Below are 91,220 nucleotides of genomic sequence, written 5' to 3' on the forward strand. Positions count from 1 at the left end.
CGGACGGTCTCCTCGGAGTCGTCGTCGCGCTGGTACAGCTCGCCGGCGCAGACGTCGCAGACGCCCTGCTTCTTCGGCGCCTTGTAGGCGACGTGGAAGACGTGCGACGAGTCGTTGCGGCAGATGCGGCGGCCCGCGATGCGCCGGACCACCTCGTCCTCGGGGACCTCCAGGTCCAGGACCGCGTCCAGCTTCATGTCCTCGGCCTGCAGCATCTGGTCGAGCGCCTCGGCCTGCGAGACGTTCCGCGGGAAGCCGTCGAGGAGGAAGCCGTGCTCCGCGTCGGGCTGCTCCATGCGGTCCTTGGCCATCGCGATGGTGACCTCGTCCGGAACCAGCTCGCCCTTGTCCATGTAGGACTTCGCGAGTTTGCCGAGCTCCGTCTGCTGGCTGATGTTGGCGCGGAACAGGTCGCCCGTGGAGATGTGCGGGATCGACAGGTTCTTGGCGAGGAACGCGGCCTGCGTTCCCTTGCCGGCACCGGGCGGCCCGACGAGGACGATTCGCATCAGCGGAGGAACCCTTCATAATTGCGCTGCTGGAGCTGGCTCTCGATCTGCTTCACCGTCTCGAGCCCGACACCCACGATGATCAGGATGCTCGTGCCACCGAACGGGAAGTTCTGGTTTGCCCCGAAACCAACCAACGCCATCGTCGGCACGAGAGCGATCAGGCCCAGATACAGCGAACCCGGCCAGGTGATCCGGTTGAGTACGTAGCTCAGGTACTCAGCGGTCGGTCGGCCAGCCCGGATGCCCGGGATGAAGCCACCATACTTCTTCATATTGTCGGCGACTTCCTCGGGGTTGAAGGAGATCGCCACGTAGAAGAAGGCGAAGAAGACGATCAGCAGGAAGTACGTGGTGATGTAGATCGGGTGATCGCCCTTGGTCAGGTTGTTGCTGACCCAGGTCTTCCAGCCCGAGTTGCCCCCCGCGAACTGGGCCACAAGGCTCGGGATGTAGAGCAGCGAAGAGGCGAAAATCACGGGGATGACACCCGCCTGGTTCACCTTCAGCGGGATGTACGTGGACGTTCCGCCGTACGCCCGGCGACCGATCATGCGCTTCGCGTACTGGACCGGGATCCGTCGCTGAGCCTGCTCGACGAACACGACCAGGCCGACCATGCACAGACCCACCGCGATCACGGTGCCGAACTCGATCCAGCCGTCGGCCAGCTTGCCCTGCAGCTTGACCGTCCACAGCGCGCTCGGGAAGGTCGCGGCGATCGAGATGAACATCAGGATCGACATGCCGTTGCCGATGCCGCGGTCCGTGATGAGCTCGCCGAGCCACATGACGACACAGGTACCGGCCGTCATCGTGATGACCATGGTCATGGTGGCGAAGATCGACTGGTCGGGCACGATCTGGTTCGCCACGGGGCAGCCCTGGAAGAGCGCGCCGCTGCGAGCGGTGGCCACCAGGCCCGTGCCCTGCAGAACGGCGAGTGCCACCGTGAGGTAACGGGTGTACTGCGTGATCTTCGCCGTACCGGCCTGCCCCTCCTTCTTGAGGGCTTCCAGTCGCGGGATGACCACGGTCAGCAGCTGGAGAATGATGCTCGCCGTGATGTACGGCATGATGCCGAGCGCGAAGACAGTGATCTGGAGCAGCGCGCCACCGCTGAACATGTTGATCAGACTGAACAGGCCGCGGTTCGAGCTGGCCACATCCATACAGGTCTGGACGGACTTGTAGTCGACGCCCGGGATCGGGATGTGCGTACCGACCCGGAACACCACGATGATGCCGAGCGTGAAGAGCAGCTTCTTGCGCAGGTCGGGCGTCCTGAACGCCCGGGCGAACGCGGTGAGCACGGTGCCTCCTGCGACCCCCGCGCTACTGCGTCAGAGGTGACGGTCTTGAGGTTCGACGGATGACTGACAGCTAACCAACAATCAAATGCCGTCCGGAGTTCCCATGAGGCCCACCGGACGAAAATTTGCAGTGCAGGCCACCTTACCGGCGACACTGCCCCCCTTGGAACGACCAACCGGGGATGCCCCAATTGTGGGGCATCCCCGGTCGGGATCGCTCAAGTCATCGAGACGCCTGATGAGATCAGACGAGCTCGGTGACGGTACCGCCGGCGGCGGTGATCTTCTCCTTGGCGGAGCCGGAGACGGCGTCGACCGTCACCTGCAGCGCCACGGAGATCTCGCCCTGGCCGAGGACCTTGACGAGGCTGTTCTTGCGAACGGCACCCTTGGCGACGAGACCCTCGACGGTGACCTCGCCACCCTCCGGGTACAGCGCGCCCAGCTTGTCGAGGTTCACGACCTGGAACTCGGTCTTGAACGGGTTGCGGAAGCCCTTCAGCTTCGGGAGACGCATGTGGAGGGGCATCTGGCCACCCTCGAAGCGCTCCGGAACCTGGTAACGGGCCTTCGTGCCCTTGGTACCACGACCAGCCGTCTTACCCTTCGACGCCTCACCACGACCCACACGGGTCTTGGCGGTCTTGGCGCCCGGGGCGGGACGGAGGTTGTGGATCTTGAGCGGGTTGTTCTCCGCCATGATCAGTCGACCTCCTCGACCGTCACGAGGTGGCGGACATGGCGCACCATGCCGCGGAACTCGGGGCGGTCCTCCTTGACGACCTGCGTGTTGATGCCCTTGAGACCAAGGGAGCGCAGAGTGTCACGGTGGTTCTGCTTGCTACCGATGTACGACTTCACCTGCGTGATCTTGAGCTGCGCCATTACGCACCAGCCCCGGCACGCGCACGGAGAAGAGCCGCGGGGGCGACGTCCTCGAGGGGCAGACCACGGCGAGCCGCGATCTCCTCGGGACGCTGCAGGCCCTTGAGGGCCGCCACGGTCGCGTGCACGATGTTGATCGCGTTGTCGGAGCCCAGGGACTTCGACAGGATGTCGTGAACGCCGGCGCACTCCAGGACGGCGCGCACGGGACCACCGGCGATCACACCGGTACCCGGCGAAGCCGGCTTGAGCAGGACGACGCCCGCGGCCTTCTCACCCTGGATCGGGTGCGGGATGGTGCCCTGGATACGCGGGACCTTGAAGAAGTGCTTCTTGGCCTCCTCCACACCCTTGGCGATGGCGGCCGGCACCTCCTTGGCCTTGCCGTAACCGACACCCACGGTGCCGTCACCGTCGCCCACCACGACCAGCGCGGTGAAGCTGAAGCGACGACCACCCTTCACAACCTTGGCGACGCGGTTGATCGCGACAACGCGCTCAACGTACGCGGTCTTCTCGGCGGCAGCTGCGCCGCCGTCACGGCCCTTCCGGTCCCGCCGCTCGCCGCCACCGGCACCGCCACCGCGGCGCTGGGGTCCAGCCATTGGAATTACCTCTCTCTGTTTCCGCTAGCTACGGAACCGACTCAGAACTTGAGTCCGGCTTCGCGGGCGGCGTCCGCCAGGGCGGCGATGCGCCCGGCGTACTGGTTGCCACCACGGTCGAATACGACAGCCTCGACGCCGGCGGCCTTGGCACGCTCGGCGACCAGGGCGCCGACCTGCTTGGCCTGCGCGGACTTGTCGACCTCGCCACCACGGATCGTGGTGTCCAGGGTCGACGCCGACGCCAGGGTGTGACCCTTAACGTCGTCGATGACCTGGGCCACGATGTGGCGGTTCGAGCGCGTCACGACCAGGCGCGGACGCTCAGCCGTACCCGAGATGTGCTTACGGATCCGGATGTGACGACGCTTGATGGCAGCACGCTTGTAAGCGTCGCCCTTAGCAATCTTGACACCGTATGCCATGGCTTACTTACCCGCCTTTCCGACCTTGCGGCGGATGACTTCGCCCTCGTACTTGACGCCCTTGGCCTTGTACGGGTCAGGCTTGCGCAGCTTGCGGATGTTGGCCGCAACCTCGCCGACCTTCTGCTTGTCGATGCCCTCGACCGAGAACCGGGTGGGGGCCTCCACCTTGAAGGTGATGCCCTCGGGGGCCTCGACGGTGATCGGGTGGCTGTAGCCGAGCGAGAACTCCAGGTTGGAACCCTTCGCCAGGACTCGGTAACCGACACCGCTGATTTCGAGCTTCTTCACGTAACCCGTGGTCACGCCGGTGATCATGTTCGCCACCAGCGTGCGGGACAGGCCGTGGAGGGCCTTGTTCTGACGCTCGTCGTTCGGGCGGGTGACGTTCAGCACGCCGTCCTCGCCCTTAGCGATCTCGATCGGCGCCGCGACGGTGTGGGAGAGGGTGCCCTTGGGGCCCTTCACCTGCACCGTACGGCCGTCGATGGTGACGTCCACGCCGGCGGGAACCGTGATGGGGAGCTTGCCAATACGCGACATAGCTGTTTCCTCCGTTCCCTTCCGCTACCAGACGTAGGCGAGAACTTCTCCGCCTACGCCCTTCTTGCCGGCCTGCTTGTCGGTGAGGAGCCCGTGGGACGTGGAGATGATCGCCACGCCGAGGCCGCCGAGCACCTTCGGCAGGTTGGTGGACTTCGCGTACACCCGGAGACCGGGCTTGGAGATCCGCTTGATGCCCGCGATGGAGCGCTCACGGTTCGGGCCGAACTTCAGCTCGAGGACGAGGTTCTTGCCGACCTCGGCGTCCTCGACCTTCCAGCCCGTGATGAAGCCCTCCTGCTGGAGGATCTCCGCGATGTGCGACTTGATCTTGCTGTGCGGCATCGACACCGAGTCGTGGTATGCCGAGTTCGCGTTACGCAGACGCGTAAGCATGTCTGCGATCGGATCAGTCATGGTCATGAATTGGCCTTCGGCCTCTCTCGCCGGGGTTTCCTGTATGCGCCATCCCTCTCCCCGCTCAGAGGCGGGACGGGTGCGGTGCGGGGACCTACGGCGTAGTAAGTCGTACGGGCGTCAGGCGCCCAACCCTCCTAGCCTAAGCCATGGAGGGGTGGGCCCCTGACAGTGCCCTTTGCTTACCGAGAGCCTCTGGAATCCCGAATTACGGGATTACCAGGAGCTCTTGGTCACGCCCGGCAGCTCGCCACGGTGAGCCATCTCACGAAGGCACACGCGGCACAGGCCGAACTTGCGGTACACGGAGTGCGGACGGCCGCAGCGCTGGCAGCGGGTGTACGCACGCACACCGAACTTGGGCTTACGAGCAGCCTTGGCAATCAGAGCCTTCTTCGCCATCTCGCTTACGCCTCCTTGAAGGGGAAGCCGAGGTGACGGAGAAGGGCACGGCCCTCAGCGTCGTTGGCCGCCGTGGTCACCACGGTGATGTCCATGCCCCGGGTACGGTCGATCTTGTCCTGGTCGATCTCGTGGAACATGACCTGCTCCGTGAGACCGAAGGTGTAGTTGCCACGGCCGTCGAACTGCTTGGGGGACAGGCCGCGGAAGTCGCGGATGCGCGGCAGCGCGAGCGACAGGGTGCGGTCCAGGAACTCCCACATGCGGTCGCCACGGAGCGTGACGTGGGCACCGATCGGCTGGCCCTCACGCAGCTTGAACTGCGCGATGGACTTGCGGGCCTTGGTGACGGCCGGCTTCTGACCGGTGATCGTGGTGAGGTCGCGGATGGCGCCCTCGATCAGCTTGGAGTCGCGGGCGGCGTCGCCCACACCCATGTTGACCACGATCTTGACGAGGCCGGGAACCTGCATGACGTTCTCGTACGAGAACTCCTCACGCAGCTTGCCCGCGATCTCCTCGCGGTACTTCGTCTTGAGACGCGGAGTGGTGGTGGTAGCCATCAGATGTCCTCACCCGTCCGCTTGGCAACGCGGATCTTGTTGCCCTCGTCGTCGAAGCGGTAACCGACGCGCGTGACGACCTTGTTGCCGTCCTTCTCCACGACGAGCTGAACGTTGCTCACGTGAATCGGGGCCTCGGTGGTCACAATGCCGCCGGCCTGCGAACCGCGAGCGGTGGGGCCGGCCTTCGTGTGCTTCTTGACCCGGTTGACACCCTCGACCAGGACGCGCTCGTCGCGCGGGTAAGCGGCAATGACCTTGCCCTGCTTGCCCTTGTCCTTACCGGTGATGACCTGGACCAGGTCGCCCTTCTTGATCTTCATGCTTACAGCACCTCCGGCGCGAGCGAGATGATCTTCATGAACTTCTTCTCGCGCAGCTCACGGCCGACGGGGCCGAAGATACGGGTGCCGCGAGGGTCGCCGTCGTTCTTCAGAATGACGGCGGCGTTCTCGTCGAAGCGGATGTACGAGCCGTCCGGACGGCGGCGCTCCTTGACGGTGCGAACGATGACCGCCTTGACGACGTCACCCTTCTTCACGTTGCCACCGGGGATCGCGTCCTTGACGGTGGCGACGATGACGTCACCGATGCCCGCGTAGCGGCGACCGGAGCCACCGAGCACACGGATGCAAAGGATTTCCTTCGCACCAGTGTTGTCGGCGACACGCAGTCGCGACTCCTGCTGGATCACGTCTATCTCCTGATTGTCTGCCGGTTCCCGGGGCGGGGCCGTCCTTTACGACGACCCCGCCCCGAGCCTGGCGGAACGAACCTGAGGGATACCCCTCAGGTAATTACTTGGCCTTCTCGAGGATCTCGACGATGCGCCAGCGCTTCGTCGAGGACAGCGGCCGGGTCTCCATCAGGAGGACGCGGTCGCCGACGCCGGCGGCGTTCTGCTCGTCGTGGGCCTTGAGCTTGCTGGTACGGCGGATGACCTTGCCGTACAGCGCGTGCTTGACGCGGTCCTCGACGGCGACGACGACGGTCTTGTCCATCTTGTCGCTGACGACCAGACCCTCGCGGGTCTTACGGAAGCCGCGGTCGGTCTTCTGCTCAGTCACGTTGCTCTCGCTCATCAGGCGCTCTCCACCGTCTCGATGCCCAGCTCGCGCTCACGCATCAGGGTGTAGATCCGCGCGATGTCCTTACGGACGGCCTTGAGCCGACCGTGGTTCTCGAGCTGACCGGTCGCCGCCTGGAAGCGGAGGTTGAACAGCTCTTCCTTGGCTTCGCGAAGCTTCGCAAGAAGCTCCTCGTCACCCAGTTCGCGCAGCTCGGACGCCTTGGTACCGGCCGACATCACGCTTCACCTGCCTCGCGCTTGACGATCCGGCACTTCATCGGCAGCTTGTGGGCTGCGCGAGTCAGGGCCTCACGGGCGATCTTCTCGTTGGGGTAGGACAGCTCGAACATGACCCGGCCCGGGTGCACGTTCGCGACCCACCACTCGGGCGAACCCTTACCGGAACCCATGCGGGTCTCGGCGGGCTTCTTCGTCAGCGGGCGGTCCGGGTAGATGTTGATCCAGACCTTGCCGCCACGCTTGATGTGGCGGGTCATCGCGATACGAGCCGCCTCGATCTGGCGGTTGGTCACGTACGCCGGCGTGAGGGCCTGGATGCCGTACTCGCCGAACGCAACCGTCGTACCGCCCTTGGCCATACCACGGCGCTTCGGGTGGTGCTGCTTGCGGTGCTTGACCCTACGGGGGATCAGCATGTCGGTCAGGCCTCCGTTCCGGTGCTCTCAGCCGGAGCGGCAGCGGCGGCGGGAGCCTCGGCCTTGGGGGCCTCGGCAGCCGGCGCGGACTGCTGCTGCGGCTTGCGGCCGCGACCGCCACGCTCGCCACCGCGGCCACCACGGCCGGCCGGGCGGTCAGCGCCACCACGGGCCGGGCGGTTGCCGGCGCGGGCAGCGGCGTTCTCGGCGCGGACCTCGGCGATGTTCTTGACGTCGCCCTTGTAGATCCAGACCTTCACACCGATACGGCCGAAGGTCGTCTTGGCCTCGAAGAAGCCGTAGTCGACGTTCGCGCGGAGCGTGTGCAGGGGCACACGGCCCTCGCGGTAGAACTCCGAGCGGGACATCTCGGCGCCGCCGAGACGGCCACCGCACTGGATCTTGATGCCCTTGGCGCCCGCCTTCATCGCCGACTGCATGCTCTTACGCATGGCGCGGCGGAAGGAGACGCGGGAGGACAGCTGCTCGGCAACGGCCTGAGCAACCAGCTGAGCGTCGGTCTCGGGGTTCTTGACCTCGAGGATGTTCAGCTGGACCTGCTTGCCCGTGAGCTTCTCGAGGTCGCCGCGGATGCGGTCGGCCTCGGCGCCACGGCGGCCGATGACGATGCCGGGACGCGCGGTGTGGATGTCCACCCGCACGCGGTCACGGGTGCGCTCGATCTCAACCTTCGAGATACCGGCGCGCTCCATGCCGGACGTCATCATCCGACGGATGGCGACGTCTTCCTTGACGTAGTCCTTGTACAGCTTGTCGGCGTACCACCGGGACTTGAAGTCCGTGGTGACACCGAGCCGGAACCCATGCGGGTTAACCTTCTGGCCCATTACCGGGTTCCTTCCTTGCTGCTGACGACCACGGTGATGTGGCTGGTCCGCTTGCGGATCCGGTAGGCGCGGCCCTGGGCACGCGGACGGAACCGCTTCAGGGTCGGGCCCTCGTCGACGTACGCCTCGGAGATGAAGAGGCTGTCGGCGTCGGTGTGGTCGTAGTTGTGCGCGGCGTTGGCAATGGCGCTGTCAAGCACCTTGCCGACCGGCACGCTCGCGGCCTGCGGGGCGAAACGCAGGACCGCCTGAGCCTCCGTGGCATCCATGCCACGGATAAGGTCCACCACGCGGCGGGCCTTCATGGGCGTAACGCGGATGTACCGCGCCTGGGCCCTGGCTTCCATGGTTGTCCTTCCAGTGTCTGTCATGGTCATTCCACCCCGCTGTTAGCGGCGCTTCGACTTCCGGTCGTCCTTGACGTGACCCCGGAAGGTGCGCGTCGGCGAGAACTCGCCGAGCTTGTGGCCGACCATCGACTCGGTGACAAACACCGGAATGTGGGTCTTGCCGTTGTGCACCGCGATCGTGTGGCCGAGCATGGCCGGGATGATCATCGAGCGACGGGACCAGGTCTTGATGACGTTCTTGGTGCCGGCTTCGTTCTGTACGTCCACCTTCTTGATCAGGTGGTCGTCGACGAAGGGCCCCTTCTTGAGACTGCGCGGCATCTAAACCCGCTCCTAGCGCTTCTTGTTCGTCTTGCGGCGGCGGACGATGTACTTGTTCGAAGCCTTCTTCGGCGAACGAGTACGACCCTCCTTCTGACCCCACGGGGAGACCGGGTGGCGACCACCGGAGGTCTTGCCCTCACCACCACCGTGCGGGTGGTCAACCGGGTTCATCGCCACACCGCGAACGGTCGGGCGAACGCCCAGCCAGCGCTTACGGCCGGCCTTACCCCAGTTGATGTTGCTCTGCTCGGCGTTGCCGACCTCTCCGACGGTGGCGCGGCAGCGCTGGTCGACCAGGCGGATCTCACCGGAAGGCATGCGGAGGTGGGCCATGGTGCCCTCCTTCGCGAGCAGCTGCACCGAGGCACCGGCGGAGCGGGCGAACTTGGCACCGCCACCGGGACGGATCTCGATCGCGTGGATCGTCGTACCGACCGGGATGTTGCGGAGCGCCAGGTTGTTGCCCGGCTTGATGTCGGCCCCGGGGCCGTTCTCGACGCGGTCACCCTGCTGCAGGTTGCGCGGGGCGAGGATGTAGCGCTTCTCGCCGTCGGCGTAGTGCAGCAGCGCGATGCGCGCGGTGCGGTTGGGGTCGTACTCGATGTGCGCGACCTTCGCCGGCACGCCGTCCTTGTCGTGACGACGGAAGTCGATCACTCGGTAGGCGCGCTTGTGTCCGCCACCCTGGTGGCGAACGGTCACACGACCGGCGTTGTTACGGCCGCCCTTGCTGTGCAGCGGGCGGACCAGCGACTTCTCCGGCGTGGACCGCGTGACCTCGACGAAGTCGGCGACGCTCGAGCCACGACGGCCCGGCGTAGTCGGCTTGTACTTGCGGATTCCCATTTCTCAGTCCTCGTCCGATATTCGGACCAGGGCACTCCGTTAGGAGGCCTGGCCGAAGATGTCGATACGGTCGCCCTCAGCGAGGGTCACGATCGCGCGCTTGCTGTCAGCACGCTTGCCGAAGCCCGTCTTGGTCCGCTTGCGCTTGCCCTGACGGTTGATCGTGTTCACTCCGGTGACCTTGACCGAGAAGACCGCCTGGACGGCCTGCTTGATCTGGGTCTTGTTGGCCCGCGGGTCCACGACGAAGGTGTACTTGCCCTCGTCGAGCAGCGCGTAGCTCTTCTCGGAGACGACCGGCTTGAGGAGGACGTCACGGGGATCCGTGAAGCTCTTGCTCAGCGGCGTCTCTACGGTGTTCTTGCCCTCGGCCTCGTGGCGCTTCGCCTTGGCGACGCGCGCGACCTTCTTGGCCTTGGCGGCCTTCGAGGCAATGCTCGGGTGACGCGTAGCCATCAGGCTTCGCTCCCTTCGGTGTCAGCGGCCTTGGGGCCAGACACGAAGGACTCGAAAGCGGCCTGGGTGAAGACCACGTCGTCCGAGACGAGAACGTCGTACGTGTTCAGCTGGCCCGGCTCCAGGATGTGGACCTGGGGCAGGTTGCGCGCGGAAAGCAGCGCGGCCTCGTCGGAACGCTCGATGACCAGGAGCACGTTCTTGCGCTCCGAGATCTTGCCGAGCAGGCCCTTCGCGGCCTTGGTGGAGATCTCGCCGTCGACCACGCCGGTGACGACGTGGATGCGGTTGTTGCGGGCCCGGTCGGTGAGGGCGTGGCGCAGGGCCGCGGCCTTCATCTTCTTCGGGGTCCGCTGCGAGTAGTCACGCGGCACGGGACCGTGCACGACGCCACCGCCGGCGAACTGCGGCGCACGGGTCGAACCCTGACGGGCGCGGCCGGTGCCCTTCTGGCGGTAAGGCTTCTTGCCACCACCGCGGACCTCGCCACGACGCTTGACCTTGTGCGTGCCCTGACGGGCAGCGGCCAGCTGCGCAACGACGACCTGGTGAAGCAGCGGGATGCTGATCTTCTCGACGTCGAAGATCTCGGCCGGGAGCTCAACGGTCCCGGCGGTGTCGCCGGAGGGCGACAGAATGTCAATGGTGCTCATAGTCCTTAGGCCCCCTTGGCCGCGGTGCGGACCAGGACGAGGCCGCCGTTCGGACCAGGAACCGCGCCCTTGATAAGGAGCAGGCCCTTCTCCGCGTCAACGGCGTGAACGGTCAGGTTCTGGGTGGTGACCCGCTCGTTGCCCATGCGACCCGCCATGCGGAGGCCCTTGAACACACGGCCCGGGGTGGCGCAGCCACCGATGGAGCCGGGAGAGCGGTGCTTGCGCTGGGTGCCGTGTCCGGCGCCGAGGCCCTTGAAGTTGTGACGCTTCATGACACCGGCGAAGCCCTTGCCCTTGCTCTTGCCGGTCACGTCCACCTTGACGCCGGCCTCGAAGACCTCGGCGGAGATCTCCTGACCCAGCGTGTACTCGGAGGCGTCCGCGGTGCGGATCTCGACGAGGTGGCGGCGGGGGGTGACGTCGGCCTTGGCGAAGTGGCCCTTGAGGGGCTTGTTCACCTTGCGCGGGTCGATCTCGCCGAAGGCGATCTGGACCGACTCGTAGCCGTCGGTGTCGTTCGTACGCACCTGGGTGACGACGTTGGGGCCGGCCTTGACGACGGTGACCGGAACGACACGGTTGTTCTCGTCCCACACCTGCGTCATGCCGAGCTTCTCGCCCAGGATGCCCTTGATCTGCTTAGCCATTCTCAGATCACCGATCCCTAGAGCTTGATCTCGATGTCGACACCGGCCGGAAGGTCGAGTCGCATCAGAGAGTCAACGGTCTTGGGCGTCGGGTCGAGAATGTCGATCAGGCGCTTGTGCGTGCGCATCTCGAAGTGCTCGCGCGAGTCCTTGTACTTGTGCGGCGACTTGATGACGCAGTACACGTTCTTCTCAGTGGGCAGCGGCACCGGGCCCGCGACCGACGCACCAGTGCGGGTCACCGTCTCGACGATCTTCTTCGCCGAGGAGTCGATGACCTCGTGGTCGTAGGCCTTGAGCCGGATGCGGATCTTCTGTCCCGCCATGGCTACTCAGTAGTCCTTTGTCTCGTAAAACGCTCTGGTACCCGGGGTCCGCGTCCGTTGTCTCCGACCCACGCGGTCGGGCGTGTCGCGCTCCTGCTGACAGAGATCTCCGTAGAGGATTTCCCTGCTCAGGGACGCGGCTCAGCCCAAAAGGCAACCGCTGGACCGGAGGCTGACTGCATCCATACGCTGATGCGTGGCCACCGGGCGCCTGGTCGGCACCCCGCTGACACTTCCCGGAAGATTCCCGTACGTCCGCCCCAGCGCTGCCTTCCGACAGATTGGGCGACGAGTACTGTGGGACTCGCTTCCAGTCCTCCCGGCGGGAGGCGCGCAGCATCGGCACTCGACCGAGCAACCCCGTTAGTCTGCCATACGGGGCGGGGGGCTGGCCAATCGAGCCGAGGATCGTACCCCGGGGGTGACGCAGGTCAAACCCGGCTCGGCCGGAACCGCGGCGCCGGGCCTCCGAGGAGCCACACCCGGGTCATGCCTCGCCCCGCCCCCGCCCCCGCCCCCGCCCACCGCAGAGCCGGGGACACCGACCGCGTACGGGATGCCCGCCCCCAGTGCGATCCCCTATGCCGATCGATCAAACTCTCCATCGGTCGCCCGGCTCGTCCCGGACAGTCCGGGCCTGCCGGTCCTGAGCTCTGAGGTCCTCCAGGCATCACTCAGTCCCAGGGCGGAAGTACTGGCTTGCGGCTCCACCACTCCCCGAGCTCGGACTCGGGCTTCTCCTTTGTCGGGCGTACCCACGGGCGCAGTGAACCGTCCGGGTCCCGGACGCTCGCGGCATGGAAGCGTGCATCCAACCGCGCCAACAGATCTCCGAGCGCGCCTTCTCGCACCGTCGCCGGCATCGCACGCATCGACGCCCCCAGGGCGTCCCGTGAATCCAGATCGTTGCCGTAGGCGCTGATGGGATAGAAGTCCTCACTCGACCAGCCCGGCTCCATCCGACGCACCACGCGCTCCCAGGACGCGAACCGGTCCGCCACCGAGTACACGGGCACCGTCATCGCCTCCCGGACTTTCGGCGCGACCCGGGACCGTTCCACCTCGAGGCGCTCGGCGTCGGACCGTACGACCGCTTCGAGCACGGCGTCCGGCAGGTCGGCCCACGCGGCTCTGCTGTCCGGCGCCGCCCAGAACACGTCGTACGGCGCGCTCACGACGGCCCCATTCGGGGCGCCCACCCGCTCATGAGCGGCGTCCGCGCAGGGCCCGCCAGGCATCCCCGACCGCGTCCTCGGACTGCAGCCACCAGCCCTCCAGCTTGTTCCGCACAGTTGTCAGCACCCACCGCCGCTTGAGCCACGGCGGCAGCTGCCGGAACGGCACGAACGTCAGCGTGTCGTCGATGGCGTTCTCGGCGATGCCACGATGACCCTCAGCACGCAGCGCGGCGTACAGCTGCGGGGTCAGTTCACCGTTGAGCCGCGCCGCGGTGCCGGCCGCGGTGAACGCGAACCCCCGCTGGGCGCGGTCCGGCAACTGCATCGCCCTGATGATCCGAGGCGACGCCTCCTCCAGCGAACACTGGAACGCCAACCCGATCACCGCCGTACCGAGACGCGGCTCGCCGCGCTCGAACGCGGCGTCCACGGCGTCGGGGTCGTCGATGCCCAACAGACCCTCACCGGTTTCCCAGTCGTATTCGGATGCCATACCGGACCTCGTTTGTCAGTCGTACGGGGGCCGCAGCACCGCAACTGGCCTGCAGTCGGCGCCTAACTTTGCGAGTCGAGCCGCAGCACAGTTGTACCGGACCGTACGCTCCGTCTCAGGGCGTCGTACTCCTAGCGCGTATTGCTGGCTAAACTTCAGAGGCCGGTCAATTTGCACCCGCCCAAGATGGGGGAGTCGGAAGATCACCTCGGTCCATTTCAGGAGTTGTGGGCCATACAGGAGTCATCTACACGTAGGGGTTCGTCGAGAACTCCGGGTGGCCGCTCGGGAAGTCTTCAGGGAAAAAGCGAACACGGAGGGCTCCGGTCAGCAGGTCCAGCACTACTCCCGTGGAACTTCTCGGCGAGATGACGAAGTCGAGCTGGCCAGCCTGAATGATAACCGTTGACCAAGCTCCGGGATCGCCGACTGGTATCCATAGCAGCGAGTCGCCATTGTCGGTTACTCCCCACTGAATAAGTTCTTCGGGGACAGTTCGGTGACGAGTCAGAATCTCACGCAGAGTGGGTACGTCCTTGCCGCGGAGTATTGATTGCATCGCATCGGTACTGGTATCGATGTCGAGATTCGGATTATCTGCGCCAGCCGCGAAGATCCACAAGAATTCGTCAAAGCATCCTGTGCCGTATACGCGAGTCAGATCGTAATGATCAGCGGGAATTGTTCGGGATACCCGTTCCGTCCGACCGGAGAGAGACGGAACGGGGTTCGATGGAGGCGGGCACAGCTCCGTGAGGTTCGGTAGATCCTCCACATGGTTCATGCCGACCATTCGGGTTGCACCTTCCTACATATTGGGCAGTCGTCTGCTGAACGACCAGCCGAAGTCATCTACGGCTTCAATGAGAACGTGACTGGGAACGTTGCCTCCGTGAGCATATTCGGGAGTCACACTCATGGTGACGGTATTCCCGGTTGATCTCACATGTGCGGCAATAAGGTCTTCGGCATCAGAAATCGGCCCGTTGTTCTGTGTGGTTCCTTGCGTGACAATGTTCCGCATGTCCCGTCCATCACCTCCGAACTGCTGCCCAATCAAGTGTCCCCGCGAATGGCCGGCCGGACCCCCCTGGAATCCAGGGGGAGCGTAACGGGCCCCTCGACCTGGTGGACTTCCGATGAGCCCGTTGGCCGCGTCATCCAGAGTCTGCGGAGTGACCTCCGCGTATGCCGGGCCTCGCTGCCCGTTCGGTGCGATGTCGCTGTAGTACGGGCTGAGTCCAAGGGGGTCGACCCCGGTGTGCGGGTTGTGGACGTAGGTAGCCGGGTTTGGTGCCGGTGCAAGACCAAGCGGGTCCGGTGTCAGGTAGCGGGCGGTCTCAGGGTCGTAGTAGCGGAAGTAGTTGTAATGGAGGCCGGATTCCGGATCGTAGTACTGGCCCGGAAAACGAAGCGGGGTGTACGCCGCAGCGTCGGCATTCCATGTTGTTGTTCCCCAGAGCGTGGCTCGCGTGTGCCATGCGACGCCGCCGTCTTCATCGACGAGTTCTGTCGGTGTTCCGACCAGATCCGTGACAATGGAAAAGAATCGGGAGTCAATTTCCTGCTGCGGCGCTTCGGCTGCGGTGATGCGTTCCGTCTGCGCGATCGGATGGAGACCGTCGTGGTCCCACGTCAGCGTCACCATGTGAGACAAGGACTGTGTTCGAGTCGTCTGCTCGCAAAGGGTGACGCCGTCCCAGGCAAAGTCGATGTGCTCCACAACGGTGCGGCCGTCCACAGCGATGCGTTGCTTGGCGATACGGCGGCCCAGCGGGTCATAGCGATAGCGCCAGAGAGTCTCGTCCGGCGTCGTGACCGAGATCAGACGGTTCTCCGAGTCCCAGGTGTAGCGCCAGGTATCAGGCTTGCGTGACAGGCGCTTCTTCTGGCGCAGAACCATTCGGCCCAAGGCGTCGTACTCGTAACGGGTCGTGCCCGCACGACTGATTCGCGTACCGGTGTAGGCGCGGCGTCCTATGGACTCCTCACCAGGATGCTTGGTGGGCCAGGCAGCATCGGTCAGGTTGCCCGCCTCGTCATAGGCGTAGCGCTCGGTCCAGTTGTGTGCGTGGACAGCGGTGACACGGCTCGCGAAGTCCAGGTCGAATCTCCGGCTTCCCGACAACTGGTCATCGGTACGGACGAGGTTCCCGTCCTCGCCGTACATGTAGGCGCGATTCAGCACACTGCTGCCGTCGGCGCCGGACAGAGACTGGGCGGTGAGGCGGCCGAGGCCGTCGTAAGCATGCGTAAGCGTGACGTTCGAACCGATGGAGCGACGGGTCTCCAGACCGGACCAGTCATGGTCGAAGTGTATGGTCCGGCCCGAAGCGTCCAGTTGCGTTCGGTTACCCAGGGCGTCATGGGTCCATGTGGAAGAGGCCCCAGAAGGGGTTGTCCTACGGGCGAGGCGCCCCAACTGGTCGCGCTCGTAGACCATGTGCCGACCGTTGATCGTCTCGCGTGCGACGAGTCCGTTGAGGTCGTGCAGCAGAGTGAGCGATGCGTCAGGTCCCGTCGCTTTGACCAATGCGCGGGTCAGGTCGTAGGCGAACTCTGTCACATGGTCGCCGCTGGCTTTCCGGACCAAGTTGCCGACGACGTCGTATGCGTACTGGATGGTGTGGCCGAGTGCGTCTGTCCGCGAGGTCAGGCGGCCCGCCTCGTCGTACGCGTAGTTCAGGACCCGGTCGTCGAAATCGCACTCCGCGATCAGTCGTCCGGCCGCATCGTGTTCATAAGACCACGTCAGGCCCTGGGGATTGGTGACTTCGGTCAGTCGGAGGCTCTGGTCGTGCGTGAATTCGTATCTCACTCCGTCAGGACCGATGCGGGCCGACGGCAGGTCGAAGTGGGTGTACTCGAAACGCGTGACGGCGCCGACGGGCGTCGTGTGACTGGTGCAGTTGCCCTCACCGTCGTACGCCCATGTCTCGACGGCGCTGTCGGAAGTGACGCGGTGCGCAAGATGGCCTTCAACCGTCCACGCGAGGCGTGTGGTGTGTCCCAGCGGATCGGTGTACGACACGATCCTGCCGAACGCGTCACGTGCCCAGGTGACGGTGGCACCGTGAGGGTCGGTGGTTGCGACCGGCAGCCCTGCCGGATTGCAGCGCACCGCCCTGGAATTGCCCAGGACGTCCGTGACCGCCGTGACATGACCCGTTGTGTCGTAGGCAAACCGCGTGATCGCTCCCGAGGGATCGATCATGGACGTGCAATTGCCGCGCTCGTCGTACTCCCTGCGCCAGCGGGCACCGTCCGGTCTGCCTATGACCGTGGGGTTGCCGAGATGGTCATACGCAAAGTACGTGCTGGCGCCGTCCGGACGAACCACTTCCGTGGGTCGGCCGTTCTCATCGAGAACCAGTCGCGTGGTGTGTCCCAGCTCATTGATCCGCGCAACGACGTGGTGATGTGCGTCGTACACGGTTCGACGGATTCCGCCCAGTGGGTCGATTTCGGCGATGACCTGGCTGTTGTCGTTGACGACGAAGCGAGTGACGGCGCCTTCGGCGGCGGTGAGGGTGGTGATGCGGCAGTCGGGCCACGCGGGGTCTGTGCCGTCGTAGTCGAGGGTGATGGTGATGTGGCCGGCCTCGCCGCCTTCGGCGACGCAGCGGTCGTGATCGTCGTAGGTGTACGCGTAACGGCTGTGGTTGGTGTCGGTCCAGGAGGTGATGCGCAACCGGTCGTCGTAGGTGAACTTCAGTGGCAGCCCCGAGGAGTTGATGGTCTCGGTGAGATTGCCGTCGGTGTAGCCGTAGCGCTTGATGGTGACGTCGGAGCCGTCTTCGGTGGCGCCAGCCAGAGCCAGTGCGGTGACTCTGCCTTCATCGACTGCGAGCTTGAGGTGGTAGCCGCCGGAGTGGCGGATAGCGACGGGGGTGCCATGCGCGTCGTAGTCGAAGGTGATCGTGTTGCTGTTGCGGTCGACGATGCGGGTGAGCAGGGCGATGCCGTCTGCGGGGAGGGAGAAGTGGCGCCCGTGTCCCAGGAGCGGGTCGTCGATGCGGTAGCCGCCGTTGTCGAGCCGGGTCAGGGGCCAGCGGGGGCCGGCCTCGGGCAGGACCGGGGTCTCCGGGCTCGTGGGGTGGGGGTACGCGAGGAGCAGGCCGTCCTCGGTGACGAACACGATCCCGTCGGCGTCGACTTCGAGGCGCTGGTCGATGGTGGAGGCCCAGGTGGGGCCGAACCACCAACCGGTGCGGTAGTCGGAGGCGACCCGTCGGGTGAAGGCCAGCGGGAGACTGCCCGGCAGTTCCACATCGGTCTGCGGCAGGAACATCGCGCCGGTGGCCATGTCCACCGGGTCACTGCCCTTGGATCGGACCACGCTCTTAAGCCGGTTGTAGGCGCCCTTCGCTCCGTCCGCGATGGCACCTCGAGCCGACCTGCCCAGCCCGCGCGCGGCAAGACCCAGCCCCTTCAGCCCACCCTTGAGGCCCTTGAGGGCGGCCATCCCGCCCTTGAGCCCCTTTGCCAGGCCGCCCAGGGTCGTGATCCCCTTCATACCGGGTATGCAGTCCAACGCCGCGAAGGCCACATCCCATAGGGAGGCCTGACCTTTCGCGTATTTGTTGAGGGTGTCCGCGAGGACGACCAGCGCGGCGACGAGAACGATCGCGCCGAGGATCGGCCCCCCGATGATCATCGCGATGATGCCGACCACCGCGACGACGACCTTGCAGACCGCGACGATGGTGTCCCAGTTGTCGGAGAACCAGTCCCCGACCTCCTCCCACCACTTGCGGTTGTGGATCCCCGCGTCCGAGGCCTCGTCGATCTTGTCCTTGGCAGTCTTCGCCGCCTCCTCCCGCATCTTGCGGGCGTCTTCGGCCATCTTCTTCGCCGCGTCCAACGCACTGTTCGCGGACGTCACATCCGACTGAGCCGACGTCTGGGCCGACTTGGCATGCTGCGCGTCACGGGTCGCGGCCCGGACCTTCGCCTCGTCCGGCTTCTCCTTGTCCTTGCTGCCGGTCGGGTCGTCCTTGTACTTGTCGGCTTCCTTGCTGGCCTTCGTCACCCACGAATCCGCAGACGACAGACGGGACTTGGCCGAGGACAGATCGGACTGCGCCTCACGGCCCTTCGCCAGGGCCTTGTCCGCCAGCGCCTGGGCGCGCTCCAGCTTCGGCCAGTACGCCGCCAGCGCGTCGCCCGCCATCTCGTACGACTTCTTCAGCTTCTTCAGCTGCTTCGGCACGCCAGAGAACTCGTCCTGGAACGCCTTCGCGGACTTGCCGGCCCACTGCAGGACCGCGTCATCGTCCGCCATCCCCTTGATCAGACGAAGGGCATCGGAGACGTCGTCCGCGAAGTCGTGCAGGTTCTTGGCCAGGTGACGGACACGATCCGGATCCCCGGGAGTGGGGTCCTTGTCCAGGTCCAGGACATGCCAATCCGTCGGCCGGTTCCCCGCCACGCCGCAACCCCCGTCACGTTCGCCTCAGTAACTCTCGTACGCATCAGCGAATTTACCGGAGAGAGACGACAGACGTGGTTCAGCTCTGAGCGGCGTACGGCACGAAGTTGGCCCATGCGGCGGGGGCGAAAGTGAGGTGGGGGCCCTGGGGGCTCTTGGAGTCGCGGAGGTGGATGGTGGCGGGGGTGGTGGCTATCTCGACGCAGTCGTTGATGTCGCTGCTGTCGCTGTAGCTGCTCTTGAACCACTTCAGCCCGGAAGCATCCCCGGCCGAGGTCTCGTGGATCATGTTTCTCCCAGCGCTCTCTCGATGAAGGCCAGCGACTCCCTCGGGGTGAGAGCCTGGGCCCGGATCATTCCATACCGCAGTTCAAGGATCCGCAGGTCTTTCGGGTCCGAGACCGGGCGGCCGTTGAACGCGCCGTCGGAACGCCCGACGGCCGTGCCGTCACCGAACTTCAGCACCTGGATCAGACCATGCATTCCGGCATGGTCCTCTCGTTCTGTTGGCATGACCTGAAGCGAGACATTCCGCAACTTCCCCACCTCCAGCAGGTGTTCGAGCTGGCGGCGCAGCACCATTCTCCCTCCGATCGGTCGGCACAGCGTCACCTCTTCCTGGATGAAGCTGAGCGCGGGCGCGGGCGATCGGTCGAAGATCGTTTTGCGCGCCGCGCGAGCGGCGACCCCCCGCTCCACCTCGTCCCGCGAGAGTGCGGGCTGCTGCGTCTCGAACAGCGCCTGCGAATACTCCGGAGTCTGTAGCAGGCCATGGATGTTGTGGTTGCCGTACATCAACAGCTCGACCGCCCGCTCCTCCAACATCTTCAGCTCCCGCACCTTCTTGGGATACCGAGCCTTCTCCATGTCCTCCTTGAACGCCCTGAGGTGCCCGCCCGCATTCAGGACCTCATCCGCCCGGTCCAGGAAGTCCGCCCGCGGAATCCGCGCCCCGCGCTCCACCTTCCGAACCAGGTCCTCCCCGTACCCGATGGCCCGGCCGAAGTCGACCACCCGCATCCCGGCGGCCTCCCGCCAGAGCCTGACCTGCCGCCCGGTCGACTCCACCACCGGAGCGATCTCGTCTTCCGGGCTGACATCCCACCCGGGCTCGTCCACACCCTCGCTGCTCATCGGCACCCACCTCCAACGCCCACCCGTGCCCGTACGACACCCGGGACAGCCGAGACAGACCGGGACAACGTCCGGACAGTCCCGGTACGCACAGGCGTCACCGCAGGTCAACGTAAGCAGGGTCCGCCACGCTGAGTGACATGAATCAAGAAACCGTCCCGGCCGGGCCCCAACTCGACTGCCCCATCCGTAACTTCAGCGTGCTGCTCTCCCCCACGCCCCGTGGCGCCCGCCTGGCCCGGCTGCTCGCCACCGAGCAACTCCGTTCATGGGGGCTTCCGTTGGAGGCTCCGAGTCACATCGTGGCGGAGCTCGCGGCCAACGCGGCGGTCCATGGACGTGTACCCGGCCGCGACTTCCGGCTCACGCTGTACGTCGTGGGCGGCACCCTCCGGATCGAGGTGACCGACACCTGTGGCGACCGCCTTCCCCAGGCTCTGCCGACGCGCCCGGACGCCGAGTCGGGGCGCGGTCTGCTCCTCGTCGAGGCGTTCGCGGACCGCTGGGGCGTGGACCTGGGGCCACCGCCCCGCAAGACGCTCTGGGCCGAGCTGGCCGTCACCGCCGCCGGAACGCGGTCCACCGCGTCCCGGTGAACCGCGACGCGGGCGTTCGCGACATCAAAGCTTTTCAATTCCCCAGGGAGAAAACCCCTCCCAGCCCCACCAGCCTCCCGTCACTCGCAAGGGTGACGATCACCAACTCGGCTGGATTTTCCGCCCGTTGGCGGGCATATGCTCGCGGCGACAGCGCACAAGCGCCACCACAACCGCAGACATGCGACGGCCCCCGGCCGGGACTGGCATCCCGATCGAGGGCCTGACCAACGAGGAAGCAGGACCTTCCCGATGGATACGCAGAACCCTAGCGCGCCCCCGTGCGCCCAGCCCCGGATTCCGCGGGGCATCACCCACATCAACGTCCGCCACACCGCCCGCTACACGGTGATCGGCAACCACCTCGCCCAGCACCGCGAGCTGACGCTCACCGCGATCGGGCTCGCCGCCCACATCCAGTCGCTGCCCGCCGGTGCCCGCGTGGACATCAAGACGCTCACCGCCCGTTTCCCCGAGGGCGAGACGAGAATCGCGGCGGCCCTGCGGGAGTTGGAGGCGCACGGATATCTGTCCCGCAGGCGGGAGCGGCTGCCGAGTGGCCGGGTCGTCACGCACACGGTGTCGTACAACCAGCCGGCACGCATTTCGGAACCCCGGCTCGGCCCCAGGAAGGAGCCGGTCCCCACCCCCGTACGGCCCGTCGTCCAGATCCCGCCGACGCCGCCCGTCGAGTCCCGCCCGAAGCCTCCACACCCCGAGCCCCGTACCCACGACCTGGCCCACCACCGCACGGCCGCCGCCCTCCTCGCGAGCCTGCACCGCGACGACCCCCGCCTCCTGCTCCCCGAGCGCGACGTACACCGCCTCGCCCCGGCCGTCACCGCCTGGCTGGAGCGCGGCACCGCCCCCGAGGCCGTACGCCGCACCCTGACGGCAGGCCTCCCCCGCGAGCCCCTACGGCACCCGACCGCCCTCCTTGCCCACCGTCTCACCGAACTCCTCCCACCACCGGTGCCCGTCACCCCGGTAGCCGTACGCCCGCACCCCCTCCAGAACTGCGAGGGCTGCGACCGCGCCTTTCGCGCCCCCGAACCCGGTCGCTGCCGCGACTGCCGATCCGATCTCCCGGAGGCCGCCTAGCATGAGCGCTCACCACCGGTACCGGGCTGTTCCGCCATGGCCCGATAGCCTGATCGGGGCACCCTTGGAGGACACCATGGGCACACGGTCCGAGCACGGCCACGAGCTGATTCCCCGCCCCGAGAAGACGCCTGATGCCCTGCGCGCGGCCCTCGTCGTCGTCGCCCCCAGTCGCTTGGAGGAGTGCAGGCCGAGAGGGACGAAGCCTTCGCCAAGGCGGTCGAGTGGCAGTCCCTGAGTCCTGTACAGAGCTGGGTTCTGATCTGGGCCAGGGAGATCGAAATCGGCCGCCGCCCTGATCTGTCCCCCCGCTACACCAACGCGAAGGCCAACCTGGAGCACGAAGACCCGGCTGTCGCACGGGAAGCCCTGCGGGAGTTGAGCGCCGTCCTGGACGAAGCCATGCGGGCGGTCCGCGCGTGAGCTGGAAGTGGGAGTACGCCTTCGGTGCGGAGGAAGCCGCCCGCACTGCCACCCGCAAGGAGTTCGTGTACGGCGAGGACGTCACCATTGCCGACTGGACGATCTCGACCGAGGGCCTGCCGCGCTACCCGGAGGGCTGAGGCCCGGCGAAAGAAATCCGTCTGGAGCACTCCCCCGCGACAGCCCACCGGCGGGGACCAGATCGTGGACCCATGGCAGAGGACACCACCACCCTGGCCGGGCAACCCCCTCCCCCCGTCCGGGACTGGCCCGACGTGGGATTGCAGGGGACCGAGTTCGACCCGGTGCTCGCCGAGCTGATGCGGGAAGGGCCGCTGACGCGGATCCGGCTTCCGCACGGGGACGAGGACTGGGCGTGGCTGGCGACGCGGTACGACGACGTGAAGATGATCACGAACGATCCACGGTTCAGCCGTAAGGAGGCCTCCGTCCGGCAGTTCACGCGGCTGGCGCCGCACTTCGCGCCGCGGCCTGGGGCGCTGGCCTGGGCCGACCAGCCCGACCACAACCGGCTGCGTCGCGCCGCGTCGACCGCGTACACCGTGGGCGCGGTGAAGCGGCTGCGTCCCCGTGCCCAGGAGATGCTCGACGAGCTGGTCGACGCCATGGTGCAGGACGGGCCGCCCGCCGATCTGATCGAGCGGGTCCTCGAACCCTTTCCGATCTCCGTCGTCTGCGAGGTCATGGGCGTGCCCGCCGACGAGCGGCAGAAGGTGCACACCTGGACGCGAGAGATCATCTCCACCGCGGGTGGCGCCGAGGCCTCCGAGCGCGCCAAGAAGGGCCTGTTCGGGTGGATCGCGCAGGCCATCCGCGACCGGCAGGACGGCGACGGGGACGACGTCCTGTCGTTGCTCGGCGGCGCAGTCAGGAGCGGCGAGCTCAAGGAGGAGGAGGCGGTCAGCGTCGCCGGCCCGCTCCAGATCGGCGGCGAGGCGCTCACCAACAACAGCGGCCAGATGTTCTACCTCCTGCTCACCCGGCCCGACCTGATGGACCGCGTGCGCAGCGACCCCGCCTCCCGCCCCGCCGCCATCGACGAACTCCTGCGCTACATCCCGCACCGCACCGCCGTGGGCCTGCCGCGCGTGGCTCTGGAGGACGTCGTCATCCAGGGTGTCCGCATCCGCGCGGGCGACCCCGTCTACGTCTCCTACCTGGCAGCAAACCGCGATCCGGACGTCTTCCCCGACCCCGACCGGATCGACGTCGACCGGGACGCCGGAGCGCACATGGCGTTCGGTAACGGCCCGCACTACTGCACGGGCGCCGTCCTCTGCCGTATGCAGATCGAGCTGCTGATCGACACCCTGTTGGAGCGCTGCCCGGACCTCCGCCTCGCTGTCCCCGCCGATGAGGTCCCCTTCCGGCAGCGCACGATGATCCGCGGACCGATCTCCCTGCCGATCGCCTGGTGACCAGGTGACCGGTCTCATCGACCGGACGCCAGGCCCTCCTCGGCTCCGACCCCGCATCCGCCCGCGCCACGTCGGACAGCACCGGAAGCGCGGGCGCCCCCCTTCCACTCGAATTTACTCAGCGGCATGAGCGGCATGAGCGGCATGACAAATAGTGGAGGGAGGGTCCCCTGGGGGGGTGGGTCGTCAGCAGGGGGACGGCGGGACCGCCTCCGCATCGCGCACGTCACCGTTTGACAGGGCACGGCCGGAGGCTTGCGCTTGTAAGGAGGCGTCGGCGCAACATTCTCCGCTCCCCGCGCCGCGCCGGCCCGAAGGAGGCCGTCATGACAACGCATTCGTCGCCCCCACCGTCAGTGGACGTCGCCGAAGGTGCGGTTGTCGGACTGTGGCGCTATCCAGTGAAGTCGATGATGGGGGAGGAGCTGAACGCCTCCGAGGTCACGGAACGCGGGCTTGTCGGGGATCGGCGGTTCGCCGTGGTCGATCCGGCGACGGGCAAGGTCGCAGGTGCGAAGAATCCGCATAAGTGGGGGAACTTCTTCGAGTTCCGGGCCGCGTATGTCGACCCTCCGCGGGCGGGCGGACAACTGCCCGCCGTCCGCCTGACCCTGCCCGACGGCACCGTCGTGACGAGCGCCCAGCCCGATGTGGCCCCTCTGCTGTCCGAAGCGCTCGGCCGGGAGGTCACGCTCGCGATGGCACGGGGCGACGACGAGTCGTCCCGCGCGACGGCCGAGGAGTACTGGCCGGACATGGCGGGGCTGGAGCACCAGGACACCGTGACCGAGTGGGACCTGCCGACGGGGACCTTCTTCGATCTCGCGGTGGTGCACCTGATGACGACGGCGACGATCGATCGGCTGCGCGCGCTCTATCCCGAGGGCCGCTTCGAGGCTCGCCGGTTCCGGCCGAACATCGTCGTGGCGACCCGTCCGGAGCTGCAGGGTTTCGTGGAGAACGACTGGGTCGGTCACACGGCGGCGATCGGCGACGGGGTCCGCCTGCGGATCACCGGTCCCTGCTCTCGCTGCGTCATGATCACTCTGCCCCAGGGAGACCTGCCGCATGACAAAGGCATCCTGCGCACGGTGGCGCAGCACAACCAGGTGAACGCAGGGGTCTACGCCGACGTGATCACGGGCGGAACGATCCGGCGCGGAGATCACGTCACGCTCGCGTGAACTCGGAAGCGACATACCGCGACTCCGGAGGGAACGAACATGGGAACGCAGCCAACCTCGCTCTACGAGCGGCTCGGCGGTATCTACAGCATCGCCACCGTGGTCGATGACTTCATCGACCGGATCATGGTGGACGACCGGCTGAACGCCAATCCGCGCGTGGACGACGCGCACCACCGCGTGTTGCCTCCGGGGTTCAAGTACCTGGTCACGGAGATGGTCGGGGAAGCCTCCGGGGGACCCCAGCGATACACGGGGCGCACGATGGAGGACAGCCACCGCGACCTGCGGATCACCCCGAACGAGTGGGAGGCCTTCATGGATGACCTCAACCAGACGCTCGACAAGTTCGGGGTGGCGGAGCGGGAACGGTCGGAGTTGGTCGCCATCGTGCGAAGCACGCGGGACGCCATCGTCGTACCGGTGCTCTGAGCGACTCTTGTCGCCCCACACCGGCCGTCGTGCAGCGGCGGGACCCACCAGCGCGCGTCTGTGCCGAATCCGTTCGAGTCCACCCCGCGGTGTGCCGTCCCAGCACGGCAAAGGGGCCCGTACGACCGAAGTCGTACGGGCCCCTTCTGGAGCTCTGTGGAGCTACCAGGCGATCAAGCCAACAAGACTTACTTGTTGATCTTGGTGACCTGGCCGGCGCCCACGGTCCGGCCACCCTCACGGATGGCGAACTTCAGGCCCTCTTCCATGGCGACGGGCTGGATGAGCTCGACCTTCATCTCAGTGTTGTCGCCCGGCATGACCATCTCCGTGCCCTCGGGGAGGGTCACAACACCGGTCACGTCAGTCGTACGGAAGTAGAACTGCGGACGGTAGTTGTTGAAGAACGGCGTGTGGCGGCCACCCTCGTCCTTGGACAGGATGTAGGCCTGGGCCTCGAACTCGGTGTGCGGCGTGACCGAACCGGGCTTGATGATGACCTGGCCGCGCTCGACGTCCTCGCGCTTGATGCCACGGAGGAGCAGACCGACGTTCTCACCGGCCTGGCCCTCGTCGAGCAGCTTGCGGAACATCTCGATGCCGGTGACCGTGGTGGTGGTCTTCTCCTGCTTGATGCCGATGATGTCAACGGTCTCGTTGACCTTCAGGACACCACGCTCGATACGGCCGGTGACGACCGTACCGCGACCGGTGATCGTGAAGACGTCCTCGACGGGCATGAGGAACGGCTTGTCGACGTCACGCTCGGGGGTCGGGATCGCCTCGTCGACGGCGGCCATCAGGTCCAGGACCGACTGGCCCCACTCCTTGTCGCCCTCGAGCGCCTTGAGCGCCGAGACCTTGACGACCGGGACGTCGTCGCCCGGGAACTCGTACTCGGAGAGGAGCTCACGGACCTCGAGCTCGACGAGCTCCAGGATCTCCTCGTCGTCCACCATGTCGGCCTTGTTCAGGGCGACAACGATGTAGGGAACGCCGACCTGGCGGGCCAGGAGCACGTGCTCCTTGGTCTGCGGCATCGGGCCGTCGGTGGCGGCGACCACGAGGATGGCGCCGTCCATCTGCGCCGCACCCGTGATCATGTTCTTGATGTAGTCAGCGTGACCCGGGCAGTCGACGTGGGCGTAGTGACGGCCCTCCGTCTGGTACTCGACGTGCGCGATCGAAATCGTGATACCGCGCTGGCGCTCCTCAGGAGCCTTGTCGATCTGATCGAAGGCCGAGGCCTCGTTCAGGTCCGGAAACGCGTCGTGCAGCACCTTGGTAATGGCGGCCGTGAGGGTCGTCTTACCGTGGTCGATGTGACCGATGGTGCCGATGTTGACGTGCGGCTTAGTCCGCTCGAACTTCGCCTTCGCCACTGGGTCCTCCTGTGGAGTGGTTCTGGTACGCCTTACTCATCGGCGCCAGGTGATCTTTGCTGGGATGCCGCCCGCCGGGGTTCTCCCCTGCCGGGTGAGCCCCGGCGGTCGGTGTCAAGCCTAAAGCGTGTAAACGGGGTGTGTTACTCGCCCTTGGCCTTCGCGATGATCTCCTCGGCGACGTTCCGGGGAACCTCGGCGTAGGAGTCGAACTGCATCGAGTAGCTTGCGCGACCCGAGGTCTTGCTGCGGAGGTCGCCGACGTAGCCGAACATCTCCGAGAGGGGCACGAGGCCCTTCACGACGCGGGCACCGGCCCGCTCCTCCATGGCCTGGATCTGACCACGGCGGGAGTTGATGTCGCCGATGACCTCACCCATGTAGTCCTCGGGCGTGGTGACCTCGACGGCCATCATCGGCTCAAGGAGCACGGGGGACGCCTTGCGCGCGGCCTCCTTGAAGGCCTGCGAACCGGCGATCTTGAAGGCGAGCTCGGACGAGTCGACCTCGTGGTAGCCACCGTCGAGAAGAATGACGCGGACGCCCGTCATCTCGTAGCCGGCCAGGATGCCGAACTGCATGGCCTCCTGCGCACCCGCGTCGACCGAAGGGATGTACTCCTTCGGGATGCGGCCACCGGTGACCTTGTTCACGAACTCGTACGAGGCGTCGCCGCCCTCGATCGGCTCGATCGCGATCTGCACCTTGGCGAACTGACCGGTACCACCGGTCTGCTTCTTGTGCGTGTAGTCGTGACGCTCGACGCCCTTGCGGATCGTCTCGCGGTACGCGACCTGCGGCTTGCCGACGTTGGCCTCGACCTTGAACTCACGGCGCATACGGTCGACCAGCACCTCGAGGTGCAGCTCGCCCATACCACCGATGATGGTCTGGCCGGTCTCCTCGTCCGAGTGAACCTGGAAGGAGGGGTCCTCCTCCGCGAGACGCTGGATGGCGACACCCAGCTTCTCCTGGTCACCCTTGGACTTGGGCTCGATGGCGACCTGAATGACCGGCGCCGGGAAGTCCATGGACTCCAGGATCACCGGGTTCTTGTCGTCGGACAGCGTCTCACCGGTGGTGGTCTGCTTCAGGCCCATGACGGCGACGATGTCACCGGCGCCCACCGACTCGATCTCCTCACGCTTGTTCGCGTGCATGCGGTAGATCTTGCCGATGCGCTCCTTCTTGCCCTTGACGGAGTTCAGCACCGCGGTGCCGGACTCCAGGCGGCCCGAGTAGACCCGGACGAAGGTGAGCTTGCCCAGGTGCGGGTCGCTCATGATCTTGAACGCGAGGGCGGAGAGCGGCTCGTCGTCGGACGGCTTGCGCTTGACGACCAGCTCGGGGTCCTTCACGTCGTGGCCCTCGATGGCCTCGACGTCGAGCGGAGTCGGCAGGTAGCGCACGACCGCGTCGAGCAGGGGCTGAACGCCCTTGTTCTTGAACGCGGTGCCACAGAACACCGGGGTGACCGTGGTGTCGTTGGACTTGCCGGACGCGATGGTGATGCGACGGATCGCGGCGTACAGCTGCTCCTCGGTGGGCTCGACGCCCTCCAGGTACAGCTCCATGATCTCTTCGTCGTTCTCCGCGACGGCCTCGACCAGCTTGCCGCGCCACTCTTCAGCAGCCTCGGTGTGCGTGGCCGGGATGTCGACGACGTCGTACATCTCGCCCTTGGCGGCCTCGGCGGACCACACGAGCGCCTTCATGCGGACCAGGTCCACAACGCCCTTGAAGTCCATCTCGGCGCCGATCGGCAGCTGCATGACGAGCGGCTGGGCGCCCAGGCGGTCCGAGATCATGTCCACGCAGCGGTGGAACTCGGCGCCGGTACGGTCCAGCTTGTTCACGAAGCAGATGCGCGGCACGCCGTAACGGTCGGCCTGACGCCACACCGTCTCGGACTGCGGCTCGACACCGGCGACACCGTCGAACACCGTGACGGCACCGTCGAGGACGCGCAGCGAGCGCTCCACCTCGACCGTGAAGTCGACGTGGCCCGGGGTGTCGATGATGTTGATCGTGTAGTCGTTGTCCTCAAGCGGCCAGTGACAGGTGGTGGCAGCAGAGGTGATCGTGATGCCACGCTCCTGCTCCTGCTCCATCCAGTCCATGGTGGCAGCGCCGTCGTGGACTTCACCGATCTTGTAGCTGACGCCGGTGTAGAAGAGGATCCGCTCGGTGGTGGTCGTCTTGCCCGCGTCGATGTGGGCCATGATCCCAATGTTGCGGACCCTGGCCAGGTCAAGTGAAGTGGTAGCCATAAGGCTTCAGTCTTCTCTCGGTCTCGATGGGGGTAGCGACTACCAGCGGTAGTGCGCGAAGGCCTTGTTGGACTCGGCCATCTTGTGGGTGTCCTCGCGCTTCTTCACAGCGGCACCGAGGCCGTTGGAGGCGTCGAGAAGCTCGTTGAGCAGACGCTCGGTCATGGTCTTCTCGCGACGGGCGCGGGAGTAACCGACGAGCCAGCGCAGCGCGAGCGTGTTGGCGCGACCGGGCTTGACCTCGATCGGAACCTGGTACGTCGCACCACCGACACGGCGGGACTTGACCTCGAGGGTCGGCTTGATGTTCTCCAGCGCGCGCTTCAGCGTGATGATCGGGTCGTTGCCCGTCTTCTCACGCAGACCCTCCATGGCGCCGTAGACGATGCGCTCGGCGGTGGAGCGCTTGCCGTTGAGCAGCACCTTGTTGATGAGGGAGGTCACCAGAGGGGAACCGTAGACCGGGTCGATGATGACCGGGCGCTTCGGGGCGGGGCCCTTACGAGGCATTTCTACTTCTCCTTCTTGGCGCCGTAGCGGCTGCGGGCCTGCTTGCGGTTCTTGACACCCTGGGTGTCGAGCGAACCACGGATGATCTTGTAGCGAACACCCGGCAGGTCCTTCACACGGCCGCCGCGCACGAGCACGATGGAGTGCTCCTGCAGGTTGTGTCCCTCACCCGGAATGTAAGCGGTGACCTCGATCCCGCTGGTCAGACGCACACGCGCGACCTTACGCAGGGCCGAGTTCGGCTTCTTCGGGGTGGTCGTGAACACACGCGTGCAGACGCCGCGACGCTGAGGGGAACCCTCGAGTGCGGGCGTCTTGTTCTTCTCGACCTTGTCCTGCCGGCCCTTCCGGACCAGCTGCTGGATCGTAGGCACTACTTCTCCGGTTTCTGTGTGCCGAATGGTGAAGCTAACCTGGAACGTCGCCGACCCACGCGGTCGGGTGTGTCGAAGCTGCAGACTCTCGCCGCGAGGGCGAAAAGGGCGCAGATTGCGGTGGCCGGTTACGGCTCCCCTAGTGCGGTTGAAGGCACGCACGAGAGCCAGGGCACACCCCAGGCACAAGGTCTGAGCGTACCTACCTCACGGACTTCGGTCAAAACAAATGCCCTGGGGCCCGACACGCCGGACTTGTCACGCTTCTTCTGGGGGGCGTCAGGGCTTCCTACGGACTCCGCACGGCCCTGGACGGTCGACAATCTGTGAATGTCGGTGATTCTGCGCGATTTCTCGATCATTCGGTGCGCAGGGCAATCACCGGTTGAGTACGTTGATCGGTCGCTGTGCATCGGCCGTGGCGCCGATCGGGGGACATCGGGGGACGGGAGACTCATGACGGCCGCGCATTTACCCGGTGACGAGGGGCTGGACGACCGGGTGCCGTTCCTGGCCCGGCTGGAGAGCGCGGACCGCTCCGCGCTGCTGTCCCTCGGCCACGAGCTGTCCTTCGCTCCCCGCACTGTGCTCCTGCACCAGAGCGAGCCGTCCTCGCACGTCCTGATCGTCACGCACGGCTGGACGAAGGTGACCGCGGCCGCCGCCAACGGCTACGAGGCGCTCCTCGCGCTGCGCGGCCCCGGCGACATCATCGGCGAGTCGGCGGCACTGACCGGGCGCCCGCGCTCGGCCACGGTCACCGCCCTTGAGTCGGTCCGCACCGTCGCCGTCGTGCGCGAACACTTCACCGACTTCCTCGCCCGCTCCCCCGCCGTCTCCTTCGCCCTCCTCGGCCTCACCTCCGACCGCACCCGCGCGGCCGACCGGCGCCGCCTGGAATTCGCCTCCCTGAGCGTCCGCGAGCGCTTCGCGGCCCTCCTCCTCGATCTCGCCCGCACCAACGGTCACCGTACGGACAAGGGCATCGAGCTGTCGGTCCCTCTGAGCAAGCAGGAACTCGCGGGCTCCGTCGGCGCGTCCCGGGAGATGGTCCAGCGCCTGCTGAAGGAGCTCCGGGAGCGCGGGGCCGTGGTGACGGGCCGACGGACGATGGTGATCGTTCGGATGGATGTACTACGCCAGATCGCGCGACGCTGAGGTCGTTCACGCGCAGTTCCCCACGCCCTTGAAGGGGCGCCGGGAACCGGGCGAACAACCCCCACCGGCCCGCACCAGAAGGACGACCCAGGTCCGGGAATGGGCAGGGGCGGCGGGGGCGAAACCGGCCTTCTGTGCACACGGTCACAGTTGAAGTGGGTCATCCGCCCTCACACCCCGGCCGCCGGGACCGCCAACCTGCATGCCAGGCAAGGCCCCCACCGAAAGGCGACCAGGCGACCATGACCGACCCCGTGAGCCGGACGATCCTCCTGCTCGACATCGAGAAGTACAGCGACCGGGACGACGTCGAGCAGGCCTATCTGCGGCGCATGTTGTACGACATCACCGACCGCACGCTGGAAACCGCCGGCATCGACGAGCGCCTCCGCCTGCGCGCGGACCGCGGCGACTCCGTCATGGAGTTGATCGACGCCAACGCCTCGGTCACCGCACTCCTGCGCGCTCTGCTCACCGAGGTCCCCGCCCAGCTCCGGGCGGTCAACCGGATGGCCTCCAGCTCCGCCCAGATCCGGCTGCGGGGCGTCGTCGCCACGGGGTACGTCGCCGTGGACGAACACGACGGCTGGGTCGGCTCGGACCTGAACCACGCGTGCCGCCTCCTCGACGCCCAGCTCCTGCGCGCGGCCCTGCGCGAACGGCCCGACGACTTCGCCCTGTGCGTCTCGGAGGGCGTGCACACGGGGATCGTCCGCCACAGCCACCCCGGCATCCCGGCGGAGGACTTCCACCCGGTGACGGTGGACAGCAAGAACGGACCCTTGCGGGCCTGGCTGCACGGCCCGGTACCGCAGGGCACCGAGGACCGCAGTGAAAAGGGGGGAACCCCGGCGCCGGGCGACTCGGGGGAGAGCCCGGCGCCGGGGGCGGCGGCAGCGGCGGGGCCCGTCGGCCCCGCCGCCCCTGTCCGACCCGCCACCCCTCCCGGCGGCGTCGTCTTCAACTTCAACGGCGGCTCACCCAGCTTCGGCGGCAGCCTCGTCGGCGGGGACCAGCACGGCGTCTCCGGCGGCCAGGTCACCGGCGACGTCCACCAGGGCGGGTCGGGGGGTGAGTCGGCGTGACGGTGCCCCCACCGCCGGGGCCGGCTCCCGACGACGTACCGGGGCAGGAACCGCACCAGGCCGCCGAGGGCGAGGAGCAGGAGCGGACCCAGGAGGCCCGGGCCGCTCAGCGCGAACTCGTCGCGCACACCCCGGGGTTCATCTTCAGCGAGGCCGCGTCGTTCGGCGGCAGCCTGGTCGGCGGCGCCCAGCACGGCGTGTCCGGCGGCGTCGCCCGTGATGTGTTCATGGGCGGCAAGACGGAGATCCACCACCACACAACGGCGGCGGCCTCGACGGCGTACGCCTCCGGGGAGATCCCGCAGGCGGACCTCGACGCGCTGTCCGCGGTCTTCGTCGAGAGCCCCGCCTTCGCTTCCGCCCTGGCCCGCCTGCGCGAGGAACGTGTCCTCGTTCTCGCCGGCGCCCACGCCACCGGCCGCAACGCCGCGGCGCTGATGCTTCTGCATCGCCTCGGCGTCCCCGCCGTGCACGCCCTCTCCTCGGAGACCAGCCCCGCGGCCCTCGCCGCCCAGCTCGCCGCGCCCGGCGGCCATGTCCTGCGCGACCTGCCGCTGAGCCGCAACCGGCCGCTGCGGGATCCCCATCTGCACGCTGCCCGCGACCAGCTGAAGAAGGTCGACGGATATCTGGTGGTGACCATCGAGAACTCCCCGTTCCTGCTGGGGGCCACTCCTGCCCGATGGGAGCCGCCGGAGCCAGCCGCCGTGCTGCGCGCGCATCTGGCCGACCACCGGCGCGGCGAGGACATCGAGGGCCTCCTCTCCCTCGGCCCCGTGCGGGACTTCCTCTCCCGCGGGGCCCACCGGCCCGCCGAGGCCGTCAAGTTCGCCGCGGAAGTGGCCGGCTACGACGGCAGCGAGGAAGCGGCGGCGCGGCTGGCGGACTTCGGACAGGCCGCGGTCGAGCAGCAGTGCCGGGAGTGGCTGAGCGACCCCGAAGCCAACCTGCGGGACAAGGCGTTCCTCATCTCGCTCGCCGTCTTCGACCAGGCACCGTACGTCCTCGCGGCCGAGCTCGCCGACAAGCTGTACGTGCACTTCCAGCGACTGCAGCACCCCGAACAGCCGCCGGAGATCCCGGTGTTCGGACTCGCCGCCGAGACCCGTCTGGAACGGGCGCGGGCCGAGGGTGAGGTCCGGGACGAGGCGACCGAGTGGGGCTCGGTGCCGCAGTTCACGGCGTACTTCCGCAAGGAGAACACCCCGAGCGTCCTGCTCACCGAGGTGTGGACGGGCCATCCGTCGGCCCGGCCCGCGCTGGTCGCATGGCTGAAGGAGCTGGCCCGCGACGGCCGCCCGGTCGTACGGACCCGGGCCGCCGCGGCCACCGCGCTGCTCGCGCGCGCCGACCTGCCCTCGGCGGTGGCGCTGCTGATCGACGGCTGGGCCGTCTCGAAGTCGTTCGGCCCCCGGGTCACCGCGGCGAACACGCTCACGCTCGCCCAGCTCCTCGACGCGCCCGTCGTGCTGCGCCTGCTCACCCACTGGTGCACGGACTCCCACTGGGCCCGCCGCTGGACCGCGATCCGCGCCTTCGGGCTGCTCACACCGCTGCGCCCGGACCTGGCGGGCCCCGCGCTGAGCGCGCTCGCCGCCCGCGCCCGCGCCGGGGGCAGCAGCCCGGCCGAGGCGAACAACCTGATCGAGTCCACGGCCCTGCTGCTCTCGGTCGGGGGCCGGCGCGGCGAGATGCTCTCCGAGCTGGTGCGGCTGCTCCACCACGACACGGCCTCGGTCCGCGCGCTCGCACTCGCCGCGTTCGTCCGCGCCTGCGACAACGACGAGGAGGACGCGCTCGTCGAGTGGTACACCACCACGGGTATGTACGAGACGTACTCGGCCCACGACCTCGCCACCCTCTGGCGCACCGCGCTCGGCGACCGCGCGCACACCCGCGGGGCTCTGGACGCCCTGCACACCTGGGTGCACGTCGCCGAGCGCCGGGCGGACACGGCGCGGGCCCTGGAGTTCCTGCTGCCCGCGCTGGTCGTGACGGCGGACGACCGCAAGCGCCTCAGCCATGAGCTGCTCAACCTGCGCGCCCCGGACGGCGGCCCGCGCCCACCGATCGCCGACCGGCTGATCGGCGTACTGACCCCCTCCACCGCAGAGCCATCGAGGAGTTGAACCATGGCGGAGTTCCGCCGTCAGCCGGAGTGGCAGCAGGACGCCAACCGGCACAGCACGCTGATCGACCCGGTGCTCACCGTGCGGCCGATCGCCCGCTTCGACTACACCGCCAGACGGCCGGTCACCGCGATCGACCACGCGCTCGTCTTCGTCACCGCCAAGGGCTCGTACGACGTCTACATGCCGCCGCACCGTCCGAGCCGCTCGGACGCGGCGACCCGCCGCTACACCTCCGTGTACGAGGTGGACATGGGCAGCCACCCGGTGCAGCTGGACCTGGAGCTGCCCAGCGACGACGACGCGTTCTCCTTCGGCGCCACCGCCGATCTGACCTGGCGGGTCGCCGATGCGATCGCGTACGTGGCGAGCGGCGAGCGTGATGTGCCCACCCGGCTGACCCGTGAACTCCACCAGTTCGCGCGGCCGGTCAGCCGACGCTTCTCCATCGAGGACAGCGCGTCGGCCGAGCGTGCGGTCCAACAGGCCGTGGAGACGGGCGGCTTCGCGGCGGGCATCGGTCTCGCCGTGACGTGTGTCGTACGACTTCGCCTCGACGACGAGGCGATCGCCCACCGGCGGCGGCAGCGGAACCTGCGTTACGAGTCCGAAATGCTCGACCCCGAGCACGAGTTCCGGCTGCGCCAGGCCCGGCAGCAGCACGAACTGGAAGTCCTGCGCCAGCAGCAGCACCACCAGTTGATGACCGAGAAGATCAACTTCTACCAATATCACCTCCAGCACGGCGGCGTCGGCGCCTGGGCGGTGCATCTCGCCCAGCACCCCGAGGACACCCAGCTGGTCGTCGGGTCCATCCAGAAGGAGCAACTGTCGTTCATCAAGAGCGAGTTGGAACTGATCGCCGGCGACTCGCTGGAGGACTTCCAGAGGGCGGAGTCCGCCCGCTCCATGCTGCCGAAGATCAACGACCTGATCCAGCAGCAGGCCGCGCCGGAGCAGGGCGCGCTGCCCCCGGGGGCGACCCCCGGGCAGCCGTACGTACCGCCGCAGCCGCCGTACCCCGGCCAGAACTCGCCTCCACCGCCGGCCCAGCAGCCGTACGGCTCCGCACCGCAGCACCAGCCACCGGCGCCGTACGCGGCCGCTCCCTACGGTCAGCCGCAGGCACCGGGCGGGCCGTACGCCCAGCCGCCCGCCCCGCAGGCACCGGGCGCCCCCTACGGGCAGCTTCCCCCGCCGCAGGCGCAGGCCGCCCCGTACGCCCAGCCCGCACCGCCCTACGCGGCCACGGGCCCCGCTCCCGCCGTGCCCCCGCCTCCGGGCGCCGCCGAGCCCGCCGACTCCGGCGTGCCGCCGCAGGACCTCCCCGAGGCGGGGCCCGCGTGACCACCTCCCCCGACACCCACGCCGGCGCCCGAACCGCCGAGCGGCTGCTCACCGAACTGCGGGGCGAGATCGCCCGGGCCGACAGCAAGGCGTCCGTGCTGGTGGCGGCGCTCGGGATGACGGCGGGGGTGTTCAGCGGGCTGCTGGCCGGGCGGGACTGGACGCCGAGGGAGCTGTCCTGGGCCGGCACCTCCTTGTGGTGGGCCGGGGCCGCCGCCCTGGCGCTCTCCCTGTTCGCACTGCTCCTCGCCGTACTCCCCCGCTACCGCACCGGCTCCTGGGCCCCAGGGCAGCCGCTGTGCTACTTCGGCGACATCCAACAGGCCGTACGCACGGGCCAGTTGGCCGCCGCGCTCGCCGACACCGACCGCGACCCCGCCGCCGGACTCACGGCGGCCCTCACCGAGACCAGCCGTATCGCCGCCCGCAAGCACCAGTGGATCCGCACCGGTCTGATCGCCTTCTGCACCGGCACGGCGCTGCTGCCCACCGCGCTGCTCATCGGCTGACGTCCCCACCCGAAGGAGCCCCAGATGTCCCAGCCACCAGGCCCCGCGTATCCGGAGCCCCAGTACCCAGGCGCGGCCCCGCCCCCGGCGCAGTACCCGGGCACCTCCGCTCCCACACCGCCGCACTACCCCGGCGCCACGACTCCCCCGCCGCAGTACCCGGGGACCGCCGCCGCGCCTCCCTCCTACCCGCAGGCCGTCCCCGCCCAGCCCCAGTACCCGACGGCCCCACCCGCCCACCCCGGCGCGACGCCGCAGTACCCCGGAGCCGCGGCCCCCTATCCGGGCGCCGCCCCGCAGTACCCGGCCCAGTCCTCGCAGCCGGCGCCCTTCGTGCCGCAGCAGTCCCTCGCCCCCGACGACCTCGACTACCGCCACCAGGGCCGCCGCATGCACGTGGCGGCCCACCAGCGCGGCGCCGACGCCACCGCCATAGGGCAGCTGGCGACCCAGGTCCCGAGCTTCCTGGTGAGCCTCGCGGTGGTCGCGGCGGTCGCCGTGGCGATGTTCGGCACGGCTGTGGGCTGGCTGGTCGTCCTCGCCTGGCTGGCCTCCGGGGCCCTCGTCTTCCACCGGCCCACCGAGCTGCTCTTCGCCCGGCGCACCTTCAAGCTGCGAGCACCACTGGAGACGGAGCGGGCCCGTCTGGAGCCGGTCTGGCGCGAGGTCACCGCTCGCGCGGGCATCGAGGCGGAAACGTACGAACTGATGGTGGAGAACAGCGAAGACCTGAACGCGTCCGCGGTTGCCGGGCACGTCGTCGGGGTCACCACGTACTCGCTCAACAAGATTCCGAGCAGCAACCTCGCCGCCGTACTCGCCCATGAACTCGGCCACCACGTCGGCGGTCACGCCTGGGCGGGCCTGCTCGGCTACTGGTACTCGCTGCCCGGTCGGATCGCCTGGGCCCTGACCCGGGGACTCGCCAGGATCGCGATCGCCGTCGCCAGTGTCTTCTCGGCGGCCGCGACGATGATCCTCGCCCTCTTCATGGGGGCGTTCGTGGTGATGGGCTTCCTCGTCGCCTGGTACATCACCATCCCCCTCGTGATCGCGCCCTACCTGCTCGCCTACGCGGGCCGCCTGGGCGAGCTGCGCGCCGACCAGCAGGCCGCCGCCCTCGGTTTCGCGACCGAGATGGTCCAGGTGCTGCACCACTTCCAGGCCGAGGAGGACGCCGCGAAGGCGTACGCCGCCGCGCGGGGCAAGAAGCTCAAGGAGCCGGGCGGCCTGGCCAAACTCCTCACCACCCACCCCGACAACATCACCCGCATCCGCGCCCTGGAGCCGCACCTCCCACTGCCGCGCTGACACACGCCGAAGGGCGGTCACCCCGAACCCGGGGTGACCGCCCTTCAGTTACTGCGAAGCGACTCGCTTACTGGTTGTACGGACCGTAGTCGTAGTCCTCCAGCGGAACGGCCTGGCCGGAGCCGGTGCCGAACGGCGAGTAGTCGATGTCGTCGTAGCCGACGGCCGAGTACATCGCGGCCTTGGCCTCTTCGGTCGGCTCGACCCGGATGTTGCGGTAGCGGGACAGACCCGTACCGGCCGGGATGAGCTTACCGATGATGACGTTCTCCTTGAGGCCGATCAGGGAGTCGGACTTGGCGTTGATCGCCGCGTCCGTCAGAACCCTGGTCGTCTCCTGGAAGGACGCCGCCGACAGCCACGACTCGGTCGCCAGCGAGGCCTTGGTGATACCCATCAGCTGCGGACGGCCGGAGGCCGGGTGGCCGCCTTCCTGGACCACACGACGGTTCTCGGTCTCGAACTTCGAACGCTCGACCAGCTCGCCGGGCAGCAGCTCCGCGTCGCCCGACTCGATGATCGTCACCCGGCGCAGCATCTGCCGGATGATGATCTCGATGTGCTTGTCGTGGATCGACACACCCTGCGAGTTGTAGACCTTCTGGACCTCGCCGACCAGGTGGACCTGGACCGCGCGCTGACCCAGGATGCGCAGCACGTCGTGCGGGTTGGTGGCACCCACGGTGAGCTTCTGGCCCACCTCGACGTGCTCACCCTCGGACACCAGCAGACGGGCACGCTTCGAGATCGGGAACGCCGTCTCGTCGCTGCCGTCGTCCGGGGTGACGACGAGCTTCTTGGTCTTCTCGGTCTCCTCGATCCGCACGCGGCCGGAGGCCTCGGAGATCGGGGCGACACCCTTCGGCGTACGGGCCTCGAAGAGCTCGACGACACGGGGCAGACCCTGGGTGATGTCGTCACCGGCCACACCACCGGTGTGGAAGGTACGCATCGTCAGCTGGGTACCGGGCTCACCGATGGACTGGGCGGCGATGATGCCGACCGCCTCACCGATGTCGACCAGCTTGCCGGTGGCCAGCGAACGGCCGTAGCACATGGCGCAGGTGCCGACGGCGGACTCGCAGGTCAGGACCGAACGGGTCTTGACCTCCTCGATGCCGTGCTTGACCAGCTCGTCGATGAGGACGTCGCCCAGGTCGGTGTTGGCCGGGGCCAGCACCACGCCGTCGACGACGATGTCCTCGGCCAGCGCACGTGCGTACACGCTGGTCTCGACGTTCTCCGCCTTGCGCAGAACACCGTCCGCGCCGCGCTCCGCGATGTGCAGCTTGAGGCCGCGGTCGGTGCCGCAGTCCTCCTCGCGGATGATGACGTCCTGGGAGACGTCGACCAGACGACGGGTCAGGTAACCCGAGTCGGCCGTACGCAGGGCGGTGTCCGCCAGACCCTTACGGGCACCGTGCGTGGAGATGAAGTACTCCAGCACGGACAGGCCCTCACGGAAGGACGCCTTGATCGGACGCGGGATGGTCTCGTTCTTCGCGTTCGACACCAGACCACGCATACCGGCAATCTGACGCATCTGCATCATGTTGCCTCGTGCACCCGAGTTCACCATCATGAAGATCGGGTTGGTCTTCGGGAAGTTGTCGTTCATCGCCTCGGCAACCTCGTTGGTCGCCTTGGTCCAGATCGCGATGAGCTCCTGCGTGCGCTCGTCCTTGGTGATCAGACCGCGCTCGTACTGCTTCTGGACCTTCTCGTCCTGCGCCTCGTAGCCCTTGACGATCTCCTTCTTCGCCTCGGGAACGACGACGTCGGAGATGGCCACGGTGACGCCGGAACGGGTCGCCCAGAAGAAGCCGGCCGCCTTCAGGTTGTCGAGCGTCGCCGCCACGATGACCTTGGGGTAGCGCTCGGCGAGGTCGTTGACGATCTCGGAGAGCTGCTTCTTGCCGACCTCGTAGTCGACGAACGGGTAGTCCTCGGGCAGCAGCTCGTTGAAGAGCGCGCGGCCCAGGGTCGTCCGCAGGCGGAAGGTGTCACCCTGCTGCCACTCCGGCTCGCCCTCCTCCTGTGCCGGCGGGGTCCAGCCGCGCGGCGGGATGGTGCCCACCGGGAAGCGGATGTCCACGCGCGACTGCAGCGAGAGCTCGCCGGCGTCGAACGCCATGATCGCCTCGGCCACGGAAGCGAAGGAGCGGTCCTCGCCCTTCACGTTCCGCATCTCGCCGTCCGTGGTCAGGAAGAACAGACCGAGGACCATGTCCTGGGTCGGCATCGTGACCGGGCGGCCGTCGGCCGGCTTGAGGATGTTGTTCGAGGACAGCATCAGGATGCGGGCCTCGGCCTGCGCCTCCGCGGAGAGGGGCAGGTGGACGGCCATCTGGTCACCGTCGAAGTCCGCGTTGAACGCGGTGCAGACGAGCGGGTGGATCTGGATGGCCTTGCCCTCGACCAGCTGCGGCTCGAAGGCCTGGATGCCGAGGCGGTGCAGCGTGGGCGCACGGTTCAGCAGAACCGGGTGCTCCGCGATGACCTCTTCCAGGACGTCGTACACGACCGTGCGGCCGCGCTCGACCATCCGCTTGGCGCTCTTGATGTTCTGCGCGTGGTTCAGGTCGACCAGGCGCTTCATCACGAACGGCTTGAAGAGCTCCAGCGCCATGGCCTTGGGCAGACCACACTGGTGCAGCTTCAGCTGCGGACCGACGACGATCACGGAACGCGCGGAGTAGTCCACACGCTTACCGAGCAGGTTCTGACGGAATCGACCCTGCTTACCCTTCAGCATGTCGCTGAGGGACTTCAGCGGACGGTTGCCGGGGCCCGTGACGGGGCGACCACGACGGCCGTTGTCGAAGAGCGCGTCGACGGCCTCCTGAAGCATGCGCTTCTCGTTGTTCACGATGATCTCGGGGGCACCGAGGTCAAGGAGTCGCTTCAGACGGTTGTTGCGGTTGATCACACGGCGGTACAGGTCGTTCAGGTCGGAGGTCGCGAAGCGGCCACCGTCCAGCTGCACCATCGGACGCAGGTCCGGCGGGATGACCGGCACGCAGTCGAGCACCATGCCCTTGGGGCTGTTGCTGGTCTGCAGGAACGCGGAGACGACCTTGAGGCGCTTGAGCGCGCGGGTCTTCTTCTGGCCCTTGCCGGTGCGGATGATCTCGCGAAGGCGCTCGGCCTCCTCGTCGAGGTCGAAGGACTCCAGGCGCTTCTGCAGCGCCGCGGCACCCATCGAACCGTCGAAGTACGTGCCGAAGCGGTCACGCAGCTCGCGGTAGAGGAGCTCGTCGCCCTCCAGGTCCTGGACCTTGAGGTTCTTGAAGCGGGTCCACACCTCGTCGAGACGGTCGATCTCGCGCTGCGCACGGTCACGCAGCTGCTTCATCTCACGCTCGGCACCCTCGCGCACCTTGCGGCGCACATCGGCCTTGGCGCCCTCGGCCTCCAGCTCGGCCAGGTCGGTCTCGAGCTTCTTGGCGCGGGCTTCCAGGTCGGCGTCGCGACGGTTCTCGACCTGCTGACGCTCGACGGAGACGTGGGCCTCCAGCGAGGGCAGGTCGCGGGTGCGGCGCTCCTCGTCGACGAACGTGATCATGTACGCCGCGAAGTAGATGACCTTCTCCAGGTCCTTCGGGGCGAGGTCGAGCAGGTAGCCCAGACGCGACGGAACGCCCTTGAAGTACCAGATGTGGGTGACGGGAGCGGCCAGCTCGATGTGGCCCATCCGCTCACGACGCACCTTGGCGCGAGTGACCTCGACGCCGCAGCGCTCACAGATGATGCCCTTGAAGCGGACACGCTTGTACTTACCGCAGTAGCACTCCCAGTCCCGGGTCGGACCGAAGATCTTCTCGCAGAAGAGTCCGTCCTTTTCGGGCTTGAGGGTGCGGTAGTTGATGGTCTCGGGCTTCTTGACCTCGCCGTGGCTCCACTGACGGATGTCGTCAGCGGTGGCCAGACCGATCCGGAGCTCATCGAAGAAGTTGACGTCGAGCACTATGCGTCAATCCCTCTCAGGGTTGTAAGTCTTAGGGGTCTGATACGGGGGTCCTGGGGCCGGCGGGCCTTGTTCACCTGTTCCAAAGGCGTTCAAGGCCCGCCGAACTCCCGTCAGACCTCTTCGACGCTGCTCGGCTCGCGCCGGGACAGGTCGATGCCGAGCTCCTCCGCCGCGCGGAAGACGTCCTCGTCGGTGTCACGCATTTCGATGGACATACCGTCGCTGGACAGCACCTCCACGTTGAGGCAGAGAGACTGCATCTCCTTGATGAGCACCTTGAAGGACTCGGGGATGCCGGGCTCGGGGATGTTCTCGCCCTTGACGATGGCCTCGTAGACCTTCACGCGGCCGGTGACGTCGTCGGACTTGATGGTCAGCAGCTCCTGGAGGGCGTACGCGGCGCCATAAGCCTCCAGCGCCCACACCTCCATCTCACCGAAGCGCTGGCCACCGAACTGGGCCTTACCACCCAGCGGCTGCTGGGTGATCATCGAGTACGGACCGGTCGAGCGGGCGTGCAGCTTGTCGTCGACCAGGTGGTGGAGCTTGAGGATGTACATGTAGCCGACGGAGATCGGCTCCGGGAACGGCTCGCCGGAGCGGCCGTCGAACAGCGGCGCCTTACCGGTCGGGAGCACCATGCGCTCGCCGTCGCGGTTCGGGATCGTGTGCTGCAGCAGACCCGCGAGCTCGTCCTCACGCGCACCGTCGAAGACGGGGGTGGCGACGTTGGTGCCCGGGGCGACCTGGTCGGCCTCGATGGCCTGCAGGCGCTGCGCCCAGTCGTCCGCGAGGCCGGAGACGTCCCAGCCGCGGCTGGCGAGCCAGCCGAGGTGGATCTCCAGGACCTGTCCCGGGTTCATTCGGGACGGGACACCCAGCGGGTTGAGGATGATGTCGACCGGGGTCCCGTCCTCGAGGAACGGCATGTCCTCGATGGGCAGGATCTTGGAGATGACACCCTTGTTGCCGTGACGGCCGGCGAGCTTGTCACCGTCCGTGATCTTGCGCTTCTGCGCCACGTAGACACGAACCAGCTGGTTCACGCCCGGCGGCAGCTCGTCGCCCTCCTCACGGTCGAAGACGCGGACGCCGATGACCTTGCCGGTCTCGCCGTGCGGCACCTTCAGCGAGGTGTCACGGACCTCACGGGCCTTCTCACCGAAGATCGCGCGCAGCAGGCGCTCCTCCGGCGTCAGCTCGGTCTCACCCTTGGGGGTCACCTTGCCGACGAGGATGTCGCCGGCGATGACCTCGGCACCGATGCGGATGATGCCGCGCTCGTCGAGGTCGGCGAGGACCTCCTCGGAGACGTTCGGGATGTCCCGGGTGATCTCCTCGGGGCCGAGCTTGGTGTCACGGGCGTCGACCTCGTGCTCCTCGATGTGGATCGAGGAGAGGACGTCGTCCTGCACGAGGCGCTGCGACAGGATGATCGCGTCCTCGTAGTTGTGACCCTCCCACGGCATGAACGCCACGAGCAGGTTCTTGCCGAGCGCCATCTCGCCGTTCTCGGTCGCCGGACCGTCGGCAAGGACCTGGCCGGCGACGACCCGGGCGCCCTCGTCCACGACGACCTTCTGGTTCACAGAGGTGCCCTGGTTCGAGCGGGAGAACTTCGCGAGGCGGTACGTGGTGTACGTGCCGTCGTCGTTGGCGGTGGTGATGTAGTCCGCGGAGACCTCCTGGACCACACCGTCCTTCTCCGACTTCAGGACGTCACCGGCGTCGACCGCGCAGCGGTACTCCATGCCGGTGCCGACCAGCGGCGCCTCGGACTTGATCAGCGGCACGGCCTGACGCATCATGTTCGCGCCCATGAGGGCACGGTTGGCGTCGTCGTGCTCGAGGAACGGGATCATGGCGGTCGCGACCGACACCATCTGGCGCGGCGAGACGTCCATGTAGTCGACGTCGTCACCGGGGACGTAGTCGACCTCGCCGCCACGGCGGCGAACCAGGACGCGGGACTCCTCGAAGCGGAGCTCGTCCGTCAGCGGCGCGTTGGCCTGCGCGATGACGAATCGGTCCTCTTCGTCGGCCGTCAGGTAGTCGACCTCGTCGGTGACGACGCCACCGGTGACCTTGCGGTACGGGGTCTCGACGAAACCGAACGCGTTGACCCGGCCGTAGGAGGCGAGCGAGCCGATCAGACCGATGTTCGGGCCTTCAGGGGTCTCGATCGGGCACATGCGGCCGTAGTGCGACGGGTGCACGTCACGGACCTCGAAGCCGGCCCGCTCACGGGAGAGACCACCCGGGCCAAGAGCCGACAGACGGCGCTTGTGGGTGAGACCCGACAGCGGGTTGTTCTGGTCCATGAACTGCGACAGCTGGCTGGTGCCGAAGAACTCCTTGATGGAGGCGACGACCGGCCGGATGTTGATCAGGGTCTGCGGCGTGATCGCCTCGACGTCCTGAGTCGTCATGCGCTCGCGGACGACGCGCTCCATACGAGCCAGACCCGTGCGGACCTGGTTCTGGATGAGCTCGCCGACGTTGCGCAGACGGCGGTTGCCGAAGTGGTCGATGTCGTCGGTCTCGACGACGATCGAGGTGCCGTTGTCGCCAACGGTCTCGGTCTCACCGGCGTGCAGCTTCACCAGGTACTTGATCGTCGAGATGATGTCCTCGACGGTCAGGATGCCGGCGTCGAGCGGGGCGTCGCCGCCCAGCTTCTTGTTAACCTTGTAGCGGCCGACCTTCGCGAGGTCGTAGCGCTTCGGGTTGAAGTAGAGGTTCTCGAGCAGCGTCTGCGCGGCCTCACGGGTCGGGGGCTCGCCCGGACGCAGCTTGCGGTAGATGTCGAGCAGCGCGTCGTCCTGGCCCTGGGTGTGGTCCTTCTCCAGGGTGGCGCGCATCGACTCGTACTCGCCGAACTCCTCGAGGATCTGCTCGGTCGTCCAACCGAGAGCCTTCAGGAGAACGGTGACGGACTGCTTGCGCTTGCGGTCGATGCGGACACCGACCATGTCGCGCTTGTCGATCTCCATCTCCAGCCAGGCACCCCGGGACGGGATGACCTTCGCGGAGAAGATGTCCTTGTCGGACGTCTTGTCGATGGAGGAGTCGAAGTAGACACCCGGCGAGCGGACGAGCTGCGACACCACGACACGCTCGGTGCCGTTGATGACGAAGGTGCCCTTGTTGGTCATGAGCGGGAAGTCGCCCATGAAGACCGTCTGGGACTTGATCTCGCCGGTCTCGTTGTTGGTGAACTCGGCGGTGACGAAGAGCGGGGCCGCGTACGTGAAGTCGCGCTCCTTGCACTCGTCGATGGAGTTCTTCGGGGGCTCGAAGCGGTGGTCGCGGAACGTCAGGGACATCGACCCGCTGAAGTCCTCGATCGGGGAGATCTCCTCGAAGATCTCCTCCAGACCGGACTTGGTGGGGACGTCCTGTCCGCTGTCCAGAGCCGCCTCGACACGAGCCTTCCACGCGTCGTTGCCGAGCAGCCAGTCGAAGCTCTCGGTTTGCAGCGCAAGAAGGTTCGGAACCTCGAGGGGCTCCTTGATCTTTGCAAAAGAGATGCGCAGCGGGGCGGTGCTGGCGCCGTTGTTCGTATTCGCGGTCGAGGCAGTGCGCGAGGCGGCCAAGAGGGGGTCCTTCCGAGGGCTCGGACTCACTACGCGCGTACCGGTCCCCTGCTGGACACAGAGAGAGGGTCGTTCCCGATTCAGCCGGAGAAGGCCAGGTCAGGGACGATTCAATCGTCGGTGCTCAAGCATGGGCATGCCCCTGGTGACGGGCAGGAGGCAGCTAACAGGCAGCGCAAAGGGTCAGTGTAGCCACTCGGCCCACTGATGTCCAGTCCCGGTTTTTGAGACCCTCGTTGTTCTCAACACCTGCGGCAAGCCACGCCCTCAATGCACATCGATACTGCCCTCTTCGCCGTCGATCCATGCCTCGGATCCGGATCGTTGTGACGACGCGTCCTGAGAATTGCGCGCTGCGTGCGGTTCGTCAAGGCCCCCCATGCCCAAAGCAAGTGCCGCGATCGTCACGTGCGACATGTCTTGCAGCCCGTCACGGGCCCGGCCGGAGGCACAACGAAGATCACCATACTCGCCGCGACCGACAGCGCAAGGCAGCCGCTTCGGGGACCCCGGGAACGCCGAAGAGCGACCACCCAGATGGGTGATCGCTCTTCAGTGCGTCAGCGTTACAGCGCTACGAGAGCGGCTGTGTCAGCTCGCGAGAACGGTCCGCAGGGACCGTGAGGTGTTACTTGACCTCGACGGCCGCACCGGCGCCCTTGAGGGCCTCGGCAGCCTTGTCGGCGGCCTCCTTGGCGACCTTCTCGAGAACGGGCTTCGGGGCGCCGTCCACGAGGTCCTTGGCCTCCTTCAGACCCAGGGAGGTCAGCTCACGCACGACCTTGATGACCTGGATCTTCTTGTCGCCGGCGCCGGTGAGGATGACGTCGAACTCGTCCTGCTCCTCAGCGGCCTCGGCGACGGCGGCCGGGCCGGCGGGGCCGGCAACGGCGACCGCGGCGGCGGCGGTGACGTCGAACTTCTCCTCGAACGCCTTCACGAACTCGGAGAGCTCGATGAGGGTCATGTCCTCGAACTGCGCGAGCAGGTCTTCCTGGCTGAGCTTCGCCATGGTGGGCGATCCTTCCACTAATTCGGCTGGTGCCGGATGTACATGTCTGGCGGGCGTACGTTGGCCCGCTAAGACCACTGCCTCAGGCGGCAGCGGTCATTTCGCGAGCCGAATTACTCGGCACCGCCCTGCTCGGCCTGCTTGGCGCGAAGAGCGTCCACGGTGCGGACGAGCTTCGACGGGAGCGCCTGGAAGACCTGAGCAGCCTGAGTCTGCTTGCCCTTGAAGGCGCCCGCCAGCTTGGCGAGCAGAACCTCGCGGGACTCGAGGTCCGCAAGCTTCTTGATCTCGTCGGCGGACAGCGCCTTGCCGTCAAGGACACCGCCCTTGATGACGAGGTTCGGGTTGTCCTTGGCGAAGTCACGAAGACCCTTCGCCGACTCCACCGGGTCACCGGTGACGAAGGCAACTGCCGTCGGACCGTTGAACAGGTCGTCGAGCGTCGAGATCCCGGCCTCGTTGGCCGCAATCTTGGTCAGCGTGTTCTTCACCACGGCGTACTGGGCGTTCTCACCGAGCGAACGACGCAGCGTCTTGAGCTGCGCCACGGTGAGACCCCGGTACTCGGTCAGCACAGCGGCGTTCGAGCTGCGGAACTGCTCCGCGAGCTCGGCTACCGCGGCAGCCTTGTCGGGCCTTGCCATAGAGCGTCGGCCTCCTTCCGGGTGATGACGACCGCTCGGAAGGGGCTGGGGAAAACGAAACGCCCCGGCGCAGGCGCACGGGGCGTAGCTCGACCGGTTCGTCCGCAGGCTGGGCAAGCGAACTCCGGGAGCACATCCACAGTCACCTACGCGGGTCGTCCGCAGTTCAGCGGATCCTTCGGCCGCCCTGCCCTCTTGCGAGCACAAGGCAACGACCAGCGGTCTTTGGCTTCCGGAGAAGACTACGTGAAGGGGTCGCTGTCCAGCAAATCCGCTCCGTAGCGCCTCACGCTCGACGGCGCTTCGGCTCAGCCCTGCTGCGCGTCCTTCATCATCTGGGCGAGGTCGGCGGTGTCCTCGGCGGGCGGCGCCTTGACCGTCACCGGCTTGTTGAAGTCGAGGAAGGTGATGGTCATGTCGAGCTTGCCCTTGTCGGCATCGCCCCGCATGCGGAACTGCTTGGTGTGGTCGTCGCCGTCGATCCACATGTCCATCGTGAACGTGTCGATGCCCATCTTCTCGTACTGACCGAGGCTCTTCTCCCGCTTCTCCCGGGTGGCCTTGTCCTCGCTCTTGAGGGAGTCCCGGAAGTCGTCGAGGGTGACCGTCCCCTTGTAGTGCGTGGTCTTCACGCCGTCGACGGTCTCGGTCCCGACCTTCTTCACGTCCTTGGAGCCGGTGAGGAAGGTGGACTCGGTCGCCGGGTTCTTGTCGGCCTGTCCGCCGCCCAGCTGGTCCGCGTTCAGCTGCTTGTCCGCGCCCAGCGCGGACATGTCGAACTTGATCCAGCTCTTTCCGTCCATCTCCTTGGCGGCCTTCGCGCCTCCGCCGATGTACATCGCCTTGTCGACGAGCCGGATCTCCACCTGGCCGTCGGTGGCCTGGTCCTCGGTCTTCATCTTCATGCTCATGGCCAGCGGCTTCATGCTCATCGCCGCCTCACCGCTGACGCGGCCCTGCTCCGGGACCTCACCGGTCATCCGGTAGCGGAGGGACGTGATGTCCTCGGTCTTCTTCGCCGCCTTGGCCACGGCCGCGGCGGGCGTCATCTTCGGCGATTCCCCCGCGTCGCTCTTCGCACAGGCGACAGCACTCCCGCCGAGGACCAGGGCGGCGAGCGTCGCGCCCGCCGCTCTGTGCCGAACGGCTCCACGTACAGAAAACTCCATGATTCCCCCCAGGGAACAGGTGATCGGTTCACAGCATGGCTGCGGTTCACAGCACGGCCGCGAGCGTATCCCAGGGGGTTTCAGTGGTCTCCCGAATTCTCGTGGGACTCAGGAGGTGGTGCCGCCCGTGCTGCCCTGCGACTTCACCAGGTCCTTGAAGTCGGCGGTGTCGCCCGCCGGGGGCTCCGTGGCGGAGGCCTTCACCCCGTAGTCGCTGTAGTACGCGGTCGAGGACATGGTGCCGGTCGACAGCTCGCCCTTCTCGACCTTCTTGACCAGCAGATCGTCGCCGTTGACCCAGATGTCGACCTTCTCGGTGCTGACGCCGGCCGCCGTGAGCTGCCTCTTCAGGTCGGCCAGCTGGCTCGCGCTCAGGTTGGAGGACTTGGTCGCCAGGTCCGCGACGTCCACCGTGCCGGAGTAGTGCGTGGTCTTCTCGCCACGCACCGTCTCCTCGCCGACCTTCGTCACGTCGCCGGACGCCAGCAGGAGCTTCACCGACTGGTTCGGCGTCGTGTTCTGCATCTGGTCCTTCAGGTACGCGCCCGAGCCGCCGGCGACCTTCGCCAGGTCGTCGTAGGCGTACTTGATCCAGTGCTTGCCGCCCGCCTGCCGGGCGAACGTGTCGCTCATCTTCGCGTAGTAGGCATCGGGCAGATAGCGGGCCTGCATCGACGTGCTGCCCGTCTGACGCATCGTGTCGGCCATCGTGCCGCCGGTGTATGTGATCGTCATGGTGCCGGTGAGACCGTCGGACCAGCCCATGACGCCGTCCGCCTTCATGGACATCAGCGTGCCCATGGTCGTCGTGGACTCGACCTTGGCGGAGTCGGCGTTGTCGGTGGACTTCTCGGCGGAGCGCAGGGCGGCTATGGGGCTGACGTGCGTCGTGCCCTTGTGCCCGGCCTTGTCGTCCTGGCCGGGGCTCCCCGAGCCGCCGGAGGAGCTACAGGCGGCCACGCCCGTCAGAGCGGTCGTCAGCGCGATCGAAAGGGTCACGCGGCGCACGGTCGTGCTCTTCATTCGTCCCACCCCTATGCGAATTCTGTGATCTGCACGCTAGCGCAGCCCACTGACACCCGTATCCGGATTTGATGTCCGCACAAAGGGACGGGCCCCGCACCTCGAAAGGTTGCGGGGCCCGTGTCAAAAACGCGTACGCGACGCGGTCACCGAAGTGAGCGGAAGGCTCAGACGGCGGCCGGGTCCTCCTCGACGAGGAGGTTGCGGGTGCGGTTCGGGTCGACCGGAATGCCGGGGCCGATCGTGCTGCTGATCGCGGCCTTCTTGATGTAGCGACCCTTGGCGGCCGACGGCTTCAGACGAAGGATCTCGTCGAGCGCGGCGCCGTAGTTCTCCACCAGCTTCGTGTCGTCGAAGGACACCTTGCCGATGATGAAGTGCAGGTTCGAGTGCTTGTCGACGCGGAACTCGATCTTGCCACCCTTGATCTCGGTGACAGCCTTGGCGACGTCCGGGGTCACGGTGCCGGTCTTGGGGTTCGGCATGAGACCACGGGGACCGAGGACACGGCCGAGGCGACCGACCTTGCCCATCAGGTCCGGGGTGGCGACGACGGCGTCGAAGTCCAGACGGCCCTTCGACACCTCGTCGATGAGCTCGTCGGAGCCGACGATGTCGGCGCCCGCGGCGAGTGCGGCCTCGGCACGGTCACCGGTCGCGAAGACCAGGACCCGGGCGGTCTTACCGGTGCCGTGCGGGAGGTTCACGGTGCCACGGACCATCTGGTCGGCCTTGCGCGGGTCGACACCCAGACGGAAGGCGACCTCGACGGTGCCGTCGAACTTGGACGTGGAGGTCTCCTTGGCGAGACGGACGGCCTCGAGCGGGGCGTAGAGCTTCTCCCGGTCGACCTTGGCGTCCGCAGCGCGGAGAGACTTGCTGCGCTTGCTCACTACTGCTCCTGATGTGTTCTGAGGAGTCGTGGTGTGGGCCGAGCAGGCCCTGCCACGTGCGGCTCGCGCCGCATGGTTCCTACGAAGGTGGGTGTCAGCCCTCGACCGTGATGCCCATGGAACGGGCGGTGCCGGCAATGATCTTCGACGCGGCGTCCAGGTCGTTGGCGTTGAGGTCGGGCATCTTGGTGGTGGCGATCTCGCGGACCTGCGCCTCGGTGATCTTGGCGACCTTGGTCTTGTGCGGCTCGCCGGAGCCCTTCTCGACACCCGCGGCCTTGAGGATCATCTTGGCGGCCGGCGGCGTCTTGGTGATGAAGGTGAAGGAGCGGTCCTCGTAGACCGTGATCTCCACCGGGATGACCCAACCGCGCTGCGACTCGGTCGCGGCGTTGTAGGCCTTGCAGAACTCCATGATGTTGACGCCGTGCTGGCCCAGCGCGGGACCGACCGGCGGAGCCGGGTTGGCGGCGCCGGCCTGGATCTGGAGCTTGATAAGCCCCGTGACCTTCTTCTTCTTGGGAGGCATGTGCTCTCTCCGGGTCCTAGTGAGAGTTTTCAGCTTCCGCCCGGTTCATCCGGATGGAGGCATACCGCACAACGATAACGGGTATCCTTGCGCGGCCAAAAACCGAGCAGGTCAGACGGGCTTTTGAGGGCCCGTCTGACCTGCTCGGAAGCGGTGAGTCCAGAAGGAGCTAGTTCTTCTGGATCTGGTCGAAGGAGAGCTCGACCGGGGTCTCGCGGCCAAAGATCTCGACGAGACCCTTGACCTTCTTCGAATCGGCGTTGATCTCGTTGATGGTCGCCTGCAGCGTGGCGAACGGGCCGTCGGTGACGGTGACCGAGTCGCCGACCTCGAAGTCCAGCACCTGGACCTCGACCTTGCGCTGCGGGGCGGGCTTGCCCTCGGCCTCGGCGGCCTCGCGGGCGGCCTTCTCCTCGGCCTCCGGGGCGAGCATCTTGACGATCTCGTCCAGGGTCAGCGGGTACGGGTCGTAGGCGTTGCCCACGAAACCGGTGACGCCGGGGGTGTTGCGGACGACGCCCCAGGACTCGTTCGTCAGGTCCATGCGGACCAGGACGTAGCCCGGGAGCTTGTTCTGCTTGATCGTCTTGCGCTCGCCGTTCTTGATCTGCGCGACCTCTTCCTGCGGCACCTCGGCCTGGAAGATGAAGTCCTCGACGTTCAGCGAGACGGCTCGCTGCTCGAGGTTGGTCTTCACACGGTTCTCGTAACCGGCGTACGTGTGGATGACGTACCACTCGCCGGGGAGGGTGCGAAGCTCCTCGCGCAGGGCGGTGACGGGGTCGACGGGCTCGGCCTCTTCTTCGGCTTCCGCCTCGTCGGCGGTCTCGGCCTCGGCGGCGAGGTCCTCCTCGGGGACGTCCTCGTCCTCGACGTCCTCACCGGACTCGTCCTCGACGTGCAGGGCCGCTTCTTCGGCGGGCTCGCCGGCGTCGGCGTCGGCAGCCTCGACCTCGTCCTCGATGTCCGCGCCCTCGACGATGTCGAGCTCGTCGTCAACGGACTCGACCGACTCGCCGGCGTCGTTCAGGTTCGGGTCAGACACGGTGGCTGCTTCTTCCTGGATACATGGGGGTGGAACACGCGAAAGGGGCGCCGGTGACGGCGCCCTTCGCTCTCGGCTCAGCCGAAGACGTACTTGGCGGCGTGGTTGAGCCCATAGTCAATCACGGTCACCAGGGCGATCATGATGACGACGAAGACAATTACCACTGTGGTGTACGTCGTCAGCTGGTTGCGAGTCGGCCAGACGACCTTGCGGAGCTCCGCGACGATCTGGCGATAGAAAGTGGCAAGGCGCTTCAGCGGGCCCTTCTTGGCACGCTTACCGCCCTTGCGGGCCTTCTTCTTGGACTCGGGCGCCTCGGCATCAGGCATGTCGATGGAGCCCACGGCGTCCGTCACTCGTCCTCACCTGATTCCGGGTCGTGGCCGTGCCGCGCCCGGTTGAGCCGCACGGCGGTGCATTGCAGTACGTACATGCGCACACATCCTGGCGATAGGTGTGTGTAGCAGGGCCGGAGGGACTTGAACCCCCAACCGCTGGTTTTGGAGACCAGTGCTCTACCAATTGAGCTACGACCCTTTGATTTCCCCCAACGTACCGCATCCGCCCAAGTGCTCGGTGTGCACCGGGTGAGTGCGGCCGGTGAAGGCCAACGAGGTGAGAGTGTACGTGGTCCTGAGCCGGTCGTCGAACAGAAAGTGTCCGTACGGACCTTGTCCGCCGAAGATCGACTGGTGAGCCGCCCACATTCGGACGGATGTTCTGCCGATGTTCAGTCTGTGAAACCCGCGTGCCTGGCACGTTTCCAGTCTGAAACGATGGGTCCCATGAGCGCTGCAATCCCTCCCACCGAGCGCCGGGTCTCCGCCCGAGTCGGCGCGATCTCCGAGTCCGCCACCCTCGCCGTGGACGCCAAGGCCAAGGCCCTCAAGGCCGCCGGGCGTCCGGTGATCGGCTTCGGCGCGGGTGAGCCCGACTTCCCGACCCCGGACTACATCGTCGAGGCCGCCATCGAGGCGTGCAAGAACCCGAAGTACCACCGCTACACCCCGGCCGGCGGCCTGCCCGAGCTGAAGGCCGCGATCGCCGCGAAGACCCTGCGGGACTCCGGCTATGAGGTGGAGGCCGCCCAGGTCCTGGTCACCAACGGCGGCAAGCAGGCCATCTACGAGGCCTTCGCCGCGATCCTCGACCCGGGCGACGAGGTCATCGTCCCGGCGCCGTACTGGACGACGTACCCGGAGTCGATCCGTCTCGCCGGCGGTGTCCCCGTGGACGTCGTCGCGGACGAGACCACCGGCTACCGCGTCTCGGTCGAGCAGCTGGAGGCGGCCCGCACCGAGAACACCAAGGTGCTGCTGTTCGTCTCCCCGTCCAACCCGACGGGCGCGGTCTACACCCGCGAGCAGATCGAGGAGATCGGCCGCTGGGCCGCCGAGAAGGACCTGTGGGTCCTGACCGACGAGATCTACGAGCACCTCGTCTATGGGGACGCGGAGTTCCACTCCCTGCCCGTGGTGGTGCCCGAGCTGCGCGACAAGTGCATCGTCGTCAACGGCGTGGCCAAGACCTACGCCATGACCGGCTGGCGGGTGGGCTGGGTCATCGGCCCGAAGGACGTCGTCAAGGCCGCGACCAACCTGCAGTCGCACGCCACCTCGAACGTGTCGAACGTCGCCCAGGTCGCCGCGCTCGCTGCCGTCTCGGGCGATCTGACGGCCGTCGCCGAGATGCGCGAGGCCTTCGACCGCCGCCGCAAGACCATCGTGCGCATGCTGAACGAGATCGACGGCGTGCTCTGCCCGGAGCCCGAGGGCGCCTTCTACGCGTATCCCTCGGTGAAGGCCCTCATCGGCAAGGAGATCCGCGGCAAGCGCCCCCAGGACACGGTCGAGCTGGCCGCGCTCATCCTGGAGGAGGCCGAGGTCGCGGTCGTCCCGGGCGAGGCCTTCGGCACGCCGGGCTATCTGCGTCTGTCGTACGCCCTCGGTGACGAGGACCTCGTCGAGGGTGTCAGCCGGATCCAGAAGCTGCTGGCGGAAGCCCGCGACTGACGTTTTCGCGCTCCACGCGTGTGTGCGGGCCGTTTCCCCTCGGGGAGACGGCCCGCATCTTCGTGCGAGCAAGACCACTAACGGGGAAAGCGCTACCGGGACAGCGGGAACGTACGGCAGGATCCTGGAATGGAGCGCGCACGTGATCTCTTTGAACTGCCGAAGGCCCATCTGCACCTGCACTTCACCGGTTCGATGCGGCACACCACCCTGCTGGAACTGGCCGACAAGCACGGGATCCATCTGCCCGACGCGCTGACCAGCGGGGAGCCGCCCAAGCTACGGGCGACGGACGAGCGGGGCTGGTTCCGCTTCCAGCGGCTGTACGACGCGGCGCGGTCGTGCCTCAGAGACCCCGAGGACATTCGGCGACTGGTGCGCGAGGCCGCCGAGGAGGACCTCAAGGACGGCTCGGGGTGGCTGGAGATCCAGGTCGACCCGACGTCGTACGCGCCTCGTCTGGGCGGTCTGATCCCGGCTCTGGAGATCATCCTGGACGCGGTGGACACGACCTCGCGGGAGACCGGACTCGGGATGCGCGTCCTGGTGGCCGCGAACCGCATGAAGCACCCGCTGGACGCCCGTACGCTGGCCCGCCTGGCGGTGCGGTACGCGGACCGGGGCATCGTCGGCTTCGGGCTCTCGAACGACGAGCGGCGAGGCATGGCACGGGACTTCGACCGGGCCTTCGCGATCGCGCGGGAGGGCGGGCTGCTGTCCGCGCCGCACGGCGGCGAGCTGACCGGGCCGGCCTCCGTCCGCGACTGTCTGGACGATCTGGACGCCGCGCGGATCGGTCACGGGGTGCGCGCCGCCGAGGACCCCCGGCTGCTCAAGCGTCTCGCGGACCGCGGGGTGACCTGTGAGGTCTGTCCGGCCTCGAACGTCGCCCTGGGCGTCTACGAGAAGCCGGAGGACGTCCCCCTGCGCACGCTCTTCGAGGCCGGCGTCCCGATGGCCCTCGGCGCCGACGACCCGCTGCTCTTCGGCTCCCGCCTGGCCGCGCAGTACGAGATCGCCCGCCGCCACCACGGCTTCACGGACGCCGAACTCGCCGAGCTGGCCCGGCAGTCCATCCGCGGCTCGGCCGCCCCGGAGGACGTCCGCGCGAAGCTGCTGGCCGGGGTCGACGACTGGCTCAGCGGCCCGGCCGCTTGAAGTGGGCGTACGGCGGATACGGCTGGAAACCGATCACGACCTCGGGGCTGCGGCAGGTGCCCGCGTCCTCCTGCAGCTCGCCGGAGATCGAGGTCATGAAGGCCGCCTTCCCCTTGACCACACCCTTTTGGCGCGGTCCCCAGCCCGCCGCGTACGAGAAGGCCGTGGCCGCCGAGGCGAAGACGTCACGGCTGCCGATCAGGAAGAACGTCCGCGCGTGGCTGCTGTGCCGCAGCAGGTCCCGCATGTCCGTGCGGTGGCGCCGCCGCTGCCAGGCCTCGGCGTCGCGCGCGGTGCGGGCCTCGTCCGTGCGGACGGTGAGCGGGGTGCCGTGTGTCAGCCTGCGGCGCAGTTCCGGCCATGTGCTGGGGCGCAGGCCCGCCGAGTGATGGACCAGGACGAGGTCGACGAGGTCGGGGCAGCCCACGTAGGGCGGGGGTCCCTCCCGTAGGGGCACATGCACGATCGTGTGCCTGGAGTAGGCGGCGAAGGAGAACAGGCCGGCGAGCCGGTTCAGCCCGTCGTGGTCGCCCATCAGCATGCCGAGCGAGACCTCGGGGTCACGGAGCGAGGTGTGGCGCAGCGGTGTCCGGGGCTGCACGACACGGTGCTCGTGCGGGCCGGTACGGGGCCTGAACTGGCGGAGTCTCAGCCGCACTTGGGATGCCTCATGACCCCAGGGTGATCGTCAGGCCGGGTCACCGGCAAGCGAAATACCGCGCAGGAGTGTGCGGGCGACTGCGGGGGCGAAGCTGTCCACGGGCGGCGGCGTGCCCTCCGCGGTCGCGTCGTACGCGAAGGCGCGCTGTGCGCAGGCACCCATGAGCAGTGACGCGGCCGCGAAAGTGTCGGCATAGGGATGGACGCGCCCCGCTCGCTGTTCCACGCGCAGATACGCGGCCACACCCTTGATCGGCATGTGGGCGCCCGCACCCATCTCGCGCATGGCGTCGTCGTGGCGGCGCTTGAGCTGCGTCTCCGCGTACAAGGAGGCGGCGATCGGAAAGCTCTGCTCGTAGAAGAGGGCCGCCTGGCGGGCGATCTCCGTGAGGTTCTCCTCGACGGTGTACTTCTCCGGCTCGGACATGAGTCTGTCCAGCAGGGGGCCCAGTGTGGGCAGCCGCTCCTCCAGGACGCGGATGAACAGCTCTTCCTTGCTCGCGAAGTACTTGTAGAGCGCCGCCTCCGAGCAGCCCGCCGCCTTGGCGATCTCCTTGGTGGTGGCACGGGCGAGGCCGACGGTGAGCATGAGCTCGTGCGCCGCGTCGAGGATGCGGATCCGGGCCGGTTTCTGCTGCATGGGAGCCAAGGATTCCATGGCCGGTCCAATCAAGCTTGACGGGTGGGTGAGTACTTACTCACCCTAGGGGTATGCACCGGTGAGTGAATACTCACCCACCCGATGGACCCACTTGAAGGGGAGCACACAATGAAACTCACCGTTTTCGGCGCCACCGGAGGCATCGGCCAGGAGATCGTCAGGCAGGCGCTGGACTCGGGCCACCAGGTCACGGCCGTCGTACGGGATCCCGCGCGACTGACCGTCACGGGTGTTGGTCTGGAGGTGTTCCGCGCGGACCTGAAGGACCTGGAGCCACTGCGTGCGGCGGTCGCGGGCCGGGACGCGGTTCTCTCCGGGCTCGGCGCCCGCAGCCGCAAGGACGCCGGGGTCGCGGCCCGGCTGACCCGCACGGTGCTGGGCGCCATGGAGGCGGAGGCGGTACGACGGCTGCTGGTGGTGAGCGCGGGCCCGGTCGGCCCCGACCCGGAGGGCGCCGCACTCGTCGACCGCGCCATGCGCGGCCTGATCTCGGGACTCCTGAAGGACGTCTACGCCGATCTCAAAGAGATGGAGGACGAGCTCGCCCGAAGCACGACGGACTGGACGGTCGTACGTCCGCCGCGGCTGCAGAACAAGCCGGTGACCGGCTCGTACCGCACAGTCGTCGGGGGTTTCCCGCTCAAGGGCCGGTTCGTCGCGCGCGCCGATGTGGCCCACGCGATGCTGGCGATGATCGACGACCCGGGGACAGTGAAGCAGGGCGTGGGCGTCGCCTATTAGGCGCCGATGCCTGGCGTCGATGCCTGGCGTCGATGTCCGGCATCGATGTCCGGCGCCGATGCCGAAAAGCGCGCGTCCCTCCGTGGAGCCCCGTCAGAGGCTGACGCCCACCGTCACCGGCTCGTTGACCAGCGTGATCCCGAAGGCGCCACGGACGCCGGCGACCACCTCACGGGCCAGGGCGAGGAGGTCCTCGGTGGTGGCCTCGCCCCGGTTGGTGAGGGCCAGCGTGTGCTTGGTGGAGATCCGGGCGGGCCCGCTGCCGTAGCCCTTGGTGAAGCCCGACTTGTCGATCAGCCAGGCCGCGGAGGTCTTGGTGTGGCCGTCGCCCGCCGGATACGCGGGCGGCACGGCGTCGGCGCCGAGCCGATCCCGCACGCGCGCGTGGAACGCGGCGAGCTCCTCGTCCGTGAGGATCGGATTGGTGAAGAACGACCCGGCGGACCACGTGTCGTGGTCCTCGGGGTCGAGCACCATGCCCTTGCCGGAACGCAGCTTGAGAACGGTCTCGCGGGCCGCGTCCAACGGCACCCGGTCGCCGGGCTCCACGCCCAGCGCGCGAGCCGTCTCCGCGTACTTGATCGGCGCCGACAGGCCCTCCGCGTCCTCCAGCCCGAAGCGGACGCGGAGCACGACATGTCGCTCGGGGTCGGCCTTGAAGCGGCTGTGGCGGTACGAGAAGGCGCACTCGGCGTTCGTCAGCGTGACCGTCTCACGTGTCGTCCGGTCGTACGCGATCACTTCGGTGATGGTCGACGACACTTCCTGCCCGTACGCGCCCACGTTCTGGATCGGGGTCGCGCCCGCGGAGCCGGGGATCCCGGCGAGGCACTCGATACCGGCGAGCCCGGCCTCGACGGTGCGGGCGACCGCGTCGGTCCACACCTCGCCCGCCGCCAGCTCCAGCCTCGTACCGTCGAGGGCGAAGCCGCTCGTCGCGATGCGCAGTGCGGTCCCGGCGAATCCCTGGTCGCCGATGACGAGGTTCGAGCCGCCGCCGATCAGCAGCAGCGGCGTACCGGCGTCGTCGGCCTCGCGCACGGCGGCGATCACCTCGGCGTCGGTCGTGGCGGTGATCAGCCGGGTCGCCGGGCCCCCGAGCCGGAAGGTGGTGAGCGGGGCGAGCGGAGCGTCGTGGAGTTCCTGCACGGGCTCAAGAGTACGAGAAGGCCCGGGGGCACCCGGCCACCGGTGGCCACTCGGTACGGGAGATCGTGCCGGGCCACCGATGGGCACGGGCTACGGGATCGCGCCCGCCACCCCTGCGGGCGAGGCACGAGAGCGGCCCCGCCCGTCGGGGCGAGGCCGCTCCTTCTCGGGCTCGCCCGTCGGGGCGAGGCCGTTCCTTCTCGGGCGCGGTCCCATCGGACCGCCGCGCCGCCTGTGCCCGGTCGAGGGGCAGTCCGTCGGCGGACGCCGTCCAGGGAGGACTCAGCTCAGCGCGGTCTCCAGAACCGGGGCGTCGGCCGAGGACGCCACAGGAGCCCCGGTCACCGGGCGCCGCCGGGGCAGCAGCGACGCGGCCACCGCTCCCGCGCCGACCACCGCCGCGCCCACCCACAGGGCGGGCGAGAGCCCGTCCACGAAACGCTGCGCGGACTCGTAACCGCCCTGGGCCGAGAAGACCGAGGCCATGATCGCGACGCCGAGGGCGCCGCCGACCTCGCGGAGCGCGTTGTTGGCACCGGAGGCGATGCCCTGCTCGGACGGGCGGACGCTGGACATCACGAGGTTCGCGGCCGGGGCGAAGTACAGGGCCATGCCGATCCCGCTGATGATCAGGGCGGGGAGCTGGGCGGCGTACGACACGTCGGGGGCGACGATCAGGGCGAACCAGCCAAGCCCGACGGCCTGCAGCGCGAGGCCGACCGTGATGACCGGGCGGCCGCCGATCCGGTCCGAGAGATATCCGGCGAGGGGGGCGACGATCATCGGCATGCCGGTCCAGGGGAGCATCCGCAGGCCTGCCTCGGTGGGCGAGTAGCCGACGACGCCCTGCAGGAACTGGCTGAGCAGGAAGATCGAGCCGAACATACCGACGAACATCAGCAGGCTGGCGGCGTTGATCGCGGAGAAGGCGCGGCTGCGGAAGAGGCGCATCGGCAGCATCGGGTTCTTGTGGTGGATGCCGTGATGGACGAAGCCGGCGAGGAGCGCCCCGCCCGCGATCAGGCCGGTGAGCACGGGGGCACTGGTCCAGCCGTCGATGTTGCCACGGATCAGCGCGTAGACGATGCCGAAGAGACCGCCGCTGGCGAGCAGGGTGCCGGGGACATCCAGAGGCGCGCCGGTGCCGTAGGACTCGGCGAGTCGCAGCCGGGCGAGCGGCAGCACGGCCAGCCCCAATGGGACGTTCAGCCAGAAGATCCACTGCCAGGACACATGTTCGGTGAGGCTTCCCCCGATGAGGGGCCCGGAGGCGACGGCGAGTCCGTTCACGGCGCCCCAAATCCCGTACGCCAGCCCGCGCTTGGCGGCCGGGACCGCGGCCGTCAGCAGGGTCAGCGTCAGCGGCATCATGATCGCCGCGCCGACGCCCTGGACCGCGCGCGCCGCGATCAGGGAGTCGATGCCGGGCGCCATGGCCGCGGCGGCGGACGCGCCGGTGAAGACGGCGAGTCCGCCGAGGAAGAGCCGCCGACGGCCGAATCGGTCGCCGAGGGCCGCGCCGAACATCAGCAGCACCGCGAAGGTGAGCGTGTACGCGCTCACGGTCCATTCCAGGTCGCCCAGCGCTCCCCCGAGGTCCTTGCGGATGGAAGGCAGTGCGGTGGTGACGACCAGATTGTCGAGGGCCGCCATGAATCCGGCGACGCTGGTGATGACGAGGGCCCAGGCGGCTCCTCCGCGACGTGCTGTCTGTTGTGACATCGCTCCCCCAGGAGTGATCGTTATCGATGGTTAGTTATTGCTGACTAACTTTCGAGGTCATAAAAAGGCGCCGATCTTCACCTTCCCTGCCCCTACTTCTCCAGCGAGCCCGTGATCCGCGCCGACGGATAGAGCCCCTCCCAGACCCGGTGCTCGGGCGGAAAGGCCATGGCCACCAGGCAATTGATGAGCATTCCGTACGCCATGAAGTTCGCGGTTTCCCCCACGTCCGCCCCGAGCGGCACGTGCACCGCGTCCCAGAGCCGCATCCAGCCGGCCCGCACCGCCTCGCCGAACTCGCGGTCGCCGGCCTCCTCGGCCGCCGCGACCGCCACGTACGTCTGCATCTGCATGAGCAGCAGCTCCGGCTCCTGCTCGATGACCTTGACGTACGCGTTGCCCATGGCGTGCAGGGCCTCTTCACCCTCCAGCCCTTGCGAAGCCTCCTCGAAGGTGCGGCGGAAGAGCTCCATGCAACGCTCGGTCGCCGCGAGGAAGATCGCCTTCTTGCCCGGGAAGAGCCGGAAGAGGTATGGCTGAGAGACGCCCACACGCCTGGCGATCGCCTCGGTCGACGTGCCGTGGTAGCCACCCCGGGCGAACTCGCTCATCGCCGCGCGAATGACGCTCTCACGCCGCTCTTCTGCGCTCATCCTGACCATGCGAGTAAGTTAGTACTCAATCACTAACTACGTCAAGGGGGTTCGGAGAGAGGCGGAACGGCCCGCCCACGAAGATCGTTGGTGCCGGTAGGGGGCATCACACCCGTAAGGGGCGCCCCACACCCGTAAGGGGCGCCCCACAATGGAGAACGCCCCTTACTTCACGTACTGCGCACTACTTCACTTCCCGCACTGCGCACTACTTCGCTTCCAGCGTTGCGCACCAAGTCACTTCACGCACTGCGCACAACTTCGCGTGCTACGCGCCAGGCAGCACAACGCAGCACAACGCAGCACAACGCAGCACAACACACTCAGGCCAGCCGCACGACCGCCCGCGACATGCCCAGGACCTTCTGGCCGGCGCTGGTCGCGGTGAGGTCGACGCGGACGGTGTTGTCGTCGAGCTTGGCTCCGACCTTGGCGCTGACGTCGATGGTCGCGCCCTTGTCGTCATTCGGGACGACGACGGGCTTGGTGAAGCGGACGCCGTACTCGACGACCGCGCCCGGGTCGCCGACCCAGTCGGTGACGACGCGGATCGCCTCGGCCATGGTGAACATGCCGTGCGCGATGACGTCGGGCAGACCGACCTCGACCGCGAACTTCTCGTTCCAGTGGATCGGGTTGAAGTCCCCGGAGGCGCCGGCGTACTGCACGAGCGTGGCGCGGGTCACGGAAAACGTCTGGGCCGGCAGCTCGGTGCCGACCTCGACGTCCGCATAAGAGATCTTCGCTGCCATGTCAGCCCTCCTCCGCCGCGCGCGCCACGAGCTTGGTGACGGCCGTCACGATATGCTCGCCCGCCTCGTCGTGGACCTCGCCACGGATGTCCAGAATGTCGTTGCCCGCCAGGGACTTGATCGACTCGATGGTCGAGGTGACCGTGAGCCGGTCGCCCGCCCGCACCGGGCGGGTGTAGGCGAACTTCTGGTCGCCGTGCACCACGCGGCTGTAGTCCAGGCCCAGTTGCGGGTCCTGGACGACCTGGCCCGCGGCCTTGAAGGTGATGGCGAACACGAAGGTCGGCGGCGCGATCACATCGGGGTGGCCGAGCGCCTTGGCGGCCTCCGGGTCCGTGTACGCAGGGTTACTGTCCCCGACGGCCTCCGCGAACTCGCGGATCTTCTCCCGGCCGACCTCATAGGGGTCGGTGGGCGGGTAGGACCGCCCCACGAAGGACTGGTCGAGCGCCATGGACTCGGCACCTCCTGGTTGTCGTCGCTGGACTGTCCTGTCCGTCTTAGCCGGACGGACTGTCTTCGCTCTATAACGACGCGAGGCCGCCCCCCGCGAAGGGGACGGCCTCGTGTACGAGCCTGATTTATCGCGTTTCGCGGTGCGCGGTGTGCGCGTTGCAACGCGGGCAGTGCTTCTTCATCTCCAGTCGGTCCGGGTTGTTACGCCGGTTCTTCTTGGTGATGTAGTTCCGCTCCTTGCACTCCACGCAGGCCAGCGTGATCTTCGGGCGGACGTCGGTGGCAGCCACAGGAGTGCTCCTTGACGAACGGATGGGACGATTAACGCATAGAAGAGTAGCCGATCGAAGGACCGACCCCACAATCGGCTACTGTCAGTAGCGGTGACCGGACTTGAACCGGTGACACAGCGATTATGAGCCGCTTGCTCTACCGACTGAGCTACACCGCTGTGATGCGATCGGGCCCCGTCTTGCGACGGGAACCTCTCACACCAGAGCCCCAATACGGAATCGAACCGTAGACCTTCTCCTTACCATGGAGACGCTCTGCCGACTGAGCTATTGGGGCGAGCGATGAAGACATTACACGGTAGGCCGCCGATCGCCCAAATCCGTTTCGCGGCACCCGCCCCGGCCTGTTCCCCACCGTTTGCCCGGGCGTTCCCGTAGGCGGTCCCGAGTCCCTCGCGCACCACCGGGCACCACCGGGCGCCACCGATCACCACCGATCACCATCGATTCGCGGCTGGGATCCCCTCCACGTCGGGGGCCTCTCCGCCGGGGGTCTCTCCGCGGGACGTCTCATCACCCGACGAATCACACGCGTACAGGCCGCTGGGCCATACGGGCGGGAGCCACCGGGCGATACGGGTGGGCGTCACCGGACCGCGCCGATACGGCTGCGGACCGCGCCGATAGGGCTACGGACCACACCGATACGACTATTGCGCTCCTCCCCGACGCGGACGGATCGCCACCCTAGGCTCGACTCACGCTGCGTGATCTTGTGCCCCCACTCTCCGCAGTCGCCCCTCCCGCAGCCGCCCCCGAGCCCCAGGAGCGCGATGCCCGACAGTCAGCCGCAGCCGCCCCACTCCTCGTCGGGGCAGACCGACACGGCCGCCCTCCTGCTGTGCGGGGCACGGCTCACCGACGGCCGGACCGTGGACGTGCGGCTGGGCGGCGGGCGCATCGAGGCGGTCGGCACCGCAGGGAGCCTGGCGACGGGCACCTCCGGCGTCGCCGCAGCCAAGGTGGACCTCGACGGCTACCTCCTCCTGCCGGCCCCGGCCGAGCCGCATGCACACGGCGACACGGCCCTGACCGCCGACGACGGCCCCCTCGTGTACGACGTCCAGGACGTCCAGCGCCGGGCCACCGAGGCCGCACTACTGCAACTCGGTCACGGCGCCACCGCGCTGCGTTCGCACGTACGCGTCGGCGACGTGCAGGGGCTGGACGCGCTGACGGCGGTGCTCCAGGCGCGCCGGTCGCTGCGCGGGCTCGCCGAGCTGACGACGGTGGCGATGCCCCGGGTGCTGACGGGGGTGGCCGGGGCCGACGGGCTCGCGATGCTGCGGGACGCCGTGAAGATGGGCGCGTCCGTACTGGGCGGCTGCCCGGACGCGGACCCCGATCCGACGGGATACGTGGAGGCGATCCTGGAACTCGCCTCCGAGCACGGCTGCCCGGTCGACCTGCACACGGACGGCGACGACCCCGCCCGGCTCGCCCGGCTCGCGGCGATGGTCGGTGGACTGCGGCCCGGCGTGACCCTCGGACCGTGCGGCGCGCTCGGCCGGCTGCCCGCGGAGGCGGCCGCCCGGGCGGCCGACCGGCTCGCCGCGGCGGGCGTGACCGTGGTGTGCCTGCCGCAGGGCGGCTGCGGTGCCGTGGAACGGCGCGGGATCGCTCCCGTACGGCTGTTGCGGGCGGCCGGAGTACGGGTCGCGGCGGGCAGTGGCGCCCTGCGTGACATCGCGAACCCGGTGGGGCGCGGGGATCCGCTGGAGGCCGCGTACCTGCTGGCCTCGCGCTACGGGATGCGGCCCGACGACGCCTACGACGCGGTGAGTTGTGCCGCCCGGGCCGCTCTCGGGCTGCCCGAGGTACGCGTGGAGGCGGGATTTCCGGCCGAGTTGCTCGCCGTACGCGGGAACCGGCTCGCAGGGGCGCTGTCGTTGGCGTACAGCCGGATCGTGGTGCATCGGGGGCACGTGGTGGCGCGGACCAGCGCGGTGCGGGAGTACTGCAACTCGGCGGCCGTGGCGGGGTTGGACCTGCCTCGGCAGGGGCGGGGGGAGCCGTCGTAAGGCCGCCCCGCACGCCGGCGTTTCCTTGGCCGCCACGCGCGCGTGCGTGCTTTGTATGTCCACGCGCGCGTGGGGCTTTCGTCTGTCCACGCGCGCGTGGAGGTTTTCGCCTGTCCACGCGCACGTGGGGCTTTCGCCTGTCCACGCGCACGTGAAGGCTTTCGTGCGTCCACGCGCGCGTGAACGGCGACTACGACGACCGCTGGAGGGTGCCGGCGCTCTTGAAGCTCAGAGCTCGCCGCCGCCCAACAGGCCACCGGCGAGCGGGCCGCCGCCGGGCATCTTGTCGGCGGGAATCTCCGTGGCCCCCGACGGCGCGCTGATGTCGCCTGCCTCGGAGAACTTCAGGATCAGCGGCAGCTTGGGGGTCTTCGGGTCGTCGGCGAAGACGGAGAGGTCGACCTTGACCTGGGTGAGGTCGCCGTTCTTCAGCGTGAAGTCGACCGCGACCTTCTTGTTGGGGGCGTCCTTGAGGTCCTTGTCCGAGGGGAGGTCCGCACCCGCCGGAAGGTCACCCTCAAGCGGCCGGAGCTTGTCGAAGAGTCCCCTGATCAGTTCCCGGAAGTTGGCCTTGGCGACGACCCGTTCGGTGTCGCCACTGCCGCCCTCGGCCCGGAAGGTGACGTCGTGCGCGATGACACCGCGTACGGCTGCCACGATCTTCCGCTGGGTCTTGGCGTCGATGTCGTCGGCGGTGTCCGCCCCCTTGGAGGACTTCGAGGACCCCGAGGACTCCCGCGACTTGGCGAGATCCTGGGTGTTCATCTTCACCCAGTCCCCCTCCAGGATCTTCCTGAACTCCTTCTCGCTCTTCGGGAGGTCGTCGGCGGACGGCATGGGGACACCCATCGTCTTGCCGAGGGCCTCCATGTCGGCGCGGTAGTACGTGAAGTCGCCGACGACCCGGTACTCGACCAGGACGCCTTCGGTCCCCCTGATCTTCATACTCGTACCGATGAGGTCCTTCTCACCCGAATCCGCCAGCGCCTTCTTGGACTTGACGGCGACGTCGACGCGCATCCCGCTGAGGAACTTCGCGAACTCCGGCGGGAGGGCCTCGTCGGAGCCTGCGTCGCCGGCCAGCGCGGTGAGCGCGTCGGAGTCGGCGTCGAGGTCCAACTGGAAGGCGAGTGACTTCTGTTCACCGAGCCGGTCGACGGCGTGATCCACCTTCTGCCCCGCGGTGAGGTTCTGGACCGTGCCGCAGGCGGCCGCCGTGGCGAGGACGACGGCGGCGCAACCGGCCGCGGTGACGGTCTTGCGTATGGCGTTGATGGTGTTCTCCTCTACGACGCCGCGCGGTGCCGCACGACATCCCGTCGTTCTTTCGATCTTGCGGTGTCTCTCGTTCAGAGTGATCAACCATGTGACACGTGAGTTGTCCACAGGGTTGTGCGGCGGAGGCGTCCATCCGGGCGTACGGTCGGAAACATGCGCATTGTCATCGCTGGAGGTCATGGTCAGATCGCGCTGCGGCTGGAGCGGCTGCTCTCCGCGCGCGGTGACGAGGTCGCGGGAATCATCCGCCGCGCCGAACAGGGCAACGATCTGCGGGCGGCCGGCGCCGAGCCGGTCCTGTGCGATCTGGAGTCGGCCTCGGTGGAGGAGGTCGCCGCGCATCTGCAGGGCGCGGACGCGGCCGTCTTCGCGGCCGGCGCGGGCCCGGGCAGCGGGGCGGGCCGCAAGGAAACGGTGGACAAGGGCGCCGCGATCCTGTTCGCGCAGGCGGCTGAGCGCGCGGGCGTGCGCCGTCACGTGGTCGTCTCCTCCATGGGCGCGGACCCGGCGCACCAGGGCGACGACGTCTTCGACGTGTATCTGCGCGCCAAGGGCGAGGCCGACGAGTACGTACGCGGTCGTACGGGCCTGGACTGGACGATCCTGCGCCCCGGCGGCCTCATCGACGACGCCGGCACGGGCCTCGTACGTCTGGAGGCCTCGACCGGACGCGGCACGATCCCGCGCGACGACGTCGCCGCGGCTCTCGCGGAGCTCGTGGACACCCCGGCGACGGCGGGCCTGACGCTGGAACTGATCAGCGGCTCGACACCGATCTCCGTGGCGGTCAAGTCGGTGGCGGGGAACTAGGGACTGTCCTGCGGTCACGCCGGTCTCGGCCTATGGCGCCTGACGCCTCACGCCTCACGCCCCACGTCTCTCGAACCCCGGCGCGGGCGTGATCCGAAAGGCAGGCGCTTGGGCCGGGGCCGCGGTCGCGGGGCTTCCGTCAGAGGCGCGGGGCTTCCGTCAGGCGGGACGGGGCTTCCGTCAGGTGGGGCGGGCCCGGCCGGTCAGAACAGCGGAAGCTGCCCGGGAAACTCCGGAACGGCGTACCCGTCCAGTGCCGGCTGAGCTGCACCGAGCTGCGCCTGCCTGCGCGATCCGGGACAGGAGACCAGCTCCCCGCTCCCCCGCGTACCCGGCGGATCATGCCGAGCGAACCGCCCCGCGACGACGGCAGTCTCCCGACGACACTCGGGGCAGCTCCTACGACGCGATGACATGGGATCAGTGTGCCCCGTGGGAGCGAATCGTATCGGCGTGCGGTTCAAGTGACGCCGGGCTTCGTCCCGTACCTCCGCACGGGCGCGCGGCATCGGGACGGCGGCCGCAAGCTCGCTGCGGCTGGTGCGGTCGGCCTCGAAGCGGCTGGGAACCGCCCGTCCCTCCATTCCGGCACACCCCCGGAGCCGAGGATGTGACAGAGCGAGTAAATTCACGCCGCCCAACAAGTAAATTCCGGCCAGCCGACAGGTAAAGTCCGACCACCTTCCTGAAGAGAGAACATCCGTACGCATCGGCTTCCGGCCCGCGGCCCTCTGATCGCGCCAGTCAGCAAGTCCGTGCTCAAGGATGTTGAGTCGCCTGGAGCCCGCGAAGTGTCAGCATCACCCTTGCCCGCTCGGTTGCGCACCGCAGCAGCACGCCTCCTCCTACCCACGGTGCTCGCCTTGTCGTTCGCCGTTCAGGCAGTAGGCGCCCTCCTCCCCAGCGTCCCCCTGCTCGTGGGCTCCACTGCTGTCGGTCTGGCAGCGGACTTCGCGCTGCACCGGTGGCAGCGGAACATGGCCGCTGCCCTCGGGAAACTGCACGCGACCGTGTTCGTGCGCCAGATCGTCCGGGACCTTCTGATGATGGTCGGCCTGATCGTCATCGAGGATCAGGACTACGAGAAGAAGTACCTGTCTCTCGTCTGCGGTCTGCTGATCTTCTACGCCCTGCATTTCGCATGCCAGGCAGTGGCGATGCTGGTACGCCGCACCCGCACCCTGCCGGTGGTGACCCGGAACATCGACGCCTCGCAGCTGCGGCTCAGCCCGGCTCCCCCGGCGCTGCTGATGCAGCGCTCCGGGCAGCGGCTCCTCATGTTCAGCCTGCCCTCGACGGCCGGCCTGCTGACCGACGCGACGGGCGGCTCGGCCCGGTGGGCCGCCGCGGGAATCGCCCTCTCCATTGCCTTCGCGCTGGTGGCCATCGGCAGGCTGCTGCCGCGGCTGCTGCCGGGACGCAGGCCGGTGACGAACGAGCAGGCGCTGGAGTGGTTCGAAGCATGGCTCGCGGAGTACCAACCGACGGTGGGCATGTATTTCTCCGGCGGCACGAGCTCGGCCTATCAGGCGAACATGTGGCTGGAGCCGCTGGCCCGGCTGGAGGGCCGTCCGCTGATCGTGCTGCGTGAGCGCTTCATGGTGAGGCAGATCGCGTCCACCGACATCCCGATCGTGTGTCTGCCGAAGGTCGCCGACCTGATGAGGCTGGAGCAGTCCACGCTGAAGACGCTGATCCACCCGTCGAACTCGGGGAAGACCTCGCAGGTGCTGCGCATCCCCACCATCAAGCACGCGTTCGTCAACCACGGCGAGAGCGACAAACTGTCGAGCTGCAATCCGTATGCGAAGGCGTACGACGAGGTATGGGTGGCCGGTCCCGCGGCGCGCCAGCGGTACGCCCTGGCGAACGTGGGCATCGACGACAAGGACGTCGTGGAGATCGGACGCCCGCAGTTGGACGTGATCGAGCCGTATGCCGGTGCGGCCGCGGGCCCGTACACCACGGTTCTCTACGCCCCCACGTGGGAGGGGTGGGACGGCAACCCGGGCAACACCTCGATCATCGAGGCCGGCGAGAACATCGTCCGCACCCTCCTGGCCGATCCGGGCGTCCGGCTCCTGTACAAGCCGCACCCGCTGACCGGTTCGGTCGTTCCCCAGGCGGGAGCCGCGAACGCCCGGATCCAGGAGATGATCCGCGCCGCGAACGCCGTCCGTGCCGCGGAACACGCCGATGAGCGACCGGCGCCCTCCGCAGCGGCGGAACTGACCCGCCGGACCGCCGAACTCGACCGACTGACCACGTCCTCGTCCCGGACGAGCGCGGACGACGCGGAGCGGATGCTGCTCCAGTCGGCCCCGGAGCCCGGCCGGGCCGCGGCCGTGGCCGCCGCGACCGCCGCCTGGGGAGCCGCGTTCTGGGCCTCGTTCCCCGCGTGGGAGCACCAGATCGTCACCGGGGCGCGGCCGAACGTCTACGCCTGCTTCAACGCGGCCGACGTGCTGGTCAGCGATGTCTCCAGCGTCATCTCCGACTATCTGGCGAGCGAGAAGCCCTACGCCGTCGCGAACACCAGCGGCCTTCCCGAGCAGGACTTCCGCGACGCCTTCCCCACTGTCCGGGCAGGCGCCGTCCTCACTCCGGACGCCTCCGGCATACCGGCCCTGCTGGAGTCCGTGCGCCACCCCGAGAAGGACGCCTACGCCGAGGCCCGCACCGAGCTCAAGCTGCACCTGCTGGGTCCCTCCGACCCACCGTCCGTCGTCCGCTTCAACGACGCGGCCCGTGCTTTGTGCGCGGCGGCCGACGAACACCGGGCAGGTATGGCGGTGCGAGCGCTCGCGGGAATCCCGAGACAGCGAGACGCCGGCGCAACGCTGGAGAGCGAGCACGTCAGGGGTTGAGTCCCCAGGGCATGTACGCCGATGTCCCCGGAGCAGCCGGCAACCGCACCGCCTAGTGCGGCGGCCGCCTGTTCCGTGGGACATCCGCTTTCGCGGTGCGCAGCCATGGACCGGGGATCGAACTCCGATCAACGCGGCGCTTGCCGCTGTTGCGTGCGGCAGGAGATCCAGCCCGCCGACCAGCCGAATATCTGCCCGGGTACTGGCACTCGGACTGCCGGCAGGCGCACCGATCTCGCCCGCCATGAAGAGCTTTCGAGATGAGGCGTTCGAACGCGAGACAGTGTGAGACAGCGCGCTGATCACCAAGAGGCATGACGAAGGGCCCGTGACCTGCTTTTGCAGCAGGTCACGGGCCCTTCGTTCCCGTGTGGCGGCGCCAGGATTCGAACCTGGGAAGGCTGAGCCGGCAGATTTACAGTCTGCTCCCTTTGGCCGCTCGGGCACACCGCCGGGGTTGCTGCCTTGAGACCCGCTTTTCGGCGGCGTTCGCTGGCAACGACGTAAACGATACCTGATGCCCGGGGGTGCTTCGCCACCCCATTGATCGGCGCTTGGAGGGGAGCGGGTGGCTAGGCTTATGCGGATGCGACCCGGGACCGTTGACGGGCTCGACGGCCGCCCCCATGCATCTCCATGCACCCCGATCCCCACCCCGATACAAGGAGCCACAGGACATGGCCGACTCCAGTTTCGACATCGTCTCGAAGGTCGAGCGGCAGGAGGTCGACAACGCCCTCAACCAGGCCGCCAAGGAGATCTCGCAGCGCTACGACTTCAAGAACGTCGGCGCCTCCATCTCCTGGTCCGGCGAGAAGATCCTGATGGAAGCGAACTCCGAGGAGCGGGTGAAGGCCATCCTCGATGTGTTCGAGACCAAGCTGATCAAGCGCGGCATCTCGCTGAAGGCGCTGGACGCCGGCGAGCCCCAGCTCTCCGGCAAGGAGTACAAGATCTTCGCGTCGATCGAAGAAGGCATCTCCCAGGAGAACGCGAAGAAGGTGGCGAAGATCATTCGCGACGAGGGCCCGAAGGGCGTGAAGGCGCAGGTGCAGGGCGACGAGCTGCGCGTCAGCTCGAAGAGCCGTGACGACCTGCAGGCCGTGCAGGCCCTGCTCAAGGGCAAGGACTTCGACTTCGCGCTGCAGTTCGTGAACTACCGGTAGCCGTCGGTTCGTTGCGCGTACGAGAAAGGGTGGGCACCCGGGGGTGCCCACCCTTCTCGCCTGCTGGCTGCGGCCTCGGGGTGCGCGCTCAGCGGCGCGAGTCGCCGAACAGAATGCGGTAGAGGACGAGCAGGACGAGCGAGCCGCCGATCGCGGCAGCCCACGTGGCACCGTCGTAGAACTGCTTGGTGATCGGGTGGTCCAGCCAGCGCGCGGATATCCAGCCGCCGATGAAGGCCCCCGTGATGCCGATGAGGGTCGTGCCGATGAAGCCGCCCGGGTCACGGCCCGGCAGCAGGAACTTGGCGATGGCTCCGGCCAACAGCCCCAGGATGATCCAGCTGATGATGCTCATGCCGTGAACCTGCCTCTCCGCGCCGTGCGTGTGCTGTGCTCCTGCTCCGGCCGGGCTGTGTCCATGCCTTCGGGTTCGAGCAGCCCGTTGGTCGTGTTGGTGTTCTTCTCGCGTTGCCGGGGAGGACGCCCTGTCGGCGCCGTTCGGTTGCAGCGATCAGTAGGGTGCGGCACATGACACAGTCCGGTTCTGAGTTGCGGCGCACCCTGGGAGTCGGGGACGCCGTGGTCATCGGGCTCGGCTCGATGGTCGGTGCCGGGATCTTCGCGGCGCTCGGCCCCGCGGCGCGGGCGGCCGGATCCGGGCTGCTGCTCGGGCTCGCGATCGCCGCCGTGGTCGCCTACTGCAACGCGATGTCCTCGGCCCGGCTGGCGGCCCTGTATCCCGCTTCTGGCGGCACATACGTCTACGGGCGCGAGCGGCTCGGCGCCTTCTGGGGGTACCTGGCGGGCTGGTCCTTCGTCGTCGGCAAGACGGCCTCCTGTGCGGCGATGGCGCTCACTGTGGGTGCGTACGTCTGGCCGGGGCAGGCGCACGCGGTGGCGGTCGCGGCCGTGGTGGCCCTGACCGCGGTGAACTACGGCGGCGTACAGAAGTCGGCCTGGCTGACGCGGGCGATCGTGGCGGTGGTCCTGGCGGTCCTCGCTTCCGTGGTGGTCGTGTGCCTGGGCTCGGACGCCTCCGACACCGGACGGCTGGACATCGGAGTCTCCGCCGGCGCGGGCGGGGTGCTTCAGGCGGCCGGGCTGCTGTTCTTCGCGTTCGCCGGGTACGCGCGGATCGCGACCCTCGGTGAGGAGGTACGGGATCCGGCGCGCACCATCCCGCGCGCGATCCCGCTGGCTCTGGGCATCGCGCTCGTGGTGTACGCGGCGGTGTCGGTGGCTGTCCTTTCCGTGCTCGGGTCGGGCGGGCTCGGGCAGGCCGCGGCGCCGCTGGCCGACGCGGTGCGAGCTGCCGGTGCGCCCGGGCTCGTGCCGGTGGTCCGGGTGGGTGCCGCCGTGGCCGCGCTCGGCTCACTCCTTGCCCTGATCCTGGGCGTCTCGCGGACGACGCTGGCCATGGCCCGCGACGGTCATCTGCCGGGCGGCCTGGCCGCCGTACATCCGCGCTTCCACGTGCCGCACCGGGCGGAACTGGCCGTGGGCGTGGTGGTAGCGGCGCTGGCCGCGACGGTGGATGTGCGGGGCGCCATCGGGTTCTCCTCCTTCGGTGTGCTGGCGTACTACGCGGTGGCCAACGCATCGGCCTGGACGCTTGGTTCGGCTCCGGCGGCACGGGTTGGGCCGGTGGTGGGGCTCGTCGGGTGTGTGACGCTGGCGTTCGCGCTGCCGGGGGTTTCCGTGGTCGTGGGCACGGCTGTACTGGCGGTGGGGGCTGCGGCGTACGGCGTGCGGCGGTGGGTGGCTGCGCGGTAACCATCGGCGGCGGGCGGGGAGCGCGGCCGTTACGGCGCCGACGGGCGGGGCACAAGCGGTGGGGTGCGCCGCCGACCGGGACGGAGCGCGCCAAGCCTTGCGCCGCCGACAGAGACGCAGCGCCCCACCGTTTGCGTCGACCACTAGGGGGTTGTCACCGGCGGTACCCGACGCTGTCGCCCGCTCCTGCGCCCTCGCACCGCCCTCGCGCCCGGACGGTGGGCTAGGAGACCTGTGCCGCCGCCGTGCGTATGCGGAAGCCGGGCCAAGGGGCCATGTCCGAGCCGTCGTTGGACTCCTCGTACCAACCTGTGCCGTCGAGCCAGGCCTCCAGCCAGGTCGCGAGGTCGGGTGCGTCCACGTACCAGGCGTGGTCGGCCTCGTCGGCGTTCGGCTCGAACAGCAGGACCGGCCCCTCGGGACTGTGGCAGTCCACGCACGCGTACATTCCGCAGCCCCAGTGGGATATCGGCAGGACGCCCTCGGGCCAGGGCCAGTCGGGGTCCTTGCGGCCGCTCTCGCGGTTGGCGAGGTACTGGGGAACAACCGCCGGCTCACCGGACGGAGGGCCGTCGAGCAGGGGCAACAGGCCGTATTCCGGACCGAATCCGCCGTCCCCTATCCGCATGTAGAGCGCGGCGAGCAGCGGCGGCAGGGCGAAGCCCAGAGCTGCCTCCGCGCGGGAGAGCGCGGCAGCGTCCACGGGCTCGGGGAGCGAAGGCCAGCCCCACGGCCGAGTGTTGTGGGCCCCTGAAGCGACCCGTGCCAGCAACTGCTCGATTTCGGTCATGGATTCATGATGCAGCGCGCCACTGACAATCGGGCGAGCTGTGGACAACCCTCAAGCCAGACGGACGTCGACGCGCTTTTCGGCGAAGAAGGCGAGCAGTTCTTCGAAGGTCAGCGGGCGGTAGCCGGTGTGTGGGGTGACGCCCAGGCAGGTGCGGGCGACGTGCGCGTCGTGCCAGACGAGCGTGAACGGTGGCTCGGCGCCCCAGCGGCCGCGCAGGCAGTCGTTGAGGGCGTCGAGGCCCCAGCCGAAGTACCCGCCGGGACCGTTCACCGCTTCGCCGAGCGCGCAGAAGAAGCCGCGCTCGTCGAGGATGTGGCGGCCGTCGAGGTGGTACGTCATGCCCGGGGGCCTGCCCGGCTCGCCGTGTATCCGGTTTTCCCGGGCCGTGCTGAGCCAGAAGTCACGGCCCTCGGGGCAGCAGCGCGCCCAGAGATTGCGCGCGGAGGGACGCCCCTCCCACCACAGGTCCCAGACCTCCGAGGCCGCTGTCGGCGGGCGCTCCGACCAGGGTTCGAGGGTCAGGTCGATCAGGCCGGGGCCACGCGCGGACGGGATCCACGCGGTGATTTCGCCCTCCACGGCCGCCTGGACGGTGCGGCCGTGTGTGTCGAGGCGCAGCACCTTCGCGTGCCCCAGGTCCTCCTCGCCCACGTTCAGAGCCGTCCGGAGGGCTCCGCGAGGCAGGCAGCCGAGCAGACGTAGCGGGGTCTCCACGGGTTCGGGTCGCTGTTCGTATCGCACATGCGCCAAGTCCTTGCAGGTGCCCCACGGGGCCTCCTCGGCGCTGAGCAGCCGGTAGCCCGGCGAGAGCGGCGGGCACTGCGGATAGTCGGACCCGTTGTCCTCCGACTCGGACGCCTCGACGGTGATGTCGCGGAGCGACAGGTCACGCGCGCAGGGGCGGTCGCCAAGGACGCGCACGCCCTCCAAGTGCCACGGCCACGCCTCGACGCGCTCGCCCTTCTTGTCGAGGGTCTCCAGGGCGAGGGAGCCGAGCGGCGCCGAGCCCTCGGCACGCGCGCGTGCGAGGGCAGTACTCAACTCGCCCTCCGGCACGCATCCCAGCAGTTCGTACGTCCCGCGCGCGGGAGGGGGCGGATCCCCGAAGAGACCCTCGGCGTCCACGCACGTGGCCCATGTCTCCTCGTACCCGTCCTCGCCGTTGAACTCGGCCTCGGAGTCGTACGAAAGCAGCAGGTACCTCGGCGCCTCCACCCCCGCGCTCACCTCCTAGCGCGACGCGAACGGCTGGTCCGTGCGCACGATTTCGCGGCCCAGCGGGAGCAGCGAGACCGGGATGAGCTTGAAGTTGGCGATGCCGAACGGGATGCCGATGATCGTGATGCACAGGGCGATACCGGTGACGATGTGGGCGAGAGCGAGCCACCAACCCGCGAGAATCAGCCACAGGACGTTGCCGATGCAGGACGGCGCGCCCGCGTCTCGGCGCTCCACCGTCGTATAGCCGAAGGGCCACAGGGCATAGATGCCGATGCGGAAGGCGGCTATGCCGAACGGGATGCCGATGATGGTGATGCACAGCAGCACACCCGCGGCCAGATACCCGAGGAACAGCCAGAAGCCGCTCAGGACGAGCCAAATGACGTTCAGGATTGTCTTCACTGGTGGCGACCTGCCATCTGCTCGAGCCGGGCAATGCGCTCCGCCATCGGCGGATGCGTAGAGAACATCTTCGACATTCCCTGCCCCGGGCGAAAGGGGTTCGCGATCATCATGTGGCTTGCGGTCTCGATGCGTGGCTCCGGAGGCAGCGGCAGCTGCTTGGTGCCCGCGTCGAGCTTGCGCAGCGCGCTGGCGAGAGCGAGGGGGTCGCCGGTGAGCTGGGCGCCGGACGCGTCCGCCTCGTACTCCCTGGAGCGGCTGATGGCGAGCTGGATGAGGGAAGCGGCGATCGGCCCCAGGATCAGGATCAGCAGATAGCCGAGGATGCCCGGGCCCTCGTCGTCGTTCGAGCGGCCGACCGGGATCAGCCAGGCGAAGTTGACCAGGAACATGATCACTGAGGCGAGGGCACCGGCGACCGACGAGATCAGGATGTCGCGGTTGTAGACATGGCTCAGCTCGTGGCCGATGACGCCGCGCAGCTCGCGTTCGTCCAGGATGCGCAGGATGCCTTCGGTGCAGCACACGGCGGCGTTGCGCGGGTTGCGGCCCGTCGCGAACGCGTTCGGCGCCTCCGTCGGCGAGATGTACAGGCGCGGCATGGGCTGGCGGGCCTGGGTGGAGAGTTCGCGGACCATGCGGTACAGCGCCGGGGCCTCGAATTCACTCACCGGGCGCGCTCGCATCGCGCGTAGAGCCAGTTTGTCGCTGTTCCAGTACGCGTACCCGTTCGTCCCGATCGCGATGAAGAGTGCGATGACGAGGCCGGTACGCCCGAAGAAGCTGCCGATGACGATGATGAGTGCGGACAGTCCCCCGAGGAGTACGGCGGTCCTGAGCCCGTTGTGCCGGCGGTGCACGGTACGCCCTCCAAGTGGTGCGGCAGGGGAACCCTTTGCTTACTGATGCTCTGCATCCACTCTTCAGTGGACCCTCCCGTACTGGTCAAAGCCAGACGGGGAGCACTAGTTCCCTTGTGCGCGCGGCGGCGCGCGTGGGCCTTCCGGGTGATGGCGGACGGCACCTCACGCGCGCGTGGGCCACGAACCCACGCGCGCGTGCCCTGTGAATGTCAGAACAGGCCGGTGGCCGAGAAGCGCAGGACCAGCTGGGGTGCCCCGGAGAGGGCGATTCCCAGGACGGCCGTCAGGGCGATCGCCGCGGTGAGCGGAGCCGGGACGCGGTGCTTGCCGGGTTCGCCCTCGGGGGCGCGGAAGAGCAGCGTCGTCCACTGGAGGTAGTAGAAGAGCGCGATCACGACGTTGACGGCCATGACCACGGCCAGCCAGCCGAGCCCCGCGTCGACGGCCGCCGAGAACACGGTGACCTTGGCGAAGAGGCCGATGATGCCCGGAGGCAGGCCCGCGAGGCAGAGCAGGAAGAAGCCGAGGACCAGCGCCGAAAGGGGGCTCGCGGCGTACAGGCCCCGGTAGTCACTGATGCGGTTCAGCGGGCTTCTGCGGGCGACCAGGGCGGCCACGGCGAAGGCGCCCAGGTTCACCACGGCGTACATCAGGGCGTACGCCACGGTGGAGCCGATGGCCTTCTCGGCGTCCTTGGAGTAGGCGGCGGCCGCGATCGGCACCAGGAGGTAGCCGGCCTGGCCGACGGAGGACCAGGCAAGCAGTCGTACCGCGCTGTACGCGCGCGTGGCCTGCTGCCGCAGGGCGCCCACGTTGCCGACGGTCATGGTGAGGGCGGCCAGGGCGGCCAGCGCCGGGCCCCAGACGTCCGCGTACGACGGGAAGGCGACGACGGTGACGAGGATCAGCCCGGAGAAGCCGACCGCCTTGCCGACGACCGACAAGTAGGCGGCAACCGGCAAAGGTGCGCCTACGTAGGTGTCGGGCACCCAGAAGTGGAAGGGCACGGCGGCCGTCTTGAAGGCGAAGCCGACGAGGGTGAGGACGACGCCCGTCTGGGCGAGCATGTGGAACTGTCCGTCGACGTGCTGGATCTTGTCCGCGACCTGGGTGAGGTAGAGGGTGCCGGTCGTGGCGTAGACGAAGCTGACGCCCATGAGGCTCACGGCGGTCGCGGTGACGGAGGACAGGAAGAATTTCAGGGCCGCTTCGGAGGACTTCTTGTCGCCGCGCCTGATGCCGACGAGCGCGAAGGCGGGCAGGGAGGCGACTTCCAGGGCGACGATGAGGGTCGCGAGGTCCCGGGAGGCGGGCAGCAGGGCGGCGCCCGCGGCCGAGGAGAGCAGCAGGAACCAGAACTCCCCTTCGGGCAGTTCCCTGTTGGCGTCCTTCAGTGCCGTGACCGTCAGCAGGGCCGTCAGCAGCGCACCGCCGAGAACCAGGAACTGGATCACGAGGGTGAACCGGTCCGCCGTATAGCTGCAGACGTTCGCGTGGCCCGTCAGACAGAAGGTGGCGCGGTCTCCGTCCAGGATGGGCAGCAGCATCAGCGCGGACGCGGCGAGGCCGGCCACGGACACCCAGCCGAGCACGGCCTTCTTCGCCTCGCCGATGAAGAGATCGGCGACGAGCACGAAGAGTCCGACGACCGCGGCGAGGGTGGGCGGCGCGATCGCGAGCCAGTCGACGGACTGGACCAGGGAGCTCATCGGGTGCCTCCTGCGAGGAGCTGCTGTACGGCCGGATCGGTCAGACCGAGGAGAGCCCTGGGCCACAGGCCGGCGACGACGGTGAGGGCGACGAGCGGCGTCCAGGCCGCGAACTCGTAGCTCTGCACATCGGCGAGCTTCGGGCTCCCCGGCTGCGGGGTCGCGCCCATGCAGACACGGCGTACGACGACGAGCATGTACGCGGCGGTGAGAAGCGTGCCGAAGGCGGCGATCGACATGAACGTCAAGAATGCGGGGCGGCTGAGGTCGTCGGCGGGTTTGAACGCGCCGAACAGCGCCAGCATTTCGCCCCAGAACCCGGCGAGGCCCGGCAGCCCCAGCGAGGCGACGGCGCCGAAGGCGAGCAGGCCGCCGAGGCGCGGGGCCTTTCCGTACAGCGCGGCACCGGCCCCCTCGGCGAGGGTGTCGAGGTCGGTCGTGCCCGTTCGGTCCTTCAACGCTCCGACGAGGAAGAAAAGGAGGCCGGTGATGAGGCCGTGGGCGATGTTGGCGAACAGCGCGCCGTTCACGCCGGTCGGGGTCATGGTCGCGATGCCGAGCAGTACGAAGCCCATGTGGCCGACGGACGAGTAGGCGATGAGCCGCTTGAGATCGCCCTTCGCGCCCTGTTTGGCGAGGGCCAGGCAGGCCAGTGATCCGTAGATGATCCCGACCACGGCAAAGGCGGCGAGGTAGGGGGCGAAGGTGTGCATGCCGTCAGGGGCGATGGGCAGCAGAATGCGGACGAACCCGTACGTACCCATCTTCAGCAGCACACCGGCCAGCAGGACCGAACCGACGGTGGGCGCCGCGGTGTGGGCGTCCGGCAGCCAGCTGTGCAGCGGCCACATCGGCGTCTTGACCGCGAGCCCGATTCCGATCGCCAAAACGGCGATGACCTGCACGGATGTGCTCAGCCCGCGGCCGTTGTCAGTGGCGAGTGCCACCATGTCGAATGTGCCGGACTTGATTCCGATCAGGAGCAGGCCCAGCAGCATGACGACCGAACCGAGCAGTGTGTAGAGGATGAACTTCCAGGCGGCTGCCTGGCGTTCCGCACCACCCCACCGGGCGATGAGGAAGTACATCGGGATGAGCACCATCTCGAACGCGAGGAAGAACAACAGCAGATCGAGTACGGCGAAGGTCGCGAGCGTGCCGGACTCGAGGACGAGCAGCAGTGCGACGAAGGCCTTCGGGGTCGGGCCCGCGGGCATCTTGAAGTAGCTGTACAGCGCGCAGAGGAAGGTCAGCAGCGCGGTCAGGACCAGAAGGGGGAGGGAAATGCCGTCGATTCCGAGGTGGATCCGCACGTCGAGTGCGGGGATCCAGCTGATGTCCGTCGTGGCCTGCATCTTCGACGGGTGGTCGTGGTCGAAGCCGAGCGCGAGGACGATCGCGGCGATGAGCACCGCGCCGGTGACCGTCACGCCGTGCCGCAGCACGGACTGCTCGGGCGACTTCCCCTTCAGCCCCGGCGGGGCCGGAAGAAGAGCCGCGGCGGCCCCGATGAGCGGGCCGACGACGATGAATGCCAGAAGGATCTGCATCACGGATTCACTGATATCGATCACGCCTGCTCACGCTCCCGTGGCGACGAGGAGGACGGCGACCACCAGGACGACGGTGCCGGCGAGCAGCGCGCTCACATAGGTCTGCACATTGCCGGTCTGGGCGCGCCGTACGGCCGCGCCGAGCCAGCGGGGTAGGGCGCCCGCACCGCGTACGTAGGTGTCGACGACCTCGCGGTCGAGGAACCGGACGAGTGAGGCTCCGGCCTGGACCGGGCGGACGAAGAGCACCGAGTACACGGCGTCGAGGTGGAAGCCGACGGCCGCGTGCCGGTGGAGCGGGCCGAGCAGCAGTAGGCCCGGGTCCGCCGGGTCGGACGCTGAGGCCATGTCTCCGAACGTGGGCGCGTGCATCGCGATCGCCTCGGCCTCGACGGTTCCGGCATCGGCATCGGGGTGGGCCACGACCGCACCCAGCGGTACGCGCGCAGCCATCGCGCTGGTGTGCCGCCAGGCGCCGTAGGTGACCAGCCCGCCGACCAGAGCGAGTCCCGTACCGAGGACGGAGGTGGTGAGGACCGGCGTCAGGTCGCGGCCGTCGAACCAGTCGGGCAGCGGGCCGTACGCCAGTCCGAAGGCGAGCGACGGGACGGCGAGCACCCAGAGCACGACCGTCATGGTGAGCGGCTGTCTGCCGTGGTCGGGGGCCTCGGCGCCCTGGCCGCGGAAGGCCAGCAGCCACAGGCGGGTGGCGTACGCGGCGGTGAGTACGGCGGTGATCAGGCCGGCGACGAGGACGATCCAGCCCGCGGCGCCGGGGGCGTGCTCGGTGTGGCCGGTGGCGACGTGTTCGGCGGCGCCGAGGACGGCCTCCTTGGAGAAGAAGCCGCTGAACGGCGGGATCGCGGCGAGCGCGAGCAGTGCCACGGTCATCGTCCAGTAGGCGTCCGGGACTCGGGCCCGCAGGTCCTTCATACGGGACATGACGGCCAGCGAGTTGGTGCCGGAGGCGTGGATGATCACGCCCGCGGCGAGGAACAGCAGCGCCTTGAAGGCGCCGTGGGACAGGAGGTGGAAGACGGCGGCACCACGGTCGCCGACGGCCAGGGCGCCGGTCATGTAGCCGAGCTGGCCGATCGTCGAGTAAGCGAGGACGCGCTTGATGTCGTCCTGGGCGAGCGCGGCGAGCGCCGAGCCGGCCATGGTGATCGCGGCCATGACGGCGAGGACGACCATCGCGGCCGAGGACGCCTGGAAGACAGGGAGGAGCCGGGCGACGAAGTAGACACCGGCGGCGACCATCGTCGCGGCGTGGATCAGCGCGGAGACGGGCGTGGGGCCCGCCATCGCGTCGGGCAGCCAGGTGTGCAGCGGGAACTGCGCCGACTTGCCCGCCACACCGGCGAGGAGCAGCAGCGCGACCAGTGTCGGATGGTGCAGTCCGCCGCTCGCGACGGTGCCGAGGACCGTGGTGATGCGGAAGGACCCGGCGTCGGTGGCGAGAGCGAACAGACCGATGAGGAAGGGGACGTCGCCGAGCTTGGTGACCAGGAAGGCCTTGATCGAGGCGGCGCGGGCCTCCGGGGTCTCCCAGTAGTGGCCGACCAGGAAGTACGAGCAGATGCCCATGATCTCCCAGCCGACCAGGAGCACGATCAGATCGCCGGAGTAGACGACGACCAGCATCGCGGAGGTGAAGAGGGAGACGAGGGCGGCGTACGAGGGGTAGCGCGGGTCGTCGCGGAGGTAGCCCGTCGAGTAGATCTGCACGCAGGAGGCGACGAAGGCGACCAGTACGGCGACAAGGGCGGCGAAGCCGTCGATGTACAGGGCGAGCTCGATGGGGACCGAGCCGGTCGGGGTGAGCTCGGTGTGGGCGTTGATGGCCTGGTCACCGCCCTGGCGCACGGCGACCAGCACGGCGAGGACGAGCGACACGAGAGGAGGCAGAACGGCGAGGGGCCGTACGAAGCCGGGGGCCGTGCGGCCGAGGAGGAGTCCGGCCACGGCGCCGAGGAACGGAAGGAGGGGGACGAGGACGGCGAGGGTGGTCGTGGTCACGCGGTGGCCTCAGCCTTCTCGTCTGCCGTGACGGTGGCCTCGTCGGGGCCGTGCGGCTCGGCGCTGTCACGGAGCTTGTCGATGTCCGCGGTGCCGCGGCCCCGGTACACGGCGAGGACGATCGCCAGGCCGATGCCGATCTCGGCGGCGGCGATGGCGATGGTGAACAGGGTCAGCGCCTGGCCGGAGTGCAACGTGTCGCGGGCGGCCCTGGAGAGCCAGACGTCGAAGGCGACGAGGTTCAGGTTGACGGCGTTGAGCATCAGCTCGACGGACATCAGGACCAGGATCGCGTTGCGGCGCGCGAGGACTCCGTAGAGGCCCGTGCAGAACAGGAGGGCGGAGAGCACGGCGGGATAGGCGAGGTGCATCAGCGGGTCCCTTCCTTGGCCGGGGGCTGCTCGCCGGAGGCCGTCGTGTCGACGGCGGTGCGGCTCGGGGGCAGGGTGCCCGACGGCGGGCCCGGCGTCGGGAGGGCCGGTGTGGCCTTGTCCGCGACGGCCTTGCGGGAGAGGACGATCGCGCCGACCAGGGCGGCGAGGAGGAGGACGGACAGCGCTTCGAAGGGGAGGACCCAGCTCTGGAAGAGGCTCGCTCCGGTCACCTCGGTGGAGCCCGCGGCGGCGCCGTCCAGGTCGACCCAGGTCGTGCGGAAGGCGTCGACGACGACCCAGACCAGGGCGGCGGCCGCGGCGACGGCCACGGTCAGCGCGGCCCAGCGGTTGCCGGAGTCGGCGTCCGGGGAGCGGCCGATGGGCGCCTTGGTGAGCATCAGACCGAACAGGAGGAGGACGACGACGGAACCGACGTAGATGAGGACCTGCACCCAGGCGATGAACTCGGCCGTGAGCAGGAGGTATTCGACGGCGAGGCCGCCGAGCGTGACCACCAGCCACAGGGCGGCGTGCACCAGTTGCTTGGTGGTGACGGTGACGATCGCGGCGCCGAAGGTGACCAGGCCGACGAGGAGGAAGGCGATCTCGACGCCGGTCGGGGAGAGGAAGCCGTGGCTTTCGGCAGCGGCGGTCGTGGCCCGCGCCGCGGCGGCCGTGGCTGCTGCGAGGCTCATGACTCGCCCTCCCGCGGCTCGGGGGACTCGGAGCCGCCCGTGGCCGGGGACTCGCCCTGCTCGGAAGCCTGGGCGGGAGCCTGGGGCTCGGTCCCGGCCGGAGCGGGGGGCGCGGCCTGCGCGGCTTGCGCTGCTCGCTCGGCCTGCTCGGTGGCACGCTGCTCGGCCTGCTCAGCTTGCTCGGCCTGCTCGGCCGGCTCCGCCTGCTCGGTGGCACGCTGCTCCGCCTGCTCAGCCTGCTCGACCTGCTCGGCCCGCTCGGCCTGCTCGGCGGCGAGTTGCTCGGCCGCCAGCTTGTCGGCGGTCTTGCGGGCGGCGGCGATCTCCTTCGGTTCCTCGGCACCCGGGTCGAGGGCGGGCGGGGCCGGGACGGTCCACATCCACTCGCGGAGCTTGTCGCGCTCGTGGGTGAGTTCGTGGATGTCGGTCTCCGCGTACTCGAACTCCGGGGACCAGAACAGCGCGTCGAAAGGACAGACCTCGATGCAGATACCGCAGTACATGCACAGGGCGAAGTCGATGGCGAAGCGGTCGAGGACGTTGCGGCTGCGCTCGCGGCCGCCGGGGGCCGCGGCCGGGACCGTCTCCTTGTGGGAGTCGATGTAGATGCACCAGTCCGGGCACTCTCGGGCGCACAGCATGCAGACCGTGCAGTTCTCCTCGAAGAGGCCGATGACGCCGCGGGTGCGGGGCGGGAGTTCGGGCTGGGCGTCCGGGTACTGCGCGGTGACGGTCTTCTTCGTCATCGTGCGGAGGGTGACGGCCAGGCCCTTGGCGAGGCCGGAGCCGGGAATGGGGGCCATTAGGAGATCACCACCTTGACGATGCCGGTGAGGGCGATCTGGGCGAGAGAGAGGGGGACGAGGAGGGTCCAGGAGAGTTTCTGGAGCTGGTCCTCGCGCAGGCGGGGATAGGTGACACGCAGCCAGATCACGACGAAGGCGAGGATCGCGGTCTTCAGGAGGGTCCAGACCCAGCCGAGGCCGTCGGCGCCCCAGGGGCCGTGCCAGCCGCCCAGGAAGAGGACGGTGGTCAGGCCGCACAGGACAATGATTCCGGCGTACTCGGCGAGGAGGAAGAGTGCGAAGCGCAGGCCCGTGTACTCGGTGTACGCACCGAAGATGATCTCGGAGTCGGCGACGGGCATGTCGAAGGGCGGGCGCTGGAGTTCGGCGAGGCCGGCCACGAAGAACACGATCGCGCCGACGATCTGCCAGGGCAGCCACCACCACTCGAAGGCGTCGACGATGCCGGGGAGCGAGACCGTCCCGGCCGCCATGGCCACCGAGGCGGCGGTCAGCAGCATCGGGAGTTCGTACGCGAGGAGCTGGGCGGCGGTGCGGAGGCCGCCGAGGAGGGAGAACTTGTTGGCCGATGCCCAGCCCGCCATGAGTGAGCCGAGGACGCCCACGCCCATCACGGCGAGCACGAAGAAGATGCCCGCGTCGACGACCTGGCCGACGGCGCCCTCGCCCGGGCCGATGGGGATGGCGAGCAGGACGAGGAGGTAGGGGAGGAGGGCTACGGCGGGGGCGAGTTGGAAGATACGGCGGTCCGCGCCCGTGGGGACGACGTCTTCCTTCTGCGCGAACTTCACACCGTCCGCGACGAGCTGGGCCCAGCCGTGGAAGCCGCCCGCGTACATCGGGCCGAGGCGGCCCTGCATGTGGGCCATGACCTTGTGCTCGGTCTGACCGACGATCAGGGGGAACGTCAGGAAGACGACGAAGACGACGAGGAGTCGCAGGGCGACGTCGAGAGCGTCGTTCACTGCGGGCCTCCGGAGGGATCTTCGGGCTCGGGCTCGGGGACGGGTTCGGGCTCGGGGACGGGTTCGGGTTCAGGTTCAGGTTTGGGGATGGGACCAGGAGCAGCGGCAGCGTCCGGCGCGGCAGGAGCTCCCGGGGCGGCCTCGGCAGGAGGTTCCTGGGCGGCCTCGGGTTTCGGAGCTGCGCCGGGTTCCGCGACGGCGTCCGGTTCCTGGGCAGCCCCGGCTTCCGTGACGGCTTCCGGCTTCTGGGCGGCCCCGGCTTCCGGGACAGCGTCCGGTTCCGGGCCGGTCTCGGCTTCTGGCGTTCCCTCAGAACGTCGCTGCGGCTCCGGCTGCGGCTCCGGCTCGTCGAAAGCGGGGCGGGCGTGGTGCCACGGGGCGTCCGCGCTGCGCGGCGTTGCGGGCCGCGCCGGGGTGGCGGGAGCCGTCGGCTCGGCGGGCGGGGTCGGTTCGGTGGCCTGCGCCCGTTGTGTCGCCGAGCCCTGGCTCGCACTGCGTGAACGGCGCGGTCCAGCCGGGGTGGTCGGTTCCGGGGTCGCAGGGGTGGGCGTCGTCGCCTGCTGGTCGGGGGCGGGAGCCGTCGGCTCGGCGGGTGCCGTTGCCGAAGCGGTGGCCTGCTGGTCCGGAGCCGGAGCTTGGGCCTGCTGGTCCGGGGCCGGAGCCACCCCCCGCTGACTGGCCGAGCCCTGGCCGGCACTGCGCGCGCGGCGCGGCGGCGCCGAGGTCTCCGCGGCGGCACCGGCACCTGCGGCGGCACCCGCGGCACCGGCGGCGGCCTGGCTCGCCGAGCCCTCCCCCGCCGTGCGGGCCCTGCGTACGGGACGGTCGCCGGCCGCGCGGGCGGCGCCGCGGGCGGGGCGGGCCGGGGCCGGCGGGAGCTGGCCCTTGAGGGGGCCCCACTCGTTGGGGTCGGGGACGCCGGGCGGAAGCATCTGGCGGCGCTTGGGTCCGCCGTGCTCGGACTCGCCGGGCTCCTTGGCGCCGGGCCAGGCCTTGACGACGCGGGCGGCCAGGACGAAGTCCTTGCGGAGGGGGTGACCTTCGAAACCCTCCGGCAGGAGCAAGGGGGCGAGGCCCGGGTGGCCCTCGAAGCGCACACCGAACATCTCGTGGGTCTCGCGCTCGTGCCAGCCGGCGCCCGCGTACACAGAGACGGCCGACGGGAGGACGGGCGTCGCGTGCGGGACCGTCGTACGGACGAGAAGGCGGCGTACCGAGGCAGGGGGCAGCGCCACGACGTGGGCCGCGACGCGGAAACCGGTGCCGGGTTCGTCGACGGCGCTCAGCCAGTCGAAGTAGGTGCAGCCCAGGGTGTCACGCGCGGTCTCCAGGGCGGCGATCCAGGACGTCGGCGGTACGTCGACCGTCAGGACCTCGTACGACTCCTCGGCCGTGGCCTCGGGGCCGAAGAGTTCCTCGACGGGTGCGGGGAGCCAGCCGACGGTCATCGGTCCTCCCCCGGGACGGGCGGCTTCACCAGGCCGCTCTGGAGCGCGGCCGCGGACGGACGCGCCGCCCCGGACCCGTACCGCTCGCCCAGCGACTCGCGGGCGATCTTCTCCTGGAGCTTCAGGATGCCCTGGAGCAGGGCTTCCGGGCGGGGCGGGCAGCCGGGGACGTAGACGTCGACGGGGATGATCTGGTCGACGCCCTTCGTCACGGAGTACGAGTCCCAGTAAGGGCCGCCGCAGTTGGAGCAGGCGCCGAAGGAGATGACGTACTTCGGCTCGGGCATCTGCTCGTAGAGGCGCTTGACGGCCGGGGCCATCTTGTCCGTGACCGTGCCCGACACCACCATCAGGTCGGCCTGGCGGGGGCCCGGCGCGAACGGGATCACGCCGAGGCGGATGAAGTCGTGGCGGGCCATGGACGCCGCGATGAACTCGATGGCGCAGCAGGCGAGGCCGAAGTTGAAGACCCAGAGCGAGTAGCGGCGGCCCCAGTTCAGGACCACCTTCATGGGCTCGGGAGCCAGGCGGGCGAGCGCGCCCAGCCGCTTCGGCTCAGGAAGCAGCACCGGCTCGGGGGTCGAGGGGGTCACGTCCATGTCAGGACGCCCTTCTTGTATGCGTACAGCAGGCCGACGGCGAGGAAGCCGAGGAAGATGAACATCTCCACGAGCGTCGCGGCGCCGTAGCCGGGCGCGGCGAAGACCGTCGCCCAGGGAAAGAGGAAGATCGAGTCGACGGCGAAGATCACGTAGAGGAACGCGTAGACGTAATAACGGACCTGGGTGTGGGCCCAGCCCTCGCCGACCGGGTCGACGCCGCACTCGTACGTCAGGAGTTTCTCGGGGGTGGGGACCACGGGCCGCAGCAGGCGGCCGGCCCCGAAGGCGACGGCGACGAAGAGCACGCCCATGACGGCGAGCAGTCCGACGACCGAGTAGGACTGGAAGTAGCCCGCCGCGACGACGGTCGGTTCCGGCACGTCAGCCCCTCGCTCCCTGACCTCGTATGCGCCCCGGAGTGCGCCGTCGCGCACTCTGTGATGCGCCGTGTTCGACGATCTGTACGGACGGGAGTCTAGGGCCTGCTAAAGAGACGGTAAGCAGCCCGTCACGCATGGACCATGGCAGACGCGTGTCAGTCTCGCCAGGTGGACAAGTACGCCCTCCGCGTCGAGAACGTGTCCAGTTCCCACCCCGTCGACGTATCCGAGCGAACCTCGTCTCCGTGTATCCAGGTTCCACCCGTCGACGTATCCACGTCCCGCTCGTCGACGTATTCACGTCCCGCTCGTCGGCGTATCCACGTCCCACCCGTCGACGTAGCCGAGTCCCACCTCATGGATGTGTCCGATTCGCACCCTGTGGGGTGGGGTTTTCCCCAGTGGATCGCGGCGGTCCACCTCATGGCGCGGCGGCTCGCCGCCGGGCAGGCTAGCGGATATGACCGAACGCATCACGCTCACCGGTCCGTCGGACGAGATGTCCGACGGCGACCGGCTGCCTCCCGCGCGCTTCGCCTTCGACCGGCAGACGTGGAAGGAGATCGCGCATCTCCTCGCCAACCTGCCGCTCTCGATCGTCGGCTTCGTGTACGTCGCCACGCTGATGTTCACGGGCGCGGGGCTCGCCGTCACGGTCATCGGGCTGCCGCTGCTCGCGGGCGGGCTGCGCGGCGCACGTCAGCTGGGCAAGGCCGAACGGGCGCGGGCGCGCGCGCTGCTCGGGTTGCGGATCGACGAGCCGAGCCCGCTCCCGGTGCACAGGACCAGCTTCTTCGGCTGGCTCTGGTCAAGTCTGAAGGACCCGGTCGGCTGGCGGACGGTGCTGTACGACTTCATACGGCTGCCGTGGGGCATCGCCACCTTCGTGGTCACGCTCACGTCGCTGTTCTTGCTGTGGCCGGTGCTGCCGTTCATCGCACGGGGGCTGACGAACGTGGACCGGGCCATGGTGCGCGGGTTGCTGTCGCCCTCCGACGAACTGGAGCGGCGGATCGCCGAGTTGGAGTCCGACCGGGGGGTCGTGGTCGACACGGCCGCCGCCGACCTGCGGCGCATCGAGCGCGATCTGCATGACGGGGCGCAGGCCCGGCTGGTCAACCTCGCGATGGGGCTCGGCCTGGCCAAGGAGAAGCTCCTGGAGGATCCGGACGCGGCGGCGGCGATGGTCGACGAGGCGCACGGCGAGGTGAAGCTCGCGTTGCAGGAGCTGCGCGATCTGGCCCGCGGCATCCACCCGGCGGTGCTCACCGACCGCGGTCTGGACGCGGCGCTGTCGGCGGTCGCCTCGCGGTGCACCGTGCCGGTGAAGGTGACGGCCGAACTGGAGACCAGACCGGCCGCGGCCATCGAGGGCATCGCGTACTTCACCGTCTCCGAGCTGTTGCAGAACGTGAGCAAGCACAGCGGGGCGAGGTCCGCGTCGGTCGATGTGTGGCGGGCGGACGAGCGGCTGCTCATACAGGTGTCGGACGACGGGCGCGGTGGGGCCGGCCTCGACGGCGGTACCGGGATGGCAGGGCTCGCGGACCGGCTCGGCGCGGTCGACGGCTTGTTCGTCGTCGAGTCGCCGGTCGGCGGTCCGACCGTCATCACGGCCGAGCTGCCGTGGCGGGACCGGCAGGACGAGCCCGCGCGATAGCGCTCGTACGCCCTGGGGCGCCGCCTCGAAGCCCGGCGAGAAACCGGCGAGAACCCGGCGAGAACCCGGTTGAAGCCCCCGGCAAGAACCCCGTCGAGGCCTCCGGCAAACACCCGGCAAGCGCCCGGCCACGGCTCCGGTCCCCTCCCGAGGTAGGGAAAACCCCCGCCCCAAGACGCCGACCCGCTCCATGGTCGGCGAGCCCCGTGGACAGCAGGGTTGAGGTACGAGCCGACGAGCAGGACGAGTAGAACGGACGAGACCGATGGCCACGGAGTACGGACAGGGGTACGGGCACCGGAATGGGCCCGGATTCCGCGGAGCGGACGTCGCTGAGCGACGGCACCGACTCCCGGCCCCGCTGCGCGCGCCGATCGAGGCCCGCAGCTGGCGCGAGTTCGGCTATGTGATGCTGAGCCTGCCGCTCGGGATCATCATGTTCACGTTCGCCGTCACGATGTTCTCGCTCGGCGCCGGCCTGCTGATCACCTTCCTGGGGATACCGGTGCTCGCCGCCGCCCTGGCCGGCTGCCGCGGCTTCGGCACGCTGGAGCGGGCACGGGCGCGCGGGCTGCTCGGCGTCGAGGTGTCCGAGCCGGAGCCGCTGCGGATGAAGCAGCGCGGGGCGATGGCGTGGATGGGCGCGATGCTCAAGAGCGGCACCTCGTGGCGACACCTGCTGTACGCGGTGGTCCAGTTCCCGTGGTCGGTGTTCTCCTTCGTGGTGGCGCTGAACTTCTGGGCGTACGGGTGGGCGCTGCTGACGTATCCGCTGTGGTTCTGGGTCTTCCCGATGTACGGGGGTCAGGGCGGGTTGCAGCTGTACGGGGACGACACGCACGCCATCTATCTCGACAACCCGTTCGAGATCACGGTGACCGCGCTGGTGGGGCTGCTCTTCACGATGGCCACGCCGTGGATCGTGCGGGCGCTGACGACCGTGGACGGGCTGATGGTGCGCGGGCTGCTCGGCCCGTCGCGGCTGGCGACGCGGGTGGTCGAGCTGGAGTCCGACCGGGGGGTCGTGGTCGACACCGCCGCCGCCGACCTGCGGCGCATCGAGCGCGATCTGCACGACGGGGCGCAGGCCCGCCTTGTCGCCCTGGCCATGGACCTGGGGCTGGCCAAGGAAAAGCTGACGGAGGACCCGCAGGCCGCGGCGCGGATGGTGGGCGAGGCGCACGGCGAGGTGAAGACGGCATTGCAGGAGCTGCGGGATCTGGCCCGCGGGATCCATCCGGCGGTGCTCACCGACCGCGGTCTGGACGCCGCGCTGTCCGCGGTGGCCTCGCGGTGCACGGTGCCGGTGCAGGTCGACGTGGATCTGGCCTCGCGGCCCGCGCCCGCGATCGAGGGGATCGCGTACTTCACGGTCTCCGAGCTGCTGCAGAACATCAGCAAGCACGCGCGGGCCACGCGCGCCACGGTGGATGTGTGGCGGGTCGAGAACCGCCTGATGATCCAGGTCGGCGACAACGGGGTGGGCGGGGCCGATGTCTCCGCCGGGTCGGGGCTGGCGGGGCTCGCGGAGCGGCTCGATGCGGTGGACGGGATTCTGGTGGTGGATTCGCCCATGGGCGGGCCCACGCGGATCACGGCGGAGCTGCCCTGGCGGGGGTGATGCGGCACGGGGTGGGGGGAGGGCCTTTCGTCCTCTCCGCCCTGCCCTCCCCCAAGCTCTCGACAGCTCTCGACTTCGCTCGGGAGCTCTCGACTTCGCTCGGGCAGGGGGACCCCTGTCGCCCCTGGGGGCTGCCGCTCCCCCGGACGCCCACGTCGGCCCGATCGGCCTCGTCCTCCTCACACGCAGGACGGGCTGAAGGCGTCCGCCGAAGGGCTGAGGGCATCCGCCGGACGGGCTGAAGGCATCCGCCGGAAGGGCTGAAGCATCCCCGTGACCGTCTCCCCTCCCGTCACGTCTCCTTCTGCCTATTCTCGCTGCCCGGGCGCAGTCCGATCCGAATGCTGGAATGCTGGGGGCTGTCGTACGAGCGGGGACGAACCCGGCGCGGGCCGGGAATGCACTCGGGTCCGGCCGGGCTGTCCCGGTGCGGGCCCGGGGACGGGCTCTGGGGGGCCGAGAATCGTGGAGGACAGGGTGCGCGTGGTCATCGCCGAGGATTCAGTGCTGCTCAGGGAGGGCCTGACCCGGTTGCTGACCGACCGCGGGCATGACGTCGTGGCGGGTGTCGGCGACGGCGAGGCGTTGATCAAGACCATTACCGAGTTCGCGGCCCAGGACGCGCTGCCGGATGTCGTCGTCGCCGATGTGCGGATGCCACCGACGCACACCGACGAGGGCGTCAGGGCGGCGGTGCAGCTGCGCAAGGCACATCCCGGACTCGGTGTGCTCGTGCTGTCGCAGTACGTGGAGGAGCAGTACGCCACCGAACTGCTGGCCGGTTCCAGTCGCGGTGTCGGCTATCTGCTCAAGGACCGGGTGGCCGAGGTGCGGGAGTTCGTGGACGCGGTGGTGCGGGTGGCCCAGGGGGGTACCGCGCTCGACCCTGAGGTCGTGGCGCAGCTGCTCGGCCGCAGCCGCAAGCAGGACGTACTCGCGGGACTGACCCCGCGGGAGCGGGAGGTCCTCGGGCTCATGGCCGAGGGACGTACGAACTCCGCCATCGCACGGCAGCTCGTGGTCAGCGACGGCGCGGTCGAGAAGCACGTCAGCAATATCTTCCTGAAGCTGGGCCTTTCCCAGAGTGACGGGGATCACCGGCGTGTTCTGGCCGTGCTCACCTACCTGAACTCATGACGACCTGACACTGTGTCAGGTGGCTGGTACGAGTCCGCGTGCCACCCCATCTGCCACGAGAAGCCCAGCAACCAGAAATCCAGGTACTCAGAACCAATGGATGAGCGGGGAGCGTCTTCAAGGAAGGACTGGGGGGCGGGTAAATCATGACAAGTCAGGGTGTCCGGCCGTCTCAAAATGGTGTCCATCATGCGAATGTCCGCGGGAAGGCCACCCTTACCGACGTAGGGTTGAAAGTGGGAGGGCCTGCGGGAAGGCCGCTCCCAGACAGCCGCCTCGAGGGAGGTCCAGTTCAGTGACGAGCCAGGTCAGTAGCCCAGCGGAGCAGGCAGACGGAGCCGTCGTAGGAGGACAGCGCAAAGCGGCCGGAGTCAAGGACGTCCGCCGCCTTGACCGAGTGATCATTCGGTTCGCGGGCGACTCCGGTGACGGAATGCAACTCACCGGCGACCGCTTCACCTCCGAGACAGCCTCCTTCGGCAACGACCTCTCGACCCTGCCGAACTTCCCCGCCGAGATCCGAGCGCCCGCAGGCACCCTGCCGGGCGTTTCGTCTTTCCAGCTGCACTTCGCGGACCACGACATCCTCACTCCCGGCGACGCGCCCAACGTCCTCGTCGCCATGAACCCGGCCGCCCTGAAGGCGAACATCGGCGATGTGCCGCGCGGCTCGGAGATCATCGTCAACACCGACGAGTTCACCAAGCGGGCGATGCAGAAGGTCGGCTACGCCACCAGCCCTCTGGAGGACGGCTCCCTGGACGGCTTCAGCGTCCATCCCGTCCCGCTCACGACGATGACCGTCGAGGCGCTCAAGGAGTTCGCGCTCTCCCGCAAGGAGGCCGAGCGCTCGAAGAACATGTTCGCGCTGGGCCTGCTGAGCTGGATGTACCACCGGCCCACCGAGGGCACCGAGAAGTTCCTGCAGACCAAGTTCGCGAAGAAGCCCGACATCGCCGCGGCCAACATCGCGGCGTTCCGCGCGGGCTGGAACTTCGGCGAGACGACCGAGGACTTCGCCGTCTCCTACGAGGTCGCCCCGGCCACCCAGACCTTCCCGACCGGCATCTACCGCAACATCTCCGGGAATCTGGCCCTGTCGTACGGCCTGATCGCGGCCTCGACCCAGGCGGACCTGCCGCTGTATCTCGGCTCGTACCCGATCACGCCGGCCTCCGACATCCTGCACGAGCTCAGCAAGCACAAGAACTTCGGCGTGCGCACCTTCCAGGCCGAGGACGAGATCGCCGGCATCGGAGCCGCCCTGGGCGCCTCTTTCGGCGGTTCGCTGGCGGTCACCACCACCTCCGGTCCCGGCGTGGCTCTCAAGAGCGAGACCATCGGCCTGGCCGTGTCCCTGGAACTGCCGTTGCTGGTCATCGACATCCAGCGCGGCGGCCCGTCCACCGGTCTGCCGACCAAGACCGAGCAGGCGGACCTGCTGCAGGCCATGTACGGCCGCAACGGCGAGGCCCCGGTTCCGGTCGTCGCACCGCGCACCCCCGCCGACTGCTTCGACGCCGCCCTGGAAGCGGCCCGTATCGCGCTGACCTACCGCACCCCGGTGATCCTGCTCTCCGACGGCTACCT

The 91,220-nt window shown here is 68.3% G+C and carries 92 protein-coding genes, 4 tRNA genes and 1 pseudogene (1 of these 97 cut by a window edge); 25 read left to right on the forward strand and 72 right to left on the reverse strand.

Annotation, left to right across the window (positions count from 1 at the left end):
• The 29 genes from IEY95_RS35625 to IEY95_RS35765 form a co-directional block, all read right to left on the reverse strand.
• Positions 1-509 carry the 5' portion of an adenylate kinase gene (locus IEY95_RS35625; protein ID WP_189190328.1) on the reverse strand. The gene continues 148 nt to the left of window position 1, outside the view, so only the first 509 of its 657 coding nucleotides appear in the window; it begins with the start codon at positions 507-509; its stop codon lies beyond the left edge, outside the window.
• Positions 509-1,822, reverse strand: a complete 1,314-nt coding sequence (secY, locus tag IEY95_RS35630) for a preprotein translocase subunit SecY (RefSeq protein ID WP_189190329.1) — start codon at positions 1,820-1,822, stop codon at positions 509-511. The genes IEY95_RS35625 and secY overlap by 1 nt, the downstream gene beginning before the upstream one ends.
• A gap of 244 nt (positions 1,823-2,066) precedes the next feature.
• Positions 2,067-2,522, reverse strand: a complete 456-nt coding sequence (rplO, locus tag IEY95_RS35635) for a 50S ribosomal protein L15 (protein WP_189190330.1) — start codon at positions 2,520-2,522, stop codon at positions 2,067-2,069.
• A gap of 2 nt (positions 2,523-2,524) precedes the next feature.
• Entirely contained in the window at positions 2,525-2,707 is a 183-nt protein-coding gene (gene rpmD, locus IEY95_RS35640; protein WP_129307387.1) for a 50S ribosomal protein L30, read from the reverse strand.
• Entirely contained in the window at positions 2,707-3,312 is a 606-nt protein-coding gene (rpsE, locus tag IEY95_RS35645) for a 30S ribosomal protein S5 (protein WP_016645168.1), read from the reverse strand. The genes rpmD and rpsE overlap by 1 nt, the downstream gene beginning before the upstream one ends.
• Before the next feature lie 41 nt (positions 3,313-3,353).
• Positions 3,354-3,737: a 50S ribosomal protein L18 gene (rplR, locus tag IEY95_RS35650; RefSeq protein ID WP_189190331.1), complete on the reverse strand. Its 384-nt coding sequence runs from the start codon at positions 3,735-3,737 to the stop codon at positions 3,354-3,356.
• A gap of 3 nt (positions 3,738-3,740) precedes the next feature.
• On the reverse strand, positions 3,741-4,280 hold the full coding sequence (gene rplF, locus IEY95_RS35655; RefSeq protein ID WP_189190332.1) for a 50S ribosomal protein L6: 540 nt from the start codon (positions 4,278-4,280) through the stop codon (positions 3,741-3,743).
• Between the two features lie 24 nt (positions 4,281-4,304).
• The gene (gene rpsH, locus IEY95_RS35660; RefSeq protein WP_014674378.1) at positions 4,305-4,703 is read right to left on the reverse strand and encodes a 30S ribosomal protein S8; all 399 of its coding nucleotides are present in this window, start codon (positions 4,701-4,703) and stop codon (positions 4,305-4,307) included.
• Between the two features lie 210 nt (positions 4,704-4,913).
• On the reverse strand, positions 4,914-5,099 hold the full coding sequence (locus IEY95_RS35665) for a type Z 30S ribosomal protein S14 (RefSeq protein WP_003956452.1): 186 nt from the start codon (positions 5,097-5,099) through the stop codon (positions 4,914-4,916).
• Between the two features lie 5 nt (positions 5,100-5,104).
• A complete protein-coding gene (rplE, locus tag IEY95_RS35670) occupies positions 5,105-5,662 on the reverse strand; it encodes a 50S ribosomal protein L5 (RefSeq protein ID WP_095936047.1) in 558 nt (185 codons plus the stop codon).
• Positions 5,662-5,985 carry a 50S ribosomal protein L24 gene (rplX, locus tag IEY95_RS35675; protein ID WP_053674523.1) on the reverse strand — a complete coding sequence of 108 codons (324 nt, stop codon included), beginning with the start codon at positions 5,983-5,985 and terminating at the stop codon, positions 5,662-5,664. Before rplX ends, rplE begins: the two co-directional genes overlap by 1 nt.
• Before the next feature lie 2 nt (positions 5,986-5,987).
• A complete protein-coding gene (gene rplN, locus IEY95_RS35680) occupies positions 5,988-6,356 on the reverse strand; it encodes a 50S ribosomal protein L14 (RefSeq protein WP_003998823.1) in 369 nt (122 codons plus the stop codon).
• A gap of 103 nt (positions 6,357-6,459) precedes the next feature.
• A complete protein-coding gene (gene rpsQ / locus IEY95_RS35685) occupies positions 6,460-6,744 on the reverse strand; it encodes a 30S ribosomal protein S17 (RefSeq protein WP_037626988.1) in 285 nt (94 codons plus the stop codon).
• Positions 6,744-6,968 carry a 50S ribosomal protein L29 gene (gene rpmC, locus IEY95_RS35690; RefSeq protein WP_003998824.1) on the reverse strand — a complete coding sequence of 75 codons (225 nt, stop codon included), beginning with the start codon at positions 6,966-6,968 and terminating at the stop codon, positions 6,744-6,746. The genes rpsQ and rpmC overlap by 1 nt, the downstream gene beginning before the upstream one ends.
• Positions 6,968-7,387: a 50S ribosomal protein L16 gene (gene rplP, locus IEY95_RS35695; protein WP_189190333.1), complete on the reverse strand. Its 420-nt coding sequence runs from the start codon at positions 7,385-7,387 to the stop codon at positions 6,968-6,970. The genes rpmC and rplP overlap by 1 nt, the downstream gene beginning before the upstream one ends.
• 5 nt (positions 7,388-7,392) lie before the next feature.
• A complete protein-coding gene (rpsC, locus tag IEY95_RS35700; protein ID WP_189190334.1) occupies positions 7,393-8,235 on the reverse strand; it encodes a 30S ribosomal protein S3 in 843 nt (280 codons plus the stop codon).
• On the reverse strand, positions 8,235-8,582 hold the full coding sequence (gene rplV, locus IEY95_RS35705) for a 50S ribosomal protein L22 (RefSeq protein ID WP_003974262.1): 348 nt from the start codon (positions 8,580-8,582) through the stop codon (positions 8,235-8,237). Before rplV ends, rpsC begins: the two co-directional genes overlap by 1 nt.
• A 42-nt stretch (positions 8,583-8,624) precedes the next feature.
• Entirely contained in the window at positions 8,625-8,906 is a 282-nt protein-coding gene (gene rpsS / locus IEY95_RS35710) for a 30S ribosomal protein S19 (RefSeq protein ID WP_005481224.1), read from the reverse strand.
• 12 nt (positions 8,907-8,918) lie between these two features.
• Positions 8,919-9,755, reverse strand: coding sequence for a 50S ribosomal protein L2 (gene rplB / locus IEY95_RS35715; RefSeq protein ID WP_030039757.1), 837 nt, complete (start codon positions 9,753-9,755; stop codon positions 8,919-8,921).
• Positions 9,756-9,794: 39 nt separating this feature from the next.
• Positions 9,795-10,211 carry a 50S ribosomal protein L23 gene (rplW, locus tag IEY95_RS35720; protein WP_189190335.1) on the reverse strand — a complete coding sequence of 139 codons (417 nt, stop codon included), beginning with the start codon at positions 10,209-10,211 and terminating at the stop codon, positions 9,795-9,797.
• A complete protein-coding gene (rplD, locus tag IEY95_RS35725; RefSeq protein WP_189190336.1) occupies positions 10,211-10,864 on the reverse strand; it encodes a 50S ribosomal protein L4 in 654 nt (217 codons plus the stop codon). The genes rplW and rplD overlap by 1 nt, the downstream gene beginning before the upstream one ends.
• Before the next feature lie 5 nt (positions 10,865-10,869).
• Positions 10,870-11,514, reverse strand: a complete 645-nt coding sequence (gene rplC / locus IEY95_RS35730) for a 50S ribosomal protein L3 (protein ID WP_095936043.1) — start codon at positions 11,512-11,514, stop codon at positions 10,870-10,872.
• A 17-nt stretch (positions 11,515-11,531) separates the two neighbouring features.
• On the reverse strand, positions 11,532-11,840 hold the full coding sequence (gene rpsJ, locus IEY95_RS35735; RefSeq protein ID WP_003948644.1) for a 30S ribosomal protein S10: 309 nt from the start codon (positions 11,838-11,840) through the stop codon (positions 11,532-11,534).
• A gap of 674 nt (positions 11,841-12,514) precedes the next feature.
• Positions 12,515-13,015, reverse strand: a complete 501-nt coding sequence (locus tag IEY95_RS35740; protein WP_189190337.1) for a hypothetical protein — start codon at positions 13,013-13,015, stop codon at positions 12,515-12,517.
• Positions 13,016-13,043: 28 nt separating this feature from the next.
• Positions 13,044-13,511 (reverse strand): hypothetical protein, encoded by a 468-nt coding sequence (locus tag IEY95_RS35745; protein WP_189190338.1) that lies wholly within the window; start codon positions 13,509-13,511, stop codon positions 13,044-13,046.
• A gap of 247 nt (positions 13,512-13,758) precedes the next feature.
• Positions 13,759-14,304: a hypothetical protein gene (locus IEY95_RS35750; RefSeq protein ID WP_189190339.1), complete on the reverse strand. Its 546-nt coding sequence runs from the start codon at positions 14,302-14,304 to the stop codon at positions 13,759-13,761.
• 15 nt (positions 14,305-14,319) lie between these two features.
• Positions 14,320-18,942: a DUF6531 domain-containing protein gene (locus tag IEY95_RS35755; protein WP_189190340.1), complete on the reverse strand. Its 4,623-nt coding sequence runs from the start codon at positions 18,940-18,942 to the stop codon at positions 14,320-14,322.
• 79 nt (positions 18,943-19,021) lie between these two features.
• The gene (locus IEY95_RS35760) at positions 19,022-19,231 is read right to left on the reverse strand and encodes a DUF397 domain-containing protein (RefSeq protein WP_189190341.1); all 210 of its coding nucleotides are present in this window, start codon (positions 19,229-19,231) and stop codon (positions 19,022-19,024) included.
• Positions 19,228-20,076 (reverse strand): helix-turn-helix domain-containing protein, encoded by an 849-nt coding sequence (locus IEY95_RS35765; RefSeq protein ID WP_189190342.1) that lies wholly within the window; start codon positions 20,074-20,076, stop codon positions 19,228-19,230. Before IEY95_RS35765 ends, IEY95_RS35760 begins: the two co-directional genes overlap by 4 nt.
• A gap of 140 nt (positions 20,077-20,216) precedes the next feature.
• On the opposite strand from IEY95_RS35765, the gene IEY95_RS35770 reads away from it, so the two are divergent.
• From IEY95_RS35770 to IEY95_RS35800, 7 genes and pseudogenes are all read left to right on the forward strand, one after another.
• A complete protein-coding gene (locus IEY95_RS35770) occupies positions 20,217-20,672 on the forward strand; it encodes an ATP-binding protein (RefSeq protein ID WP_189190343.1) in 456 nt (151 codons plus the stop codon).
• A 252-nt stretch (positions 20,673-20,924) separates the two neighbouring features.
• Entirely contained in the window at positions 20,925-21,773 is an 849-nt protein-coding gene (locus IEY95_RS35775; RefSeq protein WP_189190344.1) for a helix-turn-helix domain-containing protein, read from the forward strand.
• Positions 21,774-21,849: 76 nt separating this feature from the next.
• A pseudogene (locus IEY95_RS35780) lies at positions 21,850-22,196 on the forward strand (hypothetical protein).
• Entirely contained in the window at positions 22,193-22,336 is a 144-nt protein-coding gene (locus IEY95_RS35785; protein ID WP_444544771.1) for a hypothetical protein, read from the forward strand. Before IEY95_RS35780 ends, IEY95_RS35785 begins: the two are co-directional and overlap by 4 nt.
• Positions 22,337-22,408: 72 nt before the next feature.
• Positions 22,409-23,635, forward strand: coding sequence for a cytochrome P450 (locus IEY95_RS35790; RefSeq protein ID WP_189190345.1), 1,227 nt, complete (start codon positions 22,409-22,411; stop codon positions 23,633-23,635).
• A gap of 326 nt (positions 23,636-23,961) precedes the next feature.
• The gene (locus IEY95_RS35795) at positions 23,962-24,819 is read left to right on the forward strand and encodes an MOSC domain-containing protein (protein ID WP_189190346.1); all 858 of its coding nucleotides are present in this window, start codon (positions 23,962-23,964) and stop codon (positions 24,817-24,819) included.
• 39 nt (positions 24,820-24,858) lie between these two features.
• Positions 24,859-25,251 carry a group I truncated hemoglobin gene (locus IEY95_RS35800; protein ID WP_189190347.1) on the forward strand — a complete coding sequence of 131 codons (393 nt, stop codon included), beginning with the start codon at positions 24,859-24,861 and terminating at the stop codon, positions 25,249-25,251.
• A 188-nt stretch (positions 25,252-25,439) separates the two neighbouring features.
• Here IEY95_RS35800 and tuf read toward each other — a convergent pair whose 3' ends face one another.
• The 4 genes from tuf to rpsL all read right to left on the reverse strand — a co-directional run bounded on the left by tuf (position 25,440) and on the right by rpsL (position 29,787).
• Entirely contained in the window at positions 25,440-26,633 is a 1,194-nt protein-coding gene (tuf, locus tag IEY95_RS35805) for an elongation factor Tu (RefSeq protein ID WP_189190348.1), read from the reverse strand.
• Between the two features lie 143 nt (positions 26,634-26,776).
• Positions 26,777-28,903, reverse strand: coding sequence for an elongation factor G (gene fusA, locus IEY95_RS35810; protein WP_189190349.1), 2,127 nt, complete (start codon positions 28,901-28,903; stop codon positions 26,777-26,779).
• Between the two features lie 39 nt (positions 28,904-28,942).
• Positions 28,943-29,413 carry a 30S ribosomal protein S7 gene (gene rpsG / locus IEY95_RS35815; protein ID WP_003992340.1) on the reverse strand — a complete coding sequence of 157 codons (471 nt, stop codon included), beginning with the start codon at positions 29,411-29,413 and terminating at the stop codon, positions 28,943-28,945.
• A 2-nt stretch (positions 29,414-29,415) separates the two neighbouring features.
• The gene (gene rpsL, locus IEY95_RS35820) at positions 29,416-29,787 is read right to left on the reverse strand and encodes a 30S ribosomal protein S12 (protein ID WP_003948652.1); all 372 of its coding nucleotides are present in this window, start codon (positions 29,785-29,787) and stop codon (positions 29,416-29,418) included.
• A gap of 456 nt (positions 29,788-30,243) precedes the next feature.
• Here rpsL and IEY95_RS35825 point away from each other — a divergent pair, with 456 nt between their 5' ends.
• The 6 genes from IEY95_RS35825 (at position 30,244) to IEY95_RS35850 (ending at position 37,326) form a co-directional block, all read left to right on the forward strand.
• Entirely contained in the window at positions 30,244-30,945 is a 702-nt protein-coding gene (locus tag IEY95_RS35825) for a Crp/Fnr family transcriptional regulator (protein WP_189190350.1), read from the forward strand.
• Positions 30,946-31,187: 242 nt separating this feature from the next.
• The gene (locus IEY95_RS35830) at positions 31,188-32,030 is read left to right on the forward strand and encodes a hypothetical protein (RefSeq protein ID WP_189190351.1); all 843 of its coding nucleotides are present in this window, start codon (positions 31,188-31,190) and stop codon (positions 32,028-32,030) included.
• Positions 32,027-34,159: a hypothetical protein gene (locus IEY95_RS35835; protein WP_189190352.1), complete on the forward strand. Its 2,133-nt coding sequence runs from the start codon at positions 32,027-32,029 to the stop codon at positions 34,157-34,159. Before IEY95_RS35830 ends, IEY95_RS35835 begins: the two co-directional genes overlap by 4 nt.
• A 3-nt stretch (positions 34,160-34,162) precedes the next feature.
• The gene (locus IEY95_RS35840; protein ID WP_189190353.1) at positions 34,163-35,506 is read left to right on the forward strand and encodes a PE-PGRS family protein; all 1,344 of its coding nucleotides are present in this window, start codon (positions 34,163-34,165) and stop codon (positions 35,504-35,506) included.
• Positions 35,503-36,015 carry a Pycsar system effector family protein gene (locus IEY95_RS35845; RefSeq protein ID WP_189190354.1) on the forward strand — a complete coding sequence of 171 codons (513 nt, stop codon included), beginning with the start codon at positions 35,503-35,505 and terminating at the stop codon, positions 36,013-36,015. The genes IEY95_RS35840 and IEY95_RS35845 overlap by 4 nt, the downstream gene beginning before the upstream one ends.
• Before the next feature lie 24 nt (positions 36,016-36,039).
• A complete protein-coding gene (locus IEY95_RS35850; RefSeq protein ID WP_189190355.1) occupies positions 36,040-37,326 on the forward strand; it encodes a M48 family metalloprotease in 1,287 nt (428 codons plus the stop codon).
• Positions 37,327-37,393: 67 nt separating this feature from the next.
• Here the strand turns inward: IEY95_RS35850 and IEY95_RS35855 are convergent, their stop codons facing one another.
• The 11 genes from IEY95_RS35855 to IEY95_RS35905 all read right to left on the reverse strand — a co-directional run bounded on the left by IEY95_RS35855 (position 37,394) and on the right by IEY95_RS35905 (position 51,747).
• Positions 37,394-41,293: a DNA-directed RNA polymerase subunit beta' gene (locus tag IEY95_RS35855; protein WP_189190356.1), complete on the reverse strand. Its 3,900-nt coding sequence runs from the start codon at positions 41,291-41,293 to the stop codon at positions 37,394-37,396.
• A gap of 113 nt (positions 41,294-41,406) precedes the next feature.
• The gene (gene rpoB / locus IEY95_RS35860) at positions 41,407-44,892 is read right to left on the reverse strand and encodes a DNA-directed RNA polymerase subunit beta (RefSeq protein WP_189190357.1); all 3,486 of its coding nucleotides are present in this window, start codon (positions 44,890-44,892) and stop codon (positions 41,407-41,409) included.
• Between the two features lie 628 nt (positions 44,893-45,520).
• Complete coding sequence (rplL, locus tag IEY95_RS35865) at positions 45,521-45,904, reverse strand: 50S ribosomal protein L7/L12 (RefSeq protein WP_189190358.1); 384 nt, start codon at positions 45,902-45,904, stop codon at positions 45,521-45,523.
• A gap of 113 nt (positions 45,905-46,017) precedes the next feature.
• A complete protein-coding gene (gene rplJ, locus IEY95_RS35870) occupies positions 46,018-46,548 on the reverse strand; it encodes a 50S ribosomal protein L10 (RefSeq protein ID WP_037680489.1) in 531 nt (176 codons plus the stop codon).
• Between the two features lie 308 nt (positions 46,549-46,856).
• Positions 46,857-47,717, reverse strand: a complete 861-nt coding sequence (locus IEY95_RS35875; protein WP_189190359.1) for an SCO4651 family lipoprotein — start codon at positions 47,715-47,717, stop codon at positions 46,857-46,859.
• A gap of 108 nt (positions 47,718-47,825) precedes the next feature.
• Entirely contained in the window at positions 47,826-48,740 is a 915-nt protein-coding gene (locus IEY95_RS35880) for an SCO4651 family lipoprotein (RefSeq protein WP_189190360.1), read from the reverse strand.
• Positions 48,741-48,907: 167 nt separating this feature from the next.
• On the reverse strand, positions 48,908-49,633 hold the full coding sequence (rplA, locus tag IEY95_RS35885; RefSeq protein WP_189190361.1) for a 50S ribosomal protein L1: 726 nt from the start codon (positions 49,631-49,633) through the stop codon (positions 48,908-48,910).
• A 94-nt stretch (positions 49,634-49,727) separates the two neighbouring features.
• A complete protein-coding gene (gene rplK / locus IEY95_RS35890) occupies positions 49,728-50,162 on the reverse strand; it encodes a 50S ribosomal protein L11 (protein WP_016645192.1) in 435 nt (144 codons plus the stop codon).
• Between the two features lie 169 nt (positions 50,163-50,331).
• Positions 50,332-51,207 (reverse strand): transcription termination/antitermination protein NusG, encoded by an 876-nt coding sequence (gene nusG, locus IEY95_RS35895; RefSeq protein ID WP_189190362.1) that lies wholly within the window; start codon positions 51,205-51,207, stop codon positions 50,332-50,334.
• Positions 51,208-51,284: 77 nt separating this feature from the next.
• Entirely contained in the window at positions 51,285-51,566 is a 282-nt protein-coding gene (gene secE, locus IEY95_RS35900; protein ID WP_189190363.1) for a preprotein translocase subunit SecE, read from the reverse strand.
• 108 nt (positions 51,567-51,674) lie between these two features.
• Positions 51,675-51,747 (reverse strand) — tRNA-Trp (locus IEY95_RS35905).
• A gap of 248 nt (positions 51,748-51,995) precedes the next feature.
• Between IEY95_RS35905 and IEY95_RS35910 the strand changes: the two genes are divergently transcribed.
• Together IEY95_RS35910 and IEY95_RS35915 are read left to right on the forward strand one after the other, a co-directional pair.
• A complete protein-coding gene (locus IEY95_RS35910; RefSeq protein ID WP_189190364.1) occupies positions 51,996-53,222 on the forward strand; it encodes a pyridoxal phosphate-dependent aminotransferase in 1,227 nt (408 codons plus the stop codon).
• A 129-nt stretch (positions 53,223-53,351) separates the two neighbouring features.
• Positions 53,352-54,380 carry an adenosine deaminase gene (locus IEY95_RS35915; protein ID WP_189190365.1) on the forward strand — a complete coding sequence of 343 codons (1,029 nt, stop codon included), beginning with the start codon at positions 53,352-53,354 and terminating at the stop codon, positions 54,378-54,380.
• Here IEY95_RS35915 and IEY95_RS35920 read toward each other — a convergent pair.
• Positions 54,361-55,038, reverse strand: coding sequence for a hypothetical protein (locus IEY95_RS35920; protein ID WP_189190366.1), 678 nt, complete (start codon positions 55,036-55,038; stop codon positions 54,361-54,363). The two genes, IEY95_RS35915 and IEY95_RS35920, sit on opposite strands and share 20 nt — an antisense overlap.
• 30 nt (positions 55,039-55,068) lie before the next feature.
• Positions 55,069-55,680 carry a TetR/AcrR family transcriptional regulator gene (locus IEY95_RS35925; RefSeq protein ID WP_189190367.1) on the reverse strand — a complete coding sequence of 204 codons (612 nt, stop codon included), beginning with the start codon at positions 55,678-55,680 and terminating at the stop codon, positions 55,069-55,071.
• A 129-nt stretch (positions 55,681-55,809) separates the two neighbouring features.
• Here IEY95_RS35925 and IEY95_RS35930 point away from each other — a divergent pair, with 129 nt between their 5' ends.
• A complete protein-coding gene (locus IEY95_RS35930; RefSeq protein WP_189190368.1) occupies positions 55,810-56,442 on the forward strand; it encodes an NAD(P)-dependent oxidoreductase in 633 nt (210 codons plus the stop codon).
• A 93-nt stretch (positions 56,443-56,535) separates the two neighbouring features.
• Here the strand turns inward: IEY95_RS35930 and IEY95_RS35935 are convergent, their stop codons facing one another.
• The 8 genes from IEY95_RS35935 to IEY95_RS35970 form a co-directional block, all read right to left on the reverse strand.
• Entirely contained in the window at positions 56,536-57,591 is a 1,056-nt protein-coding gene (locus tag IEY95_RS35935; protein ID WP_189190369.1) for a UDP-N-acetylmuramate dehydrogenase, read from the reverse strand.
• A 282-nt stretch (positions 57,592-57,873) separates the two neighbouring features.
• Positions 57,874-59,313, reverse strand: a complete 1,440-nt coding sequence (locus tag IEY95_RS35940; RefSeq protein WP_189190370.1) for a DHA2 family efflux MFS transporter permease subunit — start codon at positions 59,311-59,313, stop codon at positions 57,874-57,876.
• Between the two features lie 92 nt (positions 59,314-59,405).
• Positions 59,406-59,975 (reverse strand): TetR/AcrR family transcriptional regulator, encoded by a 570-nt coding sequence (locus IEY95_RS35945; protein ID WP_189190371.1) that lies wholly within the window; start codon positions 59,973-59,975, stop codon positions 59,406-59,408.
• Positions 59,976-60,289: 314 nt separating this feature from the next.
• On the reverse strand, positions 60,290-60,718 hold the full coding sequence (locus IEY95_RS35950) for a MaoC family dehydratase (protein ID WP_189190372.1): 429 nt from the start codon (positions 60,716-60,718) through the stop codon (positions 60,290-60,292).
• Position 60,719: 1 nt separating this feature from the next.
• The gene (locus IEY95_RS35955; protein ID WP_189190373.1) at positions 60,720-61,172 is read right to left on the reverse strand and encodes a MaoC family dehydratase N-terminal domain-containing protein; all 453 of its coding nucleotides are present in this window, start codon (positions 61,170-61,172) and stop codon (positions 60,720-60,722) included.
• Between the two features lie 127 nt (positions 61,173-61,299).
• Complete coding sequence (gene rpmG, locus IEY95_RS35960; RefSeq protein WP_003948671.1) at positions 61,300-61,464, reverse strand: 50S ribosomal protein L33; 165 nt, start codon at positions 61,462-61,464, stop codon at positions 61,300-61,302.
• A gap of 88 nt (positions 61,465-61,552) precedes the next feature.
• Positions 61,553-61,625 (reverse strand) — tRNA-Met (locus IEY95_RS35965).
• Positions 61,626-61,671: 46 nt separating this feature from the next.
• Positions 61,672-61,744 (reverse strand) — tRNA-Thr (locus IEY95_RS35970).
• 496 nt (positions 61,745-62,240) lie between these two features.
• Here IEY95_RS35970 and IEY95_RS35975 point away from each other — a divergent pair.
• Positions 62,241-63,488 (forward strand): amidohydrolase family protein, encoded by a 1,248-nt coding sequence (locus tag IEY95_RS35975; RefSeq protein WP_189190374.1) that lies wholly within the window; start codon positions 62,241-62,243, stop codon positions 63,486-63,488.
• Between the two features lie 228 nt (positions 63,489-63,716).
• Here the strand turns inward: IEY95_RS35975 and IEY95_RS35980 are convergent, their stop codons facing one another.
• A complete protein-coding gene (locus IEY95_RS35980; RefSeq protein WP_229703586.1) occupies positions 63,717-64,850 on the reverse strand; it encodes a hypothetical protein in 1,134 nt (377 codons plus the stop codon).
• Between the two features lie 69 nt (positions 64,851-64,919).
• Between IEY95_RS35980 and IEY95_RS35985 the strand changes: the two genes are divergently transcribed.
• Positions 64,920-65,576: an SDR family oxidoreductase gene (locus IEY95_RS35985; RefSeq protein ID WP_189190375.1), complete on the forward strand. Its 657-nt coding sequence runs from the start codon at positions 64,920-64,922 to the stop codon at positions 65,574-65,576.
• A 203-nt stretch (positions 65,577-65,779) separates the two neighbouring features.
• Here IEY95_RS35985 and IEY95_RS49560 read toward each other — a convergent pair whose 3' ends face one another.
• A complete protein-coding gene (locus IEY95_RS49560) occupies positions 65,780-65,992 on the reverse strand; it encodes a hypothetical protein (protein ID WP_229703587.1) in 213 nt (70 codons plus the stop codon).
• A 438-nt stretch (positions 65,993-66,430) separates the two neighbouring features.
• On the opposite strand from IEY95_RS49560, the gene IEY95_RS35990 reads away from it, so the two are divergent.
• Positions 66,431-68,443, forward strand: coding sequence for a CDP-glycerol glycerophosphotransferase family protein (locus IEY95_RS35990; protein WP_229703588.1), 2,013 nt, complete (start codon positions 66,431-66,433; stop codon positions 68,441-68,443).
• A 371-nt stretch (positions 68,444-68,814) separates the two neighbouring features.
• Here IEY95_RS35990 and IEY95_RS35995 read toward each other — a convergent pair.
• A tRNA-Tyr gene (locus IEY95_RS35995) sits at positions 68,815-68,896 on the reverse strand.
• 224 nt (positions 68,897-69,120) lie between these two features.
• Between IEY95_RS35995 and IEY95_RS36000 the strand changes: the two genes are divergently transcribed.
• Positions 69,121-69,609, forward strand: coding sequence for a YajQ family cyclic di-GMP-binding protein (locus tag IEY95_RS36000; protein WP_028805132.1), 489 nt, complete (start codon positions 69,121-69,123; stop codon positions 69,607-69,609).
• Between the two features lie 88 nt (positions 69,610-69,697).
• Here IEY95_RS36000 and IEY95_RS36005 read toward each other — a convergent pair whose 3' ends face one another.
• Positions 69,698-69,964 (reverse strand): GlsB/YeaQ/YmgE family stress response membrane protein, encoded by a 267-nt coding sequence (locus tag IEY95_RS36005; RefSeq protein ID WP_189190376.1) that lies wholly within the window; start codon positions 69,962-69,964, stop codon positions 69,698-69,700.
• 173 nt (positions 69,965-70,137) lie between these two features.
• Between IEY95_RS36005 and IEY95_RS36010 the strand changes: the two genes are divergently transcribed.
• A complete protein-coding gene (locus IEY95_RS36010; RefSeq protein WP_189190377.1) occupies positions 70,138-71,382 on the forward strand; it encodes an APC family permease in 1,245 nt (414 codons plus the stop codon).
• 223 nt (positions 71,383-71,605) lie between these two features.
• Here the strand turns inward: IEY95_RS36010 and IEY95_RS36015 are convergent, their stop codons facing one another.
• The 14 genes from IEY95_RS36015 to IEY95_RS36080 form a co-directional block, all read right to left on the reverse strand.
• Positions 71,606-72,172 carry an SMI1/KNR4 family protein gene (locus IEY95_RS36015; protein ID WP_189190378.1) on the reverse strand — a complete coding sequence of 189 codons (567 nt, stop codon included), beginning with the start codon at positions 72,170-72,172 and terminating at the stop codon, positions 71,606-71,608.
• 51 nt (positions 72,173-72,223) lie between these two features.
• On the reverse strand, positions 72,224-73,390 hold the full coding sequence (locus IEY95_RS36020) for a barstar family protein (protein WP_189190379.1): 1,167 nt from the start codon (positions 73,388-73,390) through the stop codon (positions 72,224-72,226).
• 15 nt (positions 73,391-73,405) lie between these two features.
• Entirely contained in the window at positions 73,406-73,798 is a 393-nt protein-coding gene (locus IEY95_RS36025) for a YccF domain-containing protein (RefSeq protein ID WP_189190380.1), read from the reverse strand.
• Positions 73,795-74,658: a zinc metalloprotease HtpX gene (htpX, locus tag IEY95_RS36030; protein ID WP_189190381.1), complete on the reverse strand. Its 864-nt coding sequence runs from the start codon at positions 74,656-74,658 to the stop codon at positions 73,795-73,797. The genes IEY95_RS36025 and htpX overlap by 4 nt, the downstream gene beginning before the upstream one ends.
• A 212-nt stretch (positions 74,659-74,870) precedes the next feature.
• Positions 74,871-76,370 carry an NADH-quinone oxidoreductase subunit N gene (locus IEY95_RS36035; RefSeq protein ID WP_189190382.1) on the reverse strand — a complete coding sequence of 500 codons (1,500 nt, stop codon included), beginning with the start codon at positions 76,368-76,370 and terminating at the stop codon, positions 74,871-74,873.
• Complete coding sequence (locus tag IEY95_RS36040; RefSeq protein WP_189190383.1) at positions 76,367-77,944, reverse strand: NADH-quinone oxidoreductase subunit M; 1,578 nt, start codon at positions 77,942-77,944, stop codon at positions 76,367-76,369. The genes IEY95_RS36035 and IEY95_RS36040 overlap by 4 nt, the downstream gene beginning before the upstream one ends.
• Before the next feature lie 6 nt (positions 77,945-77,950).
• Positions 77,951-79,942, reverse strand: a complete 1,992-nt coding sequence (locus IEY95_RS36045) for an NADH-quinone oxidoreductase subunit 5 family protein (RefSeq protein WP_189190384.1) — start codon at positions 79,940-79,942, stop codon at positions 77,951-77,953.
• Positions 79,939-80,313, reverse strand: a complete 375-nt coding sequence (gene nuoK / locus IEY95_RS36050) for an NADH-quinone oxidoreductase subunit NuoK (RefSeq protein WP_189190385.1) — start codon at positions 80,311-80,313, stop codon at positions 79,939-79,941. The genes IEY95_RS36045 and nuoK overlap by 4 nt, the downstream gene beginning before the upstream one ends.
• Entirely contained in the window at positions 80,313-81,011 is a 699-nt protein-coding gene (locus IEY95_RS36055; protein WP_189190386.1) for an NADH-quinone oxidoreductase subunit J family protein, read from the reverse strand. The genes nuoK and IEY95_RS36055 overlap by 1 nt, the downstream gene beginning before the upstream one ends.
• Entirely contained in the window at positions 81,008-81,814 is an 807-nt protein-coding gene (locus IEY95_RS36060; RefSeq protein ID WP_229703589.1) for a NuoI/complex I 23 kDa subunit family protein, read from the reverse strand. The genes IEY95_RS36055 and IEY95_RS36060 overlap by 4 nt, the downstream gene beginning before the upstream one ends.
• Positions 81,814-82,782 carry a complex I subunit 1/NuoH family protein gene (locus IEY95_RS36065; protein ID WP_189190387.1) on the reverse strand — a complete coding sequence of 323 codons (969 nt, stop codon included), beginning with the start codon at positions 82,780-82,782 and terminating at the stop codon, positions 81,814-81,816. Before IEY95_RS36065 ends, IEY95_RS36060 begins: the two co-directional genes overlap by 1 nt.
• Positions 82,779-84,230 carry an NADH-quinone oxidoreductase subunit C gene (locus tag IEY95_RS36070; RefSeq protein WP_189190388.1) on the reverse strand — a complete coding sequence of 484 codons (1,452 nt, stop codon included), beginning with the start codon at positions 84,228-84,230 and terminating at the stop codon, positions 82,779-82,781. The genes IEY95_RS36065 and IEY95_RS36070 overlap by 4 nt, the downstream gene beginning before the upstream one ends.
• The gene (locus IEY95_RS36075) at positions 84,227-84,829 is read right to left on the reverse strand and encodes an NADH-quinone oxidoreductase subunit B (RefSeq protein ID WP_189190389.1); all 603 of its coding nucleotides are present in this window, start codon (positions 84,827-84,829) and stop codon (positions 84,227-84,229) included. Before IEY95_RS36075 ends, IEY95_RS36070 begins: the two co-directional genes overlap by 4 nt.
• A complete protein-coding gene (locus IEY95_RS36080; protein ID WP_189190390.1) occupies positions 84,820-85,212 on the reverse strand; it encodes an NADH-quinone oxidoreductase subunit A in 393 nt (130 codons plus the stop codon). Before IEY95_RS36080 ends, IEY95_RS36075 begins: the two co-directional genes overlap by 10 nt.
• Positions 85,213-85,672: 460 nt before the next feature.
• On the opposite strand from IEY95_RS36080, the gene IEY95_RS36085 reads away from it, so the two are divergent.
• The 4 genes from IEY95_RS36085 to IEY95_RS36100 form a co-directional block, all read left to right on the forward strand.
• Positions 85,673-86,872 (forward strand): sensor histidine kinase, encoded by a 1,200-nt coding sequence (locus tag IEY95_RS36085; protein WP_189190391.1) that lies wholly within the window; start codon positions 85,673-85,675, stop codon positions 86,870-86,872.
• A 265-nt stretch (positions 86,873-87,137) separates the two neighbouring features.
• The gene (locus IEY95_RS36090; protein WP_189190392.1) at positions 87,138-88,493 is read left to right on the forward strand and encodes a sensor histidine kinase; all 1,356 of its coding nucleotides are present in this window, start codon (positions 87,138-87,140) and stop codon (positions 88,491-88,493) included.
• Between the two features lie 477 nt (positions 88,494-88,970).
• Entirely contained in the window at positions 88,971-89,630 is a 660-nt protein-coding gene (locus IEY95_RS36095) for a response regulator transcription factor (protein WP_308429378.1), read from the forward strand.
• Between the two features lie 295 nt (positions 89,631-89,925).
• Positions 89,926-91,220 (forward strand): 2-oxoacid:acceptor oxidoreductase family protein (locus IEY95_RS36100; protein ID WP_189190394.1); only part of this gene is annotated, 1,295 nt, incomplete at its 3' end.

The organism is Streptomyces albiflavescens, assembly GCF_014645835.1.
GTDB classification, from domain to species: Bacteria; Actinomycetota; Actinomycetes; order Streptomycetales; family Streptomycetaceae; genus Streptomyces; species Streptomyces albiflavescens.

What these genes read in the sequence shown, in the direction of transcription:
- rplO (WP_189190330.1), bottom strand. Translation starts at nt 2,522, where the DNA reads ATGGCGGAGAACAACCCGCTCAAGATCCACAACCTCCGTCCCGCCCCG.
- rpmD (WP_129307387.1), bottom strand. Translation starts at nt 2,707, where the DNA reads ATGGCGCAGCTCAAGATCACGCAGGTGAAGTCGTACATCGGTAGCAAG.
- rpsE (WP_016645168.1), bottom strand. Translation starts at nt 3,312, where the DNA reads ATGGCTGGACCCCAGCGCCGCGGTGGCGGTGCCGGTGGCGGCGAGCGG.
- rplR (WP_189190331.1), bottom strand. Translation starts at nt 3,737, where the DNA reads ATGGCATACGGTGTCAAGATTGCTAAGGGCGACGCTTACAAGCGTGCT.
- rplF (WP_189190332.1), bottom strand. Translation starts at nt 4,280, where the DNA reads ATGTCGCGTATTGGCAAGCTCCCCATCACGGTTCCCGCCGGCGTGGAC.
- rpsH (WP_014674378.1), bottom strand. Translation starts at nt 4,703, where the DNA reads ATGACCATGACTGATCCGATCGCAGACATGCTTACGCGTCTGCGTAAC.
- IEY95_RS35665 (WP_003956452.1), bottom strand. Translation starts at nt 5,099, where the DNA reads ATGGCGAAGAAGGCTCTGATTGCCAAGGCTGCTCGTAAGCCCAAGTTC.
- rplE (WP_095936047.1), bottom strand. Translation starts at nt 5,662, where the DNA reads ATGGCTACCACCACCACTCCGCGTCTCAAGACGAAGTACCGCGAGGAG.
- rplX (WP_053674523.1), bottom strand. Translation starts at nt 5,985, where the DNA reads ATGAAGATCAAGAAGGGCGACCTGGTCCAGGTCATCACCGGTAAGGAC.
- rpsQ (WP_037626988.1), bottom strand. Translation starts at nt 6,744, where the DNA reads ATGAGCGAGAGCAACGTGACTGAGCAGAAGACCGACCGCGGCTTCCGT.
- rpmC (WP_003998824.1), bottom strand. Translation starts at nt 6,968, where the DNA reads ATGTCGGCCGGTACCAAGGCGTCCGAGCTGCGCGAACTGGGTGACGAG.
- rplP (WP_189190333.1), bottom strand. Translation starts at nt 7,387, where the DNA reads ATGCTGATCCCCCGTAGGGTCAAGCACCGCAAGCAGCACCACCCGAAG.
- rpsC (WP_189190334.1), bottom strand. Translation starts at nt 8,235, where the DNA reads ATGGGCCAGAAGGTTAACCCGCATGGGTTCCGGCTCGGTGTCACCACG.
- rplV (WP_003974262.1), bottom strand. Translation starts at nt 8,582, where the DNA reads ATGGAAGCCAGGGCCCAGGCGCGGTACATCCGCGTTACGCCCATGAAG.
- rpsS (WP_005481224.1), bottom strand. Translation starts at nt 8,906, where the DNA reads ATGCCGCGCAGTCTCAAGAAGGGGCCCTTCGTCGACGACCACCTGATC.
- rplB (WP_030039757.1), bottom strand. Translation starts at nt 9,755, where the DNA reads ATGGGAATCCGCAAGTACAAGCCGACTACGCCGGGCCGTCGTGGCTCG.
- rplW (WP_189190335.1), bottom strand. Translation starts at nt 10,211, where the DNA reads ATGGCTACGCGTCACCCGAGCATTGCCTCGAAGGCCGCCAAGGCCAAG.
- rplD (WP_189190336.1), bottom strand. Translation starts at nt 10,864, where the DNA reads ATGAGCACCATTGACATTCTGTCGCCCTCCGGCGACACCGCCGGGACC.
- rplC (WP_095936043.1), bottom strand. Translation starts at nt 11,514, where the DNA reads ATGGCTAAGCAGATCAAGGGCATCCTGGGCGAGAAGCTCGGCATGACG.
- rpsJ (WP_003948644.1), bottom strand. Translation starts at nt 11,840, where the DNA reads ATGGCGGGACAGAAGATCCGCATCCGGCTCAAGGCCTACGACCACGAG.
- IEY95_RS35745 (WP_189190338.1), bottom strand. Translation starts at nt 13,511, where the DNA reads ATGGCATCCGAATACGACTGGGAAACCGGTGAGGGTCTGTTGGGCATC.
- IEY95_RS35750 (WP_189190339.1), bottom strand. Translation starts at nt 14,304, where the DNA reads ATGGTCGGCATGAACCATGTGGAGGATCTACCGAACCTCACGGAGCTG.
- IEY95_RS35760 (WP_189190341.1), bottom strand. Translation starts at nt 19,231, where the DNA reads ATGATCCACGAGACCTCGGCCGGGGATGCTTCCGGGCTGAAGTGGTTC.
- IEY95_RS35765 (WP_189190342.1), bottom strand. Translation starts at nt 20,076, where the DNA reads ATGAGCAGCGAGGGTGTGGACGAGCCCGGGTGGGATGTCAGCCCGGAA.
- IEY95_RS35770 (WP_189190343.1), top strand. Translation starts at nt 20,217, where the DNA reads ATGAATCAAGAAACCGTCCCGGCCGGGCCCCAACTCGACTGCCCCATC.
- IEY95_RS35775 (WP_189190344.1), top strand. Translation starts at nt 20,925, where the DNA reads ATGGATACGCAGAACCCTAGCGCGCCCCCGTGCGCCCAGCCCCGGATT.
- IEY95_RS35790 (WP_189190345.1), top strand. Translation starts at nt 22,409, where the DNA reads ATGGCAGAGGACACCACCACCCTGGCCGGGCAACCCCCTCCCCCCGTC.
- IEY95_RS35795 (WP_189190346.1), top strand. Translation starts at nt 23,962, where the DNA reads ATGACAACGCATTCGTCGCCCCCACCGTCAGTGGACGTCGCCGAAGGT.
- IEY95_RS35800 (WP_189190347.1), top strand. Translation starts at nt 24,859, where the DNA reads ATGGGAACGCAGCCAACCTCGCTCTACGAGCGGCTCGGCGGTATCTAC.
- fusA (WP_189190349.1), bottom strand. Translation starts at nt 28,903, where the DNA reads ATGGCTACCACTTCACTTGACCTGGCCAGGGTCCGCAACATTGGGATC.
- rpsG (WP_003992340.1), bottom strand. Translation starts at nt 29,413, where the DNA reads ATGCCTCGTAAGGGCCCCGCCCCGAAGCGCCCGGTCATCATCGACCCG.
- IEY95_RS35825 (WP_189190350.1), top strand. Translation starts at nt 30,244, where the DNA reads ATGACGGCCGCGCATTTACCCGGTGACGAGGGGCTGGACGACCGGGTG.
- IEY95_RS35830 (WP_189190351.1), top strand. Translation starts at nt 31,188, where the DNA reads ATGACCGACCCCGTGAGCCGGACGATCCTCCTGCTCGACATCGAGAAG.
- IEY95_RS35840 (WP_189190353.1), top strand. Translation starts at nt 34,163, where the DNA reads ATGGCGGAGTTCCGCCGTCAGCCGGAGTGGCAGCAGGACGCCAACCGG.
- IEY95_RS35850 (WP_189190355.1), top strand. Translation starts at nt 36,040, where the DNA reads ATGTCCCAGCCACCAGGCCCCGCGTATCCGGAGCCCCAGTACCCAGGC.
- rplL (WP_189190358.1), bottom strand. Translation starts at nt 45,904, where the DNA reads ATGGCGAAGCTCAGCCAGGAAGACCTGCTCGCGCAGTTCGAGGACATG.
- rplJ (WP_037680489.1), bottom strand. Translation starts at nt 46,548, where the DNA reads ATGGCAAGGCCCGACAAGGCTGCCGCGGTAGCCGAGCTCGCGGAGCAG.
- IEY95_RS35875 (WP_189190359.1), bottom strand. Translation starts at nt 47,717, where the DNA reads ATGGAGTTTTCTGTACGTGGAGCCGTTCGGCACAGAGCGGCGGGCGCG.
- IEY95_RS35880 (WP_189190360.1), bottom strand. Translation starts at nt 48,740, where the DNA reads ATGAAGAGCACGACCGTGCGCCGCGTGACCCTTTCGATCGCGCTGACG.
- rplK (WP_016645192.1), bottom strand. Translation starts at nt 50,162, where the DNA reads ATGCCTCCCAAGAAGAAGAAGGTCACGGGGCTTATCAAGCTCCAGATC.
- IEY95_RS35910 (WP_189190364.1), top strand. Translation starts at nt 51,996, where the DNA reads ATGAGCGCTGCAATCCCTCCCACCGAGCGCCGGGTCTCCGCCCGAGTC.
- IEY95_RS35915 (WP_189190365.1), top strand. Translation starts at nt 53,352, where the DNA reads ATGGAGCGCGCACGTGATCTCTTTGAACTGCCGAAGGCCCATCTGCAC.
- IEY95_RS35925 (WP_189190367.1), bottom strand. Translation starts at nt 55,680, where the DNA reads ATGCAGCAGAAACCGGCCCGGATCCGCATCCTCGACGCGGCGCACGAG.
- IEY95_RS35930 (WP_189190368.1), top strand. Translation starts at nt 55,810, where the DNA reads ATGAAACTCACCGTTTTCGGCGCCACCGGAGGCATCGGCCAGGAGATC.
- IEY95_RS35940 (WP_189190370.1), bottom strand. Translation starts at nt 59,313, where the DNA reads ATGTCACAACAGACAGCACGTCGCGGAGGAGCCGCCTGGGCCCTCGTC.
- IEY95_RS35945 (WP_189190371.1), bottom strand. Translation starts at nt 59,975, where the DNA reads ATGGTCAGGATGAGCGCAGAAGAGCGGCGTGAGAGCGTCATTCGCGCG.
- IEY95_RS35950 (WP_189190372.1), bottom strand. Translation starts at nt 60,718, where the DNA reads ATGGCAGCGAAGATCTCTTATGCGGACGTCGAGGTCGGCACCGAGCTG.
- IEY95_RS35955 (WP_189190373.1), bottom strand. Translation starts at nt 61,172, where the DNA reads ATGGCGCTCGACCAGTCCTTCGTGGGGCGGTCCTACCCGCCCACCGAC.
- IEY95_RS35975 (WP_189190374.1), top strand. Translation starts at nt 62,241, where the DNA reads ATGCCCGACAGTCAGCCGCAGCCGCCCCACTCCTCGTCGGGGCAGACC.
- IEY95_RS35985 (WP_189190375.1), top strand. Translation starts at nt 64,920, where the DNA reads ATGCGCATTGTCATCGCTGGAGGTCATGGTCAGATCGCGCTGCGGCTG.
- IEY95_RS49560 (WP_229703587.1), bottom strand. Translation starts at nt 65,992, where the DNA reads ATGTCATCGCGTCGTAGGAGCTGCCCCGAGTGTCGTCGGGAGACTGCC.
- IEY95_RS36000 (WP_028805132.1), top strand. Translation starts at nt 69,121, where the DNA reads ATGGCCGACTCCAGTTTCGACATCGTCTCGAAGGTCGAGCGGCAGGAG.
- IEY95_RS36005 (WP_189190376.1), bottom strand. Translation starts at nt 69,964, where the DNA reads ATGAGCATCATCAGCTGGATCATCCTGGGGCTGTTGGCCGGAGCCATC.
- IEY95_RS36010 (WP_189190377.1), top strand. Translation starts at nt 70,138, where the DNA reads ATGACACAGTCCGGTTCTGAGTTGCGGCGCACCCTGGGAGTCGGGGAC.
- IEY95_RS36015 (WP_189190378.1), bottom strand. Translation starts at nt 72,172, where the DNA reads ATGACCGAAATCGAGCAGTTGCTGGCACGGGTCGCTTCAGGGGCCCAC.
- IEY95_RS36035 (WP_189190382.1), bottom strand. Translation starts at nt 76,370, where the DNA reads ATGAGCTCCCTGGTCCAGTCCGTCGACTGGCTCGCGATCGCGCCGCCC.
- nuoK (WP_189190385.1), bottom strand. Translation starts at nt 80,313, where the DNA reads ATGCACCTCGCCTATCCCGCCGTGCTCTCCGCCCTCCTGTTCTGCACG.
- IEY95_RS36055 (WP_189190386.1), bottom strand. Translation starts at nt 81,011, where the DNA reads ATGAGCCTCGCAGCAGCCACGGCCGCCGCGGCGCGGGCCACGACCGCC.
- IEY95_RS36060 (WP_229703589.1), bottom strand. Translation starts at nt 81,814, where the DNA reads ATGGCCCCCATTCCCGGCTCCGGCCTCGCCAAGGGCCTGGCCGTCACC.
- IEY95_RS36070 (WP_189190388.1), bottom strand. Translation starts at nt 84,230, where the DNA reads ATGACCGTCGGCTGGCTCCCCGCACCCGTCGAGGAACTCTTCGGCCCC.
- IEY95_RS36075 (WP_189190389.1), bottom strand. Translation starts at nt 84,829, where the DNA reads ATGGACGTGACCCCCTCGACCCCCGAGCCGGTGCTGCTTCCTGAGCCG.
- IEY95_RS36085 (WP_189190391.1), top strand. Translation starts at nt 85,673, where the DNA reads ATGACCGAACGCATCACGCTCACCGGTCCGTCGGACGAGATGTCCGAC.
- IEY95_RS36090 (WP_189190392.1), top strand. Translation starts at nt 87,138, where the DNA reads ATGGCCACGGAGTACGGACAGGGGTACGGGCACCGGAATGGGCCCGGA.